This window comes from Roseicella sp. DB1501 (assembly GCF_013112485.1).
In the GTDB taxonomy this organism is placed as follows: domain Bacteria; phylum Pseudomonadota; class Alphaproteobacteria; order Acetobacterales; family Acetobacteraceae; genus Paracraurococcus.
In genome coordinates this window covers 1-111842 of the sequence record NZ_JABFHG010000005.1, presented here as the reverse complement: position 1 = coordinate 111842, position 111842 = coordinate 1, and the positions used below count along the sequence as shown (strand labels likewise).

The 111842-nt window shown below is 71.4% G+C and carries 106 protein-coding genes and 2 pseudogenes (1 of these 108 running past the window's edge); 49 read left to right on the top strand and 59 right to left on the bottom strand.

Annotated elements, in window-relative coordinates; translation table 11 throughout:
- From HJG45_RS11450 to HJG45_RS11415, 8 genes are all read left to right on the top strand, one after another.
- Positions 1-485, top strand: the 3' end of a protein-coding gene (locus HJG45_RS11450; RefSeq protein ID WP_171612260.1) for an AMP-binding protein. The gene continues 1180 nt to the left of window position 1, outside the view; only the last 485 of its 1665 coding nucleotides appear in the window; its start codon lies off the left edge, out of view; the stop codon is at positions 483-485.
- 25 nt (positions 486-510) lie between these two features.
- On the top strand, positions 511-1713 hold the full coding sequence (locus HJG45_RS11445) for an acyl-CoA dehydrogenase family protein (protein WP_171612259.1): 1203 nt from the start codon (positions 511-513) through the stop codon (positions 1711-1713).
- A gap of 5 nt (positions 1714-1718) precedes the next feature.
- Positions 1719-2864 carry an acyl-CoA dehydrogenase family protein gene (locus HJG45_RS11440; protein ID WP_171612258.1) on the top strand — a complete coding sequence of 382 codons (1146 nt, stop codon included), beginning with the start codon at positions 1719-1721 and terminating at the stop codon, positions 2862-2864.
- 99 nt (positions 2865-2963) lie between these two features.
- Entirely contained in the window at positions 2964-3590 is a 627-nt protein-coding gene (locus tag HJG45_RS11435) for a peroxiredoxin (RefSeq protein WP_171612257.1), read from the top strand.
- A 79-nt stretch (positions 3591-3669) separates the two neighbouring features.
- Entirely contained in the window at positions 3670-4884 is a 1215-nt protein-coding gene (locus HJG45_RS11430; RefSeq protein ID WP_171612256.1) for an ABC transporter substrate-binding protein, read from the top strand.
- Positions 4885-4894: 10 nt separating this feature from the next.
- Positions 4895-6739 (top strand): ABC transporter permease, encoded by a 1845-nt coding sequence (locus HJG45_RS11425; protein WP_171612255.1) that lies wholly within the window; start codon positions 4895-4897, stop codon positions 6737-6739.
- Positions 6726-7484, top strand: coding sequence for an ABC transporter ATP-binding protein (locus HJG45_RS11420; RefSeq protein WP_171612254.1), 759 nt, complete (start codon positions 6726-6728; stop codon positions 7482-7484). The genes HJG45_RS11425 and HJG45_RS11420 overlap by 14 nt, the downstream gene beginning before the upstream one ends.
- Positions 7484-8185 carry an ABC transporter ATP-binding protein gene (locus HJG45_RS11415; RefSeq protein WP_171612253.1) on the top strand — a complete coding sequence of 234 codons (702 nt, stop codon included), beginning with the start codon at positions 7484-7486 and terminating at the stop codon, positions 8183-8185. Before HJG45_RS11420 ends, HJG45_RS11415 begins: the two co-directional genes overlap by 1 nt.
- Here the strand turns inward: HJG45_RS11415 and HJG45_RS11410 are convergent.
- From HJG45_RS11410 to HJG45_RS11385, 6 genes are all read right to left on the bottom strand, one after another.
- Entirely contained in the window at positions 8182-9036 is an 855-nt protein-coding gene (locus tag HJG45_RS11410; protein ID WP_171612252.1) for a UPF0280 family protein, read from the bottom strand. The genes HJG45_RS11415 and HJG45_RS11410 overlap by 4 nt on opposite strands.
- Positions 9021-10520, bottom strand: coding sequence for a 6-hydroxynicotinate reductase (locus HJG45_RS11405; RefSeq protein ID WP_171612251.1), 1500 nt, complete (start codon positions 10518-10520; stop codon positions 9021-9023). Before HJG45_RS11405 ends, HJG45_RS11410 begins: the two co-directional genes overlap by 16 nt.
- A complete protein-coding gene (locus tag HJG45_RS11400; protein WP_171612250.1) occupies positions 10517-13219 on the bottom strand; it encodes a molybdopterin cofactor-binding domain-containing protein in 2703 nt (900 codons plus the stop codon). The genes HJG45_RS11405 and HJG45_RS11400 overlap by 4 nt, the downstream gene beginning before the upstream one ends.
- Positions 13216-14076 carry a xanthine dehydrogenase family protein subunit M gene (locus tag HJG45_RS11395; RefSeq protein WP_171612249.1) on the bottom strand — a complete coding sequence of 287 codons (861 nt, stop codon included), beginning with the start codon at positions 14074-14076 and terminating at the stop codon, positions 13216-13218. Before HJG45_RS11395 ends, HJG45_RS11400 begins: the two co-directional genes overlap by 4 nt.
- A 76-nt stretch (positions 14077-14152) precedes the next feature.
- Positions 14153-15763 (bottom strand): iron ABC transporter permease, encoded by a 1611-nt coding sequence (locus HJG45_RS11390; RefSeq protein ID WP_171612248.1) that lies wholly within the window; start codon positions 15761-15763, stop codon positions 14153-14155.
- A 54-nt stretch (positions 15764-15817) separates the two neighbouring features.
- Positions 15818-16837: an extracellular solute-binding protein gene (locus tag HJG45_RS11385; RefSeq protein WP_171612247.1), complete on the bottom strand. Its 1020-nt coding sequence runs from the start codon at positions 16835-16837 to the stop codon at positions 15818-15820.
- 173 nt (positions 16838-17010) lie between these two features.
- Here HJG45_RS11385 and HJG45_RS11380 point away from each other — a divergent pair, with 173 nt between their 5' ends.
- The 12 genes from HJG45_RS11380 to HJG45_RS11325 all read left to right on the top strand — a co-directional run bounded on the left by HJG45_RS11380 (position 17011) and on the right by HJG45_RS11325 (position 30004).
- On the top strand, positions 17011-18210 hold the full coding sequence (locus HJG45_RS11380; protein ID WP_171612246.1) for an amidohydrolase family protein: 1200 nt from the start codon (positions 17011-17013) through the stop codon (positions 18208-18210).
- Entirely contained in the window at positions 18150-19256 is a 1107-nt protein-coding gene (locus tag HJG45_RS11375; protein WP_368040577.1) for a lysylphosphatidylglycerol synthase domain-containing protein, read from the top strand. The genes HJG45_RS11380 and HJG45_RS11375 overlap by 61 nt, the downstream gene beginning before the upstream one ends.
- 90 nt (positions 19257-19346) lie before the next feature.
- On the top strand, positions 19347-20378 hold the full coding sequence (locus HJG45_RS11370; protein ID WP_171612244.1) for a radical SAM protein: 1032 nt from the start codon (positions 19347-19349) through the stop codon (positions 20376-20378).
- A 19-nt stretch (positions 20379-20397) separates the two neighbouring features.
- Positions 20398-20982, top strand: a complete 585-nt coding sequence (locus tag HJG45_RS11365) for an amino acid synthesis family protein (protein ID WP_171612243.1) — start codon at positions 20398-20400, stop codon at positions 20980-20982.
- A gap of 293 nt (positions 20983-21275) precedes the next feature.
- Positions 21276-22058: an ABC transporter ATP-binding protein gene (locus tag HJG45_RS11360; protein WP_368040576.1), complete on the top strand. Its 783-nt coding sequence runs from the start codon at positions 21276-21278 to the stop codon at positions 22056-22058.
- Between the two features lie 50 nt (positions 22059-22108).
- The gene (locus tag HJG45_RS11355; protein ID WP_217362910.1) at positions 22109-22801 is read left to right on the top strand and encodes an ABC transporter ATP-binding protein; all 693 of its coding nucleotides are present in this window, start codon (positions 22109-22111) and stop codon (positions 22799-22801) included.
- Positions 22802-22848: 47 nt separating this feature from the next.
- Entirely contained in the window at positions 22849-24078 is a 1230-nt protein-coding gene (locus HJG45_RS11350; RefSeq protein ID WP_171612240.1) for an ABC transporter substrate-binding protein, read from the top strand.
- Positions 24079-24172: 94 nt separating this feature from the next.
- Positions 24173-25402: an ABC transporter substrate-binding protein gene (locus HJG45_RS11345; RefSeq protein WP_171612239.1), complete on the top strand. Its 1230-nt coding sequence runs from the start codon at positions 24173-24175 to the stop codon at positions 25400-25402.
- 63 nt (positions 25403-25465) lie between these two features.
- A complete protein-coding gene (locus HJG45_RS11340) occupies positions 25466-26695 on the top strand; it encodes an ABC transporter substrate-binding protein (protein ID WP_171612238.1) in 1230 nt (409 codons plus the stop codon).
- 24 nt (positions 26696-26719) lie between these two features.
- Positions 26720-27940 (top strand): ABC transporter substrate-binding protein, encoded by a 1221-nt coding sequence (locus HJG45_RS11335; protein ID WP_171612237.1) that lies wholly within the window; start codon positions 26720-26722, stop codon positions 27938-27940.
- Between the two features lie 181 nt (positions 27941-28121).
- Positions 28122-29006 (top strand): branched-chain amino acid ABC transporter permease, encoded by an 885-nt coding sequence (locus HJG45_RS11330; RefSeq protein WP_171612236.1) that lies wholly within the window; start codon positions 28122-28124, stop codon positions 29004-29006.
- A gap of 2 nt (positions 29007-29008) precedes the next feature.
- A complete protein-coding gene (locus HJG45_RS11325; RefSeq protein ID WP_171612235.1) occupies positions 29009-30004 on the top strand; it encodes a branched-chain amino acid ABC transporter permease in 996 nt (331 codons plus the stop codon).
- Positions 30005-30079: 75 nt separating this feature from the next.
- On the opposite strand, the gene HJG45_RS11320 is transcribed toward HJG45_RS11325, so the two are convergent.
- Both HJG45_RS11320 and HJG45_RS11315 read right to left on the bottom strand, forming a co-directional pair.
- A complete protein-coding gene (locus HJG45_RS11320) occupies positions 30080-31207 on the bottom strand; it encodes an alpha/beta fold hydrolase (RefSeq protein WP_171612234.1) in 1128 nt (375 codons plus the stop codon).
- A gap of 49 nt (positions 31208-31256) precedes the next feature.
- Positions 31257-31805: a cysteine dioxygenase gene (locus HJG45_RS11315; protein ID WP_254452450.1), complete on the bottom strand. Its 549-nt coding sequence runs from the start codon at positions 31803-31805 to the stop codon at positions 31257-31259.
- A gap of 107 nt (positions 31806-31912) precedes the next feature.
- Here HJG45_RS11315 and HJG45_RS11310 point away from each other — a divergent pair, with 107 nt between their 5' ends.
- The 3 genes from HJG45_RS11310 to HJG45_RS11300 all read left to right on the top strand — a co-directional run bounded on the left by HJG45_RS11310 (position 31913) and on the right by HJG45_RS11300 (position 34033).
- Positions 31913-32398, top strand: coding sequence for a cupin domain-containing protein (locus HJG45_RS11310; RefSeq protein WP_171612233.1), 486 nt, complete (start codon positions 31913-31915; stop codon positions 32396-32398).
- A gap of 160 nt (positions 32399-32558) precedes the next feature.
- Complete coding sequence (locus HJG45_RS11305; RefSeq protein WP_171612232.1) at positions 32559-33323, top strand: hypothetical protein; 765 nt, start codon at positions 32559-32561, stop codon at positions 33321-33323.
- A 74-nt stretch (positions 33324-33397) separates the two neighbouring features.
- Positions 33398-34033 (top strand): nitroreductase family protein, encoded by a 636-nt coding sequence (locus HJG45_RS11300; RefSeq protein WP_171612231.1) that lies wholly within the window; start codon positions 33398-33400, stop codon positions 34031-34033.
- Positions 34034-34060: 27 nt separating this feature from the next.
- Here the strand turns inward: HJG45_RS11300 and HJG45_RS11295 are convergent, their stop codons facing one another.
- The 5 genes from HJG45_RS11295 to HJG45_RS29205 form a co-directional block, all read right to left on the bottom strand.
- Positions 34061-35128, bottom strand: a complete 1068-nt coding sequence (locus HJG45_RS11295; protein WP_171612230.1) for an alcohol dehydrogenase — start codon at positions 35126-35128, stop codon at positions 34061-34063.
- A 110-nt stretch (positions 35129-35238) separates the two neighbouring features.
- Entirely contained in the window at positions 35239-36210 is a 972-nt protein-coding gene (locus HJG45_RS11290; RefSeq protein ID WP_171612229.1) for a tripartite tricarboxylate transporter substrate-binding protein, read from the bottom strand.
- A gap of 84 nt (positions 36211-36294) precedes the next feature.
- Complete coding sequence (locus tag HJG45_RS11285) at positions 36295-37455, bottom strand: toxic anion resistance protein (protein WP_254452449.1); 1161 nt, start codon at positions 37453-37455, stop codon at positions 36295-36297.
- The gene (locus tag HJG45_RS11280; protein ID WP_171612228.1) at positions 37452-38222 is read right to left on the bottom strand and encodes a hypothetical protein; all 771 of its coding nucleotides are present in this window, start codon (positions 38220-38222) and stop codon (positions 37452-37454) included. Before HJG45_RS11280 ends, HJG45_RS11285 begins: the two co-directional genes overlap by 4 nt.
- Positions 38222-38353 carry a hypothetical protein gene (locus HJG45_RS29205; RefSeq protein ID WP_302479740.1) on the bottom strand — a complete coding sequence of 44 codons (132 nt, stop codon included), beginning with the start codon at positions 38351-38353 and terminating at the stop codon, positions 38222-38224. The genes HJG45_RS11280 and HJG45_RS29205 overlap by 1 nt, the downstream gene beginning before the upstream one ends.
- A gap of 158 nt (positions 38354-38511) precedes the next feature.
- Between HJG45_RS29205 and HJG45_RS11275 the strand changes: the two genes are divergently transcribed.
- Both HJG45_RS11275 and HJG45_RS11270 read left to right on the top strand, forming a co-directional pair.
- Positions 38512-39441, top strand: a complete 930-nt coding sequence (locus tag HJG45_RS11275; RefSeq protein WP_171612227.1) for a 3-hydroxyacyl-CoA dehydrogenase — start codon at positions 38512-38514, stop codon at positions 39439-39441.
- An 86-nt stretch (positions 39442-39527) separates the two neighbouring features.
- Complete coding sequence (locus HJG45_RS11270; protein WP_171612226.1) at positions 39528-40688, top strand: serine hydrolase; 1161 nt, start codon at positions 39528-39530, stop codon at positions 40686-40688.
- Between the two features lie 16 nt (positions 40689-40704).
- On the opposite strand, the gene HJG45_RS11265 is transcribed toward HJG45_RS11270, so the two are convergent.
- The 6 genes from HJG45_RS11265 to HJG45_RS11240 all read right to left on the bottom strand — a co-directional run bounded on the left by HJG45_RS11265 (position 40705) and on the right by HJG45_RS11240 (position 45039).
- A complete protein-coding gene (locus tag HJG45_RS11265) occupies positions 40705-41436 on the bottom strand; it encodes a CHAP domain-containing protein (RefSeq protein ID WP_171612225.1) in 732 nt (243 codons plus the stop codon).
- Between the two features lie 503 nt (positions 41437-41939).
- Positions 41940-42290 (bottom strand): RidA family protein, encoded by a 351-nt coding sequence (locus tag HJG45_RS11260; protein WP_171612224.1) that lies wholly within the window; start codon positions 42288-42290, stop codon positions 41940-41942.
- 32 nt (positions 42291-42322) lie between these two features.
- Positions 42323-43210: a VOC family protein gene (locus HJG45_RS11255; protein WP_171612223.1), complete on the bottom strand. Its 888-nt coding sequence runs from the start codon at positions 43208-43210 to the stop codon at positions 42323-42325.
- Positions 43207-44112 (bottom strand): SMP-30/gluconolactonase/LRE family protein, encoded by a 906-nt coding sequence (locus HJG45_RS11250; RefSeq protein ID WP_171612222.1) that lies wholly within the window; start codon positions 44110-44112, stop codon positions 43207-43209. The genes HJG45_RS11255 and HJG45_RS11250 overlap by 4 nt, the downstream gene beginning before the upstream one ends.
- Positions 44113-44117: 5 nt before the next feature.
- A complete protein-coding gene (locus HJG45_RS11245) occupies positions 44118-44564 on the bottom strand; it encodes a cupin domain-containing protein (protein ID WP_171612221.1) in 447 nt (148 codons plus the stop codon).
- Between the two features lies 1 nt (position 44565).
- Entirely contained in the window at positions 44566-45039 is a 474-nt protein-coding gene (locus HJG45_RS11240) for a DoxX family protein (RefSeq protein ID WP_171612220.1), read from the bottom strand.
- A 153-nt stretch (positions 45040-45192) separates the two neighbouring features.
- Here HJG45_RS11240 and HJG45_RS11235 point away from each other — a divergent pair, with 153 nt between their 5' ends.
- Complete coding sequence (locus tag HJG45_RS11235; protein ID WP_171612219.1) at positions 45193-46764, top strand: GMC oxidoreductase; 1572 nt, start codon at positions 45193-45195, stop codon at positions 46762-46764.
- A gap of 13 nt (positions 46765-46777) precedes the next feature.
- On the opposite strand, the gene HJG45_RS11230 is transcribed toward HJG45_RS11235, so the two are convergent.
- From HJG45_RS11230 to HJG45_RS11215, 4 genes are all read right to left on the bottom strand, one after another.
- The gene (locus tag HJG45_RS11230; protein ID WP_171612218.1) at positions 46778-48034 is read right to left on the bottom strand and encodes an MFS transporter; all 1257 of its coding nucleotides are present in this window, start codon (positions 48032-48034) and stop codon (positions 46778-46780) included.
- Positions 48035-48091: 57 nt separating this feature from the next.
- On the bottom strand, positions 48092-48547 hold the full coding sequence (locus HJG45_RS11225) for a hypothetical protein (RefSeq protein WP_171612217.1): 456 nt from the start codon (positions 48545-48547) through the stop codon (positions 48092-48094).
- A 10-nt stretch (positions 48548-48557) separates the two neighbouring features.
- Positions 48558-49067 (bottom strand): hypothetical protein, encoded by a 510-nt coding sequence (locus HJG45_RS11220; RefSeq protein ID WP_171612216.1) that lies wholly within the window; start codon positions 49065-49067, stop codon positions 48558-48560.
- 127 nt (positions 49068-49194) lie between these two features.
- Positions 49195-49434, bottom strand: a complete 240-nt coding sequence (locus HJG45_RS11215) for a hypothetical protein (RefSeq protein ID WP_171612215.1) — start codon at positions 49432-49434, stop codon at positions 49195-49197.
- 146 nt (positions 49435-49580) lie between these two features.
- Here HJG45_RS11215 and HJG45_RS11210 point away from each other — a divergent pair, with 146 nt between their 5' ends.
- Positions 49581-50873 (top strand): amidase, encoded by a 1293-nt coding sequence (locus HJG45_RS11210; RefSeq protein WP_171612214.1) that lies wholly within the window; start codon positions 49581-49583, stop codon positions 50871-50873.
- 82 nt (positions 50874-50955) lie between these two features.
- On the opposite strand, the gene HJG45_RS11205 is transcribed toward HJG45_RS11210, so the two are convergent.
- The 6 genes from HJG45_RS11205 to HJG45_RS11180 are packed head-to-tail and all read right to left on the bottom strand — an operon-like array spanning position 50956 to position 56709.
- The gene (locus HJG45_RS11205; protein ID WP_171612213.1) at positions 50956-52605 is read right to left on the bottom strand and encodes an NTP transferase domain-containing protein; all 1650 of its coding nucleotides are present in this window, start codon (positions 52603-52605) and stop codon (positions 50956-50958) included.
- A complete protein-coding gene (locus HJG45_RS11200; RefSeq protein WP_171612212.1) occupies positions 52602-53324 on the bottom strand; it encodes an XdhC family protein in 723 nt (240 codons plus the stop codon). The genes HJG45_RS11205 and HJG45_RS11200 overlap by 4 nt, the downstream gene beginning before the upstream one ends.
- Entirely contained in the window at positions 53321-53641 is a 321-nt protein-coding gene (locus HJG45_RS11195; RefSeq protein ID WP_171612211.1) for an XdhC family protein, read from the bottom strand. Before HJG45_RS11195 ends, HJG45_RS11200 begins: the two co-directional genes overlap by 4 nt.
- Positions 53638-54855, bottom strand: a complete 1218-nt coding sequence (locus HJG45_RS11190) for a VWA domain-containing protein (RefSeq protein WP_254452447.1) — start codon at positions 54853-54855, stop codon at positions 53638-53640. The genes HJG45_RS11195 and HJG45_RS11190 overlap by 4 nt, the downstream gene beginning before the upstream one ends.
- 55 nt (positions 54856-54910) lie before the next feature.
- On the bottom strand, positions 54911-55852 hold the full coding sequence (locus HJG45_RS11185) for an AAA family ATPase (protein ID WP_171612210.1): 942 nt from the start codon (positions 55850-55852) through the stop codon (positions 54911-54913).
- Positions 55849-56709 carry a CoxG family protein gene (locus HJG45_RS11180; protein WP_171612209.1) on the bottom strand — a complete coding sequence of 287 codons (861 nt, stop codon included), beginning with the start codon at positions 56707-56709 and terminating at the stop codon, positions 55849-55851. The genes HJG45_RS11185 and HJG45_RS11180 overlap by 4 nt, the downstream gene beginning before the upstream one ends.
- 370 nt (positions 56710-57079) lie before the next feature.
- On the opposite strand from HJG45_RS11180, the gene prpB reads away from it, so the two are divergent.
- A complete protein-coding gene (gene prpB / locus HJG45_RS11175; protein ID WP_171612208.1) occupies positions 57080-58003 on the top strand; it encodes a methylisocitrate lyase in 924 nt (307 codons plus the stop codon).
- Positions 58004-58054: 51 nt separating this feature from the next.
- Here the strand turns inward: prpB and HJG45_RS11170 are convergent, their stop codons facing one another.
- The 6 genes and pseudogenes from HJG45_RS11170 to HJG45_RS11150 all read right to left on the bottom strand — a co-directional run bounded on the left by HJG45_RS11170 (position 58055) and on the right by HJG45_RS11150 (position 61045).
- Positions 58055-58474 carry a DUF3597 domain-containing protein gene (locus tag HJG45_RS11170; protein WP_171612207.1) on the bottom strand — a complete coding sequence of 140 codons (420 nt, stop codon included), beginning with the start codon at positions 58472-58474 and terminating at the stop codon, positions 58055-58057.
- Between the two features lie 69 nt (positions 58475-58543).
- On the bottom strand, positions 58544-58780 hold the full coding sequence (locus HJG45_RS28710) for a DUF1028 domain-containing protein (RefSeq protein ID WP_254452446.1): 237 nt from the start codon (positions 58778-58780) through the stop codon (positions 58544-58546).
- A gap of 82 nt (positions 58781-58862) precedes the next feature.
- Positions 58863-59210, bottom strand: a pseudogene (locus HJG45_RS28705) (DUF1028 domain-containing protein); the annotation flags it as partial.
- A 58-nt stretch (positions 59211-59268) separates the two neighbouring features.
- Positions 59269-60012 carry an SDR family NAD(P)-dependent oxidoreductase gene (locus HJG45_RS11160; protein WP_171612206.1) on the bottom strand — a complete coding sequence of 248 codons (744 nt, stop codon included), beginning with the start codon at positions 60010-60012 and terminating at the stop codon, positions 59269-59271.
- 55 nt (positions 60013-60067) lie between these two features.
- Complete coding sequence (gene dctP, locus HJG45_RS11155) at positions 60068-60853, bottom strand: TRAP transporter substrate-binding protein DctP (protein WP_302479742.1); 786 nt, start codon at positions 60851-60853, stop codon at positions 60068-60070.
- Positions 60854-60871: 18 nt separating this feature from the next.
- Positions 60872-61045 carry a hypothetical protein gene (locus HJG45_RS11150; protein WP_171612204.1) on the bottom strand — a complete coding sequence of 58 codons (174 nt, stop codon included), beginning with the start codon at positions 61043-61045 and terminating at the stop codon, positions 60872-60874.
- A 120-nt stretch (positions 61046-61165) separates the two neighbouring features.
- Between HJG45_RS11150 and HJG45_RS11145 the strand changes: the two genes are divergently transcribed.
- From HJG45_RS11145 to HJG45_RS11095, 11 genes are all read left to right on the top strand, one after another.
- On the top strand, positions 61166-61933 hold the full coding sequence (locus HJG45_RS11145; protein WP_171612203.1) for an SDR family NAD(P)-dependent oxidoreductase: 768 nt from the start codon (positions 61166-61168) through the stop codon (positions 61931-61933).
- Positions 61934-61967: 34 nt separating this feature from the next.
- Complete coding sequence (hisD, locus tag HJG45_RS11140) at positions 61968-63281, top strand: histidinol dehydrogenase (protein ID WP_171612202.1); 1314 nt, start codon at positions 61968-61970, stop codon at positions 63279-63281.
- Entirely contained in the window at positions 63281-64510 is a 1230-nt protein-coding gene (locus HJG45_RS11135; protein WP_171612201.1) for an amidohydrolase family protein, read from the top strand. Before hisD ends, HJG45_RS11135 begins: the two co-directional genes overlap by 1 nt.
- 95 nt (positions 64511-64605) lie before the next feature.
- Positions 64606-65478, top strand: coding sequence for an oxaloacetate decarboxylase (locus HJG45_RS11130; RefSeq protein ID WP_171612200.1), 873 nt, complete (start codon positions 64606-64608; stop codon positions 65476-65478).
- An 18-nt stretch (positions 65479-65496) separates the two neighbouring features.
- Positions 65497-66597 carry an alpha-hydroxy acid oxidase gene (locus tag HJG45_RS11125; RefSeq protein WP_171612199.1) on the top strand — a complete coding sequence of 367 codons (1101 nt, stop codon included), beginning with the start codon at positions 65497-65499 and terminating at the stop codon, positions 66595-66597.
- A gap of 66 nt (positions 66598-66663) precedes the next feature.
- Complete coding sequence (locus tag HJG45_RS11120) at positions 66664-68844, top strand: N,N-dimethylformamidase beta subunit family domain-containing protein (protein ID WP_368040566.1); 2181 nt, start codon at positions 66664-66666, stop codon at positions 68842-68844.
- A gap of 4 nt (positions 68845-68848) precedes the next feature.
- Positions 68849-71482, top strand: a complete 2634-nt coding sequence (pepN, locus tag HJG45_RS11115) for an aminopeptidase N (protein WP_171612198.1) — start codon at positions 68849-68851, stop codon at positions 71480-71482.
- 29 nt (positions 71483-71511) lie between these two features.
- Positions 71512-71952 (top strand): cupin domain-containing protein, encoded by a 441-nt coding sequence (locus HJG45_RS11110; RefSeq protein ID WP_171612197.1) that lies wholly within the window; start codon positions 71512-71514, stop codon positions 71950-71952.
- A complete protein-coding gene (locus tag HJG45_RS11105; protein ID WP_171612196.1) occupies positions 71949-72671 on the top strand; it encodes a hypothetical protein in 723 nt (240 codons plus the stop codon). Before HJG45_RS11110 ends, HJG45_RS11105 begins: the two co-directional genes overlap by 4 nt.
- A gap of 41 nt (positions 72672-72712) precedes the next feature.
- Entirely contained in the window at positions 72713-73564 is an 852-nt protein-coding gene (locus HJG45_RS11100) for a phytanoyl-CoA dioxygenase family protein (protein ID WP_171612195.1), read from the top strand.
- A gap of 97 nt (positions 73565-73661) precedes the next feature.
- Positions 73662-74666 carry a VOC family protein gene (locus tag HJG45_RS11095; protein ID WP_171612194.1) on the top strand — a complete coding sequence of 335 codons (1005 nt, stop codon included), beginning with the start codon at positions 73662-73664 and terminating at the stop codon, positions 74664-74666.
- A 288-nt stretch (positions 74667-74954) separates the two neighbouring features.
- On the opposite strand, the gene HJG45_RS11090 is transcribed toward HJG45_RS11095, so the two are convergent.
- The 4 genes from HJG45_RS11090 to HJG45_RS11075 form a co-directional block, all read right to left on the bottom strand.
- Positions 74955-75260, bottom strand: coding sequence for a plasmid stabilization protein (locus HJG45_RS11090; protein WP_171612193.1), 306 nt, complete (start codon positions 75258-75260; stop codon positions 74955-74957).
- A gap of 140 nt (positions 75261-75400) precedes the next feature.
- A complete protein-coding gene (locus HJG45_RS11085; RefSeq protein WP_171612192.1) occupies positions 75401-75664 on the bottom strand; it encodes a hypothetical protein in 264 nt (87 codons plus the stop codon).
- 145 nt (positions 75665-75809) lie between these two features.
- Positions 75810-76793: a tripartite tricarboxylate transporter substrate binding protein gene (locus HJG45_RS11080; RefSeq protein WP_171612191.1), complete on the bottom strand. Its 984-nt coding sequence runs from the start codon at positions 76791-76793 to the stop codon at positions 75810-75812.
- Between the two features lie 91 nt (positions 76794-76884).
- Positions 76885-77865, bottom strand: coding sequence for a tripartite tricarboxylate transporter substrate binding protein (locus tag HJG45_RS11075; RefSeq protein WP_171612190.1), 981 nt, complete (start codon positions 77863-77865; stop codon positions 76885-76887).
- A gap of 132 nt (positions 77866-77997) precedes the next feature.
- On the opposite strand from HJG45_RS11075, the gene HJG45_RS11070 reads away from it, so the two are divergent.
- Entirely contained in the window at positions 77998-78849 is an 852-nt protein-coding gene (locus tag HJG45_RS11070) for an alpha/beta fold hydrolase (RefSeq protein WP_171612189.1), read from the top strand.
- Between the two features lie 15 nt (positions 78850-78864).
- On the opposite strand, the gene HJG45_RS11065 is transcribed toward HJG45_RS11070, so the two are convergent.
- The 5 genes from HJG45_RS11065 to HJG45_RS11045 all read right to left on the bottom strand — a co-directional run bounded on the left by HJG45_RS11065 (position 78865) and on the right by HJG45_RS11045 (position 84593).
- Complete coding sequence (locus HJG45_RS11065; RefSeq protein ID WP_171612188.1) at positions 78865-79098, bottom strand: hypothetical protein; 234 nt, start codon at positions 79096-79098, stop codon at positions 78865-78867.
- 330 nt (positions 79099-79428) lie between these two features.
- Positions 79429-80658 carry an ABC transporter substrate-binding protein gene (locus tag HJG45_RS11060; protein WP_171612187.1) on the bottom strand — a complete coding sequence of 410 codons (1230 nt, stop codon included), beginning with the start codon at positions 80656-80658 and terminating at the stop codon, positions 79429-79431.
- Between the two features lie 70 nt (positions 80659-80728).
- Positions 80729-82564 (bottom strand): ABC-F family ATP-binding cassette domain-containing protein, encoded by a 1836-nt coding sequence (locus HJG45_RS11055; protein WP_171612186.1) that lies wholly within the window; start codon positions 82562-82564, stop codon positions 80729-80731.
- A gap of 33 nt (positions 82565-82597) precedes the next feature.
- Positions 82598-82909 (bottom strand): hypothetical protein, encoded by a 312-nt coding sequence (locus HJG45_RS11050; protein WP_171612185.1) that lies wholly within the window; start codon positions 82907-82909, stop codon positions 82598-82600.
- Positions 82910-83192: 283 nt separating this feature from the next.
- On the bottom strand, positions 83193-84593 hold the full coding sequence (locus HJG45_RS11045) for a carbohydrate porin (RefSeq protein ID WP_171612184.1): 1401 nt from the start codon (positions 84591-84593) through the stop codon (positions 83193-83195).
- Between the two features lie 180 nt (positions 84594-84773).
- Here HJG45_RS11045 and HJG45_RS11040 point away from each other — a divergent pair, with 180 nt between their 5' ends.
- The 4 genes from HJG45_RS11040 (at position 84774) to HJG45_RS11025 (ending at position 86867) form a co-directional block, all read left to right on the top strand.
- On the top strand, positions 84774-85484 hold the full coding sequence (locus HJG45_RS11040; protein ID WP_171612183.1) for an RraA family protein: 711 nt from the start codon (positions 84774-84776) through the stop codon (positions 85482-85484).
- A gap of 26 nt (positions 85485-85510) precedes the next feature.
- On the top strand, positions 85511-85870 hold the full coding sequence (locus HJG45_RS11035; RefSeq protein WP_171612182.1) for a hypothetical protein: 360 nt from the start codon (positions 85511-85513) through the stop codon (positions 85868-85870).
- Between the two features lie 114 nt (positions 85871-85984).
- Positions 85985-86443 (top strand): thioesterase family protein, encoded by a 459-nt coding sequence (locus HJG45_RS11030; protein ID WP_171612181.1) that lies wholly within the window; start codon positions 85985-85987, stop codon positions 86441-86443.
- A gap of 190 nt (positions 86444-86633) precedes the next feature.
- Positions 86634-86867 (top strand): hypothetical protein, encoded by a 234-nt coding sequence (locus HJG45_RS11025; protein ID WP_171612180.1) that lies wholly within the window; start codon positions 86634-86636, stop codon positions 86865-86867.
- A 14-nt stretch (positions 86868-86881) separates the two neighbouring features.
- Here HJG45_RS11025 and HJG45_RS11020 read toward each other — a convergent pair whose 3' ends face one another.
- The 4 genes and pseudogenes from HJG45_RS11020 to HJG45_RS11005 all read right to left on the bottom strand — a co-directional run bounded on the left by HJG45_RS11020 (position 86882) and on the right by HJG45_RS11005 (position 91769).
- The gene (locus HJG45_RS11020; protein ID WP_171612490.1) at positions 86882-87811 is read right to left on the bottom strand and encodes a 1-phosphofructokinase family hexose kinase; all 930 of its coding nucleotides are present in this window, start codon (positions 87809-87811) and stop codon (positions 86882-86884) included.
- A gap of 99 nt (positions 87812-87910) precedes the next feature.
- Entirely contained in the window at positions 87911-89065 is a 1155-nt protein-coding gene (locus HJG45_RS11015) for a zinc-binding dehydrogenase (RefSeq protein WP_171612179.1), read from the bottom strand.
- A gap of 68 nt (positions 89066-89133) precedes the next feature.
- Positions 89134-90066, bottom strand: a pseudogene (locus HJG45_RS11010) (bifunctional enoyl-CoA hydratase/phosphate acetyltransferase); the annotation flags it as partial.
- Between the two features lie 104 nt (positions 90067-90170).
- On the bottom strand, positions 90171-91769 hold the full coding sequence (locus HJG45_RS11005; RefSeq protein WP_171612177.1) for an ABC transporter substrate-binding protein: 1599 nt from the start codon (positions 91767-91769) through the stop codon (positions 90171-90173).
- 276 nt (positions 91770-92045) lie between these two features.
- Here HJG45_RS11005 and HJG45_RS11000 point away from each other — a divergent pair, with 276 nt between their 5' ends.
- Positions 92046-95144, top strand: coding sequence for an acetoacetate--CoA ligase (locus HJG45_RS11000; protein WP_302479739.1), 3099 nt, complete (start codon positions 92046-92048; stop codon positions 95142-95144).
- A 159-nt stretch (positions 95145-95303) separates the two neighbouring features.
- Here HJG45_RS11000 and HJG45_RS10995 read toward each other — a convergent pair whose 3' ends face one another.
- From HJG45_RS10995 to recG, 8 genes are all read right to left on the bottom strand, one after another.
- Positions 95304-95606 carry a hypothetical protein gene (locus tag HJG45_RS10995; RefSeq protein WP_171612175.1) on the bottom strand — a complete coding sequence of 101 codons (303 nt, stop codon included), beginning with the start codon at positions 95604-95606 and terminating at the stop codon, positions 95304-95306.
- Between the two features lie 548 nt (positions 95607-96154).
- A complete protein-coding gene (locus tag HJG45_RS10990) occupies positions 96155-96937 on the bottom strand; it encodes a class II aldolase/adducin family protein (protein WP_171612174.1) in 783 nt (260 codons plus the stop codon).
- 112 nt (positions 96938-97049) lie between these two features.
- Positions 97050-97496, bottom strand: a complete 447-nt coding sequence (locus tag HJG45_RS10985) for an NUDIX hydrolase (RefSeq protein WP_171612173.1) — start codon at positions 97494-97496, stop codon at positions 97050-97052.
- Complete coding sequence (locus HJG45_RS10980; RefSeq protein ID WP_171612172.1) at positions 97493-98533, bottom strand: DUF4340 domain-containing protein; 1041 nt, start codon at positions 98531-98533, stop codon at positions 97493-97495. Before HJG45_RS10980 ends, HJG45_RS10985 begins: the two co-directional genes overlap by 4 nt.
- Before the next feature lie 10 nt (positions 98534-98543).
- Positions 98544-100520, bottom strand: coding sequence for a Gldg family protein (locus HJG45_RS10975; RefSeq protein WP_171612171.1), 1977 nt, complete (start codon positions 100518-100520; stop codon positions 98544-98546).
- A gap of 3 nt (positions 100521-100523) precedes the next feature.
- The gene (locus HJG45_RS10970) at positions 100524-101255 is read right to left on the bottom strand and encodes an ABC transporter permease subunit (protein WP_171612170.1); all 732 of its coding nucleotides are present in this window, start codon (positions 101253-101255) and stop codon (positions 100524-100526) included.
- A complete protein-coding gene (locus HJG45_RS10965) occupies positions 101255-101998 on the bottom strand; it encodes an ABC transporter ATP-binding protein (RefSeq protein ID WP_171612169.1) in 744 nt (247 codons plus the stop codon). Before HJG45_RS10965 ends, HJG45_RS10970 begins: the two co-directional genes overlap by 1 nt.
- A gap of 142 nt (positions 101999-102140) precedes the next feature.
- Entirely contained in the window at positions 102141-104231 is a 2091-nt protein-coding gene (recG, locus tag HJG45_RS10960) for an ATP-dependent DNA helicase RecG (protein WP_171612168.1), read from the bottom strand.
- An 84-nt stretch (positions 104232-104315) separates the two neighbouring features.
- On the opposite strand from recG, the gene HJG45_RS10955 reads away from it, so the two are divergent.
- Positions 104316-104621, top strand: a complete 306-nt coding sequence (locus HJG45_RS10955; RefSeq protein WP_171612167.1) for a succinate dehydrogenase assembly factor 2 — start codon at positions 104316-104318, stop codon at positions 104619-104621.
- Complete coding sequence (mfd, locus tag HJG45_RS10950) at positions 104618-108172, top strand: transcription-repair coupling factor (protein ID WP_171612166.1); 3555 nt, start codon at positions 104618-104620, stop codon at positions 108170-108172. The genes HJG45_RS10955 and mfd overlap by 4 nt, the downstream gene beginning before the upstream one ends.
- Positions 108173-108374: 202 nt before the next feature.
- On the opposite strand, the gene HJG45_RS10945 is transcribed toward mfd, so the two are convergent.
- Together HJG45_RS10945 and HJG45_RS10940 are read right to left on the bottom strand one after the other, a co-directional pair.
- Positions 108375-109034 carry a DsbA family protein gene (locus HJG45_RS10945; RefSeq protein ID WP_171612165.1) on the bottom strand — a complete coding sequence of 220 codons (660 nt, stop codon included), beginning with the start codon at positions 109032-109034 and terminating at the stop codon, positions 108375-108377.
- 125 nt (positions 109035-109159) lie between these two features.
- The gene (locus HJG45_RS10940; RefSeq protein WP_171612164.1) at positions 109160-109672 is read right to left on the bottom strand and encodes a GGDEF domain-containing protein; all 513 of its coding nucleotides are present in this window, start codon (positions 109670-109672) and stop codon (positions 109160-109162) included.
- A 450-nt stretch (positions 109673-110122) separates the two neighbouring features.
- Between HJG45_RS10940 and HJG45_RS10935 the strand changes: the two genes are divergently transcribed.
- Complete coding sequence (locus HJG45_RS10935) at positions 110123-110440, top strand: HU family DNA-binding protein (protein ID WP_171612163.1); 318 nt, start codon at positions 110123-110125, stop codon at positions 110438-110440.
- Between the two features lie 591 nt (positions 110441-111031).
- Positions 111032-111757: a TonB-dependent siderophore receptor gene (locus HJG45_RS10930; RefSeq protein ID WP_171612162.1), complete on the top strand. Its 726-nt coding sequence runs from the start codon at positions 111032-111034 to the stop codon at positions 111755-111757.
- Here HJG45_RS10930 and HJG45_RS10925 read toward each other — a convergent pair.
- On the bottom strand, positions 111723-111830 hold the full coding sequence (locus HJG45_RS10925; protein WP_408902020.1) for a transposase domain-containing protein: 108 nt from the start codon (positions 111828-111830) through the stop codon (positions 111723-111725). The two genes, HJG45_RS10930 and HJG45_RS10925, sit on opposite strands and share 35 nt — an antisense overlap.
- Between the last annotated feature and the right edge of the window lie 12 nt (positions 111831-111842).

Here is a 111842-nt window from a genome sequence, read left to right as displayed (position 1 = left end):
GCGAGACGGGCGAGATCGCGATCCGAGGCCCCAACCTCTTCGCCGGCTACTGGCGGCAGCCCGAGGCGACGGCCCAGGCCTTCCGTGACGGCTTCTTCCTCACCGGCGATATCGGGCATATGGAGCGCGACGGCGTCTTCGTCCTGACGGACCGGAAGAAGGAGATGATCCTCTGCGGCGGCTTCAACGTCTATCCGCGGCTGATCGAGGAAGCGATCCACGCCCATCCGGACGTGGCCGAATGCGCCGTGATCGGGATCGCCGATGCCTATCGCGGGCAAGCGGCCAAGGCCTTCGTCACGCTGCGGCCCGGCGCCGTGCCCTTCACGCTGGAGGGGCTCCGGCTCTTCCTGGCCGACCGGCTCGGCCGGCACGAACTGCCCGCGGCGCTCGAAATCCGGGAGACGCTGCCGCGCACGCCGGTCGGCAAGCTGGCGAAGCTTGAGCTGATCGAGGAGGAGCGGCGCCGCGGCGCCGCCGGTTGAGAGACAGAGTCACGGGGAGAGAGCCATGGAGTTGCGCTTCAGCGAGGCCGAGCAGGCCTTCCGGAAGGAAGTCCGGGAGTTCATCGCAAAGGAGTTGCCGCAGGAGACGCGCGAGCGGATGCTCGCCGGCAAGTCGCCGACCAAGCAGATGGTGGTGGACTGGCAGCGCAAGCTGAACGCCAAGGGCTGGGCGACGCCGGAATGGCCGCGCGAATGGGGCGGGCCGGACTGGACCCTCGGCCAGCGCTACATCTTCCGCGAGGAGCTGCAGCAGGCGCCGGCGCCGCAGCCGCTCGCCTTCAACACCAATATGTGCGGCCCGGTCATCGCCGAGTTCGGCACCGAGGAGCAGAAGCGTCGCTTCCTGCCGCGCATGGCCAACCTGGATGACTGGTGGTGCCAGGGCTTTTCCGAGCCCGGCGCCGGCTCCGACCTCGCCGGGCTGAAGACCCGCGCGGTGCGGCAGGGGGACCATTACGTCGTCAACGGCCAGAAGACCTGGACGACGCTGGCCCAGCATGCCGACTGGATCTTCCTGCTGGTCCGCACCGACCCGGCGGCGAAGAAGCAGGAGGGCATCTCCTTCCTGCTCTGCGACATGAAGACGCCGGGCATCACCGTCCGCCCCATCATCACCATCGAGGGTGGACATGAGGTAAACGAGGTCTTCCTCGACGACGTGAAGGTGCCGGTGGAGAACCTGGTCGGCGAGGAGAACAAGGGCTGGGACTGCGCCAAGTTCCTGCTCGGGAATGAGCGCTTCGGCCAGGCCCGCGTCGGTGCCAGCCGCGAGCGCATCCGCCGCCTGAAGACCATTGCCTCAACCGAGAGCCTCGATGGCGGCCGGCCCCTGATGGAGGACCCGGATTTCGCGCGGAAGGTGACGGAGATCGAGGTCGAGCTGAAGGCGCTGGAGATGACGGTGATGCGCGTCATCGCTTCCGAGTCCAAGCGCAAGGACAAGAAGCCCGATCCTGCGACCTCCGTGCTGAAGATCAAGGGCACCGAGATCCAGCAGATGTGCTCCGAGCTGCTGATGAAGGCGGCCGGCCCCTATGCCTGGGTCGATGGCGATCCGGAGGCGGAGGGCAGCAACGACATCGACGTGGCGCCGGACTGGGCCTTCGGCCTCGCGGGCGTCTACTTCAACTGGCGCAAGCAGTCGATCTACGGCGGATCCAACGAGATCCAGCGCAACATCATGGCCAAGGCCTTCCTGGGACTCTGACGCACATGGATTTCGATCTGACCGAGGAGCAGCGCCTCCTCCAGGACAGCGTGGCCCGGCTGCTGACCGACCGGTACGGCTTCGAGCAGCGCAAGGCCTTCATGGCGTCGCCGGAGGGCTGGAGCAAGGAGATCTGGGCGCAGTATGCCGAGCTCGGCCTGCTCGGCCTGCCCTTCGCCGAGGATGAGGGCGGCTTCGGCGGCAGCCATGTCGAGACGATGCTCGTGGCCGAGCAGCTCGGCAAGGCGATCGCGCTCGAGCCCTGGATCCCGACCGTCGTCACCGGCGGCGGCTTCCTCCGCCACGGCGCGACGGCCGAGCTGCGCGGCACGCTGGTGCCGCAGATCGCCGGCGGCGAGCTGCGCCTCGCCTTCGCGCATACCGAGCGGCAGTCCCGCTACGACCTGAACGACGTGGCGACGACGGCGAAGCGGGACGGCTCGTCCTGGGTGCTGAACGGCCGCAAGGGCATGGTCGTCCATGGCGACAGCGCCGGGAAGCTGATCGTCACCGCCCGCACCGCGGGCGGCCAGCGCGACCGCCGGGGTATCGGCGTCTTCCTCGTCGATGCCGCGGGGCCAGGTGTTACCCGCCGCGCCTATCGCACCGTGGACGGGCAGCGCGCCGCCGAAGTGGAACTCTCCAACGCCCAGGCCGAGGCGGTGCTCGGCAACCCCGAGGACGGGCTGCCGCTGGTCGATCAGGTGGTGGACGAGACCATTGTGGCGCTGGCCGCGGAGGCGGTCGGCTGCATGCAGGTCGCGCATGACATGACGATCGACTACATGAAGACCCGCAAGCAGTTCGACCGCCCGATCGGCAGCTTCCAGGCGCTGCAGCACCGCGCCGCCGACATGCTCGTTCAGCTCGAGCAGGCGCGCAGCATGTCCTACTTCGCCGCCATGGGCGTGGAGGAGCGGGACCCGGCCGAGCGGCGCAAGAACATGGCCTCGGTCAAGGTGCAGATCGGCCGCTCGGCGCGCTTCGTCGGGCAGCAGTCGATCCAGTTGCATGGCGGCATCGCCATGACGATGGAGTATGCCGTGGGGCATTACTTCAAGCGGCTGACAGTGAATGACGGCACCTTCGGCGATGCGGATTACTGGGTCCGCTTCCTCTCCGACACCGGCGGGCTGGTCGCCGCCGCGTGATCCCGCCGGCCCCGCGGCACCTTGCGATGGCCGGCTGGCCTTCCAAGGTGACGCGGGGAGCGGCCGGCGGCCGCCCAGGCAGGAGGGAAAACCCGATCCATGATCCAACTCGGCCAGACCGCACCCGATTTCGAGGCCGACACCACCCAGGGCCGCATCCGCTTCCATGACTGGCTCGGCGGCGCCTGGGGCGTATTGTTCAGCCACCCGAAGGACTACACGCCGGTCTGCACGACCGAGCTTGGCGAGACGGCGCGGCTGAAGCCGGAATTCGACCGGCGCGGCGTCAAGGTCATCGGCCTCTCGGTCGATCCGGTCGAGAGCCATGCCGGCTGGGAGGCGGATATCGCCGAGACCCAGGGCCATGCGGTGAATTTCCCGATGATCGCGGACCCGGAGAGGACGGTCTCGAACCTCTACGGCATGGTGCATCCGCAGGCCGATCCCAGCATCACCGTGCGCACTGTCTTCGTCATCGATCCGCAGAAGAAGGTGCGGCTCTTCATGGTCTATCCGCCGAGCACCGGGCGGAATTTCGACGAGATCCTGCGGGTCATCGACAGCCTGCAGCTCACTGACCGCGCCAAGGTGGCGACGCCGGTGAACTGGCGGCCGGGCGAGCGCGGCATCATCCCGCCCTCCATCCCGGACGAGCAGGCGAAGGCGCTGTTCCCCCAGGGTTGGGAGGCGAAGAAGCCCTATTTGCGTTACGTTGAGGTGAAGTAACGGCCCCCAGGGTCTTGCGCCGCCGGGGGCGTTGCGGTTGCATGCCCGCATCGCAGCATGTGACGCGACCGGGGGCGATATGACGGTTCGGTGGTTCGGGCGCCGCCAGATCCTGGCAGGTGCCGGCATGGCATTGGGGGCGCCGGCGCTCGGCCGGGCCCAGGCCGGCCCGATCCGGATCGGCGAGATCAACAGCTACACCGCGCAGCCGGCCTTCCTGCTGCCCTACCGCAACGGCTGGACCCTGGCGCTGGAGCAGGTGAACGCCGCCGGCGGCATCAACGGCCGACGGCTGGAGACGGTGCATCGCGACGATGGCGGCAAGCCGGAGGATGCGGTGCGCCTGGCGGGCGAGCTGGCGAATGCCGAGAAGGTCGCGCTGCTCGCCGGCGGCTTCCTGTCGAATGTCGGCCTCGCCATCTCGGACTATGCCAACCAAAACCGCATGCTCTACCTGGCCTCCGAGCCGCTGACGGATGCGCTCGTCTGGTCGCGGGGCAACCGCTACACCTTCCGGCTGCGCGCCAGCACCTACATGCAGTCCGCCATGCTGGTGGAGCAGGCGGCGAAGCTGCCGGCGAAGCGCTGGGCTTGCGTCGCGCCGAATTACGAATACGGCCAGTCGGCGGTGCGCTGGTTCAAGGAGCTGCTGACGCGCGCCCGGCCGGAGGTCGCCTTCGTCGCCGAGCAGTTCCCGGCGCTCGGCCGCATCGATGCCGGCGCGACCGTGCAGGCGCTCGCCGCGGCGAATCCGGAGGCGATCTTCAACGTCACCTTCGGCGCCGATCTCACCAATTTCGTCCGCCAGGGCCTGACCCGCGGGCTGTTCGAGGGGCGGCGCGTCGTTTCGCTGCTGACCGGCGAACCGGAGTATCTCGACCCGCTGCAGGACGAGGCGCCGGAGAACTGGATCGTCACCGGCTATCCCTGGGACCAGGTGAACACGCCGGAGCATGCCGCCTTCCGCGACGCCTACCGGAAGCGCTGGAACGACCATCCGCGCCTCGGCAGCGTCGTCGGGCACGACACGGTCATGGCGATCGCCGCCATGCTGCGCAAGGCGCCAGCGGTGGAATCCGAGGCAATGGTGGATGCCATGGCCGGCCTGCGCTTCGGCTCCGTCTTCGGGCCGGTGGAGTTCCGGGCCATCGACCACCAATCGACCATGGGCGCCTTCGTCGGCCGCACCGTGCTGAAGAACGGCAGGGGCACCATGGCCGACTGGCACTATGCCGACGGCAAGGACTTCCTGCCGCCGGACGAGACGGTCCGCACGCTCCGGCCGCAGAGCTGATCCCGGCGCCTTGGAGACCCTGGCCCTCCAGGCGCTCAGCGGCCTGGCCAGCGCCTCGTCGCTCTTCCTGGTGGCGAGCGGGCTGACGGTCATCTTCGGCGTCAGCCGCATCGTCAACTTCGCGCATGGCTCCTTCTACATGCTCGGCGCCTATCTCGCCTGGAGCCTCGTCACCAGCCTGCCGCGCGGCCATCTCGGCTTCTGGGGCGGCATCCTGGCGGCGGCGCTCTGCGTCGGGCTGATGGGCGCCGCGGTCGAGATGCTGCTGCTCCGCCGCATCTACCGGGCGCCGGAGCTGTTCCAGTTGCTGGCGACCTTCGGCGTCGTGCTCATCGTCCAGGACCTCGCGCTGCTCCTCTGGGGGCCGCAGGACCTGCTCGGGCCGCGGGCGCCAGGGCTGCGCGGCGGCACGATGATCCTCGGCCTGCGCTTCCCGGATTACGAGCTGTTCCTGATCGCGGTGGGGCCGGTGGTCCTCTTCCTGCTGCACCTGCTGTTTCACCGCACCCGCTGGGGCACGCTGGTGCGGGCCGCGACGCAGGACCGCGAGATGGTCGGCGCGCTCGGCGTCAACCAGCGCATGCTCTTCACCACCGTCTTCTTCCTCGGCTCCTGCCTCGCCGGGCTCGGCGGCGCGCTGCAACTGCCTCGGGAGAGCGTCAATCTCGGCATGGACCTCACCATCATCGCCGAGGCCTTCGTCGTGGTGGTGGTGGGCGGGCTGGGCAGCCTGACGGGCGCGGCGCTCGCCGCCCTGCTGATCGGCGAGCTGCACGCCCTCGGCATCCTCATCCTGCCGAAGATCACCCTGGTGCTGGTCTTCCTGGTGATGGCCGTGGTGCTCATCCTGCGGCCGCACGGGCTGCTCGGCCGGCCGCAGGCGCCGGCCGCGGCCGGACAGGCGGCCGAACCGGTCATCGGCCCGACGCCGCGGCCCCTGATATGGCTCGGCCTCGCGGCGCTGCTCGCCGCCATCGCGCTGCCGCCCTTCGCCGGGGACTACGCCCTCTCGGTGCTGACCGAGATCGCCATCCTGGTGCTCTTCGCCGCCAGCCTGCACCTCATCATGGGGCCGGGCGGCATGGCGAGCTTCGGCCATGCCGCCTATTTCGGCCTCGGCGCCTATGGCGCGGCGCTCGCCGCCAAATGGCTGCTGGCGCCGATGGCGATCGGCCTCGCTTTGGCGCCCGTCGCGGCGGGGCTCGGCGGCCTGCTCTTCGGCTGGTTCTGCGTCCGGCTCTCCGGCGTCTATGCCGCCATGCTGACGCTCGCCTTCGCCCAGATCGCCTGGTCCGTGGCCTTCCAATGGGTCGAGCTGACGGGCGGCGACAACGGCATCCTCGGCGTCTGGCCGGATCGCTGGGCGGCGCCGCGGCTGGTCTACTACTACCTGACCCTCGCCCTCTGCCTGCTGGCCACGCTGTTCCTGCGGCGGGTGATCCGCGCGCCCTTCGGCTATGCGGTGCGGGCGCAGCGCGACAGCGCCCTCAGGGCGGAGACGATCGGCATCGACGCCTTCGCCATACGCTGGCGGGCCTTCGCCCTCGCCGCCACCATGGCCGGGCTCGCCGGCGGCCTCTTCGCCTATGCCAAGGGCAGCGTGTTCCCGACCTTCCTCGGCATCTCGCGCAGCGTCGATGCGCTGCTCATGGTGCTGCTCGGTGGCGTGCAGACGCTCAGCGGGCCGATCCTCGGCGCCATCGCCTATACCGGGCTGCAGGAGCAGCTCATGCGCCTGACCGATGTCTGGCGGCTGCTCCTCGGCACCACCATCGTCCTGCTGGTGCTGTTCTTCCCGCAGGGGCTGGCGGGCGCCGCCCGGGCGCGCTGGGAGGGGCGGCATGGCGACGCTTGAGGCCGAGGGGCTGCGCAAGAGCTTCGGCGGCGTCCAGGCGGTGCGGGACGTCTCCTTCGCCGTCGCGCCAGGCGAGATGCTGGCGCTGATCGGGCCCAACGGGGCCGGCAAGTCCACCTGCTTCAACATGCTGAACGGCCAGCTCCGCCCCGATGCCGGCCGCGTCCGTCTGCGCGGGCAGGACATCACCGGCCTGACGCCGCGCAAGGTCTGGCGCCTCGGCGTCGGCCGCACTTTCCAGGTCACCGCCACCTTCGGCTCGATGACGGTGCTCGAGAACGTGCAGATGGCGCTGCTGTCGCATCACCGCCGGCTCGGTCAGCTCTGGCGGCCGGTCGCCGCCATGGACCGGGCGCCGGCCCTGGCGCTGCTCGAGCGGCTCGGCATCGCGGCGCAGGCTGGGCGGCCCTGCGGCATCCTCGCCTATGGCGACCTGAAGCGGGTGGAACTCGCCATCGCCCTGGCCAACGATCCCGCCCTGCTGCTGATGGACGAGCCGACCGCCGGCATGGCGCCGCAGGAACGCGTCGCGCTGATGGCGCTGACCGCCGGCATCGCCCGCGAGCGGCGGATCGCCGTGCTCTTCACCGAGCACGACATGGATGTCGTCTTCGTGCATGCCGACCGCATCCTGGTGCTCGACCGCGGCGCGCCGATCGCCGAGGGGCCGCCGGCCGCGGTGCGGGCCGATCCGCGCGTGCGCGAGGTCTATCTCGGCTCCGGCGCGACGCAGGGCGGGCATTGATGCTGCAGGTCTCCGGCCTCGCGGCGCAGTACGGGCGCGCCCGGATCCTGGAGGATGTCGGCCTCACGGTCGGCGCCGGCGAAGTAGTGGTGCTGCTCGGCCGCAACGGCGCGGGCAAGAGCACCACCATGAAGGCGATCATGGGGCTGGTGCCGCCGTGCGCCGGGCGGGTGCGCTTCCGCGGGCAGGAGATCGCCGGCCGCGCGCCCTTCGAGATCGCCCGGCTCGGCCTCGGCTACGTGCCGGAGGAGCGGCGCATCTTCTCCGAGCTGACGGTGATGGAGAATCTCGAGGTCGGCCGCCGCCCGGCGCCGCCCGGCCTGCGGGCCTGGACGCCGGAGCGGCTCTTCGCGCTCTTCCCGAGCCTCGGCGCCATGCGCGGCCGACCGGGCGGCCGCATGAGCGGCGGCGAGCAGCAGATGCTGACCATCGCCCGCACCCTGATGGGAAATCCGCGCCTGGTCCTGCTCGACGAGCCGAGCGAGGGGCTGGCCCCGGTGGTGGTGGAGCGCATGGCCGAGGCGATCCTGGCTCTCAAGGCCGAGGGGCTGTCGATCCTGCTCTCCGAGCAGAACCTGCATTTCGCCCGCGCCGTCGGCGACCGCGCGACCATCATCGAGAAGGGCCGCATCCGCTGGGAGGGCGGCATGGCGGCGCTGATGCAGGATGCGGCGGTGCGGGAGCAGTATCTCTCGGTTTAGCCGCAGCCCGGCAGCAGCGCCGGATCGCCAACCACCCGCAGCCCCTCCTGCAGCGAGAGCAGGGCCGCCTGGATCAGGCCGCGTTGCAGCAGCCCCTCCGCCACCGCCTCGCCGGCATCGAGCGCCGCGGCGATCGCCGTCGCCGGCAGCGGCCCGACATCCGTGGTGACGAGACGCCCGCCGAGATCGCTGTCCGGATCGAGCGACTCCGCCGGCGCCCGCCGGATCGCCGGATGCTCGGCATCGACCGCATTGCCGATGATCGTGGCCGCCGCATCGGCCGCCGCCGCGGTCGCGGCCAGCACGGTGACGGCATCGGCGATGCCGAGGGAGAAGCTGCGGCCCGGCCAGCCGGAGGTGGCGACGCCGCGCACCGGATCGGCGGCGGTCAGCCGCACCAGCCCCTCCGGCGCCGTCTCCCGCAGGCTGCGTACCAGGCCGACCCGGAGCGCCTGGCCGGGCGCGAGGAAGAGCGCGATGTCGCCGCCATTGTTGACATGCGCGCTGAGCAGGCCGGGCGTGCCGGCGATGGCCTCGCACACCTCGTCCGCCACGGCGCCGGCGACCGCGGCCATGGGCGTGACGAAGCCGCGGCGGAAGGGCCAGACCGCCGCCGCCATGCGCTGCGCCACCGGGCCCCGCAGCGGCGGCGGATCGACCCCGACCGGCTGGCGCAGCAGCGGCAGCTCCGCGGCCAGCCCGGCGAGCAGTCCCTCGAAGGTCGCCGCGGCCCGGCGCGCCGCCTCCGCCATGGCGGCGCGCGTGCCGTCGAGCCCGATCACCAGGTCGATCGGCCCCTCCTGCAGGTGCAGCCGCCCGTCCGGCAGCGCGGCGATCACGGCGCCGGCCATGGGTTCCGCGCCATCCAGGCCTCGTGCCGCGCCGCCTCGCCATGCTCGGCGAGCAGCCGCTCCAGCGGGATCGCATGCCCAACATGGCCGCCGAGCCGGGCATAGAGATCGGCGCGCAGGGTGAACTCGATCGGCGCCACCAGGGCGGGCGTCGGAACCGCGCCGAAGGCGCCGTCCGGCACCCGCAGGACGTCCGCCATGATGGTGATGCCGCCGCCGGGCCAGAGCGTGCAGGGTGCGCCGCCGATCGTCACCCGTACCAGGCTGTTCTGCACCTCGCGCGTCAGCCGCACCGGATTCTCCGTCACCCCGGCGCGCAGGCTGCCGCCGGCGCCGGCCATGAAGAGGATGGAGGTGAGGGCCTGCTCGCAATTCTCGCCGATGCGCTCGACCGTCTGCAGCACCGCGGGCGGCGTCCGCGCCGGCACCGGTCGCAGCGTCTCGTCGAGCTCGACATAGAGATGATCCTCGCCGGTGGTGCTGGTCAGCAGCAGCCGCAGCCCGGGCCAGGCCTGTTTCGGGTCGATCCGCTCGATGACGGCGAGCGGGTCAGTGATGTCGGTGCCGCCCCAGCCGGTGCCGGGATGCGCCACCTGGAAGTAGCGGCCCGGCGTCGAGCGGCGGCCGCGCAGGCGGATGCCGCTCGGCGGGATGCCGAGGCATTTGCCGGCCTGGTGCTCGGACAGCAGGCCGGTGATGTGGTCGTCCACCACGATCACCTCATCGACATGGCCGTGCCATTGCTGGGCGAAGATGCCGATGGCGGCGCTGCCGCAGCCGACGCGCATGCGCCGCTCCGGCACGCCGTTCACGATCGGCGCCTGGCCCGCCTGCAGCACCAGCCGGGCGCCGCCATCGATGCTGACCTCGACCGGCTGCTTGCCGCAGAGGGCGAGCATGGCGGCGCAGGTGACGGTGCCCTCCTTCTTGCTGCCGCCGGTCAGGTGGCGGACGCCGCCGAGGCTGAGCATCTGGCTGCCATATTCGGCCGTGGTGACATGGCCGATCGGCTCGCCATCGACCCGCACCGCCGCCGTCTCCGGGCCGAGATGCCGGTCGGTGTCGATCTTCACCTTCAACCCGCAATAGCTGAAGATTCCCTCGGTCACCACGGTGACGGTGTCGACGCCCGCATGCGCCGAGGCGACGATGAAGGGCGCCGGCTTGTAATCCGGATAGGTGGTGCCGGCGCCGATGGCGGTGACGAAGGTCGAGCTGACAAAGGTCCCGGGCGCCGGCGCGATGCCGCCATCCCAGTCCTCGGCGGCGTCGAGGAAGGGCACGGTCTCGCCGCCCGCCTCGCGGGTCCGGGTCATCAGCACCAGCGGGTCGGTGCGGACCAGCGCGCCATCCCGGTTGGCGTAGCGGCTGCAGGCGCCGGCCCGGCCGGGGCGGATGCGGCAGAGCACCGGGCAGGCATCGCAGCGGACGATGCCCTCATTGCCCTCGCGCGCGCCGAACAGGGCGGTGCGGTCCTGGCTCATCGGCGGAGCGCCTCCAGGATACGGTGGGGCAGGGCGGGGATGCGGGTCAGGGTCGCCCCCGTCGCGTCGCGGATCGCCGAGAGGATCGCCGGCGCGGTCGCCACCAGCGCCGGCTCGCCGATGCCCTTGGCGCCATAGGGGCCGAGCGGCTCCGGCGCCTCGATCAGCAGGCACTCGATCTCCGGCACGTCGCCGATGGTCGGGATCAGGTAGTCGTGCAGGTTCTCGGTGTGGCCGGGCAGGTATTCCTCCATCAGGGCGAGGCCGATGCCCTGGGCGATGCCGCCATGGATCTGCCCCTCGACCAGGGTCGGGTTGATCGCCCGGCCGACATCATGCGCCGCGACGATGCGTTGCAGATGCACGGTGCCGAGATCGAGATCCACCGAGAGGGCGGCGAGCTGCGCCGCGAAGCCATAGGTCGCATAGGGAATGCCCTGACCATCGGCATCGAGCGGCCGGGTCGGCGGGTCGAAGCGGCCGATGCCCTCGAGCGTGGACTCCAGCCCGACGGGCCGCCCATCGACCAGCAGTGCGCCGTCCCGCAAGGCCAGTCGCGCCTCCGGCCCGGCATTGGCCCGCAGCAGGATGGCCTCGCGCAGCGCTCGGCCGGCCTCGGCGGCGGCACGGCCGCTGACGAAGGTCTGGCGGGAGGCGCTGGTCTTGCCGGCATCCTCGGTGAGGTCGGTATCGCCGAGCACGAGGCGGAAGGCATCCGTGGGCAGGCCCAGCGCGTCGGCGGCGATCTGCAGCAGCGCCGTGGTGCTGCCCTGGCCGATATCGACGGCGCCGTTGTGGAAGACGAGCCCCTCCGGCCCGAGGGTGATGCGCATGGTCGAGGGGTTCGACATGCCGGTATTGCCGATGCCGTACCACATGCAGCCGATGCCGACGCCGTGGCGCTGCCGGCCGCCCCCCGCATCGGCCAGGGCGTTGGCCGCCGCCGCCGTGGCGCGCAGCGCACGCCAGCGCGGCCGCAGCGCGTCGAGGCACGCCATCAGCCCGACGGAATGCGCGAGCCGCTGCCCGGTCGCCGTCACGTCGCCCGCCCGCAGCGCGTTCAAAGCGCGGAATTCCAGCCGGTCGAGTCCCGCCGCATCGGCCAGCCGGTCCCAGAGCGCCTCCTGGGCGATGGCCGCCTGCGGCACGCCGAAGCCGCGGAAGGCGCCGGCCGGCGGGTTGTTGGTGAAGATGGCGCGCGCCCGGGCGGCGACCGCCGGCACGCGGTAGGGGCCCATGGCATGCACCGGCACCCGGCCGGCGACGGTCGGGCCCCAGCTCGCATAGGCGCCGGTCTCGTAGCGCCCCTCGAAGGCGAAGCCGGTGAGGCGCCCGGCGGCGTCGCAGCCCGCCCGCGCCGCGATGCGCGCCGGATGCCGCTTGGTGCTGCTCGCCATGCTCTCGCCGCGCGGCAGCACGGCCCGCACCGGACGGCGCAGCAGCCAGGCGGCGATGGCGAGCATGGGCTGGATGGAGACGTCGAGCTTGCCGCCGAAGCCGCCGCCGCAGGCCGAGGGGATGATGCGCACCGCCGCCTGTGGCAGGCCGAGCACGCCGGCCACTTCCTCCAGATCCATATAGGGGGCCTGGGTGCAGGCGAAGACCTCGATCCGGTCGCCCACCCGCTGCGCCCAGCCCGCCTCGGGCTCGATATAGGCATGCTCGACGAAGCCGGTCTCGATCTCGATCGCGGCGCTGTGCCGGCTCGCCCGCAGCGCCGCCTCGGCATCGCCTGAGACCACGCGGCCGGTGGTCAGCACGTTGTCGGGCCAGCGCGCCTGCACCGGCTCGCCGCCGAGTGCGTCGTCAAGCGTGACCGGGGCGAGCGGCGTCCAGGCGATGGGCAGCTCCTCGGTCCGAATCGCCTCCAGCGCGGCGCGGTCGCCGACCAGGGCGCAGAGGCAGTCGCCGCGATAGCGCACCTCGCCCGGGGCGAAGACCGGCTGGTCCTTGATGTCGGGATAGATGCCGAAGCCGTTGCGGCCCGGCACGTCGGCGGCGGTCAGCACCCGCACCAGGCCGGGATGGCGCGCCAGCAGCGGCGCCCAGTCGCCGAAGGCGAAGCGGGCGCGGGGATGGGGGCTGCGCACCGCCCGCAGCCAGAGGGCGCCGTCGGGCGCCGCATCGGCGCCGAAGCGGTCCGTGCCGCCGACCTTGGCGAGGCCGTCGGCGCGCGCCAGGCGTTCGCCCACGGCGCAGCCGGCCGCGGGCGCGACCGGTGCCGGCCCGCCGGCGAGGAAGCGATGCGCGTCGCGGACCGCCTCGACGATCTTGCGGTAGCCGGTGCAGCGGCAGAGCACGCCGCCGAGCGCCGCCGCCACCGCCGCCTCGTCCGGCCGGGCCTCGCCCGCGAGCAGCTCGCTCGCCGCCATCAGCATCCCGGGCGTGCAGATGCCGCATTGCGCCGCGCCGTGATGCAGGAAGGCACGTTGCAGCGCGTCGCCCATGGGCGACGCGGCCAGCCCCTCGACCGTGGCGACGGCATGGCCCGCCGCCTGCGCCACCGGCACGAGGCAGGCGCAGGCCTGGGCGCCATCGATTCGCACCGTGCAGGCGCCGCAATCTCCGGCATCGCAGCCAATCTTGGTCCCGGTCAGGCCGAGCTCGTCGCGCAGGATGGTGCTGAGCCGGGTCTGGCCGGGCGCCAGGACGCGGCGGGTCTCGCCATTGACCAGCAGCAGCAGGGCCGGGCTGGTCATGTCGCCGCGCTCGCCATCGGCGGGGCGAGGGCGCGCCGCAGCAGCACCAGCGCGGCATGGCGGCGATAGTCGGCGCTTGCCCGGACATCGTCGATCGGAGCGAGGGGGGCCAGATGCGCCGGCTCCGGCACCGCGGCGGCCATGGCCAGGGGCTGGCCGGCGAGCGCCGCTTCCAGCCCCGGCAGGCGCTGCGGCACCGCCGAGCAGGCACCGATGGCGATGCGGGCGCGGGCGATGCGGCCGACCTCGGCCTCGATCGTCACGGCCACCGAGACCAGGGAGATCACCAGGAAGGCGCGGCTGCCGAGCTTGTCGAAGCGGGCCGTGGCGGCGTGGCGCGGCTTCGGCACGATCACCGCCGTGACGATCTCGCCGGGGGCGAGGGCGGTCCGGCGGTTGCCCAGGAGGAAGTCCCGCAGCGGCAGGCGCCGCCGGCCCTCCCGATGCGCCAGCTCCAGCGCGGCATCCAGGGCCAGCAGGGGCGGCGCGCCATCGGCGGCGGGCGAGGCGTTGCAGAGATTGCCGCCGAGCGTCGCCCGGCTCTGCACCTGCCGGCCGCCGATCCGCGCCGCCGCCCCGCGCAGCCCGTCGAACCAGGGCGGCAATCCGGCATCGCGGATCGCCGCCCAGCGCGTGCCGGCGCCGATGCGGTGGTGGTCGGGGTGCTCGGCGATGCCGGCCATGTCGGGGAGCGCCGAGAGATCGAGCAGCGGCTGGTCCCGCGGCTGCAGCCAGGCCTCGGCGGCGGCGCGGGCGGGGTAGATGTCGGTGCCGCCCGCGAGCGGCTGCATCGCGGGCGCCGCCGCCAGCAGGTCGAGCGCCTCCCGCAGGCAGGTCGGTCGATGATAGGCGGGCATGCCCCTCCGGATGGCCTGATCGGGCCAATCCCAACCCGGCGCCGCCGTGGGCGCAAGCAAAAGGAGGGTGCGGCCGCTACCCGCCGGGCCGGCGGGCCATGAACAGGGCGACCGAGACGAGGCCGACCGCGACCAAAGCGAGGGCGGCGACGGCGCCTTCCTCATAGGTGCCCCGCGCGGCCTCGGCATAGAGCGCGGTCGCCAGGGTCTCGCGGTTCAGGGGCCGCAGCAGCAGGGTCGCCGGCAGTTCCTTCATGGCGTCGAGGAAGGTCAGCAGCGCGGCGGCCGAGAGGGCCGGCGTCAGCAGCGGCAGGTGGACGCGCCGCAGCAGCTGCGTCTCCGACGCCCCCATGGAGCGGGCGGACCAGTCCATCTCCCTGCGGAGGCGGGCATAGCCGGCATCCAGCCCGCCGGCCGGGATGGCGAGGAAGCGGATGACGTAGGCCGCGACCACGGCGGCCATGCTGCCGGACAGCGCCATCGGCGCCCAGGCCGCGGCGAGATCGTCCAGCCGGCCGAAGGCGATGGTCAGGCCGACCGCCGCCACGCCGCCCGGCAGGGCATAGCCGAGCATGCCCGCCCGCAGCAGCAGCGCCCCGATACCGGCCCTGGCTCCGACTCGGGCATCGGGCCGCAGCTCGCGCCGCGCGCCAAAGGCCAGGGGCAGCGCCAGCAGCAGGGCCAGCAGTGTCGCCAGGCCGCTGAACATCCCGCTATGGGCGAGCCAGCGGGCGAGGTCCGGCGGCAGCCCGAAGCCGGCGACGCGCTGGCCAGCCGCCCAGGCGAGATAGGCGACGGGCAGGAGGAAGCCGAGCAGCACCGGCAGCGCGCAGGCCAGCATGGCGAGCAGCCCGGCGGCGCCGGCGAGGGGGCGCGGCTCGAGCGGGACCGACTGGTCGGCGCCGCCGGGCGCCTGCCGGCGCCCCCAGCGCTCCAGCGTCATCACGGCCGCCACCAGCAGCAGCAGCGCCAGGGCGACCTGCGCCGCGCCCGGCAGCGAGGAGCGGGTGATCCAGGTGACGTAGACCGCGACCGTCAGGCTGCGCACGCCGAGGATATCGGCGGCGCCGACATCGTTCAGGGTCTCCAGCAGCGCCAGCGCCGCGCCGGCGGCGATGGCCGGGCGCGCCATTGGCAGGCCGATGCGGCGGAACAGCAGCCAGCCCGTTGCCCCGGCGGCGCGGCCGGCGCGCAGCAGGCCGGGGCCCTGGCTGCGGAAGGCGGCGTGGGCGGCGAGATAGACATAGGGGAAGAGCACCATCCCCAGCACCAGCACGCAGCCGCCGAGGGAGCGGATCTCCGGCAGGGGGATCGCGCGCGGGTCCGTCAGCCCCATGCTCCGCCGCAGCGCCATCTGCACCGGGCCGGCCGGATGCAGCACATCCAGCCAGGCATAGGCGGCGACATAGCCGGGTAGCGCCATGGGCAGCACCAGGGCGCCGGCCAGCAGACGGTGGCCGGGAAAGCGGTAGCAGGTGACCAGCCAGGCCGTGCCGGTGCCGACCGCCACCACCACCAGGCCGACGCCTGCCAGCAGCAGCACGGTCTCGCGCAGCGCCGCCGGCAGGACATGGCGCAGCAGATGCGGCCACAACCCGTCCGAACCGGCCGCCGCGGCGCCGGCGAGCGCCAGGACCGGCAGCATCACGAGCGCCACCGCGGCGCCGGCGATCAGCCGCAGCCACATCGCCGCATCACGCGCCCTGGCATCACGCGCCCTGGCATCACGCGCCTTGGGCAGTCAGCGGTCGAAGCCGACCTCGTCGACGATGCGGCTGGCGCGGCTGCGCTGGGCGGCGATCTCGGGCAGCGGCACGGCGCCGATCCGCATCTGGCCGAAGCTCGCGACGATCGGGTCGAGCGGCGCGTCGAGCCGCACCGGCATCTCGAAATTCAGCTTCGCATAGAGGGATTGCGCCTCCTCGGAGGCGAGGAATTCCAGCAGCCTGACCGCCTCCGCGCGGTTCGGGGCATGGCGCGCCAGGACGGCGCCGGAGACGTTCACCGCCGTGCCCTGCGCCGGCAGGACGACGCGCACCGCCTCGCCCCAGCGGCGCTGCTCCTCGCCGCCGCGGCCCGACAGCATGAGGCCGACATAATAGGTGTTGGCCAGGCCGACATCGCAGAGCCCGGCCATGATGTCGCGCGCCACCTCGCGGTCGCCGCCGGCGGCGCGGCGGGCGAGGTTCGCCTTCAGCCGGGTCAGGTAGTCCCGCAACCAGGACTCGCCATGCTGCACGAGCAGGGTGGAGAACAGGGCGGTGTTGTAGGGATGCTGGCCGGAGCGGATGCAGACGCGGCCGCGGAAGCGCGGCTCGGCCAGCGCCTCGTAGGTGAGGCGGGCGGCATCGGGCTCGGCGACGCGCTCGCGCGAGGCATAGATGGCGCGGGCCCGGAGGGAGAGGGCGAACCAGCGGCCATCGGCCCCTCGCAGGGCCGGCGGGATCGCGGCCTCGAGCGCGGCCGACTGCACGGGCTGGGCGAGGTCCCGGTCCACCAGCTCCATCAGGTTGCCGATATCGACGACCATGGCGATATCGGCGGCGGAGCGGATTCCCTCGGCCGCGATGCGCTCGGCCAGGCCGCCCTGGACGAAGACGGTGTTCACCGTGACGCCGGTCTGCTGCGTGAAGCGGTCGAGCAAGGGCCGGATCAGCGCCGGCTCGCGGGTCGTGTAGAGATTGACCTCGGCGGCGCGCGCGGCTGCGGCGCCGAGCAGCAGGAGAAGGGCCGCGATGGCGGCGCCAGCTTGCTTGGGCATGCGACCTTGCTTCTCCCGTTCAGATGGACGGTTCGTAACCTAGCCGGTGCGAATTGCGAGTCAATCGCAATCCTCCAGGGCCGTGCCATGCGCCGGGCGGAATCATCCCTCCGGGCCTTCGCGCCCGTCCGCGATCTGCTCTAGGCTCCGGCCCGGCGCAGGAGGCGGAGGCGATGGCGGTCGAGCAGGCGGGAGGACCGGCGAAGGGGCGGAGCCTGGTGCGGAATATCGGCCTGCTGCTCTCCGGCGACCTTGCCCGGCCGCTGCTGGAGGCGGATGCCATCCTGATCGAGGACGGGCGCATCGCGGCGGTCGGCCGGCAGGGCGAACTCGCCGCCCGCGGCCCGGTTGATGCCACGATCGATGCGCATGGCTGCGCCGTCTGTCCCGGCCTGGTTGACAGCCATGTGCATCCGGTGATCGGCGACTGGACGCCGCGGCAGAACCAGATCGGCTGGGTGGAGAGCTGCCTGAACGGCGGCGTGACCACCATGATCTCGGCCGGCGAGGTGCATCTGCCGGGCCGCCCGAAGGACATCCTCGGCCTCAAGGCGCTGGCGATCACCGCGCAGCGGGCCTTCGAGAATGCCCGGCCGGCCGGGGTGAAGGTGCTCGCCGGGGCCCCGGTGCTCGAGAAGGGCATGGTCGAGAGCGATTTCGCCGAGCTGGCGGCGGCCGGCGTCACCCTGCTCGGCGAGGTCGGGCTGGGCTCGGTCAAGGCCGGCTACGAGGCGCGCGAGATGGTCGCCTGGGCCCGCCGCCACGGCATCCAGAGCACCATCCATACCGGCGGGCCCTCGATCCCCGGCAGCGGGCTGATCGACCGGGACACGGTGCTGGAGGCCGATGCCGACATCATCGGCCATATCAATGGCGGCCATACCAGCCTGCCCGAGGCGCATGTCTGCGAGCTCTGCGAACGCTCGAGCCGCGCCATCGAGATCGTCCACAACGGCAACGAGCGCGTGGCGATCGCGGCGGTGCAGGCGGCGCGCGACCTGGGGCAGCTGCACCGGGTCATCCTCGGCACCGACAGCCCGGCCGGCTCGGGCGTGCAGCCGCTCGGCATCCTGCGGCTGGTCTCGCTGCTCTCCTCGCTCGGCGGCATCCCGGCGGGTGCGGCCATCGCGCTGGCCACCGGCAACACCGCGCGCATCCGGGCCCTCGATGCCGGGCTGCTGGAGCCGGGTCGGGCCGCCGACCTGGTCTTCCTCGACCGGGCGCAGCACAGCGCCGGCCGGGACCTGCTGCACAGCATCGAGCTCGGGGACATCCCGGGGATCGGCGGCGTGATGATCGACGGCGCCATGCGCTGCGGCCGCAGCCGCAACACGCCGCCGGCCGAGCGCCTGCCCGAGGTGCTCGGCCACTGAGCGCGACCGAGGAGGTCGCCGCGCCCGGGCGCTCGCCCGGCTGGCGGCGCGGCATCCGCAACGGGCTGCTGCTCGGCGCGCTGGTGCTGGTCGCCGCGGTGGCCCTCAATTACGACGACCTGCCGGCGCTGCGCCGCAGCCTCGCCGACGCCCCCTTCGCAGTGGCGATCTCGGTCGCGGTGCATCTGCCGCAGATCCTGCTGACCTCGCTCGCCTGGCGGGCGCTGCTGCCGCCGGCCCGGCGGCCGCCGGTCCCGGCCATGGCGCTGCTCCGCTGGTACCGCGAATCGGCCAATGCCCTGCTGCCGGCCGGCGCGCTGGTCGGCCAGGCGGCGGCGGCGCGGCTGCTCGCCCGGCGCGGCATCCCCGGCGAGATGGCCGGCGCCACGGCGACGGTCGACCTGACGCTGGAGGCGGTCTCGCAGCTCTTCTTCACCCTGGCCGGCGTCTTCCTGCTGCTGGCGGGCGGGGATGGCGACGGGCTGTTCCGCTTCGCCGCGGCCGGCTTTGGCATCGCCCTCGGCGGCGCGGCGGCGATGATCCTGGTGCAGCGCCGCCTACCGCTGCGGCTGCTCGAGCGCGGGCTGGCGCGGCTTTCCCGCCGCTGGCCGGCGCTGCGCCCGGAATGGATCCGCGAGCTGCAGGCGGCGATCCTCGCCTTGCATGCCGACTGGCCGCGGCTCGTCGTCGCCACGCTCTGGCACAGCGGCGCCTGGCTGCTGGGGGCGGTGGAGATCGCCGGCGTGCTCTGGCTGCTCGGCCATCCGGTGACGCTGGCCGAGGCGCTGGTGATCGAGAGCCTGGCCCAGGCGCTGCGCAATGCCGGCTTCATGCTGCCCGGCGCCCTGGCGGTGCAGGAAGGGGCGATCATCGGCGCCGCCGCCCTGGTCGGGGTGCCACCGGCGCTGGCGCTGGCGGTGGCGCTTACCCGCCGCGCCCGGGAGGTGATGCTCAGCCTGCCGGGACTTCTTGCTTGGCAGCGGGCGGAGAGCGTGCCAGTGCGGGCGCAACCGATGCGGACATCCGGGGGCGGGGCCCCCGATTGAGGGATTGCAAGTATGGGGAGCGCGCGCTCTGGTTTCATGGACCTGCTGCGGCTCGCGCCGCGCGGGGGGCCGGCGATCTGTAACGTTTCCGTGACGAATCTGTGCAACGCCACCTGCGACTTCTGCAATTTCGCCCATGACAAGGGCTTCGTGACGCATCGCCGCTTCCTCGACGCCGCCCGCTTCGAGGAAGCGCTGGGACGGCTGCGCGAGCAGGCCGGGGTGCGCTTCGTCACCTTCATGGGCGGCGAGCCGCTGCTGCATCCGAAGATCCTCGACATGGCCCGCACGGCGACGGCCATGGGGGTGCAGCCGACGCTGGTGACCAATGGCTGGCTGCTGCCGCCGAAGGCGGAGGCACTGGCCGATGCCGGCATCACCACGCTGTTCATCTCGATCGACGCGGCGGAGGCCGAGGTGCACGAGAAGAATCGCGGCCTGAAGGGCGTCTGCAAGCGCATCCGGGAGGCGACCGGCACGCTACAGGCGCGCGGTGTGACGGTGATCGCCTCGGTCGCCATGACGCGGCTGGTCACCGATTACGACGCGCTGGCGCGCTTCGTGAAGTCGCTCGGCTTCTCGGCCATCACCTTTTCCTATCCGCGCAAGGCGGCGCTCGGCTCCAACTCGCTGGTCTGGTCGGAGGACAGCGACCTCGTCGACATGTCGAAGGAGGAGCTGCTGGCCGCCTTCGACGGCGCCGAGGCGGCGCGCGCCATCATTCCGGTGCACAACCCGCGCGCCGGCATCGCCGACATGCGGCGGCGGCTCTCGGGGCAGGGCGAGCGCTTCGTCTGCCATGCCGGCTACAAATATTTCTACATGGACTGGAATTACGACCTCTGGCGCTGCGAGGACTGGGCGACGCCGCTCTCCTCGGTCTGGGACTTCACGCCGGAGAAGATGGTGCGGGATGGCTGCCAGGCCTGCACCACCGACTGCTACCGCGATGCCAGCATCATGCTGCACTTCCCGGTGGCGATCGGTGACGCCTTCGCGCGGATGCGCGAGGGGCGGCCCTTCAAGGCCCTCGTAGCGCTCGCCGACCGGCGCAATGCCGGTTCGGTCGGCGCCGTGATCGGCCATGGCAGCCGACTGGCGCGGCTGGCCGGCGCGGGCTGAGCGATCGGAGACGCCCGGGATGCCCGCCATCATCCGCAAGCTGGTCACCATCCTCGATGAGACGCGGCGGGAGATGCGGCGCGACCTCGCGCGGCCGGTGCGCCGCGCCGTCGCCTGCGCGGTGATCGAGAACCCCTTCGCCGGCCGCTACGAGGAGGACCTCTCGGTGCTGGTCGAGCAGGGGGCGGAGCTCGGGGCGTTGCTCGCGGCGCGGGCCATCGCCGCCCTCGGCATACCGGGCGAGCAGGTGGAGAGCTTCGGCAAGGCCGCGATCGTCGGCGAGGCGGGCGAGCTCGAGCATGCCGCGGCCTTGCTGCATCCGAAGATGGGCGCGCCGGTCCGGGCGGCGCTCGGCAAGGGGCCGGCGCTCATCCCCTCGGCCAAGAAGTCGGGCGGACCAGGCACCGCGATCGACGTGCCGCTCGGGCACAAGGACGCCGCCTTCGTCCGCAGCCATTTCGACGCCATCGAGGCGCGGGTGCCGGATGCGCCGCGGGCGGCGGAGATCCTGCTCTGCCTGGCGCTGACCGATGGCGGGCGGCCCTGGCCGCGGATCGGCGGCCTAGCCAAGACCGAAATCGAGGGGCGCGACGGGTTGCGCTGACCGGCACTCCCACGCGGGTCGCGCGAACCAGGCGCGAGCGCCGCGCCGCTCGCAGGGTTGCGTCGAGGCGGGGGGGCCGTGGACCGGGCTGAAGCCCCTGCACTCCCTTGCATTTCCGGCACCGGACAGCCATACCTTGCCGCAACGACGGACGGTGTCCCGAACCTGCTGCCGCGCCGGAATGGTGCCGGGGTGACGGGACGCGCCAGAAACCGCCCAACCGCATTCCGGAGCTCTGCACCGAACGGCGCCGCAGCCCCGGACTGTCCAGACCTGCCGAAACGGGGAGAACGATCCGGGTGTCCGACACCATCCTGGAAACCGAGGGGCTGACCAAGGAATTCATGGGATTCGTCGCCGTGGGCGATGTGTCCCTGAAGGTCCGGCGCGGCGGCATCCATGGCCTGATCGGCCCGAACGGTGCCGGCAAGACGACTTGCTTCAACCTTCTAACCAAGTTCCTGCAGCCGACGCGCGGCCGCATCCAGTATGACGGGCGCGACATCACCGGCATGAAGCCGGCCGAGGTGGCGCGGCTCGGCCTGGTGCGCAGCTTCCAGATCTCGGCGGTCTTCCCGCATCTGACGGTGCTCGAGAATGTCCGCGTCGCCCTGCAGCGGGAGCGTGGCGGCAGCTTCGACTTCTGGCGCTCCGACGGCCTGCTGAAGCGGTATGACGACCGCGCCCGGGCGCTGCTCGCCGATGTCGGCCTCACCGGCTACGAGACCCTGCCGGCGGGCGAGCTGCCCTACGGGCGCAAGCGGGCGCTCGAGATCGCCACGACCTTGGCGATGGAGCCGCAGATGATGCTGCTCGACGAGCCAACGGCCGGCATGACGCATGAGGATGTGGACCGCACTGTGGCGCTGGTGAAGCGCGTTGCCGCCGGCCGCACGGTGCTGCTGGTCGAGCACAATCTGAAGGTGGTCTCCGGCCTCTGCGACCGCATCACCGTGCTGACGCGCGGCCGGGTCCTCGCCGAGGGCGACTACCAGAGCGTTGCCAAGAACCCGGAGGTCATCGCTGCCTATCTTGGCACCGAGGCGCATACCGTGACCGAAGGAGTGCCCGTCTGATGTCGGCGACCCTGGAAGCCGCCCGTTCCGGCGCCGCCGCGGGCCAGGCGATGCTCGAGGTGAAGGGGCTCGAGGCTTGGTATGGCGAGAGCCACATCCTGCACGGCGTCGGACTCGAGATCCGCGCGGGCGAGGTGGTGACGCTGCTCGGCCGCAATGGCGCGGGCAAGACGACCACGCTCCGCGCCATCATGGGGCTGGTCGGCCGACGCTCGGGCAGCATCCGCTTCAACGGCCGGGAGACGATCAACGACCGCTCCGACCGCATCGCGCGCGCCGGCATCGGCTACTGCCCGGAGGAACGCGGGATCTTCGCCAGCCTGACGGTCACCGAGAATTTGCTGCTGCCGCCGGTCGTGCAGCCGGGCGGGCTCGAGCTGGACACGATCTACGCGCTCTTCCCCAACCTCAAGGAGCGGGCGAACAGCCCCGGCACCAAGCTGTCGGGTGGCGAGCAGCAGATGCTGGCGATCGCGCGCATCCTGCGCACCGGCGCCAAGCTGCTGCTGCTCGACGAGCCCTCGGAGGGGCTGGCGCCGGTCATCGTGCAGCAGATCGGCCGCACCATCCGCGAGCTGAAGCAGCGCGGTTTCACGGTGCTGCTGGTCGAGCAGAATTTCCGCTTCGCCCAGACCGTGGCCGACCGCCACTACGTCATGGAGCATGGCCGTGTCGTCGACACGGTGGCGAATGCCGATCTCGCCGCCTCGATGGACCGGCTGCACGAGTATCTGGGCGTCTGACGACAGGAGGCGGCGGCGCTCGCCAGCCGCATGGAGAAGACCGGACGATGCTGACTGACCGCCGTGGCCTGCTGGCCGGTGCCGCTGCCCTGGGTGTCTCGCCGCTGCTCGGCCGCGGGGCCAGGGCGCAGCAGGGCGCCACATTGAAGATCGGCGTGCTGAACGACCAGTCGGGGGTGTATCGCGACATCTCCGGGCCCACCTCCGTCGCCTGCGTCCGGCAGGCGGTGCAGGATGCCGGTAGCCGCGGCTTCCAGGTGGAGGTGCTCAGCGCCGATCACCAGAACAAGCCGGATGTCGGCTCGAACATCGCGCGGCAATGGATCGACCGCGACGGCGTCGACGTGATCGTCGACGTGCCGAACAGCGCGGTGGCGCTCGCCGTGAACGGCGTGGTGCGCGAGAAGAACAAGGTCTACCTGAACAGCACGGCGGCGACCGCCGACCTCACCGGCCCGCAATGCTCGCCGAACACGGTGCACTGGACCTACGACACCTGGATGCTGGCGCGCTCGACCGGCGGCGCCATGGTGAAGGCGGGCGGCGACAGCTGGTTCTTCCTCACCGCCGACTACGCCTTCGGCCATGCGCTGGAGCGCGACACCACCGCCTTCATCAAGGCGCAGAACGGCCGCGTGGTGGGGGCGGTGCGGCATCCGCTGAGCAGCACGGATTTCTCTTCCTTCCTCGTGCAGGCCCAGGCCTCCCGCGCCAAGGTCATCGGCCTCGCCAATGCCGGTACCGACACGGTGAACGCGGTCAAGCAGGCGGCGGAATTCGGCCTCACCCGGCGCGGGACGAAGCTCGCCGTGCTGCTGATGTTCATCAACGACGTGCATGGGCTCGGGCTGCAGGCGGCGCAGGGCCTGGTCTGCACCGAGACCTTCTACTGGGATCTCAACGACCACACGCGCGCCTTCACGGCCAAGGTGAAGCCGCATCTGGCCGGCAACATGCCGGCCATGTCGCATGCCGGCTGCTACGCCGCGGTCCTGCACTACCTGAAGGCTGCCGGCGATATGGGGGTGGCGCAGGCCAAGGCCTCCGGCGCCGAGGCGGTGGCGCGCATGAAGGCGATGCCGACCGATGACGACTGCTTCGGCGCCGGCAGCATCCGCGCGGATGGGCGCAAGATCCATCCCTCCTACCTCTTCGAGGTGAAGACCCCGACCGAGAGCAAAGCCCCCTGGGACTACTACAAGCTGCTGCAGACGACGCCGGCGGAGGAGGCCTTCCGGCCGCTCGCCGAGGGCGGCTGCCCGCTGGTCAAGAGCTGAGCGAAGCGACCACGCCGGCCGCGGGGCGCATCCGCGGAAGAGGGCACGCCGGGACGAACCCGGCGGCACATCAGGGACGGAGGGAGACGACGGGATGGAACTGGGACGCAGAAGGCTGCTTGCGACCGGGGCTGCCGCCGGCGCCGTGACCGCGCTGCCGCGGCTGTCGCGGGCGCAGGCGGCGAACACGATTCGCATCGGCGTCATGACCGACATGTCCGGCACCTACCGCGACAACACCGGTCCGGGCTCGGTCGCCTGCGCGCAGCAGGCGGTCGCGGAGTTTGGCAGCCGGGGCTTCGCGGTGGAGGTGCTCGTCGCCGACCACCAGAACAAGCCCGATATCGGCGTCAACCTGGCGCGGCAGTGGTACGACCAGGGTGTCGACATGATCCTCGACATCCCGACCAGTTCGGTCGGCCTCGCCGTGCAGAACGTGGCGCGCGAGAAGAACAAGATCGCGCTCAATGTCGGCTCGGCGACCTCCGACCTCACCGGGGCGCAATGCAGCCCGACCGGCATCCACTGGGCCTACGACACCTATCAGCTCGCCCGCTCGACCGGCGGCGCGACGGTGAAGGCGGGCGGCGATAGCTGGTTCTTCATCACCGCCGACTACGCCTTCGGCCATGCCCTGGAGCGTGACGCGACCAATTTCGTCAAGGCCGCCGGCGGCAAGGTGCTCGGCACGGTGCGCACGCCTTTCCCGGCGACGACCGACTTCTCCTCCTTCCTGGTCCAGGCGCAATCGACCAAGCCGAAGGTGATCGGCCTCGCCAATGCCGGGCTGGATACGATCAACTGCGTGAAGCAGGCGGCGGAGTTCGGCCTCACGCGGCGCGGGATCAAGCTCGCCTCCCTGCTGCTCTTTATCACCGATGTGCACAGCATTGGCCTGCAGACGGGCGAGGGGCTCGTCTGCTCCGAGACCTTCTACTGGGATCTCAACGAGCGCACGCGCGCCTTCACTAGGCGCGTGCTGCCGAAGATGCCGAACCTCCATCCCAACACCATCCATGCCGGCTGCTATTCGGCGACGCTGCACTTCCTGAAGGCCGTCGCCGAGATGGGCGTGCCGGCGGCCAAGGCGTCCGGCGCCGATATCGTCGCGCGCATGAAGGCGATGCCGACCGAGGACGACGCCTTCGGCCCCGGCAAGGTCCGCGAGGACGGGCGCAAGCTCTGCCCCTCCTACCTGTTCGAGGTGAAGGCGCCCGGCGAGAGCAAGGGTCCCTGGGACTACTACAAGCTGCTGCAGACGACGCCGGCCGAGGAGGCCTTCCGGCCGCTGAACGAGGGAAAGTGCCCGCTCGTCAGGAGCTAGCTTCGGGAGATGGCCGCAGCCGGGCAAGCGCGCCCAGATGCGGCATGGTAGGGAGAGGTTCGCATGACGCTTACCCGCCGCGGCTTCGTCGCCGCTTCGGTCGGTACCACCCTGATGCCCGCCCTGCCGCGACTCTCGCGCGCGCAGGCGGCCAATACCATCCGGATCGGCGTGCTGAACGACCAGTCCGGTTCCTATCGCGACATCAGCGGCCCCTACGGCATTCAGTGCACGCAGCAGGCGGTGCAGGAGTTCGGCAACAAAGGCTTCAATGTCGAGGTCGTCACCGCGGACCACCAGAACAAGCCGGATGTCGGCGCCAACATTGCCCGGCAGTGGTACGACCAGGGCGTTGACCTGATCATCGACGTTCCCACCAGCTCGGTCGGCCTCGCCGTGAACAACGTGGCGAAGGAGAAGAACAAGCCCTACATCAACACCGGCTCCGCCACCTCTGACCTCACCGGCGCGCAATGCACGCCGGTGACCGTCCATTGGATGTACGACACCTACATGCTGGCGAAGTCCACCGGCGGCGCGATGGTGAAGGCGGGCGGGGATAGCTGGTTCTTCATCACCGCCGATTACGCCTTCGGCCATGCGCTGGAGCGGGACACCACCAATTTCGTCAAGGCGGCCGGCGGCAAGGTGCTGGGCAGCGTCAAGTACCCCTTCCCCTCCACCACCGATTTCTCCTCCTTCCTGCTCCAGGCGCGCTCCTCGCGGCCGAAGGTGATCGGTCTGGCCAATGCGGGCGCCGACACCATCAACAGCATCAAGCAGGCGGCCGAGTTCGGCCTCATGAAGAGCGGCACAAAGCTCGCCGCGCTGCTCATGTTCCTCCCCGACGTGCACGCGCTCGGACTCGAGACGGCGCAGGGGCTGGTCCTGACGGAAAGCTTCTACTGGGACCTGAACGACCGCACCCGTGCCGTGACCGAGCGCCTGAAGCCGCGGCTGAAGGATGTGAAGCCGAACATGGCCTCCATCGCCAACTACTCCTGCACGCTGCACTACCTCAAGGCCGTCGCGGATATGGGCGTGGTGGCGGCCAAGGGCTCCGGCGTCGATGTCGTCAACCGCATGAAGGCGATGCCGACCGACGACGATGCCTTCGGCCCCGGCAAGATCCGCGAGGACGGGCGCAAGCTCTGCCCCTCCTACCTGTTCGAGGTGAAGACGCCGGCCGAGAGCAAGGCGCCCTGGGATTACTACAAGCTGCTGCAGACGACGCCGGCCGATGAAGCTTTCCGGCCGCTGAAGGAGGGTGGCTGCAGCCTCGTCAAGGCATAGGCAACGAGAAGGGAGGAACCGGGCATGTCGATGAACCGACGCGGAGTGCTGGCGGCCGGCGCCGCCATGACGATGGGCGGCCTGCCGGCGGCGCGCGCCCAGGGCAGCCAGACGATCCGCATCGGCGTCATGAACGACATGTCCGGTCCCTACCGGGATGCTGCGGGGCCGGGCAGCGTGGCGCTGACCCAGCAGGCGGTGCAGGATTTCGGCAGCCGCGGCTTCGCCGTCGAGGTGCTGCAGGCCGACCACCAGAACAAGCCCGATCTCGGTGCCAGCATCGCGCGGCAATGGTTCGACCAGGGCGTGGATGTCGTGGCGGACCTGCCGACCTCCTCCGTGGCCCTGGCGGTGAACCAGATCGCGCGCGAGAAGAACAAGGTTCATCTGAATTCCGGCGCCGCCACCAGCGACCTGACCGGCCCGCAATGCAGCCCGAACACGGTGCACTGGACCTACGACACTTACATGCTGGCGAAGTCGACCGGCGCCGCCATCGTCAAGTCCGGCGGGACCTCCTGGTTCTTCATCACTGCCGATTACGCCTTCGGCCATGCGCTCGAGCGTGACACCGGCAATTTCGTTCGGGCGCAGGGCGGCAGCGTGGTCGGTGGCGCCCGCTATCCCTTCCCGGCGACGACGGATTTCTCCGCCTTCCTGCTGCAGGCGCAGGCGAGCGGGGCCAAGGTGCTCGGTCTCGCCAGCGCCTCGACCGACACGGTCAACGCCATCAAGGGGGCGCGGGAATTCGGCCTGCAGCGCCGCATGAAGATCGCCGCCCTGCTGATGGGCCTCCCGGATGTGAAGTCGCTCGGCCTCGAGAGCGGGCAGGGGCTGCTGCTGACCGAACCCTTCTACTGGGACCTGAACGACCGGACCCGGGCGCTGACCCAGCGGGTGCAGGCGAAGAACCAGAACCGCCCGCCGGCCATGGAGCCGGCCGGCTGCTACGGCATGGTGCTGCACTACCTGAAGGCGGTGGCCGATATGGGCGTGGCGGCGGCCAAGGCCAGCGGCGCCGAGGCGGTGGCGCGGATGAAGGCCATGCCGACGGACGACGACGCCTTCGGCCCCGGCAGCATCCGGGCCGATGGCCGCAAGATCCATCCGAGCTACCTGTTCCAGGTCAAGACGCCCGCCGAATCCCGCGGTCCGTGGGATCTCTACACGCTGGGGGCCACCACCGCGGCGGAGGAGGCCTTCCGTCCCCTCGCCGAGGGCGGCTGCCCGCTGGTGCGGAGCTGAGCGCGCGCCCGTGCCGGCCCTGACGACCCGCCGGAGGATGGCATCCCGTCCTTCTTGCCGACCGGGCGGAGCCGCCGCCCGGCGGATCCGGCTGGCCTCCCCCCTGGCCGCGCCCGCATCGGGCCGCGCCGCCGCGGGAGAGGGTGCAATCATCACGAGCTGAGGACCGAGACGACCCGCCATGGACGAGATATTCGGCATTCCCGCGCCGCTGCTGTTCGGGCAGCTATTGCTTGGCCTGATCAACGGCGCCTTCTACGCGATGCTGTCGCTGGGCCTGGCGGTGATCTTCGGCCTGCTCAACATCGTCAACATGGCGCATGGCGCGCAGTTCATGATGGGCGCCTTCGCCGCCTGGATGCTGCTCGCCTGGGGCGGCATCGGCTATTGGTGGGCGCTGCTGCTGGCGCCGATCATCGTCGGCATCACCGGCGTGATCCTCGAAAAACTGTTCATCAGTCGACTCTACAAGCTGGACCACCTCTACGGGCTGCTGCTGACCTTCGGCCTGGCGCTGATCATCGAAGGCGTGTTTCGCAACGAGTTCGGCTCCTCGGGCCTGCCCTACCGCATCCCGCCCGAGCTCAGCGGCGCCTGGGACCTCGGCTTCATGTTCATGCCGGTCTACCGCGGCTGGGTCGTGGTGGCGGCGCTGGTCCTCTGCATCACCACCTGGCTGCTGATCGAGAAGACGCGCCTCGGCGCCTATCTCCGGGCGGCGACGGAGAATGCCGCACTGGTGCAGGCCTTCGGCGTGAACGTGCCGCGGATGGTCACGCTGACCTATGGCGCGGGCGTCGCGCTGGCGGCGGTCGGCGGCGTGCTCGCGGCCCCGATCTACTCGGTGAACCCGCAGATGGGCTCCAACCTGATCATCGTCGTCTTCGCGGTGGTGGTGATCGGCGGCATGGGCTCCATCCTCGGCTCCATCCTCACCGGCTTCGCGCTCGGCATCGTCGAGGGCCTGACGAAGGTCTTCTGGCCCGAGGCCTCCGCCACCGTCATCTTCGTCATCATGGCAATCGTGCTGCTCGCACGTCCTGCCGGCCTCTTCGGGAGGAAATGAGCATGGCCGACACCACCTCCATCACCGCCGCGGCGATCCCGGATGTCGCGCAGGAAGCGGGCGGCGTCTGGGGCTTCTCCCGGGCGCAGCTCGTCGGGCTCGGGATCCTGCTCGTCTTCCTCGTGGTGGCGCCCTTCGTGCTCTACCCCGTCTTCCTGATGAAGCTCTACTGCTTCGCCCTCTTCGCCTGCGCCTTCAACCTGCTGATCGGCTATGTCGGCCTGCTCAGCTTCGGCCATGCCGCCTATTTCGGCATGGGCGGCTATCTCGCCGGCCATGCGGCGAAGGTCTGGGGGCTGACGCCGGAGCTCTCCATCATCATCGGCGGCGTGACCGCCGGCCTGCTCGGCGTGTTGGCAGGATGGATCGCCATCCGCCGGCAGGGCATCTACTTCGCCATGATCACCTTGGCCCTGGCGCAGATGGTTTATTTCTTCTGCGTGCAGGCGCCCTTCACCGGCGGCGAGGACGGCATCCAGGCCATCCCGCGCGGCAACCTGTTCGGGGTGATCCCGCTCGACCGCGACCTGTCGATGTACTGGGTGGTCGCGGCGGTCTTCCTCGCCGGCTTCCTGCTCGTCCACCGCATCATCCATTCGCCCTATGGCCAGGTGCTGAAGTCGATCCGCGAGAACGAGCCGCGGGCGACCTCGCTCGGCTACCGCACGGATGACTACAAGCTGCTGGCCTTCATCCTCTCGGCCACGCTCGCCGGCGTCGCCGGGGCGACGAAGTCGATCGTCTTCGGCATCGCCACCCTGACCGACGTCCACTGGTCCATGTCGGGAGAGGTGGTGCTGATGACGCTGGTCGGTGGCCTCGGCACGATCTTCGGGCCGGTCGTCGGCGCGGCGGTGATCGTGACGATGCAGAACTACCTGGCCGAGATGGGCGCCTGGGTCACGGTGATCCAGGGCGTCATCTTCGTGGCCTGCGTGCTCGCCTTCCGCCGCGGCCTGATCGGCGAGCTGGCGGCGCTGCTCAAGGTGAAGCTTTAAACACCCTCCGCGAGGCCGTCCTGCGGCCTTGCGGCATCCTCCCGAGGCAGGGGCCTCGGGAGGGCAATCCCATCCTCAGCCCAGCCAGCGCAGCAGCAGCTCGACCACCTGCCGGGGCTGCTCCTGCTGCACCCAATGCCCGGCGCCTTCGACCAGATGCACCCCGCTCATCCGCGTGCAGGCGATCTCGCGCATCCGCCGCAGCGCGCCCGGTACCTGCTCGATCCCCCAGTCGCTGGCGCCGGCGATGAAGATCGAGGGGATGTCGATGGTCCGCCCGGCGAAGACCTGGGCCTCCGCCTCGAAACGCCCCGTGGTGCGGCAGCGATACCAGTTCAGCCCGCCCTGGAAGCCGGTGCGCCCATACTCCCCGGCATAGACGGCGAGATCGCTTTCGGGCAGCCAGCGGCAGGCGGCGATCGCCGCGGCATCGGGGCGTTCCGGCCGCACCGTCTCGGCCATGCCGCGGCCGAGATCCATGATGTAATAGGTCGGCATCTGCGCCAGCGCCTCGGCGCTCCAGCCGGCGAGGGGGAAGGGCCGGTTGCCCGGCCAGTCGGCGCTCTTCATGTGGTAATAGGTGCGCAGGAAGGCATGCACCCCCTCCGGGCAATGCCACATCTCGTCATTGGCGCCGGGCTCCGAATAGTACCACTGGTAGTGGCGGCGCGGCCGCGGCAGGGCCGCCAGCGCGGCATGGATGTCGGGCGCCGGGCCGCGCTGCGGCGTCTCCTCCGGCAGCGCCGGCGGCCCCGCGAAAGGGGCGCTCATCAGCGCCACGCGACGGAAGATGTCCGGCCGGATCAGCGCGCACCAGGCGGCCACCGGCGAGCCGAAGTCATGGCCGATGACCGCCTCCACATGTCCGTAGCCGAGCGCCGCGACGAGGCCGAGTTGGTCGCGGACGAGGTTCAGCATGCGGAAGGGCGCCAGATCGGCCTCGTAGCGGGTGTCGCATCCCGTGGTGCGGCCATAGCCGCGCTGATCCGGCGCGACGACATGATATCCGGCCGCGGCCAGCGCCGGCATGACCCGCCGCCAGGACCAGGCGAGTTCCGGGAAGCCGTGCAGCAGCAGCAGGCAGGGCTGGCCGGGAGTCCCGGCCTCCAGCAGGTGCATGGACAGCCCGTTGATGCCCGGGATGATCCGGGCACGGATACCGGGCGGCAGCACGCCCTCCTCGAGGGGCGGAAGCGTGGACATTGTCTCCTCCTGATCGATTGGTTCCGGCCGGTCGGCCCGGCCGCGCCCGTCACGCGGCCGGGCAGCCCTCCCAGATATTCGGCAGGGAGGTGTTCGCATAGCCGGACACGAATTCCTGCGCCGCGCCGGTCACGGGATCGAAGCTGTGTCGCCGCACCGCCCCGATATTGCCGCCGTAGCAGTGGATGCTGATGCTGACCTCCGGCGTCGCGTTCTCGACCGCGTGGATGTCGTAGGTGGCCTGGCCGACGGCCGCCACCTCGCCCGGCTGCAGCCTTTCCCGCAAGCCGGGCTGCGGCGGCGTGCCGGCCGGCCCCAGCCTATATTCGGTGGAGAGTTCCGAGCCGCGGAGCTGGCCGACCAAGCCCCATACCAGATGGTCATGGATCGGCGTCCGTTGCCCCGGCCCCCAGACGAAGCTGACCAGGCTGAAGCGCTCCAGCGGATCGCAATGCAGCAGGTATTGCCGGTAGCGCGGCCCCGCCTCGGCGCAGGTCGCCGGCAACCAGTCATCCGTCGCCACCAGGCGGCGGAGCAGGGCGGCCCCCTCCGTCAGGCAGGCCGCCTCGCCACCGCCGGCCTCCAACAGCCGGGTCATGTCCTAGATGAAGCTGCGCAGTCGGACGTTCCCCACCATCGTGATGCTCCCTTGCCACGGCGAACCCCGGCCCACCCAGGGTGTTGCCCTGCCTGCGGAGGCGCAAGATGAGCGAAGATCCCGAACGTCTTTTCCTGGCCGATGATGGCACGATCCCGAACAACCCGCGGCTGCCGGCGCTGCTGTTCCGCGCCGCGCTGCCGCCCGGGGAGCCGGAGGCGGCGGAAGCCCTGTTCGCCCGGCATGGCTGGCCACCCGCCTGGCGGAACGGCATCTACGATTACCACCACTACCACCCGGATGCGCATGAGGCGCTGGCGATCGTCCGCGGCGACGTCCGGGTGATGCTTGGGGGCGAGGCGGGGCAGGCACTCGACCTGACGGCCGGCGATGTCGTGGTGCTGCCGGCCGGGACGGGCCACCGCAACCTGGGCGCCAGCCCCGACCTCCTGGTGGTCGGCGCCTATCCGCCGGGACAGTCGCCGACCGAGTATCGCGGCCGGCCCGGGGAGCATGCGAAGGCGGTGCCGCAGATCACCCAGCTTCCCGATCCGGCCTGCGAGCCGGTGCGCGGCGGCGCCTGGCCTCTGTAGCGGGACTGCAGGCCCCGCCATCCATGGCTGGGCGACCGGCCCGATCTGCCTTAGAAACAACGAGCAACGGGGGCGCCGGCCTGCCCGGCAGGGAGGCGCGGCAGGGGAGAGGGATGCCGCGCGTCGCCGTCGGTCACCAGTGGGCAGGGCACGGCGCGGGATGAGCGCGCTCGGCATCGCCCTCCTCGCCTTCGCGCTCGGCGTCGCCGCCGCCTCCCTCGGGCTCTGGCTGCGCTCCATCCTGCCGGCGCACCATCTCGAGCCCGACTCGCGCGACGCCATGCAGCTTGTCCTGGCGTTGGTCGCCAGCATGGCGGCGCTGGTGCTCGGCCTGCTCGTCAGCACGGCGCAGACCGTCTATCGCAGCCAGGGCGAGAACCTCCTCTCCCTCGCCGCCGACGTCGTCAGCCTCGACCGGGTGCTGCTCCGCTACGGCTCGCCGGCGGAGGAGGTGCGCCTGGTGCTCCGCCGGGACGTCCGCGCCGAGTTCGCCACCGTCATGACGGAGGAGGGCGTCATGGCGCGGAGGATGCTGCCGGAAGCGCGGCTGAACCTGCTCGAGCCCCTGAACGAGGCGCTGCAGCGGCTGCGCCCCGGGACGGAGGCGCAGCGCCACGACCTCGACCTCGCCCTGGACCTGGCCGAGGGCATCACGCGCACCCGGATGCTGATGGCGGCGCAGCAGGAGAGCACGCTGCCGATCCCCTTCCTCGGTGTCCTCATGTTCTGGCTGGCGGTGCTGTTCCTCGGCTTCGGCCTGATGACCCGGCCCAATGCCACCGTTGTCGTGGCGATGCTGCTCGGCGCGCTCGCGGTGGCCAGCGCGCTGTTCCTCATCATCGAGCTCGACCGGCCCTTCGACGGGCTGATGCATCTCTCGAGCGCCTCGCTGCAGACCGCGCTTCGGGCGCTGGAAGCCCGATAGGGGAGGCTGCCCGGTCTCCCCTCTGGTTGGATGGGGCCCGCTATGGGAGGCTGGAGGGCGAAGGAGGCAGCGCCATGACCGATCTCTTCGAGATCCTGCACGGCACCCGGGCGATGCGGCGGCTGAAGCCCGATCCGGTGCCGGACGCGCTCATCCTGCGGATCCTCCGCGCCGGCACGGCGGCGGCGAATGGCGGCAACACCCAGCGTTGGCGCTTCCTGGTGCTGAAGGACCCGGCTCGCAAGCGCGCCGTGCAGGCCTGGTACAAGAAGGCCTATGACGAGGTGATCGGCCCCCGCTATGCGAGCAGCCCGCCGCCGCCGGGGGCGGATGCGGCGAAATACGCGCGCCAGCACGCCGCCGTCGAATACCTGACCGAGCATTTCCACGAGGCGCCGGTCTGGATCGTCGCCTGCTTGCTGGAGGACAAGCCGACGCGCTGGTCCGGCGCCTCGATCTATCCGGCGGTGCAGAACATGCTGCTCGCGGCGCGCGCCCTCGGCCTCGGCTCGACGCTCACGACGCGCCATCTGCTCTTCGAGGCGGAAGCGGAGGCGGCGCTCGGCCTGCCGCCCGGCGCGCATAGCTACGCCATCCTGCCGATCGGCTGGCCGATGGGGAGATTCGGCCCAGTCGGCCGCGGGCCCCTCGCCGAGATCACCTATCTCGACGACTGGGGCAGGCCCTGGGAGGCCGCCAAAGGCGAGTAGGCCGGGGCAGGGCCCCGGCCCGCCCGGTCAGGCCGCCGCGCCGACCAGCACGACGCGGCCGGTGATCTGGCCGTTCTTCAGCCGGTTGAGCACCGCATCGGCATTCTTCTGCGGCTGCGTCTCGACCGGGATCGCCGGGATCTGGCCCTTCTTGGCGATGTCGATCAGCGCCCGCAGCTCCTTCACGTTGCCTACATAGCTGCCCTGGATGGTGATGGCGCGGATCGGCATCAGCGGCAGCGGGATCTGCATCTCGCCGCCGAAGAGGCCCACCTGCACCAGCTTGCCGCCCTTGCGCAACGCGTCGAAGGCGAAGCGCGACGTCTGGGTGCCGTTCACCAGGTCGATGACGCCGGCGACCGGCCCGCCGCAGGCCTCGACGATCCGCTGCGTCGTGCCCTCGTTGCTCGCCAGCACGGTCTCGGTCGCGCCCTGCTCCTTCGCCGCATCCAGCTTCTTCTGGTCGACATCCACGGCGCAGATGCGCTTGTGGCCGAGCGCCTTCAGGATGGCGATGGCGTTCAGGCCGAGGCCGCCGGCGCCGACCAGCACGATCGGCTCGTTCGGGTCGATCGGCATCAGCTTGTTGATCGCCGAATAGACGGTGATGCCGGAGCAGGCATAGGTCGCGGCCAGCGCCGGATCCACGCCCTCGATATCGACCAGGTGCTTCACATGCGTCGCCAGCACATGCGTCGCATAGCCGCCATTCTGGTAGACGCCGAGGCTGCGCGGCGTCAGGCACATATTCTCCTCGTCCTTCTGGCAGACGGCGCATTTGCCGCAGCCGACCCAGGGATAGACGACGCGGAGATCGCCGACCTTGGTGCCCTGGCCCTCCGCCTCCGGCCCGAGCTTGACCACGCGCCCAACGATCTCGTGGCCCATCGCCAGCGGCAGCACCACGCCGCGATCGGTCAGGCGCATCTTGCCGCGCGAGCCGAGATCGTACTCGCCCTCCCAGATATGCAGGTCGGAATGGCAGACGCCGGCATGGGTGACCTCGAGCAGGACCTCGGCGCCCTTCGGCTCCGGCGTCGGCATCTCGATCTCCTGCAGCGGCTTGCCGGTTTCGACGACAGCCCAGGCACGCATGGCGTTCTCTCCCGAAAGGAATGGTGGCGCATGGGACAACTGCGCGCCCGCGCGGTCAAGGCGTGCGCCAAAGGGGGCGTTGCCCCAAAGGGGCGCTTCCAAGGGGTGCGCTAATCCACGGTGATGCCACGGTCCCGCACCACCTTCCCCCATTCGGCGATCTGCTGGTCGAGGAAGGCGGCGAAGGCCTTCGGCGTCGAGGCGACGACGTCCACGCCCTGGCCCTCCTCGAGCTTGCGCCGCAGCTCCGGCTCGGCGAGGGCGGCGGCCAGCGCCGCATGGAAGCGGGCGGTGACGGGCGCCGGGATGCCTGCCGGGCCGAGCATGCCCCAGAAGGCCTCCGCCACGACACCCGGGAAGCCGGCTTCCGCGAAGGTCGGCAGATCCGGCAGGGCGGCCGAGCGACGCGGCCCGCTCTGCACCAGCGCCCGCAGCCGCGTGCCGACCTGCCCGCCGAGCCCGACGCGCGAGGCGATGGCGAGATCGACCTCCCCCGCCGCTGCGGCCGCGGCCAGCGGGCCGCCGCCGCGATAGGGCACGTGCACCAGCCGCAGCCCGGTATTCTGCTGCCAGACCTCCATGGTGAGATGCGCCAGGCTGCCGGCGCCGACGGTGCCGTAGGTGACGCTGTCGGGCTTCGCGCGCGCCGCCGCGGCGACCGCGGCGAGGCTGGTCCAGGGCCGGCCGAGCGGTGTCGTCAGCAGCATCGGCGCGGTGGCCACCAGCATCACCGGCACGAAGTCGCGCCGCGCATCGAAGCCGAGCTGCGGGTTCAGCGCATTTGCGGTGGCGTGGCTGTCGAAGACCAGGACCCAGCTCTGGCCATCCGGCGCGGCGCGCGCCGCCGCCGCGGTGCCGAGCGCCCCCGCGGCGCCCGAGCGGTTCTCGACCACCACCGGCACGCCGAGGCCCGCCTGCAGCGAGGGCGCGAGCAGCCGCAGGATGGTGTCGACGCTGCCGCCGGGCGGGAAGGGGGCGATCAGCCGGATCGGGCCGGCGGGCCAGGCCTGCGCCCAAGCCGGCGCCCGGGCCGGCGCGGCGGCGAAGGCCGGGGCTGCGAGGAGGAGGCTGCGACGCTGCATGCGGGAATCCCGGACCCGGCCGAGACCCCTCGCCGGGCCCGCCATCCTAGTTCGCCGCCTGCCGATGCGAAATGGCGGCGCGCCTCAGCCGGCGCGGGCGCCCGATCCGCTGCCGCCCGAGGCGCGCGCCGCCAGAAGGGCGCGGCGGATCTCCGCCTCGGCCTTCTCCAGCTCCTTGGTCGCGCTGGCGCGCTGCGCCTGGGCGTCCTGGGCAATGCGCAGGCTGTCCTCGATGGTGGCGACCAGCGAGGCATTCGCCTTCTTCACCGCCTCGATGTCGAAGACACCGCGCTCGAGCTGCACCCGCGCCTCTGCATTGCCCTGGCGCAGCCGCTCGGCATTGCCGACCAGCAGGTCATTGGTGAGGTCGGTTGCCTCCTTCAGCGTCCGGCCGGCCTCGCGCATGGTCTGGATGGCGAGCGCCTGGGCAAGCTGCTGCCGCCAGAGCGGCACGGTATTGGCGATGACGCTCTGGATCTTGGCGGCGAGCGCCTTGTCGTTCTCCTGGATCAGCCGGATGGAGGGCAGGGCCTGCATCGCCACCTGCCGCGTCAGCCGCAGGTCGTGCACCCGGCGCTCCAGCTCGTCGCGGGCGCTGCGCAGGTCGCGCAGCCGCTGCGCCGCGACGCTGTCGCCGTTCTCCACCTCCCGCGCCATGGCGGGCACCGCCTCCTCGTCGACGCGCCGCAATACCGACTCGCCGGCGGCGATGTGGTCGCCAAGCGCGTGGAACCAGTCGAGCGTCGCGCGGTAGAGCCGCTCCAGCTTCTCCACATCCTCGAGCAGCCGGGTGCGATGGCTGTCGAGCCGGTCCCCGACCTCCTCCACCTGGCCCTTGATGGTCTCGTAGCGCTGCACGACCTTCGCTGTCTCGGCGCCGGCCTTGTTGAAGATGCGCGCGAAGAAGCCGGGCTTCTCGGCGAGGCCGCGCATGTCGAAGCCGCGCAGCGTGCCGAGCAGGGTGGAGAGGGTGACGCCGGCCTCGCCGGCCTCGCGGTTGCGGGCGCCCTCCAGCATGGCATCGGCGGCCAAGGTCGCGCGGTTCTGCGCATCCTGGCCGAAGCGCAGGATGCTACCGGGATCGGCGATGTCGATGCGTGCGGCGAGCGCCTGCACCTCCGCCTCGCGCCCGTCCCGCGCCATCTCGGGCACCGCCTCGGGCACCTTCTCGAGCGCAGCCTCCAGCGCCTCGGGCGTGATGTCGCGCAACTGCGATTGCGCCGTCCTCGTCTTGCTGCCGCTCATCGATAGCCTTCCTCGCGCAAGCGGTCCGACAGGACCTTCACCTGGATCTCCAGCGCCTCGCTCTCCTCGCGCGAGAGGCGCTGCCGCAGCTCGCCCGCCGTCCGGGTCAGCTCGTCGAGCAGGCCCGGCAGGGTCTCGGGCGGCGCCGCCCCGGCCTCCAGACGCTGCACGATGCGGTCGAGCCCGTCGAGCTGCACGGTGAGGAAGCGGCGCGCCATGGGCAGCCGGTCCGGCCGCGCCGTCAGGTCGTCCAGCACCCCGCCCATCGCCGCCGCCACCCCCTGCAGCCGCCAGTCGCCGCGGCGCTGCGCCACCGTCTCGATGCGGGCGAGGCGGCCGCGGCTCTCCTCCACCAGCGCCGGCGGCGCGGCGGGCGGCTCGGGCTCCGGCACCGGCTCGGGCGGCGGCGGGGGCGGCGCGGTCTCGGGTAGGGCGGTGTAGGTGAGTCGCGTGCCGTAGAGCGCGCCGGCAGCCATGACGAAGGGAAAGATCGAGCCCATGTCGGCCGCCATATGCGCCGCCAGGCCGGTGCCGACCGCCATGAGCCAGGCGGCGCGGTTGGCATCGCCAAGCCGGCCGCGCCGCAGCACTCGCGTCGCCAGCAGGCTGGCGCCGAAGCCGAGCAGCGAGCCGGTGACGATCCGGTTGTCGCCGCCCAGCGCCGCGAACAGCGCCGCGGCCAGCAGGGGGGAGGCGAAGATCGGCAGGGCGTAGCCGCGGAAGCGGGTGCGCAGCCCGATCCAGCCGCCGAGCAGGTCGCGCAGCATCAGTCGAACAGGCTGCCGATGCCGCGGAACAGCGCGATCATGCCGGTCAGCCAGAGCGTGACGGTCAGCAGCGCACCGCCCCAGGCCCAGACGAGCGGGGTGTGCAGCGCCGGCGGCGGGGAAGCCTCCACGGGCTGCCGCCACGGCCCGGCGCCAGGCGCAGCCTGGGGGGTGGGCATGGTCGGCGGAGGCGCGTTGCGCGTGTCCATTGCGCGGCGTTACATCGCGCCGGGAGGGCGGCGTATCAAGCGGCGCCCCTGTAACGATACATGACAGGCGGGAGCGCAGCATGGACAAGGTGGCCGTGGTGGGGGCGGGGCTCATCGGCCGCGCCTGGGCGATGGTCTTCGCGCGCGCCGGGCTCTCCGTCTCGCTCTGGGACAAGATGGACGGCGTCGCCGGCCGGGCGATGGGGCTGATCGCCACGAGCCTCGCCGATCTCCATGCCGCCGGGCTGGTGCAGGAGGCGCCGACGGCGATCATCGCCCGCATCGCCCCCGCCGCGACGCTCGCCGAATGCGTCGCCGGCGCGGTGCATGTGCAGGAGAACGGGCCGGAGCGGCTCGGCCCGAAGCAGGAGCTCTTCACCGAGCTCGACCGGCTCTGCCCGCCCGATGTGGTGCTGGCAAGCTCGACCTCCGGCATCCCGGCCAGCGAGTTCACCGGCAACCTGCCCGGGCGCGGCCGCTGCCTGGTCGCGCATCCGGTGAACCCGCCCTATCTCATCCCGCTGGTCGAGCTGGTCGGCGCGCCCTGGACCGATCCGGCTGCGGTGGCGCGGTGCCGGGCGCTGATGCAGCGGGTCGGGCAGGTGCCGGTCACCGCCTTGAAGGAGACGCGCGGCTTCGTCCTGAACCGTTTGCAGGCGGCGCTGATGGCCGAGGCCTTCCGCATGGTGCGGGACGGGGTGATGTCGGCCGAGGATGTCGATGCCTGCGTGAAGGACGGGCTGGGCCTGCGCTGGTCCTTCATGGGGCCCTTCGAGACGATCGACCTGAATGCGCCCGGTGGCGTCGCGGATTACGTCGCCCGCTTCGGGCCGTTGATGGGCGGCATCACCGAGGAGCAGACGCCCTATGACTACGACGCCGCGACGGTCGGGCGCGTCGCGGCCGAGCGGCGCGCCGCGCTGCCGCTCGAGGAGATCGAGGCACGGAGCGCCTGGCGTGACCGGCGGTTGATGGCCCTCATGACGCATAAGCTCGGCCAGCCCGGCTGAGGCGAGGCTGGGGCGATCGCCGATTCCGGCTGCACGGAGCGGCGGCAACGCGCCTAGGCTTCCCTGCCTGACAGGAGGGGACGCCCATGAAAAACGAGATCGACGCCGCGCTGCGCCGCGCCGTGGAGAGCGGCGCGGTGCCCGGCATCGCCGCCGCCGCCGGCCATGCCGGGGGGCTGCTCTACGAGGGCGGCTTCGGCCGCCGCGGCCTCGACCAGGAGGCGGCGATGACGCCGGATACGGTGGTCTGGATCGCCTCCATGACCAAGGCGATCACCACGGTGGCGGCGCTGCAGCAGGTGGAGGCGGGGCGCCTCTCCCTGGACGGGCCGATCGCCGAGGTGCTGCCGGATCTGGCGCAGCCGCAGGTGCTGACCGGCTTCGCACCCGAGGGCGGCGAGCCGATGCTGCGGCCCGCCCGCCGGCCGCTCACCCTGCGCCACCTGCTGAGCCACACGGCGGGCTTCGGCTACGACTTCTTCAATGCCGAGATCGGCGCCTTCATGGCGGCGCGCGGCGTGCCGGGCGTCATCAGCTGCGAGCGCGCCGCCCTCGCCACGCCGCTGCTCGCCGAGCCGGGGGAGCGCTGGGAATACGGCATCGGCATCGATTATGCGGGGCTGGCGGTCGAGGCGGTCACCGGGCAGCGGCTGGATGCGGTGCTGCGCGAACGGGTGCTCGACCCGCTCGGCATGCGGGATACCGGCTTCCGGCTGGGCGCGACGCAGCGGGCGCGGCTCGCCTCGATGCATGCCAAGGCGCCGGACGGGACACTCTCGGTCATCCCCTTCGAGGTGCCGCAGGAGCCGGAATTCCACATGGGCGGCGGCGGCCTCTACGGCACGGTGCTCGACTATCTGCGCTTCTGCCGCATGTGGCTGAACGGCGGCACGCTCGACGGCGCCCGCATCCTGGCGCCCGAGACGGTGCGGGAGGCGATGCGCGACCAGATCGCGCCGCTCGAGGTGCCGCCGCTGCGCTCGGCGATCCCCGCCTCGACCAACGACCTCGAGCTCTTCCCCGGCATGCGGAAGGGGTGGGGGCTGTCCTTCCTGATCAACATCGAGGACGTGCCGCAAGGCCGCGCCGCCGGCAGCCTCGCCTGGGCGGGGCTGGCCAACACCTATTACTGGATCGACCCGCGGCGTGACCGGGCCGGGGTGATCGCCACCCAGATCCTGCCCTTCGCCGATGCCGCGGTGCTGGAAGCCTTCGCGGCGATGGAGCGGGCGGTCTACGCCGGCTGAGGCGCGGTGTGCCGTCTCAGCGCTGCGGCGTCGCCTTCGCCTGGCCGACCGTCATGGCGGCCAGCGTCTCGAAGGAGGCGGAGCGGGCGCCGACCGGCATCTCGGCCAGCTGCTCGAAGCGCATGCTGCGCTGCATCGAGGTGTCGGCGGCGAAGCGCGTCGCCGGCACGTCGTCCGGGCGGTTGTAGATGAAGCCGTAGGTCGGATAGACCTTGCCGAAGCTGGTCGTGTCGTAGGCGAGCTGCACCCGGACCTCCGACCAGTCATTCGCCTCGGAGACATCGACCACGTTGATGTTGTGCATGATCGTGCCCTTGCGGATGCCGGTCCCGCCCCAGTTGGCATGGTCGATCAGCACATGGCGCGGGCCGAGCACGCGGCTCACCACGGCGACATGGCCGAGGCGCATGCCGGCGGTGGCGCGGAAGGCCATGATCGAGCCCGGCTCCGGACGCTCGCCGCGGTCGTAGCGGCCGGCCGCATTCGCCCACCAGTCGCCGCCATTGCCACGGATCTGCATGCCGGTGACGTCGCGCGCATAGGGAACGCAGGAGATGCCGGCGGTCCGGCCGGCCGCGCGATAGGCCGTGCGGACATGCCGGCGCGCGGTGGAGGAGGCGTGGGCACCCGTCTGGCGTTTCGCGGCATGGCCGGCCGGCTGGCCCGGATTTGCGGCCTCAGCGTTATTTGTTACGAAACCATAATTAAATGCCACGCACAATGCCAGGGTCGTACCCGCGACGCGCATATTGCCTGCCCCCGTTATTGCCCCTGTTGCGATGGCGCCACGAAGAGCGGAGCGCCGCGGCAAGGCCTTGCTTCACGCCTCACGGAGCCATCGTCGCGATTTGGCTAACAAGCCGTTACAGCGGGGGCAATCCGCGGCGGCGAAACACATCGCAACGGCGTTTGATTTGTTGGATCGGACACCGCTAGCGGGCGCGTGAACGGACTTGTGTCCTAAAAATGCGAATAATCAAAGCTGACACAACAGTGTGGCAGCAGGATTGCCACAGTTCCGGCGACTGGATCGGATGAAGAATATCCAGCCGACTCAGAGTCCTTCCAGGCAATCCTGCCTGGAAGGTGAAGCCGGACGGGCCAATGATTGCATGCAGCCCGGCCATGCCGCGTCGCAATACGATGCTTCCGTCACCTCGCCGCCTACCGCGTCGCAGCAATGCTTGTCGGGGCGGGCAGGGGCCAGTGCGCGGCGCTCACGCGACGTGCCCGCGAACGCCGCGGGCAGGGTCAGCGGCAGGCGGTGACCATGATCTCCACCAGGTGCCGCGGGTCCGCCATGTTGGCCTCCACGCAGGCCCGCGCCGGCCGGCCGGCCTCACCCAGCCAGGACACCCAGACCTTGTTCATGGCGTCGCGGTCGCTGATCTTCTTCACCCAGATCTGCGCCGTCAGCAGCCGCGTCTTGTCAGTGCCGTTATTCTCCAGCGCCTGGTCGATCTTGGCGACGACTTCCTGGGTCTGGCCGGTAATGTCCTTCGACAGGTCATCGGCAGTGATGCCGGCGAGGAAGACGAAGTTGTGGTACTCGACCGAGGTCGACAGGATGGCGTTGCTGCCCTGGCGGGTGATCTTGGACATCGACGGGCCTCTCCGTTGCAGGAGAGGCGGTTCTAGACCGGAAACTTCGGCCCGTCAGCCAGGGGGCGGCCGTCCAGGACCAGCCCATGCCCGTCCGGGTCGTGCAGCAGGCGCGTTTCGTCGGCTCCGTCCGGCGACGCGACGGGAATGAGCCGCAACCGCGTCGCCGCCAGATCCGCCTCGCGCAGCCCCGCCGGCCGTGGTCGCGACTGCAGGGCCGCGGCATAGCCGAGCAGTTCGAGATGCGGCGGCGCCGCGGCCGGACGCAGGGCGGTCACCTGCACCCGGGCGCCGGGAAGCCCGTCGAGCCGCGCCTGCTCCGGTCCTTCATTGTCGCTGCCGCCGGCCGGCGCGAAGCCGAGCCCGGCATAGAAGGCGATGCTCGCCGCGCTGTCCGCGACGGCGATGGCCGAATGGTCGATGCCGAGACAGGGCCCGCCCGGCGCCGCCTGCCAGGCCGGGGGGCGGCGCCCGGGCGGGAATTCCAGCAGCTCCAGCGGATGTCCTTCGGGATCGCGGAATTTGAAGGCGGTGACGCCGCCCGACCGTTCGGGCAGGCGCTGCGGCCCATCGGTCGTGATCGGCGTCCAGCCCGGCTGCAACAGGAGATGTGCATAGGCGGCGCGCATATCGGCGGTGACGATCGCCATGTGCTGGAACCAGAGGTCGCAGCTGCGGCTGTCCGCCGGATAGGGGCGGCCGGGCGGATCGGCGGCCCAGAGCTCGATCGCCTGCGCGCCGAGTTGCAGCCGCAGCACCTCGCCGCCGGCGCCGTCCTGGCCGATGAGGCACGCGACCGCCGCGCCGGCCAGCGCCGGCCCCACCGCCCGGAAGCCGAAAGCCGCCTCGTAGAAGGCGGCGAGCCGCCCGGTATCGGCGGTGCTGAGGCTGACCGCCGCGATGCGCCAGCCCGCCGTCACGGCCAGTGCGCGCCGCGGCGGTTGAGGAAGATGGCGTAGAGGCTGTGCGAGGCAGCGATGAACAGCCGGTTCTTCATCACCCCGCCGAAGGCGAGGTTGGACACCCGATGCGGCACCAGCACCTTGCCGAGCAGCTGGCCTTCGGGGCTGATGCAATGCACGCCATCCGCGGCGCTGGACCAGATGTTGCCGTCCTCGTCTACCCGCATGCCGTCGCAGTAGCCCGGCGAGACGGCGTGGAAGAAGCCGCCGCCGGACAGCCGCTCGCCATCGGGCGAGACATCGAAGACGCGGATGAACTGCCGCGGCGCGTCGCCAGTCTGGTCGCCGGTCTCGGCGACGTAGAGACGGCGCTCGTCGGGGGAGAAGGCCAACCCGTTCGGCCCGTCGAAATCCCCGGCCATGACGCGGATCTCGCCGCTCTCCGGCGCGAAGCGATAGAGCGCCGGCGGCTGCTCCGATTCCTGCCGCCCGCCCTCGTAGTCGTTCTGGATGCCGTAGAGCGGATCGGTGAACCAGATCGTCCCGTCCGACCGCACCACCACGTCGTTCGGCGCGTTGAGTCGCTTGCCGGCATGCTGCGCGACCAGCCGCGTCACCCTGCCGTCGAGCTCCGTGCGGTAGAGGCAGCGGCCGCGATGCGAGCAGGCGATCAGCCGTCCCTGCCGGTCGCGCGTCTGTCCGTTCGCGTAATCCGAGGGGGCGCGGTAGATGCTGACACCCGCCTCCTCGGTCCAGCGCATGGTGCGGTTGCGCGGCAGGTCCTGAAAGAGCAGGCAATCCGCATCGCCCATCCAGACCGGCCCCTCGACCCAGCGGAAGCCGGAGGCCAGTAGCTCGAGCGGCGCATTGCCGAGCACGTAATGCGCGAAGCGCCGGTCATGGACCTCGAAGCCCTCCATGGCCGCTACCGGAACCGGCAGGGCGCGTCGGGCTGCGGCGGGTCGTCCATCTGCACCACCATCAGCACCGCCGGTTCCTCGCCGACCGTGCCGGAGAGATGGCCCTTGCGGCCGCCCCGCTCGCGCGTGCCCTGATCCTCGCCGAAGGAGATCTCGCCCGGCCCCATCTCGACGCGCTGCCCGTCCATGGATTCGACGAACCAGCGGCCGGAGAGGGGAATGATCCATTGCGGCTGCGGGTTCTCGTGCCAGTCGCCGACCCAGCCCACCGGCTGCACCGTCACCATCACCGTCATGCCGCCATGCGTCTTCCTGCCCTGCCATTGCGGAGCCGCGGGCGGGTTCATCGAATGCAGCGCGAACTCCGTCATGGTGCAGCGCCGCTGGCGGCTGACGCCCTCCGCGTCGGTCCAGAGATGCCAATAGGGAATGCGTGGCGATGCGTCGCTCATCTCAGCCTCCGGTCATCCAGGCGGCATAGGGGTGCGTCGAGGCGAAGGGATCGGCGAGGAAGGCGCCGAGCGCGCTGCCGCCGCTGCCGAAGGCCAGCAGCAGGAAGCCGCCTGCGAGGGAGAAATTCTTCAGGAAATCCCAGAACAGGGTGCGCCCCCGGCTCTCGCCCGCCTGCCAGAAATCCCCGGGCTGCCAGAACCGCTTCCAGAGCAGCGCCGTCACCATGCAGTAGCCGGCGAGGACGAGCGCGGCGAGGCGGTCGGCGGTGCCGGTGAGGATGCCAAGCGGCATCAGGATCTCGACGCCGAGCCCGGACAGGATCAGCAGCCGCGCGAGCGCAGGGCTTGGCGCGATCTCGCGGGCCTGGCCGACGGCGCCCTGGAAATTCAGGATTTTGTCGAGTGCGCTGAAGGGCAGGAACAGGATGACCAGCAACAGCCGGACCGCAAGCGTCACCACGACGTCAGATGCCATGTCGCCCTCCGCCAGGCGCCGCCATCGGGCGGGCCGGCCCGTACCGTCGCTGCCCTATCGCCAGCGTATGGCGGTGGTTCCGCCCCCCGCCGCGGAACGCCCGGCGACCGCCTCGCGTTGGCCGTCGCACCGGGCCGAGGAACGGGGCTTTCCATGGCTGCAGAACGCTACGACGTGATCATCATCGGCTCCGGCCCCGGCGGCGGGACCATGGCTTGGCGCCTGGCACAGACGGGCAAGCGGATCCTGCTGCTCGAGCGCGGCGAGTATCTCCGGCGCGAGAAGGAGAATTGGGACAGCCGCGCCGTCTTCCTCGACGGCCGCTACCAGGCGGCGGAGACCTGGACCAACGCCGCCGGCGAGACCTTCCATCCCGGCCTGCACTATTTCGTCGGCGGCAACAGCAAGGTCTACGGCTCGGTGCTGTTCCGGCTGCGGCTGGAGGATTTCGGCGAGATCCGTCATCCGGACGGCATCTCGCCCGCCTGGCCGGTCGGCTACGACGTCTTCGAGCCCTATTACCAGGCGGCGGAGGAGCTCTACCACGTGCACGGGCTGCGCGGGGAGGATCCGACCGAGCCGCCCGCCGTAAAGCCCTATGCCTATCCTCCCGTCTCGCACGAGCCGCGCATGCAGGAGCTCTTCGACGATCTGAAGCGCGTGGGCCATCATCCCTTCCACCTGCCGGTCGGCATCCTGCTCGACGAGCGGGACGGCGAGCCGGTACCGCATTCGCCCTGCATCCGCTGCTCCACCTTCGACGGCTTTCCCTGCCTGGTGAACGGCAAGGCGGATGCGCAGGTGATCTGCGTCGATCCGGCGCTGCGGGCGCATCCCAATCTCACCCTGATGACCGGCACCCTGGTCGAGCGGCTGCACACCGATCCGGCGGGCCGCACCGTGACCGAAGTGGAGGCGGTCCGCGGCGAGGAGAGGCTGCGCTTCGCCGCGGATTGCGTCGTCGTCGCCTGCGGCGCGCTCTCCTCGGCGCTGCTGATGCTCCGCTCGGCGAGCGACGCGCATCCAAACGGCCTGGCCAACGGTTCCGGCCTCGTCGGCCGCAACTACATGCGGCACAACAATGCGGCGGTGATGGCCGTCTCCCGCCGGCCGAACCCGACACGCTTCCAGAAGACGATCGGGCTGAACGACTTTTACCTGGGGACGCCGGACTGGGACTACCCGCTCGGCCATATCCAGATGCTCGGCAAATCGGACGGGGTGCAGATCGAGGCCGAGGGGCTGCCGGGCTTCCTGCAATGGCTGCCCGCCCAGCCCTTCGACTGGGTCGCCCAGCACTCGGTGGATTTCTGGATCACCTCCGAGGATCTGCCGCTGCCGCAGAACCGCATCCACTATCGCGACGGCCAGGTGCATCTCGACCTGACCGAGACCAATATGGAGGCGCATCGCCGGCTGCGGGAGAAGCTGCGCCTGCTCTGCGACGGGCTCGACATCCACCCGCATCTGCTCGACCGCCGGCTCTATCTCGGCCGCGACATCCCGATCGGCGGCACCGCGCACCAGGCGGGCACGCTCCGCTTCGGACCCGACCCCGCCAGCGCGGTGCTCGACCTCGATTGCCGGGCGCATGAGCTCGACAACCTCTATGTCACCGATGCGAGCTTCTTCCCCTCGATCGGCGCGGTGAACCCGACGCTCACCATCATCGCCAACGCGCTGCGGGTCGGCGACCATATCGCGGCGCGTCTGGCCGGGCATTGAGCCTGGCCTCGCGTCATCGCGCCGCGACCCTTGCCTCCTGCCGGTCCTCGAGCGCCGCGACCATGCCGGGCAGGCGCCGCCAGCCCCAGGCGAGCACGCCGAGGGCGAGCAGCATCGCCAGGATGGTCGGCAGCCGCAGCCCGAACAGCTCGCCGAGGATGCCGAGCAGCAGCGCGCCGAGCGCCGGGCAGGCGCGGGTGATCAGCCCCCAGAGGCTGAGCACGCGGCCGCGCATCGCGGCATCGGCGGCGTTCTGCACCAGGGTCTGGGTGGTGATGCCATGCGCCGAGCCCGCCGCGCCCATGGCCGCCGCGCAGAGCAGGGCGAAGGGGAAGAAGCCGGTGGCGACGAAGCCGACGGTGCAGAGCGCCTGCACGCCGACGGCGCCGATGGCGATGCGCGTCGTGCCCTGCATGCGGCCCCGGTTGGCGACCCAGAGGCCGGAAATCAGCGCGCCGATGCCGATGCTCGCCGTCAGCATCGCCAGCCCGTCCGGCCCGCGATGGAACAGCCGCTCGACATAGGGCGGCAGGATCTCCTGCACGCCGCGCATCAACACGGCGCAGATCGCGGCGAAGACCAGCAGCGGCCCGATGCCCGGATGCCGCCCGGCATAGCGGAAGCCGGCCGCCGTCTCGGCCCAGACGCTGCCCTCCGGTGCATGTCCGCGGCGCTGTCCCGGCTCCACCCGCAGCAGCGGCATGGTGGCGCAGGCGATGACATAGGCGCCGCAGTTGAACAGCACCGCCGGCACCACGCTGCCCGTCGCGATCAAGGGCCCGGCGATGGCGGGGCCGATGAAGCGGGCGACGTTGAAGCAGAGCGAGTTGCAGGCGACCGCCGCCGGCAGGTCGGCACGCGGCACCAGGCCGGGCATCAGGCTCTGCCGCGCCGGCTGCGAGAAGCTGGCCGCGGTGCCGCTCAGCGCCTCGAGCGCCAGCAGGATGCCGATGCTGATCTCGCCCGTCGCCACCATGGTGGCGACCAGCGCCGCCTCGCAGGCGATGACCGCCTGGGAGAGCATGGTCAGCCGCACCCGGTCCATGCGGTCGGCGATCGCCCCGGCGATCGGGCTGAAGATGACGGCCGGCGCGAGGTCGGAGAAGGCGACCATGCCGACCCAGAAGGCGCTGCGCGTCATCTCCCAGGCGAGCCAGGAGACGGCGATCCGGTGCACCCAGAGCCCGGTCCAGGAGACCAGCGAGGCGGCGAAGAAAAGGCGCGCGTCGCGATGGGACAGGGCGCGCCCGAGGGCGCCGAAGCCGGCCATGCCGCTAGGCCCCGCGCCGTCGACGGCGCGGGGCGCGAGCCTGGAGGCGCCGCATCCTCAGCGCTGCGGCGGGGTGCGGGTGTTCTCCTGGACGCATTGGTCGGCGAGGCGGTCGCGCTCGAAGAGGCGCCCCAGCCGGTCGGTCTCGGTGCGCTGCGAATAGATGCTGGCCTGCGAGCCGACGCGGGAATCGCGCTCGTCCTCGCGCATGAGCTGGCCGCGGTCGCGGGTGACGATGATGCGGTCGGCGTCGCGGCGGCAGGCGGCGGCCACCGCCGCCTGGTCCTGCACCGCCCGGCCCGGCGGCGGCGCGACATAGACCCCGCCCGGATTGCTCGGGATCACCGGCGGCGGGCCCTCGCGCGGCGGCGGCGGAGCGAAGCTGATGGGGGCGATGGCCGGGTCGCGGCCGCCCCCGGCGCAGGCGGCGAGGCCGGCCAGCGCGAGGCCCGGCAGCACGCCGCGGAGGAAGGGCGACGCGCGGCGGGACGGGCAGGGCAGGGGGCGGATCATGCGAATCATCTCATGCAATGCGGCGCTGCTCGGCGCCTGGCGGCAGACGGTCCGACAATAGCCGCCGAAGTCCCGCCTCGTCGAACCTCGCCCCCGGATCGAGCGGCATGGAGGCGGCGGCGTCGAGCAGCGCCGGATGCAGGTCGATGCCTTCCGGCGTCACGTCGAAGAGCGGCGCGAGGGCCGGCACCCGGCCGAGCACCTCAACAAGGGCGAGCAGGCGCAGGCACAGCGCCAGGCCGGGCAGCGTGTCGAGCCCGACAGCCGCGTCGATCGCCTCCGCCCAGCAGCCGGCATCGGCATCGGTGATGGCGATCTCGGTCGACTCGCCGCCGGGCCGGGCGAAGCGCAGCAGCCGCGGCGCGCCCCAGAGATGCCGCGTCGCGGCCTGGCGGGCGAGCGACCAGGCGGAGAGCAGGGCGGCTGGCGCCACCACGGGCAGGCGCTCGGGCGGCACAGGGATGGCATAGGCAAGGGCCCCAGCGGGCGTGCGGAGGATGCGGATGGGACCAGGCATCATCAGAGAGTGGGGACCGGAATCGCCGGGGGAAAGGGCGATCCCCTCCCATCCCGCCCGGCCCGGCGGCGCCCGCTGTTCCAGGACTTCGCCGCCCGATCAGGCAGATCCGCCCGGGCAGCCTGTCCTGTCAGCGCCCGCCGAGATAGCGCCGGTCGCCGGAGGGCGTGTAGACGAAGGGTTCGTTGAGGGCGCTGCGGCAGGGCCGCTCCCAGGTGCAGCGGCCGGGGCCCGGCGGTGGCGGCGCGTTCGGGCTGGGCGGCGCCAGCGACGCGATCGCCCCGGGCTTCGGCGGCTCGGCCGCGCCGCCGGCCAGGCTGGCGATGCCGAGCCCAAGGCCGGCGGTCAGCAGGATGATCGCTCGCTGCATCGGACTCCCCGCGAAGGCTGCGCGCCGCCACGCATGACACGAAATTCCGACCGGTTTCTTATCGGACCAGGGCCAGGGGCCAGGGCGGGTTTCCGGATCCCGGCAACCGCGCTCAACTTCGGCACGCCGCTTGCCTGGACCATGCCATGACCGACCTTGCCGATCTCCCTGCCACCCGGCTTCTCCCCCGCCTCACCGACGGCAGCCTCTCCGCCGTCGCGTTGACGGAGGCGTTGCTCGCCCGCATCGCCGCCCGCGAGCCGGTCCTGCGGGCCTTCGCCTGGCTCGACCCGGCCCTGGCCCTGCGGCAGGCGCGGGCGCTCGATGCCGCCCGCCGCGCCGGGCGGGGCGTGGGGCCGCTGCACGGCCTGGCGCTCGGCGTGAAGGACGTGCTCGATACCGCCGACCAGCCCTCGCAATACGGCTCGCCGGCCTGGGCCGGGCACCGGCCGCGCAGCGATGCCGCCTGCGTGGCGCTCGGCCGCCGGGCCGGCGCGGTGATCCTCGGCAAGACGGTGACGACCGAATTCGCCACCCGCCATCCCGGCCCGACCGCCAATCCGGCCAATCCGGCGCATACGCCGGGCGGCAGTTCCTCCGGCTCGGCGGCGGGCGCGGCGGCGGGCTTCTTCCATGCCGGCTTCGGCACCCAGACCGCCGGCAGCATCATCCGCCCCGCCGCCTTCTGCGGCACCGTCGGCTTCAAGCCGAGCTACGGCACGCTGCACCGGGCAGGCATGAAGGTGATGAGCGAGTCGCTCGACACCATCGGCGTCATCACCCGCAGCGTCGGCGATGCGGCGCTGGTCATGGGAGGCCTCACCGGCCGCGACCATGGCAGGCCGGAGGCGCGGCCCGGCACGGCGCCGCGCCTCGGCCTCTGCTGGGGGCCGACGGCGGACCAGGCGGCGCCGGAGACCCGGGCACTGCTGGAGCGCGTCGCCGCCGCCGCTGGCCGCGCCGGGGCGCAGATCCGCCCGTTCGAGATGCCGCCGGCGGTGGTGGCGGGACTGCAGGCGCATGCGCTGGTGATGAACGGCGAATCGGCGGCGGCGCTGGCCTGGGAGCTCGACCATGTCGCGCCGCTGCTCTCGGAAGGGCTGCGCGAGCGGTTGGCCTGGGGGCGGGGGCAGGGCGCGGCGGCGCTCGCCGCGGCGCAGGCCGCCTTCGCCACGGCGCGCGCCGCCTTCCGCGACCTGGCCGGGGAGGTCGATGCCATCCTGACCCCGAGCGCGCCCGGCGAGGCCCCGGCCGGGCTCGGCTGGACCGGCGACCCCGCCTTCAACTCGCTCTGGACCCTGCTGCACCTTCCCTGCGTGACCGTCCCGGTCGGCACCGGCCCGCAGGGGCTGCCGCTCGGGGTGCAGGTCGTCGCCGGCTTTGGCCAGGATGCCGCGGCGCTCGCCTGGGCGGAGTGGATCCGGCAGGCGGCGGGCTAGTGTCCTGCCCGCGAAGTTCGTGGGTTCACCCACGGCCCTCGCGGACCAGCAGGCCACTGGAAACAAAAGGCTCTAGGACGGCTCAGCGGACGCCGGCGAAGCCCGGCGCCTGCTTCAGCGCATCGGTGGTGTCGAAGTCGCGCAGCACCGCGTCGTCGGCCATCTCCACCTCGGCGACGCGGTCGGCATGCTGGCCGACCAGATGCCGGGCGCCGACATCGCCGCTGATGGTCATCATCTCCGGCAGAAATTCCCGGGCCCAGAGCATGGGGTTGCCCTGCTTGCCGCGGAAGGTGGGCATGACGATGGCGCGGCCTTCCTCCGGGTCGAAGGCGGCCATCAGCCGGTCGATCATCCCGCCGCCGACCAGCGGCATGTCGCCGAGGCAGATCACCACCCCCTCGACATCCTCCGGCAAGGCGGAGAGGCCGGCGCGCAGGCTGGCGGAGAGGCCTTCGGCATAATCCTCGGCATGGGCGAAGCGGACCGGCCGGCCGGCCAGCGCCTCCTCCACCCGGGCGCGCTCGTAGCCGGTGACGACGACCACCGGCCGGGCACGCGAGGCGAGGACGTTGTCCACCACCCGCGCCACCATCGGCACGCCCTTGTCGTCGGCGACCAACAACTTGTTGAGCGGCGCCATGCGGCGGCTGCGGCCGGCGGCCAGCACCAGCGCCGCCACCTGCCGCGGCCGGCGCGGGGCGCGGGCGAAGGCGGCGGCATTCGCCGCCTCGGCGCGCGGCAGGGGCCGTGCCTCGATCTCCTTCAGCAGCCCTCCGACGCCCATGCGCATGACATCCTGCCGCGTCACCGCGAGGCCGGCGAAGAGGCGTTGCAGCACCCAGTCGATGCCGTTCAGCTTCGGCGACTTGGCGCAGCCCGGCAGGACCAGCGCCGGGATGTCGTCGATATGGCCGAGGCAGATGAGGTTGCCGGGATCGACCGGCATGCCGAAATGGTCGATCGCGCCGCCGGCCCGCACGATGGCGGCAGGGCCGACATCGCGCCGGTCCACCACCGCCGAGGCGCCGGCGACGAGCAGGAGCTGGGCGCCATGCCGGCGCAGGCGGTTCAGCGCATCGGCGATCGGCGTCGTCTCGTGCCGGCAGCGCTCGGGCGGCAGCAGGGTGCCGCAGAGCGCCTCCACCCGGTCGCGGGTCGCCTCGACCGCGCCCTCCATCACGCTCTCCTTCACCCCCGGCAGCTCGCTCAGCACAAGGCCCACCTTCAGCGGGCGGAAGGGATGCAGCGCCAGTGGAGCGGGACCCTGGCGCACCATGGTCTCCGCTACCTGCAGCACCGGGCCGGGCACGGCGAAGGGGATGACCTTGATGGTCGCCAGCATCTCCTTCGCCGCCACCGGCTGGTGCGAGCCGAGGGTGGCGAGGGTCAGCGACTCGTCGAGCGCGTTCAGCCGATTGACCAGCGCCGTATCGATGACCAGCAGGCCCGGCGTCTCGGCGAAGAGGTTCACACGCCCGGTCGAGGCCCGCGAGCGCGCCAGCAAAGGCCCGACCAACGCATCGGCCAGCCGGTCTGCGGCCTCGTCCTCCGGCACGTCGCCCGGCTCCAGCCTGGCCGCGATGACGCTGCCATGGCCGCCCTGCTGCAAGGCCGCCAGGGCCGCCTGGTCGAGCACCGTGCCCTTCTTCAGGACACGGCCCGGCAGGCGGATGGTATGGGCGAGGATCGCGCCGCGCGCCTCGTCGAGCGGTGTCGGCCCGAAGATCATGCCGCGGCGGCCGAAGTGGCATGGGGGGCGGCGCGCCGGGCCAGCGCCGCGCCGCGGCGGGCGGCGACGATCTCGGCCAGGATCGAGAGCGCGATCTCGGGCGCGGTGACGGCGGCGATGTCGAGGCCGACCGGCGCATGGATGCGCGCCATCGCCGCCTCGCCATGCCCGGCCTCGGCCAGCCGCGCGACGCGCTTGGCATGGGTCCGCCGGCTGCCGAGCGCGCCGATGTAGAAGGCCTCCGAGCGGAGCGCGATGTCGAGCGCGGGATCGTCGAGCTTCGGGTCGTGGGTCAGCGTCACCACCGCCGTCCGCGCATCGGGCGCCAGCGCCAGCATCGCGTCATCGGTCCATTCATGGATCAGCGTGATGCCCGGGAAGCGGTCGGCCGTCGCCCAGGCGCGGCGCGGATCGACGACGGTCACCGCGAAGCCGATGGTCTGCGCCATCGGCACCAGCGCCTGGGCGATGTGCACGGCGCCGACCACGATGAGGCGGAGCGGCGGGTTGTGCGGATGCACGAACCAGGCCTCGCCATCCAGCGTGACATTGGCCGCCGCGTCCTCGCGCAGCGCCCGCTCCGCCGCCTCGGCCAGCGCTCCCGGCAGCGCCGTCTCCGGCCAGAGGCATTGCTGGCCATCCGAGAGCCGGGTGAGCAGCGCCACCGGCCGCTTGGCCACCTGCGCCGCCTGCAGCGCGGCGAGGAGGTCGGGCGTCATGCCAGTTTCTCCACGAAGACCTTCAGCTTGCCGCCGCAGGCCAGCCCCACCTCCCAGGCGCGCTCGTCGGAGATGCCGAAATCGAGCAGCTGCGGCGCGCCGGTCTGCATGGTCTGCTTCGCCGCATCGGCGACCGCGCCCTCGATGCAGCCGCCGGAGACGCTGCCCGCCAGCCTGCCGGAGGCGCTCACCGCCAGGCGCGAGCCGGCCGGCCGGGGCGAGGAGCCCCAGGTCTCCACCACCGTGGCGAGCGCCACGGTCTCGCCGGCGGCGCGCCAGCTGGCGGCGGTCGCCAGCACATCCTCGGAATCACTCATGCCGCGATTCTCCTCCCGGGCCGCGCCCCGCTCAGGCTGTCGACCAGCGCCCGCAGGCTGTGCAGATTATGCACCGTACGGAACTCGTCCACATGCGGCAGCATCGCCCGGATCCCCTGGGATCTGGGCTGGAAGCCCTCGTATCGCAACAGGGGGTTCAGCCAGACCAGGCGGCGGCAGGAGCGGCGCAGCCGGTCGGTCGCCTCGGCCAGGCCCTTGGCGCCGTCGCGGTCCAGCCCGTCGGTGATCAGCAGCACCACCGCGCCCTGGCCGAGCACGCGCCGCGCCCATTGCCGGTTGAACAGCTCCAGCGCCTCGCCGATCCGCGTGCCGCCCGACCAGTCGGGCACGATATGCGAGACCAGCTCGAAGGCCACCTCCGGGTCGCGGTGCCGGAGCTGGCGGGTGACATTGGTCAGCCGCGTGCCGAAGAGAAAGCTGTGCACCCGGTCGCGGTCATTGGTCACCGCATGCAGGAAATGCAGCAGGATCTGCGCATAGCGGGCCATGCTGCCGGAGATGTCGCAGAGCGCGACCAGCGGCGGCGGCCGCACCACCTTGCGGCGGCGGGCAAGGGTCAGGATCTCGCCCCCCATGTGCAGGCTGGCGCGGATGGTGGCGCGGAGATCGACGCTCGGTCCCTCCGGGTCGGGGCGGAAGCGGCGGGTCGGCCGGTCCTCGAGCGGCAGGACGAGGCGGCGGATCTCGCGCTTCGCCTCGGTGATCTCGGTGGCCGACATGGCCTCGAAATCCATGCTTTGCAGCCGCTCGCGCTCGCTGACCGTCATCGCCACCTCGAGCGGCGGCCGCTCCTCGGCCTCCGGCGGCGGCTGCGGCGGCTGGCGGGGCGGGGTCATGGCCTCAGCCACCCGGCGGCTGGAGGGGGGCGGCTTCTGCCGCTCCTTGAACCCGTCCAGCATCGCCATGGCGGCGGCGTTGCGGCCCGCCTCGGGGTCGCGCCAGAACAGCAGGAAGGCCTGGTCGAAGACGTCGAACTGCTCGCGCCGGCGCACCATGGCGGCGCGCAGGGCGGCATGCACCTGCCGCCGGTCGCCGATATCGACCAGGGTCAGCGCCTCGGCCGCGGCGAGGCTCTCGGTAGGTCCGACCGGCAGCCCGGCCCGGCGCAGCAGGCGCCCGAAGGCCAGCAGGTTGAAGGCGATCGCCGTCCCCGAGGGCTTGATCAGGGCCGGCATGGCGGCGAACTCGCTCATCCGCTTGTGCCTCGCTCGATCGGTTCGGCGCGGCCGGCGCGCCGCGCCGTCGGCCTCACGCCGCCGCCTGCTTCGCCTCGGCGACCAGCCGGGCGACCTCGGCGCCGCGGACCTTGGCGATGTCGTCCTGGTATTTCAGCAGGACGCCGAGCGTGTCGTCCACCGCCGCCGGCTCCAGCTCCCGGGCATCGAGCGCGGAGAGCGCTGCCGCCCAGTCGATGGTCTCGGCGACGCCCGGCAGCTTGAAGTAGTCGCCGCCGCGCAGCCGCTGCACGAAGGCGACGACCTGGGCCGAGAGCCGCTCCGGCACGCCGGGAGCACGGATGCGCAGGATCGCCCGCTCGCGTGCCGCGTCCGGATAGTCCACCCACTGGTAGAGGCAGCGCCGGCGGATCGCGTCATGCACCTCGCGGGTGCGGTTCGAGGTGATGATGACGATCGGCGGCACCGCCGCCCGGATGGTCCCGAGTTCCGGCACGCTGAGCTGGAAATCCGCCAGGATCTCCAGCAGGAAGGCCTCGAAGGGCTCGTCGGCGCGGTCGAGCTCGTCGATCAGCAGCACCGCCGGACCGCCCTCCGGCGAGAGGGCCTGCAGCAGCGGCCGCTCCTGCAGGAATTCGCGGGCATAGATGCCGCGCTCCAGCGCCACCCGGTCCGCCGCTTGGCCGCTCGCCTCGGCGAGGCGGATGGCCATGAGCTGGCGGGCATGGTTCCACTCATAGGCCGCGGCCGAGAGGTCGAGCCCGTCATAGCACTGCAGCCGGACCAGCCGCCGCGGCAGCTCCCGCGCCAGCACCTTGGCGATCTCGGTCTTGCCGGTGCCGGGCTCGCCCTCGAGGAAGAGCGGCCGGCCCATCCGCAGCGCCAGGTGGACCGTCGTCGCCAGCCCCTTGTCGGCGACGTAGCCGCCGCGGGCGAGGAGCGCCTGCGTCGCCTCGACGCTTGCCGGAAGGTCCGGCGCGGCCGTCGCCGGGCCCGGGGCGACAGGGTCGCTCACAGGAACATCAGCGCCAGGATGACCAGCATCAGGACGCAGCCGATCCAGAATTGCAGCGGCAGGCCGAAGGGCTCGATCTCCATCAGCAGGCGCAGCGGCTTGATGGCATCGGTATCGACGGGCCGCGGATTCGGTCGGTAGACGGGCTTGCCGCCGCCCGCGCTCGGCCCCTCCGCCCCGTGCTGGGTGAGGGGGCCGGGGGCGCCGAGGTCGCGCAGGTATTCGGTATCGGTATTGGCGGCCGGGGCGCCATGCGCCGCGGCCTCGACGCGGGTATCGGTCGCGGCGCGATTGGCCGGGCTCGCCTTCGCGGCGCCGGCCGCGGCATTGGCGGCCGCCTCCGGCGCGGCGGCCACGGTCGCCGCGGCCATGGCCGGCGCCGGCTCGGCAGCCGGGGCCGCCTGAGCGGGAGCCTCCGGCGTCAGCCGCGCGGCGAAGCGGTCGAAGAACTGGTCAGCCATCTGCTTCGCAGTGCTGTCGATCAGCCGGGCGCCAAGCTGCGCCATCTTGCCGCCGACCTGCGCCTTGACGTTGTACTTCAGCAGCGTCTCGGCCGGGCCGAGCTCCTCCAGCGCGACATCGGCGCCGCCCTTGGCAAAGCCCATCGCCCCGCCATTGCCCTCGCCGGTGATGGTGTAGCTGGCGGGTGGGTTGATGTTCTCGAGCTTCACCTTGCCGCCGAATTTCGCCGACATCGGGCCAAGCTTGACGCCGACGCGGGCCTGGAACTGGTCATCGGCGGTCCGCTCGACGGACTCGCAGCCCGGAATGGAGGCGCGCAGCGCCTCCGGATCGTTCAGCGCTTCCCAGACTTGCTGCCGCGGCGCGGGGATGCGCCGCTCGCCGGTCATTTCCATGCTCTGCTCCCGCGTTTGGCCCGGACCTTAGGCGTGGGTCCGCGGGAGGGAAACCCCTGGGGCGGGCCCCCGGTTCGCCACCCGCATCGAGCCGCGCCGGCGGCGGGCAGGCGACCGCGGGGGGAGGGGCTGCTTCGGGCCCTCGGCGGGGTGGGGGCTGGAGCTGATCCCGATCGGGTGGAAGCACCTGATCGGGTGAAGATGCCCTGAAAACAGAAGGCTGGAGCATTCTCCAGGAAGGCGGATGAACGGGCCATGCCCTGGTCGGCGGGGTTGCGATCCATCCCGGCTATCGCTGGCTTCCGACCTCCGGAATTGACAGCACCGGCCTCTGGCCGCCTTCTCCCGGCACGCCAGTAGGAGACCCGCCATGCCCTATGTGATCGGTGCCGATGTCCCGGACGAGCCGGCCGGCCTGCGCTTCCGCCGCCTGCTCGAGCGGCCGGAGATCCTGCAGATGCCGGGCGCCCATTTCGGCATGGCGGCGCTGCTGGCGAAGAAGGCGGGGTTCGAGGCGCTCTACCTCTCCGGCGCCGCCATGACCGCGACCATGGGCCTGCCGGATCTCGGCATGATCACGGTGGACGAGGTCTGCTTCTGGATCCGCCAGGTCAACCGGGCCGCCGGCCTGCCGATGCTCGTCGATGGCGATACCGGCTATGGCGAGGCGCTGAACGTCATGCACATGGTGCGTGCCTTCGAGGAGGCCGGCGCCGGGGCGGTGCATCTCGAGGACCAGCTCCTGCCGAAGAAATGCGGCCACCTCAACGACAAGAAGCTCGCCGACGCGCATGACATGGCGGCCAAGGTCGCCGCGGCCCGCAAGGCCCGCAAGCACCTCTACATCATCGCCCGGACCGATGCCGCGGCGAGCGAGGGGATGGACGGGGCGGTGGCGCGCGCCAAGCTCTATCTCGAGGCCGGGGCGGATGCGATCTTCCCCGAGGCGCTGAACACGCGGGAGATGTTCACCGAATTCGCCCGACGGATGCCGGGCGTGAAGCTGCTGGCGAACATGACCGAGTTCGGCCGCACGCCCTTCTTCACCGCCGCCGAATTTCAGGAGATGGGTTATGCCATGGTGATCTGGCCGGTCTCGCATCTGCGAGTCGCGGCCAGGGCGGTGGAGGAACTCTATGCCTCGATCCGCGAGAATGGCGGCACGCACAAGATGGTCGACCGCATGCAGACCCGCGCCGAACTCTACGCTACCATCGGCTATCATGACTACGAGTCGCTGGACGCGACGCTGGTGAAGACGGTGATCCCGTCCGGGATGCCGCAGCGCGGCTGAGGCGGCCGGGCGAAGGGGGCCGCGGCGCGACCGGCGCGCCGCGGCACAGCCTCAGCGGCGCAGCTCTTCCGGCACCTTGCCGCCATTCTCCGCCAGCTTCTGCATCACCTGGCGGTGCAGCCAGATGTTCATGGCGGCGGAATCCGAGGTGCTGCCGTCGTAATGCAGCTCCTGCGCCAACTCCTTCCGCGCGTCGAGGCTGCTGTCGAGGCCAAGCAGCTTCATCAGGTCGACGATCGAATGCTTCCAGTCGAGCTTCTGCGGCGCCTTGGCCGCCAGCCCGTCGAGGATGGCCGCGACATCGACATCGGAGATGGAGGGCGCCTTGCCGGCGGCCGCGTCGTCAGGCGCACCCGGCGGCGGGGCAGCGCCGGCCGAGGTGCCGGCACCGGTCGCCGCGCCGGGGCTCGTCTGGGCCGAGGCCTGGCTGTGGCCGAAGATCTTGGACAGGATGTTGCCGAAAACGCTCATCGATGCTCCTCCGGGGCTGGTCGGATGGAAAATCCAACGAAACTACCCTGGCCCGGTTCGCTCCTGGGATCAGATCACCGGAGCGTCATCGGGCGCCTCGGCCCGCTGGAGGAAGATGTCGGCCAAGGGCGCGTATTCGTCCAGTAACGCTCGCAGCGCCGGCAGCGCCGGCAGCGGCGCCGCCGCCTTGTCGATGCGGAGGTCGATATAGGGAAAGGGCTGCCGCCACATCACCAGCAGGCTCGCGGAGGTCACGGCACCGTGCTCGCCCCCGGCCGCCTCGCCGGCCTCGAGCCCGCGCAGCAACCGCTCGGCGAGCGGGCGCCTCGGCAGAGGCCTGGAAGCCCGCCAGCATCGCGGCCGGCACGGCCGGGGAGGCGAGGATGTTGCCCAGGGCGACGACGCCCGGCGCCACGGCCGCGCCGTGTTCCGGCTTCACCCGCGCGCCGTGATGCACCGCGCTGCGGCCCACGGCGTCCAGCACCGCGAGCTGTCGCCAGGCGGCGTACGGCGTCGAGGCCACCAGCGCGGCCAGCGCTTCCGCTGCCGTGCAGCCGCTCCGTAGCAGCGCCAGGCCGCGCGGCCCGAGGGCCGGATCGGTGCGGTGCTGGGTCAGCACCCCGCCGAGGCCGGCGGCGCAGAAGGGAACCCGACTGCCGACCGCGATGGAGGAGGTGGCGACGGCCGCCCCGACCTGCCCGGTGCGGGGACAGAGGGCGAGGAGGGAGAAGGTCATGCCGGGAGCGAAGCCCAGGCCCCGGCCCTGGTCCAGCCTGCCGCGCCAGGCGATTCGCTCATGGCATGTAGCTGCCGCCATTGATGTGCCAGACCTGCCCGGTCACCCAGGCCGCCTTCTCGGAGGCCAGGTAGACGGCGAGGTCGGCGATCTCCTCCGGCCGGCCGAGCCGGCCGAGGGGCAAAGCCCGCCCCATCTCCTGCAGCTCCGCCTCGGTATTGCCGTAGCGGGGCTGCGCCGTGTCCGTGGTGCCGGGGGCGATGGCATTCACCCGGATGCGGTGCGGCGCGAGGGCCAGGGCCATCGAGCGGGTGATGCCGAGGACGCCGTTCTTGGTGGCGCTGTAATGCACCCCGACCGGTGCGCCGCGCACCGCCTGGGAGGAGAGGTTGACGATCGCCCCGCCATGGCCGGCGGCCACCATCGCCCGTGCCGCGGCCTGGGCGGTGAAGGCGCTGCCCTTCAGGTTGACGGCGAGCACGCGGTCCCACTCCGCCTCGGTCATCTTGAGGAAGGGCGCGCGCGGGAAGATGCCGGCATTGTTCACCAGCACGTCGAGCTGGCCGAGCGCGGCGATCGCCGCCTCGACGATGCGGCCGCATTCGGCGACACGGCCGACATCGCCCTGGACCAGCGCGGCGCGGCGGCCGGCGGCGCGCACCTCCGCCGCCACGGCCGCAGCGGCGGCCTCGTCATCGAGCCAGTTCACCGCCACGTCATAGCCTGCCGCCGCGAAGGCGAGGGCGCAGCATCGCCCGATGCCCTGCTGCGCGCCGGTCACCAGCACCACTTGCGCCGCCATGCCCCATCTCCCTGGCCTTGCTGCGGCGCATTATGCGACGAGGCGGCAGGGGATGTCAGTGGGTGACGAGGGCGCGATAGCGCTCCAGCATCTGGCCGCCATCCGGGCCGGCGCGCTGCAGCCAATCCTGCGTCTGCCTCGTGCCGATCTCGCGCAGCGCCGCCTGCATCGCCGGTGGTGCCGCCGTGACCTGCATGCCCTGGCGGCGCAGCCGGTCGAGCATCGCGCCCTCCGCCTCGCGGCTCATCTCGGCGCCGCGCGCCGCGGCCCGCGCCGCGGCATCGAGCACCGCCTTGCGCGCCGCGGGGTCGAGGGCGGCCAGCGCCCGGCTGTTGGCGAAGACGGCGTTGCGCGGCCGCATCCCGCCGACATCGGTGAAATGCCCGGCGAAGTCCCAGGCGCTGGCATCGACGCCGGTCTGGGCCGAGGTGAAGAGGACGTTCACCAGGTTGGTGGCGAAAGCCTGCGGGATGTCCGGCACCTGGACCGTCACGGGCTGCGCCCCGAGCAGCTCCGCGAAGCGGAAGGTCAGGGTGTTGAAGGCCCGCAGCCGCGTGCCCCGCAATTGCTCGAGCCAGATGAGCGGCGCCCGGGTGTAGAAGCCCTGGCTGTTCCAATGGACCATATAGAGCAGGGTCAGCCCCTGGCGCTCGAGGCGGGTCCGGATGAAGGGCTCCGTCGCCTCGTGCAGCGCGACCGAGGCGGGCCAGGTGTCGGCCAGGAAGGGCACGCTGTCGACCTCGAAGAAGGGGTCCTCGTTGCCATAGGCCGAGAGCAGGATCTCGCCGAGCTGCACCTGGCCGGTCTGCACGCCGCGCTTGATCTGCGCCATGGGCAGCAGCGAGGCGTTGTGGTGGCCCTAGACCACCAGCGCGCCGCCGCTGGCCTCGGCGATGTCCTGCAGGAAGGCACGCAGGTTGCGGGTGTGGAAGTTCGTCTCCGCATAGGGGGAGGCGGCGACCCAGCGCGTCTGCGCGGCGGCGGGCAGGGCAAGGCAGGCGGCCAGCAGGGCCGCCAGGGCGAGGCGGATCATGACGTGCGCTCCCAAGGGCTTTCGTTCCGGTCAGTTTCCCCGCCCCCGCCTCGTGCCGCAAGCCCTGGACCGCGCTGCCCAGCGGTGTAGCCTGCCGGCCATGCGACCTGGCCCATCCCGATGACCACGCTCCCCGAGACGCCGAGCTTCCGCCTCGACGGGCGCCGCGCCCTGGTCACGGGGGCGGGGCGGGGGATCGGCCTCGCCGCCGCGGCGGCGCTGGCCGGGGCCGGCGCGGCGGTGACGCTCGCCGCCCGCAGCACGGCCGAGATCGAGGCGGCCGCCGCGGCCATCCGTGCCGCCGGCGGCGCGGCCGAGGCGCTGGCGCTGGACGTGGCGGATGTGCCGGCGCTGCAGGCGGCCATCGCCGCCCGCCCGGCCTTCCATGCCTTCGTGAACAATGCCGGCACCAACCGCCCGGCGCGCTTCGACCAGGTGACGCCGGAGGAGTTCGACTCCGTCATGGCGCTCAACCTGCGCGGCTGCTTCTTCGCGGCCCAGGCCGTCGCGCAGCGGATGATGGCAGAGGGGGTGCGGGGCTCCATCATCAACATCTCCTCGCAGATGGGGCATGTCGGCGGCCCGAATCGGGGCGTCTACTGCGCCAGCAAATGGGCGATGGAGGGCTGGACCAAGGCGATGGCGATCGACCTCGCCGCCTTCGGCATCCGCGCCAACACGATCGGCCCCACCTTCGTCGAAACGCCGCTGACGAAGCCCTTCTTCGAGAAGCCGGAGTTCAGGGACTGGGTGCTGTCGAAGATCAAGCTCGGGCGGCTCGGGCAGGTGCAGGACCTGATGGGCGCGGTCGTCTTCCTCGCCTCCGACGCCTCGGCTCTGATGACCGGCTCGGCCATGCTGGTCGATGGCGGCTGGACGGCCGAATAGGCCCCGGCCCGACGACATCTTGAGGAGGAAGCGCATGGCGCGCTGGCTGAAGACGAGCATCTCGGCGGCCGACAAGGCGGAGGCCGATGCCAAGGTGCGGACGGTGGTCGAGGGGCTGCTCGGCGACATCGCCGCGCGTGGCGACGCCGCGGTGCGCGAGATGTCGGTGAAGTTCGACAGATGGGACCGCAGGGACTACCGGCTGACGGATGCCGAGATCAAGGACTGCCTCGGCCAGCTTCGCGGCCAGGATCTCGAGGATATCCGCTTCGCCCAGGAGCAGGTGCGGAACTTCGCGCAAGCCCAGAAGGAAGCGCTGCGGGACATCGAGGTCGAGACCCTGCCGGGCGTGGTGCTCGGCCATAAGAACATCCCGGTCAACTCGGTCGGCTGCTACGTGCCGGGCGGCAAGTACCCGCTGCTCGCCTCGGCGCATATGTCGGTGGTGACGGCGAAGGTCGCCGGCGTGCCGCGCATCGTCACCTGTGCCCCGCCCTTCGAGGGCCGGCCGGCACCGGCCATCGTCGCGGCGCAGCATCTGGCGGGGGCGGATGTCATCTACTGCCTCGGCGGCGTGCAGGCGGTGGGCGCCATGGCGCTCGGGACGGAGAGCATCACGCCGGTCGACATGCTGGTCGGGCCGGGCAATGCCTTCGTCGCCGAGGCGAAGCGGCAGCTCTACGGCCGGGTCGGGATCGACCTCTTCGCCGGGCCGACCGAGACGCTGGTCATCGCCGACGAGACGGTGGATGGCGAGATCTGCGCCACCGACCTGCTCGGCCAGGCGGAGCATGGCCCGACCAGCCCGGCGATCCTGCTGACCGACTCCGAGACGCTCGCCCGCGAGACCATGGCCGAGATCGAGCGGCTGCTCGGCATCCTGCCGACGGCGGCCATCGCCCGGCAGTCCTGGCAGGATTATGGCGAGGTCATTGTCTGCGACGGGCTTGAGGAGATGGTGCGGGAGGCTGACCGCATCGCCTCCGAGCATGTGCAGGTCATGACCCGGGATGACGATTACTTCCTGCGGCACATGACCAATTTCGGCGCGCTCTTCCTCGGGCCGCGGACCAATGTCGCCTATGGCGACAAGGTCATCGGCACCAACCACACGCTGCCGACGCAGAAGGCGGCGCGCTACACAGGCGGGCTCTGGGTTGGGAAATTCCTCAAGACCGTCACCTATCAACGGGTGCTGACCGACCAGGCCAGCGCCATGATCGGCGAGGCCTGCTCGCGCCTCTGCATGCTCGAGGGCTTCGCCGGTCATGCCGAGCAGGCGAATGTCCGGGTGCGCCGCTATGGCGGCCGCAACATCCCCTATGCCGCGGCGGCGGAGAAGGCCTGATGGGCTTCGACCTGTTGCTCCGCGAGGCGAGGCTGGCCGATGGCGCCGCCGTCGATATCGGCGTGCGGGCGGGGCGGATCGCGGCGGTCGGCGCCGGTCTGGAGGGTGAGGCCGGGGAGGTGGTCGATTGCGGCGGCCGCCTGGTCTCGCCGGGCTTCGTCGAGACCCATATCCATCTCGACAAGACCTGCACCATCGACCGCTGCGCCTGCGAGACCGCCCGCTTCCCGCATGGCGCCATGCAACGGGTGAGCGACATCAAGCACACATTCACCGTGGAGGACGTCACCGACCGGGCGCGGCGCAGCCTCGAGAAATGCATCTCCCACGGCACGGTGCTGATGCGCACCCATGCCGAGGTCGATCCCAAGGTCGGGCTGCGCGGCTTCGAGGGCGTGAAGGCGCTGGTCGAGCGATATCGCTGGGCGATCGACATCGAGATCTGCGTCATGCCGCAGGAGGGGCTGCTCAACAATCCGGGCACCGAAGAGTTGATGGTCGCGGCGCTGCGCAACGGCGCCCGCGTGGTCGGCGCCGCGCCTTCCTATGACAGCGACCCGGCCGGGCAGATCCGTCGCGTCTTCGAGCTGGCGCGGGAGTACGATGCCGATATCGACATGCATGTCGACAGCGGCTCCTCGGCCGAGCATCTCGACACCCGCCTGGTCTGCGAGCTGACCGAGCAATATGGCTGGGGCGGCCGCGTCGCCTGCGGCCATCTGACCAAGCTCTCCGTCATGCCGCTGCCCGAGCTCGACGCCATGGCCCGGTGCATGGCTGATGCCGGCGTCGCGCTCACCGTGCTGCCGGCGACCGACCTTTATCTCGGCGGGCGGGACAAGGACCACCGGATCGAGCGGAGCGTCGCCGATGCCAACCGGCTGCACCGGCTGGGCGTCACCTGCTCCCTCTCCTCGAACAACATCCTCAACGCCTTCACGCCGATGGGCGACGGCCAGCTCATCCGGCAGGCGAATCTCTATGCCAATGTGGTGCAGCACGCCATGCCGGACGATCTGCGCGACACCTGGGCGATGTTCACCAGCCAATCCGCCAGGCTGATGCGGCGCGGCGATTACGGCATCGCCGCGGGCAACCCTGCCGACCTCGTCCTGGTCGATGCGCCGGACCCGGTGGCGGCGATCCGCGAGGTCGCCCCGGTGCTGGCCGGCTGGAAAGCCGGCCGCCGCAGCTTCACGCGCCAGCCGGTGGTGCTACACAGGCCGTAGCGGAAGCCCCAACGGAAGAAGGTCGGAGGGACAAGGTCCATGAGCAAGCGCCGTCTCGGCGAAGCCCGGCAGCAGCGCCGCGCGGCGGCCGGCCGATGAGCAGCGTCACCGAGCGGCGCGCCGCCTTCCGCGCCATCCTCGCCGGCGAGGCCTGCATCCATCCCGGCTCGGTCTACGACCCGATGTCGGCGCGGATCGCCGAGGATCTCGGCTTCGAGCTCGGCATGTTCGCCGGCTCCACCGCCTCGCTCACCATCCTTGGCGCGCCGGACAACATCACCATCACCCTGACGGAATTCGCCGAGCAGTGCCGGCGCATCTGCCGCGCGGTGAAGCGCCTGCCGGTGCTGGTCGATGCCGATCATGGCTACGGCAACGCGCTGAACGCCATGCGGACGGTGGAGGAGGTGGAGACCGCCGGCATCGCCGCCATGACGCTGGAGGACACCGTCCTGCCGCGCCCCCATGGCGATGGAAGGGTCGCGCTGCTCAGCCTCGAGGAAGGGCTCGGCAAGATCCGGGCGGCGCTGGCGGCGCGGGACGATCCGGGCTTCGGCATCGTGGCGCGGACCGGCGCGGTCTCCGTCACCGGCCTCACGGATGCGCTGGAGCGGACCCGCGCCTATACGGCGAGCGGCGCCGATGCGCTCTTCTACACCGGCATCCGGACGCCGGCCGAGCTCGATGCCATCGCCGCGGTGGCGACGCTGCCGATCATCCTCGGCGGGGCGGAGGGGAAGGAGCTCAGCGACCGCGCCTATCTGGCGGCGCGGGGCGTGCGCATCGCCTTGCAGGGCCATCAGCCGATCCAGGCGGCGCAGCGCGCCGTCTTCGAGACGTTGAAGGCGCTGCGCGAGGGCGTGCCGCCGAAGCAGTTGCAGGGCCTGCCGCAGGGCGACCTCATGGCGCGGGCGACGCGTGAGGCGGATTACGGACGCTGGACCCGGGATTTCCTGGGCGGCGCCTGAGACGGAGGAACAACGGACATGGTGAGCCAGACCGAGGGCGCCTTCCTGACGCTGCACGAATTCGTCAAGGAAGCGAAGGGCCGCCTCAGCCCCGGCAATTGGGACTACCTGGTCGGCGCGACCGAGACCGAGACGACGATGATGCGCAACCGGATGGCGCTCGACAGCGTCGCCTTCCGGCCGCGCGTGCTGCGCGACGTCTCCTCGATCGACCTCTCCGGCCGCTTCCTCGGCCGTAAGATCACGCTGCCGGTCATGCTGGCGCCGGTCGGCGGGCTGGAGAATTTCGATCCCGATGGCGGCGCCCCGGCTGGCCGGGCGGCGACCGCCTATGGCGTGCCGATCATGGTCTCCTCCGTCTCCATGCCCGGCCTGCAGCCGATGGCCGAGGCGACGCAGGGCGGCCTCAAGGTCTTCCAGCTCTATGTCCGCGGCGATTTCGACTGGATCGCCGACATCACCCGGCAGGCGGTCGATGCCGGCTACGACGCCTTCTGCATGACGGTGGACACCGCCATCTACAGCCGGCGCGAGCGTGACATCGCCAAGCGCTTCGTCAAGCCCTGGCGGCAGCGCGCCACCGGCATGCATTTCCAGGCGGCGCTGAACTGGGACGACGTGAAGCGCTGGAAGGACCGCTTCCCGCGGACGCCGCTGGTGCTGAAGGGCATCGCCACCGCCGAGGATACCGCCATCGCCTGCGAGCACGGCGTCGAGGTGGTCTATGTCTCGAACCATGGCGGCCGGCAGCTCGACCATGGCCGCGGCGCGCTCGACGTGCTGCCCGAGGTGGTGCAGGCGGTCGGCAGCCGCGCCAAGGTCTGGATCGATGGCGGCTTCTCGCGCGGCTCCGACATCGTCAAGGCGGTCGCCATGGGCGCCGAGTTGGTCGGCCTCGGCCGGCTCTACTGTTACGCCCTCGCCGCGGCGGGCCAGGAGGGCGTCACCCGGATGTTCGAGTTGCTGGAGACCGAGATCCACGAGGTGCTCGGCCTGCTCGGCGCGACCGGCTTCGGCGATCTCGACGGCAGCTACCTGCACGCGGCGCCCCCGGTCGTCATGCCGCATGTCCACAGCGCTTTCCCGCTGACCAACCTCGCCGATCCGGGTTATCGCTGAGGGTTGCGCGCCCGCGCCTCCCTGGCCACGCTGTCGGGCGTGACCACCCGGGGACGCGCGATGCTGGTGCCGCTGATCGGATATCTCGACCGTTTCTCCGCCCGGCCGGGCGAGCGGCTGGAGGTCAAGGTATCCTCCCAGCTCGGCGCGCCCTACCGGGCCGAGCTGGTGCGGGTGCGGCACGCCGATCCCAATCCGGCCGGCCCGGGCATGCGGCTGATCCCGGTGCCCGCCGACTGGGCGGGCGACTATCCCGGTATCGCCAAGCCGGTCCCCAACGGCTCGCTCGGCCGCGTCGCCGGCAGGCTCGCCCTCGGCGAGGCCTTCACCCTGCTGCTGCGCGTCGCGCCCTGGCTGCCGCGATCGGCGCCGCAGACGCTGCTGGCGCTGCGCGGGTCCGGCTGCGCGCTCACCCTCAGCGTCACCGATGCGGGCTTCGCCGTCGAGGCCAGCCATGGCGACCGGACGGCGCGCTGCGCCACGGCGGCGCCGCCGCATCCGCGCAGCTGGTACGAGATCGCCGTCACCATCGGCGAGGGCCGGCTGACCCTGTCGCAGCGCCCGCTGCAACGCGTCTGGGGCGCGCGCGACGCCGGCGCGGCGGAGGCGGCGCTGCCCAAAGGCGACCGGTCGGGAGACTGGTCGGGCGAGACGGCCATCACCTTCGCCGCCTCGCCCGATGCGACCGCGCATTTCAACGGGCGGATCGAGGATCCGCTGCTGCTGCGCGGCACGCCGCGCGTCACCCTGGATGATCCCGAAGCCCTGCTGACCTCCGGCCGCCTTGCCGCCTGGTGGGACTTTTCCGAGCGCATGGAAGGCGAGGCCATCCTCGACCGCGGCCCCGCCGCGCTGCATGGCGGCCTGGTGAACATGCCGGCCCGGGCCGTGAAGGGCAGCCGCTGGACCGGCACGGAGCATGCCTGGCGCCACGCGCCGCGGCACTATGCGGCGATCCATTTCCATGAGGACGATCTCGAGGATTGCCGCTGGGCCACGGATTTCACCGTGCCGATCCCGGAGGACATGCCGAGCGGCGTCTATGCGGTGCGGCTGACCTGCGGCGAACACTGGGACATGATCCCCTTCTTCGTGCTGCCGCCGAAGGGGGTGGCGCGGGCGCCGATCGCCTATCTGGCCAACAGCTTCACCTGCCAAGTCTATGCCAATTACCGCCGCCCCGAATTCCCCGAGGAGCATCGCCGCAAGCGGCAATCCTGGGGCGCCTTCGACTGGTGCGGCAACCTCGTCACCGAATACGGGCTCTCCACCTACAACACGCATGTCGATGGCAGCGGCATCCACTTCTCCTCGCGCCTGCGGCCGATCCTCAACATGCGGCCGGGCTTCGTCGCCGTGCCGGACCCGGTGGGCTCCGGCCTGCGCCACCTGCCGGCGGACAGCCACCTGACCGACTGGATGGAGGAGAAGGGCTTCGCTTTCGACGTCATTACCGACGAGGATCTCGACGATGAGGGCGTTGCGCTGCTGTCGCGCTACAAATGCGTCGTCACCGGCTCGCATCCGGAATACCACACGCCCGGCACGCTGGACGCGCTGCAGGAATTCGTCTCGGAAGGCGGGCGGCTGGTCTATCTCGGGGGCAACGGCTTCTACTGGAAGGTGGCTCGCCGCCGTGACCGGCCGCATCTGCTGGAGATCCGCCGCGCCGAAGGCGGCATTCGCGCCTGGGCGGCGGAGACCGGCGAGTACTACAACCAGCTCGACGGCACGTTGGGCGGGCTGTGGCGCCGCAATGGCCGGCCGCCGCAGCTCCTCTGCGGCGTCGGCTTCAGCGGCCAGGGCAAGTTCGAGGGCAGCCACTATCGCGCCATGCCCGGCGCCACCGACCCGCGCGCGGCCTGGATCCTGGAGGGCACCGGCATCGTCCCGGGCGATGCCTTCGGCGGTTTCGGCCTCTCGGGCGGCGGCGCCGCCGGCTTCGAGCTGGACCGGGCTGATCCGCTGCTCGGCACGCCGCCGAACGCCGTCATCCTGGCGCGCTCCGAAGGGCATCAGGAGCATTTCGTGACGGTGCCGGAGGAGCTGCTGACGCATCTCACCACCGTCACAGGCGAGACGCCGGAGGCGCTGATCCGCGCCGAGATCGTCTATTTCGAGACCCGCAAGGGCGGCGCCGTCTTCTCGACCGGCTCCATCACCTTCTGTGGCAGCCTCTCGCATGCGGATTACGCGAACCCGATCTCGCGTATGCTGGAGAATGTTCTAACCCGCTTCCAGGCGTGACCGCATGAGAACCGACACCCCCGTCACCATCCGCCGCGGCGACTACGCCCCGCCCGCCTATCTGGTCGATACGGTCGCGCTGGATTTCACCCTTGACCCGGCCGCGACGCTGGTGCGGGCGCGGCTGGCCCTGCGGCGGAACCCGCTGGCGGCGCCGGACGCGCCGCTGCGCCTGGATGGGGAGGGGCTGGAACTGCTGGAGGCGCGGCTGGATGGCGCCGTGCTGCCGCCGGAACGCTGCCGGCTCGGCGAGGACGGCTCGCTCAGCATCGCGGACCCGCCGGCTGCCGGGCTGCTGGAGACGCTGGTGCGCATCGCGCCGGAGCGCAACACGGCGCTGTCCGGCCTCTATACCTCGGGCGGCAACTACTACACGCAATGCGAGGCCGAGGGCTTCCGCCGCATCACCTTCTTCCCGGACCGGCCGGACGTGATGTCGCGCTACGAGGTGACGATCACCGCCGACCGGACGCTCTGCCCGGTGCTGCTCTCGAACGGCAATCCGGCGGGGACGGGCCAGGGGGAGGGCAACGCCCATTGGGCCCGATGGGTCGATCCGCATCCGAAGCCGAGCTACCTCTTCGCCCTCGTCGCCGGCGACCTGGTGAATGTCGCCGACCGCTTCACCACCAGATCGGGCCGCGATGTGGCGCTCAACATCTGGGTCCGCCGCGGCGACGAGGATCGCTGCTTCCATGCCATGGACAGCCTGAAGCGCTCCATGGCCTGGGATGAGCAGGTCTTCGGGCTGGAATACGACCTCGACGTCTTCAACATCGCCGCCGTCTCCGATTTCAACATGGGCGCGATGGAGAACAAGGGGCTCAACGTCTTCAACACGAAATACGTCCTCGCCAGCCCGGAGACGGCGACCGATGGCGACTGGCAGGGCATCGAGACGGTCATCGCGCACGAATATTTCCACAATTGGACGGGCAACCGCGTCACCTGCCGCGACTGGTTCCAGCTCTCCCTGAAGGAGGGGCTGACCGTCTTCCGCGACCAGGAATTCTCGGCCGATATGGGCAGCCGCGCGGTGAAGCGGATCGGCGACGTGCGCGGGCTGCGGGCGGCGCAATTCCCCGAGGATGCCGGGCCGATGGCGCATCCCGTGCGGCCGGACAGCTATATCGAGATCGATAATTTCTACACGCCGACGGTCTACCAGAAGGGGGCCGAGGTGGTGCGGCTGATCCATACGCGCATCGGCCCCGACGCCTTCCGGCGCGGCATGGATCTCTACATCGCCCGCAACGACAACCAGGCGGTGACGATCGAGGATTTCGTGGCCGCCATGCAGGATGCCTCCGGCATCGACCTCTCGGCCTTCATGGGCTGGTACGACCAGGCCGGCACGCCAGAGCTCACCGCCGAGGAGCGGTACGACCCGGCGGCGCGCCGCTACACCCTCACCCTCCGCCAGCATACGCCGCCGACGCCTGGCCAGCCGGAGAAACACCCGCTGCCCATCCCGGTGGCGATGGGCCTGCTCGGCCCGGACGGCGGCGAGCTGCCAACGCGGCTCGCCGGCGAGAATGCGGCGCAATCCGGCACCCGCACGCTGCTGCTGGAGGGCGCCGAGCAGTCCTTCACCTTCGAGGAGGTGCCGGCGCGACCGGTGCCCTCACTGCTGCGCGGCTTCTCGGCGCCGGTGCGGCTGCAGGGCGTGCCGCGCGAGCAGCTCCGCTTCCTCGCCGTGCATGACAGCGACCCCTTCGTGCGCTGGGAGAGCGGCCAGCAATACGCGAGCTCGGTGATGCTGGAGATGGTCGCGGCGGCGCAGCGGGGCGAGACGCCTGGCTTCGACCCGGCGCTGGCGGAGGCGGTGGCGAACACGCTGGCCGGGGCCGAGGCGGATCCGGCCTTCGCTGCCGAGGCGCTGGCCCTGCCGGGCGAGGGCTTCCTCGCCGACCAGATGGCGGTCGCTGACCCGGTCACCATCCATCGCGTGCGGAAGGGGCTGCGGGAGGAGATCGGCCGACGCTGCGGGCCGGCCCTGCGCGCGACCTATGACGCGCTGGCCGAGACCGGGCCCTACCGGATCGACGGGCGCAGCATCGGAAGGCGCGCCCTGCGCAACATCTGCCTCGGCTATCTCGCAGCGGCCGGCGATGTCGCGCTGGCCAAGGCGCAGTTCGACGCCGCCACCAACATGACCGACAGCTTGGCGGCGCTCGGCGTGCTCGCCGGCACCGAGATGCCGGCGCGCGACGAGGCGCTGGCCGCCTTCCATGCCCGCTGGCGCGGCGACGAGTTGGTGCTCGACAAGTGGTTCTCCATCCAGGCCATGGCCGACCGGCCGGATGCGATCGAGGCGGTGCGGCAACTCTACGCGCATCCGGATTTCGACCTGCGGAACCCCAACCGGGCCCGCTCGCTGATCGGCGCCTTCGCTGCCGGCAATCCCGGGCAATTCCATGCGGAGTCGGGGGAGGGCTATCGCTTCCTTGCCGATGCGGTGATCGCGCTCGATCCGATCAACGGCTCGATCGCGGCGCGGCTGATCGGCCCGCTCGGCCAGTGGCGGCGGCAGGCGCCGTCACGCGGCGCGCTGATGCGGCGGGAGCTGCAGCGGGTGCTGGACACGCCGAATCTGTCGAAGGGCAGCTTCGAGAAGGCGTCCAAGGCGTTGCTGTGACGCCGCGGGCGGGAGGGAGGAACCAATTCATGACCAAGCGTCTGCTGCTCGCCCTGGCGCTGCTGGCCCTGCCAGCCGCCGCGGCCGAGCTCGACCCGCGCGCGATCATGGTGCGGCTGCCCGATCAGATCCCCTGGGGCCCGGTCACGGCAGCCGGGAACCAGCAGGCGGTGCTGGTCGGCGACCCGGCGAAGCCCGGCTTCTACGCCGTGATGGTGAAGTGGCTCCCGGGCCATATGTCGCGGCCGCATTTCCATCCACATGACCGCTTCATCACCGTCCTCTCCGGGACATGGTGGATGGGCACCGGCCCGCGCTTCGAGTCCGAGGCGACGGTCGCCGCGCCGGCCGGCAGCTTCGTCACCCATGCCGCGAAGGGCGTGCATTACGACGGCGCCAAGGACGAGCCGGCAGTCCTGCTGATCGTCGGCGAGGGTCCGGCGACCGCGACGCCCGCGGAGGCGCAGTGACTTCGCTTCGCATTCCCGCCCGGTTCCGCGGCCCCGCCGGCATCGGCAATGGCGGCTATGTCGCCGGCCTCATGGCGGCGCGGCTCGGCAGCCAGCCGGCCGAGGTGACGCTCCGCCGCGGCTGGCCGCTGGAGGTGCCGCTCGACATCACCGCATCCGAGGGCGGCGTCGTGGCGCGGGACGCGGCGGGCACGGTCATCGCCGAGGCGCGGGAGGCGGCGCTCGACCTCGTCCCGCCAAGCCCGCCGACGCCGGCGGAGGCGGCGGCGGCGACGCGCTGGTTCCTCGCCAGCCCCTTCACCCATTCGACCGGTCTCTGCTTCGTCTGCGGCTCGGCCTGGCCCGAGGGAACCGGGCTGCGGGTCTTCACCGGCCGGGTCGAGGGGCGGCCGGACATCGCCGCCGGGGCTTGGCGGCCGGATGTTGGTTTCGCCGGGCCGGATGGCGCCATCGCCCTTGAATTCCTCTGGTCGGCGCTCGACTGCGCCGGGTCCTTCGCCTTCACGGTCAATGCCGCGCCGCAATCCATGCTGCTCGGCCGCATCACCGGGCGGCTGGAGGGCCGCATCCTGCCCGGCGAGGCGGTGACGGTGCTCGGCTGGCAGATCGGCCGCGAGGGGCGGAAGCTGCAGGCGGGCACGGCGCTCTTCGGCGAGGATGGCGGGCTGCGCGGCCTCGCCCGCGCCACCTGGGTGGTGCCGGCCCCGGTGGCAGGGTGATTGGCAGGGTGATTGCTAAGCTCGCAGGACAGGAGGCCGGGATGGGCAAGCGGATGTCGGAGGAGCAGGTCGCCGTCTATCGGCGGGAAGGCTATGTGGCGCCGCTGCGCGCCGTCGATGCCGAACAGGCCGGGCGCTGGCTGGATGATGTGCGCCGCTGCTGCGGCGAGGCGGCGCGGCCGGAATCCTCGGCCGGGCTGCGGCAGCCCTCGAGCCGGGTGAAGCCCTACCTGCTCTTTCCCTGGGCGGCGGCGCTGGTGCGGCACCCGGCCATCCTCGATGCCGTCGAGGACGTCATCGGCCCGGATATCCTGGTCTTCCACACCACGCTCTGGTGGAAGCCGGCGCGGAGCGAGGGCTTCGTCCCCTGGCACCAGGACGCCACCTATTTCGGCCTGATGCCGCATGAGCATGTCACCGCCTGGCTGGCGCTGACGCCGAGCACGGAGGAGAGCGGCTGCGTCACCGTCCTGCCCGGCAGCCACCGGCACGGCCAGCTGCCGCATGCCGACCGCAAGGACCCGCGGGTGATGCTCTCGCGCGGCCAGACCGTGGCCGTGGCGCCGGAGGCCGCGCAGGCGGTGCCGATCCCGCTCGCGCCCGGCGAGTTCTCGTTGCACGACACGCTGGTGCTGCACACCTCGGCGCCAAACCGGGCGGCGGAGGACCGCATCGGCCTCGGCATCAGCTACATCCCGACGCGGGTGCGGCATGTTGGGACGACGCGGCTCTCGGCGACGTTGGTTCGCGGCGAGGACCGGTACGGGCATTTCGACCTGGAGCCGGCGCCGCGGGCCGAGGCGGATGCGGCGGCGCGGGCGGCACATGCCGACAGCCTCAACCGCTTCTGGCTGGCGAGCGAGAGCATCCCGGAGATGTCGCTCGCACATTGAGCTGCCGGGGCGGGGCAAGTGGCTGTAGGCTCCTCAGACCAGGCTTTGGACCAAGCTTTCCTGGGCGCCTCGGCGCCGGGGCAGGGAGGAGAGGGGCATGAGCATCCAGGCGCTCGGCTATGTCGGGATCGAGGCGCGCTGCCCAGAGGACTGGGCCGGCTACGGCACCGGCTTCCTCGGCCTGCAGCTCGCCGAGCGCAGCGCCGCGCAGCTCGTCTTCCGCATGGACGACCGCCGGCAGCGTCTGGTCGTGACGCCCGGTGCGCGGGACCGGGCACGCTTCTTCGGCTGGGAGGTGGCGGATGGCGCGGCGCTCGACGCGTTGGTGGCGCGGCTGGAGGCGGCGGGCCTGCCGGTCGCCCGCGGCGATGCGGCGCTCGCGGCGCAGCGCCGGGTGGCCGGGCTGGTGGTCACGGCGGACCCGCTCGGCAACCGCCTCGAGATCGTCCATGGCGCCGAGAGCACGCCGGAGCCCTTCCGGCCCGGGCGCTGCATCAGCGGCTTCCGCACCGGCGCGCTCGGCATGGGGCATGCGGTGCTGACGGTGCCGCGCATGGCGGAGGCGCTGGGCTTCTACCGCGACCTGCTCGGCTTCCGCGTCTCCGACTACGTGACCAACCCCTTCCATGCCTATTTCCTGCACGTGAACCCGCGGCACCATTCCCTGGCATTGATCGAGACCGGCCAGGCCGGGCTGCACCACCTGATGGTGGAGCTGTTCCAGCTCGACGATGTCGGTCAGGGCTACGACCTGGCGATGCTGGCAGAGGGGCGGGTGGCGACCAGCCTAGGCCGCCATACCAACGACCTGATGACCAGCTTCTACGCCCGCACCCCGGGCGGCTTCATGATCGAATATGGCTGGGGCGGACGGCAGGTGGATCCCGCCAGCTGGCAGGCGGTGGAGATGCGCTCCGGCCCCAGCCTCTGGGGGCATGAGCGGCAATGGGGCAGCGAGGCGATGCGCGCCGAGGCACGGCGCCTGCGGCTGCAGGCAGCGGCCGATGGCGAGCGCGCACCGGTGCAGGTGCTGCCCGGCAACCACCGGCTGATGCCCGGCGAATGCGCCTGGTGGGACCAGGCCCGCGCAGCGGCGGAATAGCCGCCCGAAGGGAATGCCTGGCGTGACGCCTGGTATCGCACGGGCCGGTTCACCTGCGCCGGTCGCGCTGCGCTGCTGAACGGATAGAGCTTCTTCCGCTCACCTGCGTTCGCGGCAGATGCTCCAGCCCGTTGCTTTCAGAGCATCTTCACCTGTTCGAGCGTTTCCACTCGAACGGGACCTGTCCAGAGCGTGATCGCTTGAGGCGGACTCACCGAAAAGCGTGAAGCACGCGATCAAACAACGGCCTGGACCATGATCCGCGAATTCGTGTGAGCGGATCACGCTCTAGGTCTCGGCATTCCGCTTGCGCGTGGCTGCGGCCTTCCGCGCCGAAGCCGACCGGGCTGCCGCAGATCGTGCCGCCGAGGCCTTGCCGCCGAGCTTACCGCCCTTCTCGGAGGAGGCATGCGTGTCCGCGACGTCGCGTCCCGAGCCGCTCTTGTTGCCGCCGCCCGTCTCCTTGTTGACGGTGGCCCAGGCGCGCCGCTCGGCCTCCGCATCGGGCACGCCGCGATGCTCATAGCCTTCGGCGATGTGCTCGGCCTGGCGCTTCTGCTTGTCCGTGTACTTCGACTTGTCTCCGCGGGGCATGTCCGCCTCCCAGATTGTCGTCTTGCCCAAATCGACGGCGACAATCGGGGTTCCCGCGAACGGCCGGGGCTGCGGCTGAAAATCGCCGCCAGCGGACCCGTCCCGGCTGCCCTCCGGCGGTCGGGCGGCGCGGCGGACCGTCAGACGGCGGGGGGCACGCCTTCGGCCAGGCCGGCCTCCTCGTCATACCCCTCATGGCTGATCATGATAAGCAGCACCCCGAGCGCCATGGCGCAGAGCACCAGGATGTCGCTCCAGACGCCGCCCAGACCGAGCAGGTCGCTCCATCGCAGCGCGGCCATGAGGATGCACAGGCCGAAGAGCAGGCTGGTCCAGACGCGGAGATTGGCCTTCACGTGAGCGCCGGCCGAGGCGGTGGACGCTTTCAAGGCACGAATGGGCATGGCGTGCTTCCCTGGTGGGAGTCCCGGCCCGGCCAGGGACTCCTAGCACATCGCGGCAGCCGCCCGAAGGAATTGCGGTGCAGCGCCGACCGATGGGAGACCCGGTCCGGCGCCGGGCAGCCCGGCCCGGACCGGCCCCCGAGGCTCAATCCACCTGGATCTTGTTCTCCGCGATGACCTTGCGGAACTCCTCGCGATGGGTCTTGAGGAAGGCCACGAAATCCGCCGTGTCGCGGTGCAGCGGCTGGAAGCCGATGCTGGCGAAGCGCTGCCGCACCTCGGCGACGGCGAGGGCGCGCTTCGTCTCCTCCGCCAGACGCTGCAGGATCGGGGCCGGGGTGCCGGCCGGCGCCATATAGCCACCGAAGGCGCCGACATCGAAGCGCTGCAGCCCGGCCGCCTTCTCGAGCGGCGGGATGTCGGGCGCCAGCTCGCTGCCCGCGGCGAGCGAGATGCCGAGCGCGCGCAGCCCGCCCTGCTTCACCAGCGGCCCGGTCGCGGCCAACGTGTCGACGGCGAAATCCACCTGCCCGGCCATGACGGCGGTGAGCGCCGGCCCGCTGCCCTGGAAGGGCACGTGCACGGTGTCGAGCTTCGCCGCCGAGAGGAACATCAGGGTGATGAGATGCGCCGCCGCGCCGGTTCCGGAGGAGGCATAGGTGTACTTGCCCGGCTCGGCCCGCACCTTCGCCACGAACTCCGCTGCGGTCCTGGCCGGGAAGTTCGGGTTCACGCTGAGCACATAGGGCGAGATGCCGATCATCGCGACCGGCGCGAAATCCTTCTCCGGATCATAGGGCGTGCGCTGCACCAGCGGCGCGGTGGTGATGGGCCCGGTCGAGGCGGCGAGGATGGTGTAGCCGTCCGGCGCCGCCTTCGCCACGGCATCGGTGCCGATCATGCCGCCCGCGCCGGCGCGGTTCTCCGGCACCATCGGCTGGCCCCATTGCGCCGCGATCTGCTGCGCCGCGACGCGGGCCATGAGGTCCGTCGCCTGGCCGGGCGGCCAGGGCACCACCATGCGCACCGGGCGGTCGGGATAGTTGCCCTGGGCCCGGGCGAGGGGCGCCCGGAGGAGGGCAGGCAGGGCGAGGCCCGCCGTGGCGAGCAGGAGGGTCCGGCGTTGCATCCTGGCGTTTTCCTTCGTTCCGAGCGTGCTTGTCGCGCAGCCGGGCCGGCCCTGCCAAGTCGCGATCGGCAGGGCCGCGGCCCGCCGCACCCTATTCGGCGCGGATGCCGAGCTGGCGGATCACCGGCCCGAACAGCGCCGCCTCGGCGGCCAGCAGCTTGCGGAAGCCCTCGGGCCCGATCGGCGCCAGCTCGACGCCGATGCCGAGGAAGCGCTCCTTGATCTCGGTGGTGGCGAAGCCGGCCAGCACCTCGGCCAGCAGCCGGTCGAGGATCGGCTGCGGCGTCCCGGTCGGCACCATCAGCCCGTTCCAGCCGCCAATGTCGTATTGCGGCAGGTCGGCGGCGACGGCGAGCGGCGGAACGCCGGCGAGCAAAGCGCTGGGCTTGGCCGTGGTGATGCCAAGCGGCCGCAGCGCCCCCTGCCGCACCAGCGGCCCGGCGGCGGCGAAGGTCTCGATCGCATAATCCACCTGGCCGCCGAGGAAGGCTGCCATGGCCGGGCCGCTGCCCTGGAAGGGGACGTGCAGCGCATCGATGCCGGCCTGGGCGTTGAACACCGCGGTCAGCAGATGCTGCGCCCCGCCGATGCCCGAGGAGGCGTAGCTGTACTTCCCCGGCGCCGCGCGCAGGGCGGCGACGAAGGCCCTTGCATCCTTCGCCGGAAAATCCGGTCGCACCAGCAGCATGTAGGGCGAGATGCCGTAGCAGGCGATCGGGATGAAGTCGCGCGCGACGACATAGGGCGTGCGCTGCACCAGCGGGCTGAAGGTGATCGGCCCGATCGAGGCGGCGAGCAGCGTGTTGCCGTCAGGCGCCGATTTCGCCACGTAGTCGGTGCCGATCTGGCCGCCGGCGCCGGAGCGGTTCTCCGGCACCACGTTCTGGCCCAGCCGCTCCGTCAGCAGCTGCGCCACGATCCGGCCCTGCAGGTCAGTGGACTGGCCGGGCGGCCAGGGGATGATCATGCGCATCGGCCGGTTCGGCCAGGAGGCCTGCGCCGCCGCGCGTTGCGCCATCGCCGCGCCGGCGGCAGCGGCGGTGAGCAGCATGGATCTCCGCTGCAGGGTCATCCCATCCTCCCCTTCGATTTGGCCGCCAGCATAACGGTACCGGCATGGCGGCGCCCAGATGGGGCGGCGAGGGGCTGGCAGGCCCGGCATTCAGGTGCAGGATGCCGGCCAAGACAGCAGGAGGAACGAGCCATGCCCTATGCTCCCGCCGAAGGCGCGCGCCTCTGGTACGAGGAGACCGGGACCGGTCACCCGATCCTGTTCATCCATGAATTCGGCGCCGACCACCGGGAATGGGAGGACCAGGTCCGCTCCTTCTCCCGCGAGTACCGCTGCGTCACCTATGCCGCGCGCGGCTATCCGCCCTCCGACGTGCCGACCGATCCGCGCCTCTACGGCCAGGACTACGCGGTGAAGGATGCGGTCGCGGTGCTGCGGCATCTCGGCATCCCGCGGGCGCATATCGTCGGCCTGTCGATGGGTGGCTTCGCGGCGCTGCTCTTCGGCATCCGCCATCCCGGGATGGCGGTGTCGCTGGTGCCGGCCGGCGCCGGCTCCGGCTCGCCACGGCAGGAGCAGGCGGAGTTCCGCGCCGCCTGCCAGGCGCGCGGCGACAAGCTCATCGCGCAGGGCTGGCCGGGCGAGCTGGCGGAGGAGACGGGCAACGGGCCGACGCGCATCCAGCTCCGCAAGAAGGATCCGCGCGGCTGGGCCGCCTATATGGAGCGGCTGGCCGAGCATTCCGGCCAGGGCACCGGCCTGACCATGAAGCACTACCAGGGCGAGCGCGATTCCATCTTCGACTGGGAGGCTGAGCTGCGCCGCATGCAGGTGCCGACCCTGCTCGCGGTCGGCGACGAAGACGGGCCCTGCATCGAGACCAATATCTGGCTGAAGAGCGTGCTGCCGAATGCCGGGCTCTGGATGTGCCCGCGTACCGGCCATGCCATCAACCTGGAGGAACCGGCCGCCTTCAACCGGGAGGTCGCGGCCTTCCTCTCGACCGTCGAGCGCGGCCGCTGGAGCCTGGACGCGACGGGCTGAGGGTTCCTGCGGTGTTCAGCGCTTGCGCGCTGCCCGCTCGAGCGCCGCGCGGTCGAGCGCCTGCTGACTCTCCGCCTCGCGCTGCGCGGCCTGCTGCATCAGGCAATTGGCATAGGCTTCGGTCCCGCGTTGGAAGCCGAAGCCGTCGCAACGCTTCTGATCCGCCTCCCGATCCATCCGGTCCAGGGCGTCGTTCAGGCCACATCCGGCCAGCAGGGTGAGAGCACCAAGGATCGCAAGCCGCCGCATCCGCATCTCCGCATCGAGGACAGGTCCGCCGCGGCGAACCAGCCTGCAATCGCCAGGAACGATCGACGCCTTCCGCCACTTGCGCCGGCGCGCATCGGAGGGTCCGAGCGATGACCCATGCATAGGATGTACGATGTTTGCCCGGATTGATCCAGGCGCCGGTCCCTCCGGCAGGGTGCGGACCGGCGGCATTCGCGGGGCGTCCCACGAATGTCGCAAGCGGAACGCCAGAGCGTGATCGCCTGAGATGGACTCACCGAAAGGCGTGAATCACGCGACCAAACAACATGCTAGACCATGATCCGTGAACCTGTGCGAGCGGATCATGGTCTAGCCGCGGGTCATCTTGCAGCCCGAATCGGCGAGGGGCCGCGCTGCTTCCTCGGCCGGCAGGGTCGAGAGCAGGGTATAGAGATCCCAGGGCGACTTGCTCTCGGACGGCTTCTTCACCCGGAAGAGATAGGCAGGGAACAGGCCCCGCCCATCCTCGCGGATCCGGCCCGGGCCGAAGGCGTCGTCGTCGGTCGGCATCGCCTTCATGCGCGCGACCGTCGCGGCGCCGCTCCGCTTGGCTTCCGCCGGCCCCATATCGGCCACCGCCTTCAGGTAGTGCAGCGCGCCGCCATAGGCGCTGGCATGCGACTGCGCCGGCCAGTTGTTCGGCGTGCGCGCCGCGATCTTCTTGGCGAAGCGGCGCGTGCGGTCGTTGAGGTCCCAGTAGAAGCTCTCGGTCAGCACCAGCCCCTGCGCCATGTCGAGGCCGAGCGCCTTGACGTCGGAGAGGAACATCAGCAGCGGCGCCACCGTCACGCCGCGCTGCATGGCGCCGAATTCGTAGCACTGCTTGACGCTGTTCACCGTGTCGAGCCCGGCATTGGCCAGGCCGATCACCTTGGCGCCGCTGCTCATCGCGCGCGTGATGAAGCCGGAGAAATCCGAGGTGTCGGGGAAGGGGTAGCGCGCCGCGCCCTTCACCGTGCCGCCCGCCGCTTTCACCTTCAGCGTCGTCTGCTGCTCCAGGCTGTGGCCGAAGGCGTAGTCGGCGGTGATGAAGAACCAGCTGTCGCCGCCCGCCTTCACCGTCGCGCCGCCCGAGGAGGCGGCCATCATGTAGGTGTCGAAGCTCCAGACGATGGTGTTCGGGCTGCACTGCTCGCCGGTCAGCGCCACGGAGGTGGCGCTGGCATTGAGGTGGACGCGATCCTTCTGCCGGCACACCTCGGCGACGGCCAGCGCCACCGAGGAGGTCGGCACGTCGGCGATGACGTCGACGCCGTCGCGGTCGATCCACTGGCGCGCCAGGGTCGCGCCGATATCGGGCTTGTTCTGGTGGTCGGCGCGCAGCACCTCGATGTCGAAGCCGCGATCGCCGAAATCCTGCACCGCCTGCTCGACGCAGGCGATGGAGGTGAGGCCGGAGGTGTCGCGATAGGGGCCGGACTGGTCGTTCAGCACCCCGATCTTGATTTTCGGCCGCCCCTGCGCGCGGGCTCGAGGGAGGGCGCCGCCAAGGCTGGCGGCGGTGGTGGCGGCCATGAGGCCGCGGCGGGTTGCCTGCATTGTTTCCTCCCCCGGTATTCCGGACCGGGCAAGGCTAGACCGGAACGGCGCGGCGGGAACAGGCGCGATCTCAGCCGGCCTCGATCTCCTCGCGCAGCAGCTCAAGTTCGAGCCACTCCTCCTCCGCCGCGGCCAACGCGGCTTCCTTCTCGCCGAGCGCCACGGTGAAGCGCTCGAAGCGGGCGCGATCGCGGGCGTAGAGATCGGGCGCGGCCAGGGCCGTGCGCAAGGTGGCGATCTCCTTCTCGAGTGCCGCCATGCGGCCGGGCAGGGCCTCGAGCGCGTGCTGCTGCTTGAAGCTCAGCTTGCGCTTCGGTGCCGCGGCCGGTGGCGCCGGCTCCTGCGGCTGCGGCGCCGCGCGCTCCGGCGCCCGGGCAGGTACGGGAACAGGTACGGTCGCGGGCCGTGCCTCCACCCCGCGGCCGCGCTGCGCCACCATGTCGGTATAGCCGCCGGCATATTCCTGCCAGCGTCCCTCGCCTTCGGCGACGATCACGCTGGTGCAGACCCGGTCGAGGAAGTCGCGGTCATGGCTTACCACCAGCACCGTGCCCTGATAGTCGGCCAGCAGTTCCTCCAGCAGGTCGAGCGTCTCAAGGTCAAGGTCGTTGGTCGGCTCGTCGAGGACCAGCAGGTTGGAGGGGCGGGCGAGGGCTCGGGCCAGCATCAGCCGGCCGCGCTCGCCGCCCGAGAGCACGCCGACCGCGGTGCGCGCCTGGTCGGGGAGGAAGAGGAAGTCCTTCATGTAGCCGATCACGTGCCGCCGCTGGCCGCCGACCTCCACCTGGTCGCCATTGTCGCCGGTGAGCGCCGCCTGCAGGCTGGACGTGGGGTCGAGGCTCTCGCGCTTCTGGTCCAGGGTGACCATCTGCAGCCCGCTGCCGAGCCTGACCGTGCCGGCATCCGGCGCCAGGGCGCCGGTCAGCAGGTTCAGCAGCGTGGTCTTGCCGGCGCCGTTCGGCCCGACGATGCCGACGCGGTCGCGCCGCAGGATCCGGGTGCTGAACTCCCGCACCACCGGCGCGCCGCCGTAGCCCTTGGTGACGCCCTCCGCCTGGGCCACCAGCGTGCCGCCGCCCTCCGCCTCGCTCGCCGCCATGCGCACCGTGCCGGTCGCCTTCAGCGCCTCCCGCCGGCGCTGCCGCAGAGCCGCCAGCTCGCCGACCCGGCGCATGTTGCGCTTGCGGCGGGCGGTGACGCCGTAGCGCATCCAGTGCTCCTCGCGGACGATCTTCCGGTCGAGCTTGTGGGCCTCGCGCTCCTCCTCCTCCAGCACCTGGTCGCGCCAGGCCTCGAAACCGGCGAAGCCCTGTTCCAGCCGCCGGGTGGTGCCACGGTCGAGCCAGACCATGGCGCGCGACAGGCGCTCGAGGAAGCGCCGATCATGGCTGATGAGCACCAGCGCGCCGCGGAACTGCGCCAGCTCGGCCTCGAGCCAGGCGATGGCCGGCAGGTCCAGGTGGTTGGTCGGCTCGTCCAGCAGCAGGATGTCGGGGGAGGGGGCGAGGACGCGCGCCAGCGCCGCCCGCCGCGCCTCGCCGCCCGAGAGCCGCGCCGGCGCCTCCTCGCCCGTCAGGCCAAGCTCGCCGAGCAGCCAGCGGGCACGGTAGGGATCATCGGCCGGGCCGAGCCCGGCCTCGACATAATCCCACACCGATGCCGCCGTGCCGAGATCCGGCTCCTGCGGCAGCGTCCGCAGGGTGGCGCCCGGTTGCAGGAAGCGGCTGCCGGATTCAGGCTGCACCATTCCGGCCGCGATGCGCAGCAGGGTGGACTTGCCGGAGCCATTGCGGCCGACCAGCGCCAGGCGATCCCCGGCGCCGACAGCGAGATCGGCCCCGGTGAGCAGCGGCGTGGTGCCGAGATGCAGATGGATGTCCTGGAGGATGAGAAGGGGCGGCGCCATGCCGCGGCAGAGGGGGGCCGCGGCGGCGGCGCGTCAAGCCTCCCCGTCTGGTTTCCGGCCGGGCCGCTCCATATCGACGACCGGGGCGCGGGGGATGGCGGTCCAGACCCGCCGCCAGATATCCAGCGGCAGCAGTACGTAGGCCTCGGCGCCGTGGCGGGTGAGCACCACCGGCCCTCCCACCGCATGGTCGATCAGCTTCGGCATCGCCGCCTCGATCAGCCCCATGTCGAGGCGCGGCTGGCCTTCGAGGCCGGGAGCGGGATTCGCCACCTCGCCGGCCTGGATCGCCCTGTCCTCCTCCGGCCGCCAGCTCGCCATGCCATCCACCCCCTGCCGCGCCACCTCAATGGTGGCACCATCCCTATAGCAGATTGCGTTGGCGCACCCGGCGCTCAACCATCCGTCAGGGAGCCCGGCTCATGCCGGCGGACCGGTCGCTTGGCCGGTCCGAAGCTCCGAACGGGGCCTGTCGGTCGCACCGCAAGGCGCGCCTCGCGGCGCGTCACGCCGAAGGCGTGCTGTTCGCACGTCACGCCGAAGGCCCAGGCAAACCGGAGGTTTGCGCCCGGCGCCAAAGGGACACTGAATGGGAGCCCTCATGCGGTCGCGCATGAGGGCATCGTTCTCAGAAGGCCGCGTGCAGCCGCAGGGCGAGGACCGGCACCGGGCCGCGATCGGCATTGTAGGCCGGGTTGACGACGAGCTGCGCATCGAGCGCGAGGTTCAGCCCCGGCGCCAGGCGCAGGTCGTAATAAGTCTCGATCGCCGTCTCCGGCGCGTAGTTCAGCCGCCCGTCGCCGGTGATGAAGCCGATGCCGCCGGCCTCGAGGAAGCGGCGATGGCCCGGGGAAAGGCCGCCGAGATTGAAGGCGAGGCCGACCGTATCCCCCGGCCGCTCCCAGCCCTGCCCGGTGAGGGAGAGGCCGGCCGAGACGGACCAGTCCATCTCGGTGAACATCCAGTTCTGCTCGCGGCCGTTGTTCCAGCCGATGCGGGCGAAGGCGCCGAGCGTGTCCGTCAGCTCCTGCTCGAGGTTGAGGCCGGCCATCTCCTTGGTGCGGAAGGCCCGCAGGCCGGAGGTGTCGGTCTCCCCGGCGAGCTGCGCCGCCGTGAGCTGGTCCCAGCGCACCGAGCGGGTGCGCGACAGGCCGCCGAGCAGCCGCACCATCCCCGGCCGCCCGTTCAGCGACCAGCCCCGCTCCAGCTGCAGCAGGGCCTGCCAGCCCGCGAAGAAGCGCGGCTCCAGCGCCAGGGAGTTGACGTCGCGGGCGACCCGGAAGGCGCCCATCCGCACCGCCGAGCGGCCATCCTCCCATTCCGCGACGACCCCGTCGGTGAAGCCGCGGGCATCGGCGGCGAAGTCGAAGGCGCCGGTGCCGACCAGGCCCCAGGACATGAACTGCGTCCGCGCGTCATGGGCATAGCGGTTGTCGTCAAAGAAGTCCCAGACCGAGACGCGGCCGATGGTGAGGGTGATGCGCTCGCGCGCCAGCGGCCCTGTGAAGCGCATCGGGTCCGGATCGGTACCGAGAACGCGGTCGCCGGAGAGGTCGATCGTCTGGCGCAGGAACAGCCGCGACAGCCAGAGCGTCGGGTCGCGCGAGCCGAGCCGGAAGGCCTCGCCATTCGGGAAGCTGGCGATGCCGACCGAATCGCTGAGGCCGTAGCCGCGGGTCAGGGTCGGCACGGCGACGATCTCGGCATTGTCCCAGAGCCGCCGGCCGAGGACGAGGTCGATGGACTGGGTGTTCCGCGTCTCATCCTTTGGGTTGAGGCTCGCCTCGCCGCGATAGGGCGAGCGGAAGCTGGGATGCGCCTGGACGATGCCGGTGAACTGGCCGCGCAGGAACCAGCCCTGCGCCTCGAGCCGCTCCAGCCAGGCCTCGCCGCCATCGATCAGCGCATCGATGTTGGGTTGGTAGATCGGCCCCGCGATGCCACGCTGCGCCCGGGCGCCGGTCGGCGCCAGAAGCGCCACAACCAGTCCGGCCGCCGCCAGGCAGCCCTTCCACCACGCTGCTCGCATGCCATGCCCGTCCCGCCGCTGCCGCTGTTAAAGGGCCGGAGCCGGGGGCCGCAACCCGCCCGCCGCCCGTGTCACGGAACCGTCACGAGCCGCCAGACGGACGCATGCCGGCGGCGCGTCCGCGGGGTTTGACCGGCGGCCCGGCCTCCCCGATGCTTCGCCCATTCCGGGAGGATGCACATGATGGCCGATCGCCCCTTCACCCGCGCGGATCTGGAGCTCCTGCGGCGCTGGGACACGCCCACCATCTGCAACGCGATGGAAATCGTCATGCCGGCCCGGCGCGGCCGCGGCTTCACCCTGCAGCCCTTCGTCTGCGCCGACACCTCCCTGCCGCCGATCTGCGGCCTGGCCCGGACCGGCCAGATCCGCGCCGCTGCCCCCTCCGGCCGCAGCAAGGAGCAGGACCGCGCGGCCCGCATCGGCTGGTACGAATACGTCGCCGATGCCGACCTGCCGACCATCGTCGTCATCGAGGATCTCGACGAGACGCCGGGTTTCGGCGCCTTCTGGGGCGAGGTGAACAGCAACGTCCACAAGGGACTCGGCTGCCTCGGCTGCGTGACCAGCGGCTCCTTCCGCGATCTCGACATGCTGGCGCCGGGCTTCCAGATCATCGGCGGCATGGTGAATCCGAGCCATGCGCATGTGCACATGGTGGATTTCGGCCGCGACGTGATCGTGCACGGCATGCCAGTGATGCATGACGACGTGGTGCATGCCGACCGGCACGGGGCGGTGGTCATCCCGGCCGATGCCGTACGGCAGCTGCCGGCGGCGATCGACCTGATCGCGCGGCGCGAAGCGGTGATCCTCGACATGGCCAAGCGCGACGACTTCAACATCGAGACGCTGAAGCAGGCGCTGTCGCGGGCGGACGAGATCCACTGACGGCGCGGCCCGGCCGGGCAGCGTGGGTGATCGCCCTGCTGCTCGGTGCCCCACTTCCATCGGCTGCGGCCGACTGGACGACGCGGCTGGAGGCATTCGAGCCGGCGCTGCAAGCCTGTCTGGCCGGGCTGCCCGACGCCTTCGCCCTCGGGGCGGCGGCGCTGGAAGCGGGCCAGGTTCGGGTCCGGCTCCGCCATGGCGCGGCGACCGAGGACTGCATCGTCATCGCCGGCCGCGTCGCATCCCGCACCGTCCTGGCCGCGGCGCCGCCGCCCGATGCCGCCGCGCCGGCCTTCTTCCTGGAGCGCCGCTGCGTCGATGCGCGGCGCATCGCCGCCCCGGACGGCCGCATCCTGGGCTGGCTGGCCTATCCGGCCTGCGGCTAAAGCGGATTGCGTTCAAGATTGCACGCTGCTCCGCTGCAGCCTGTTGTTTTCAGAGCGGAGTCACGCATCCGGGCCTTCACGCCCTCCCGCGATCCCGCTCTAGCCGAGGAGCCGATGACCGACCCGACCACGCTGCCGCCACCGCTCGCCGAGGTCCGCTCCGACTGGGTGGACAACAACGGCCATATGAACATGGGCTTCTACATGGTCGTCTTCGACATGGCGACCGATCAGCTCTGGCCCGAGCTCGGCCTCGGCGCGCCGTTCCGTGCGCGCGGCCTCGGCACCTTCGCTGCGGAGGCCTGGGTGAACTACGTGCGGGAGGTGCATGAGGGCATGCCGCTCGCCTGCACCAGCGAGGTGCTCGGCCATGACGGCAAGCGACTGCTGGCGGTGCACCGCATGTACCATGCGACCGAGGGCTGGCTCGCGGCGGAGAACGAGGTGCTCTATCTCTGCGTCGATCTCGGCCGGCGGCGGGTGACGACCTGGCCGGAGGATGTGCTGGCCCGCTTCGCGGCGCGCGGCAGCGGCGGGCAGGCCCGCCGGCTGGCCCTGGCGCGCCGCGGCTAGGGCCGCCCCGGCCTGTTGCTTCGGAGCATCTTCACCCGATCAGGCGAGTCCGCCTGTTCGGGATCTGCCCCGGGGTCACAAGCCGAACAGGCTGGCCTTCTTGAAATATTTCAGCAATCTTCCAGGCGTCAGATCGTCGGCGGGAAGGCCCGGACTTCGGGCCGCCCCGGCCGGCAAGCGCGAGGGAAGGATGGTGGACGACCTCGACATCTGCGCCAGGATCGCCTGCCCGGGCTGCGGCGCCAGCGGGACCGGGTTCTGGCGGAAGGATGCCGTGCGCGGCCAGGGCCGCGAATTGCTTGGCGTGACGCGGGGCTTCCTGCGCCGCCCGGGCGATCATCGCCTGGACCCCTGCATCTACTGCGCCCGCTGCCTGGTCGCGGCCGAGGAGCGGCCCTTCCAGCGGGAATGCGCCGAGGCCTGACGGCACGCCCGGCCTCACACCTCGCCGATCTGCCGCCGCAGCGCCTCCACATCGGCGCGCCGCGGCTGCGCCGTGCCGGGGCGCATCACCGCCGCGGCGCCGGCCGCCATGCCCCAGGCGAAGGCCTCGCGCGGGCTCTCCCCCTGGGACAGCTTCAGCACCATGGCGGCGAGGAAGCTGTCGCCAGCACCGACCGCGCCGAGCGCCGGCACGTCGAGGGCGCGCAGGCGCAGCACGCCGTCCTTCTCGGCCAGCAGCGCGCCCTCATGCCCGAGCGAGACGGCGATGAGATCCGCCGCACCCTCCCGCACCAGGCGGAGCGCCGCCTCGTTCAGCGCCCGCGGCGTGTTCAGCGGCCGGCCGACCAGCGTCTCGAACTCGCCGCGGCTCGGCTTGATCAGCGCCAGCCCATGGCCGAGCGCCGCGCGCAGCGGCGCGCCGCTGGTGTCGAGCACGATGCGGCGCCCCTGCCGCCGGGCGATCGCGGCGAGCTCGACGTAGAAATCGTCCGGGATGCCGCGCGGCAGGCTGCCGCTGCCGACGATCCAGTCGCCCGGCTCCTCCTCCACCGCCTTGAGCGCGGCGCGCCATTCCGCCTCGGACACCTCCGGCCCTTCGGGGACGAAGCGGTATTCGTGCCGCGTCGAAAGGTCGTTGACGGTCAGGCTCATGCGGGTGCGGCCGGCGATCGGGATGGTCCGGCGCGGCAGGCCCTGCTCCTCGAGCAGCTGCTCGAGGAGCGCGCCGGCCAGGCCGCCGGCCAGGATGACCGCCAGCGTCTCGCCGCCGAGCTCGCTCACCACGCGGGAGACGTTGACGCCGCCACCGCCCGGATCGAAGCGCTCGTTGCGCGTGCGCGTCTTGCGGACCGCGCGCACCATCTCCGCCTCGGAGGCGACATCGACGGTCGGGTTCGGCGTGAGCGTGACGATGCGGCGCGACATGCTGGGCAAGGCTAGCGACATCCTGCTGCGGTGCAAAAGGAAAAGCGGCCCGGCCGCGCCGTGACGGGGCGCGGCCGGCGCCGTGGGTCGGGGCCCGGATCAGGTCTCGAGCAGCTCGGGAAAGGGGACGATGATGCTCTTCACCGTGCGCATCGCCATGGCGTCGGCGACGGCGCGCGAGACCCCGTCGGCATCGAAGGGGTAGAGGGTCTGCATCTCGTACCAGGGATAGCGGTCCCGCGCATGGCTCAGCATCTGCACGCCGAGTGCCAGGTCGTTCGCGGTGAAGGCCCAGGAGCCGAGGATGGTGATGTCCTTGGCGACGAAGCGGTGCCAGTTGGTCATGATGGCGCCGGCATCGGTGAACTGCCCCATCTCAATGTAGAAGCCGCTGTCGCGCAGCATCTCGATGCCCTCCGGCCCCGCCGTGGGATGGCCGGTGCAGTCCATGATGAGGTCGGCGCCATAGCCGCCGACGATCTCCCGCACCCGGGCGATGCGCGCCTCGGCGCTCGGGTAGTCCTCGATGTTCACCGTCGCCTCGGCGCCGAAGCGACGAGCCAGCGCCAGGCGCGGCGTCTCCGGCGCGCCGACCGCTATCACCCGGCCGGCGCCCATCTCGCGCGCCGCGGCGATGGCGAGGATGCCGATCGGCCCGGTGCCCTGGATGACGACCGTGTCGCCCCATTTGAAGCCGCCCGTGCGCTGCGCCCGGGCGAAGCCGCGGATGCAGGAGGTCAGCGGCTCGGAGAGCGCCCCGAGACGGAGCGGCATGTCGTCCGGCAGCCGGTAGATCTTGGTGCCCGGCAGGTCCTCGAGATCGACATAGACGTATTCCGCCCAGCCGCCCCAGAGATGCGGCGGCTTGTCGAAGCCGAGATAGCGCCCGTAATAGACCGGCGTCTGGCAGCGGTTGGCGTTCTCCGGATAGTGCTTGCAGTAATAGCAGGACCCGCAGGGCATGAAGGGCGGGATCATGATCTTGGATCCCACCGTGATCGGCAGGTCCATCCAGTCGGTCTTCAGCTCGGGCCCGATCTCCCGCACGATGCCGGTCATCTCGTGGCCGAGGGTGAAGGGCCAGGGCAGGGGCCTCGGCCAGTGGCCCTTCAGGATGTGCAGGTCGGTGCCGCAGACGCCGCAGGCGCCGATCTGGATCAGCGCCGCCTTGCGGCCGACCTTCGGCCAGGGCACCTCGCGGATCTCAGGGCTGGCGCCGGGCCCGGCGAAGGTGGCGACGCGGATATTGCCCATCTGAGTTCCTCCCATCCCGCCCAGGCTAGACCAGAAGGCCGGCGGCCGGAAACGCCGCCCGCTCCGCGCTAATCATTGCCGTGCCGGGTCAGCCGCATCCCGACCGCGAGCCGCATTACCGCGCAGGAGGCCAGCCGCGCCCGCGGCCCTTCCGCCCGGCTGGTGAGGGCGATCGGCACACGGGCGCCGACGACGACGCCCGCGCTCTCGGCGCCGGCGAGGTATTGCAGCTGCTTGGCCAGCATGTTTCCCGCCGTCAGGTCCGGCACCAGCAGGATGTCCGGATCGCCGGCGACGGGGCTCTCCAGATGCTTGGTCTGCGCCGCCTCGGCGCTGATGGCATTGTCGAAGGCGAGAGGCCCGTCGACGATCCCGCCCTCGATCTGGCCGCGATCCGCCATCTTCGACAGCGCCGCGGCGTCGAGCGTCGCCGGCTGCTTCGGCGTCACCACCTCGACGGCGGCGAGCACGGCGAGCTTCGGCCGGACGATGCCGAGGGCGCGGCAGAGGTCGATGGCGTTGCGCGCGATATCCGCCTTGGTTTCCAGATCCGGCTCGATGTTGATGGCGGCGTCGGTGACCACCAGCGGCTTGTGGTAGCGGGGCACGTCGAGGATGAAGCAGTGGCTGATCCGCCGCTCGGTGCGCAGCCCCGCCTCGCGCGAGACGACGGCCGCCATCAGCTCGTCGGTGTGCAGGCTGCCCTTCAGCAGCGCGTCGGTACGGCCGGCATGCACCAGGGCGACGGCGCGCTCGGCGGCGGCATGGCTGTGTGGGACATCCTCGATCGCGATGCCGGCGAGATCGAGCCCGGCATCGTCCGCAGCGGCCCGGATCCGTGCCGCGGGGCCGACCAGGATCGGCGCGATCAGCGCGGCCGCCGCCGCATCGAGCGCGCCGGAGAGGCTCGTGGCATCGACCGGATGGACCACGGCGCAGGGCATGGGCGGGCCTGCCGCGGCGGCGCGGCGGACGAGCCGGGTGAGCTTGTCCTCGTCGCTGGCGGGGTCGCTGACGGGCGGTGTATCGACCATTGGTTAGGCCTCGCTATCACTGTTCGGGGCGGGGCGGCGCCCAGGGGTGAACGCCGGCCCGTCCCTCCTGTTCAGGCGCGCTGGATGCCGTAGAAAAGGGCGACGCCCTTCAGCATGCCCTGCAGGTCGGAGCGCAGGGCGGTCGGCGAGAAGAACTGGCCGAGCGGCACATAGGGCACCTGGTCGAAGGCCACCTGCTGCATCTCCCGCCCGATCCCGGCGCGCGTCGCGTCGTGGGGCGCGTCGAACCAGGCGTTGCGCAGCTCCTCCAGCCGCGGAATGGTGGGCCAGCCGAACAGCGCCGCGCGGCCATGGCCGCGGATCAGGTTGTTCGCCGCCGGATTCACCTGGGCGCTGCCGGCGGTATAGCTGACCATCATGTTCCAGCCGCCCTGCGCGACCGGATCCTGCTTCAGGATCCGCTGCGTCACCGTGCCCCAGTCGGTGGCGACGTAGTCGAGGTTCACGCCGCCGCGGCGAAGGACATCGCCGCAGACCTCGCTCATGGCGTTGATGACCGGGAAGTCGGTCGCGGCCAGCAGGTTCACCCTCTCGTCCTTGTAGCCCGCCTCGGCGAGGGCGCGCTGCATGCCGGCGGAGTCGAGCGGGTGGCGAAGCGCGTCGAGGCCGACATCGCTCGCCATGACGGAGCCAGGGGCGAAGAAGCCATAGGGCACGTGCCAGTAGGCCTTGTCGTCGCCTGCCGCGGCGGTCATCGCATCGACCTGGTTGGTGCCGCGCAGGATGGCGCGGCGGATGGCCGGGTTGTCGAAGGGCGGCAGCAGGCAGTTGAAGCGCAGGAATCCAACCGAGCCATGCGGGTCGAGGATGTCGATCTTCAGCCCGCGCGAGCGCTTGAGCGCGCCGACGAGGTCGATCGCCGGCTGCTCCCACCAATCCACCTCGCCGCGCTGCAGGGCGGCGCTGGCGGTCGCGCCGTCGGGGATGGTCAGCCATTCCACGCGGTCGAAGAAGACCTGCTTGCCGCCGCTGAGATAGCTTGCCGGCTCGGCGCGCGGCAGGTAGTCGGGGTTCCGCTCATAGACGTTGCGGCTGCCCGGGACGCGCTCGGCGGCGACGTAGCGGAAGGGGCCGCTGCCGATGATCTCCGGCACCGCCTGCGAGGAGGGGAGCAGGGCATGGCGCTCCGGCATCATGACGCAGAGATGCGTGCCGACCTTGGCGAGCGCATCCGCCAGTAGGGGGAAGGGCTTCTTCAGGCGGAAGACGAGGCGGCGGTCATCGGCGGCGGCGAGCTCCTCGGTCGCCGCCCAGAGCGCCTGGCCGAAGGCGTCGCGCGTCGCCCAGCGGCGGATCGAGGCGACACAGTCCTTCGCCCGCACCGGCTCGCCGTCATGGAAGCGCAGCCCGTCCCGCAACGTGATGGCGGCGCGCCTGCCGTTCTCCTCGAAGACGGGCGGGCCGTCTGCCATCTGCGGCTGCGCGCGCAGCGCGGCATCCCAGCCGTAGAGCGTGTCGTAGACCAGCAGCGCATGGTTGCGGGTGACGAAGGCGACGGAGTGGATCGGGTCGAGCAGGGCGAGATCGGCCTGCGGGACGAAGCGCAGCACGCGGCGGCCCGGCGCGTTCTGGGCAGCGGCGAGATGCGGTGCGGCGAAGGTCGCGCCCAGGCCAGCCCCCATGGAGGCAAGAAGACTGCGTCGTCGCATGGTCTGTCCCTTCCGGCGGCGTGGCGCGACGATGCTGCGGTGCGGTAGAGGGGTGGGTCAACCTGTCGCGGTCACAATGAGGTTCGCCAGCGGCACCAGCGGGCTCGCCATTCATGCGAGCCCAGGGGACGTTGTCAGCGGCAACTGCGATGCCGACTGACCTCACGTTCAAATGACATAGAAACGGGCTTCCAAAATATGAAAAACGAGTAATGTAAAAACTTAATATAACTGTGGGACTTTGTTGTGCAGCTGCCAGCCGCATCCGAGACGAAAATGCATTCTAAAGCATTTGACGTTCTAGTTTCATCTCAGATGCGCGATTTTCAGAGACGGCTGTGTTTCGTTGCCGGGCGTGACTTCGCCAGCTATTGGGACTTCGACAAATTCTGCGCCCAGGAATACCGACTGTTCTGGTCTTGTTTCCTGGACTGGTCGATGCTGCCCTGCGACGGGGCGTCGCATCCCGTCTGCCAGGGCGAGGATTGCGAGAATGCGGTCTTCTTTCCTGATCTTCGGTTGAATTACGCGGAATGCCTGCTCCGGGGGCCACCGGATCAACCGGTGCTGACAGCCTGTCACAGCTCGGATCCGGCGACGGGCAGCAGCCTGACGCGCGGCGAGCTGCGGGCCCGCGTCGCGCGCCTCGCCGCCGCATTGCGCCGCTTTGGCATCCAGCCCGGGGACCGGGTGGCGGCCATCGCCCGCAACAATGCCGAGGTGATCGTCGTCGCCCTCGCCGCGGCGGCGGTGGGCGCGGTGCTGGCGAACTGCACGCCGGAGATGGGCGCCTTCGCCATGCAGGAGCGGCTCGCGCCGCTCGCCCCGCGGTTGGTCTTCGCCAATCTCCAGCCCATGACCTGGGATCGCTGCGAGCCGATGGCGGAGCGCGTCGCCGATCTGCTCGCCGGGCTGCCGGGCGTCGAGGCCCTCGTCGCGCTCGATGACGGCGCGCTGCCGGACCGGACCGGCATCCCGCTGCACCGTCTCGCAACCCTGATGCAGGAGGACGCCGAGGCGTGGCACGACTGGCCGCGGCTGCCCTTCAACCACCCGCTCTGCATCCTCTTCTCCTCGGGCACCACGGGCCGGCCGAAATGCATTCAGCACGGCGCCGGCGGCACCTTGATCGAGCACCTGAAGGAGCACCGGCTGCATTGCGACCTCGGTCCCGGCGACCGGCTGTTCTTCCAGACGAGCTGCGGCTGGATGATGTGGAACTGGCAGCTCAGCGCGCTCGCCGCCGGCGCCGAAATCCTGGTCCATGACGGCCCTCTGGAATCGCCCGCGCGCTTCTGGGAGATCGTCGCCTCGCATCGCGTCACCGTCTTCGGCACCAACCCGGCCTACCTGCAGCATTGCGAGGCGAGCGGCCTGGAGCCGGGGCGCAGCCACGACCTCGCCGGGCTTCGCCTCATGCTCTCGACCGGCTCGGTGCTGCGGCCGCGGCAGTACGACTGGGTGCGCCGGGCGGTGAAGCCCGTTCCGCTGCATTCCATCTCGGGCGGCACCGACATCATCGGCTGCTTCGTCCTCGGCAACCCGCTGCTGCCGGTGCATGCCGGCGAGTCGCCCTGCCGCAGCCTTGGCCTCGACGTGCGGGCCCTGCCGGAGCCCGGGGCGGCGGACCGGCGCAGCGGCGAGCTCGTCTGCGCCAATCCCTTTCCCTCCCGGCCGCTCGGCTTCTTCGGCGAGCCGGACGGCGTGCGGTTCCACGAGAGCTACTATGCCGCCAATCCCGGCTTCTGGACGCATGGCGACCTGGTCGAGCACACGGCGCAAGGCGGCTGGAAAGTGCTCGGCCGCAGCGACAGCCTGCTCAAGATCCGCGGCATCCGGGTGGGGCCAGGCGAGATCTACGCCATCCTCGAATCCATCGTGGAGATCGCCGAGGCGATGGCCGTGGCGCAGGAGGACGAGGAGGAGCCGGGCGGTCAGCGCCTGGTGCTGCTCGTCGTCCTGCAGCCCGGCCTGCGGCTCGACCAGGCGCTCGACAAGCGCATCCGCGCCGAGCTCGCCCGCCGCGGCGCGGCGCATCTGGTGCCGGGCCGCATATTGCAGGTCGGGGCCCTGCCGCTGACCCTGAGCGGCAAGCGCTCCGAAGCGGCGGCGCGCGACGCCGTCAACAACCGGCCGGTGCGCAACCGCGACGCCCTACGCAATCCCGAATGCCTCGCGCCCATCGCCGCCGCCGCGCGGCGGGCCACCCGTCCCGCCCAGGCCTCCGGCGGGACCGTGGCGCCGCTTCCGGCGGCCTCCATGGCGGCGCGGCTGACCGCGCTCTGCGAGCGGATTCTCGACCTGCCGGAGCTCGCGCCGACGGACAACCTGCTGGAGCTGGGCGCCGATTCGCTGCGGATGCTCTCGCTTCTGCTCGCGGTGGAGCAGAGCTTCGGCCTTAGCCTGTCGATGTCGGCCCTCGCCGCCGCCCCGACCATCGCCGGCCTGCTGGCGCAGCTGCAGGACCGACCGCCCGCGCCGGCCCTCGCCGCGCCGAACGCGCCCCGCATCCGCCCGGCCACCGCCGCCGATGTCGAGCCGCTCTGCCGCTTCCTCGCCGAGGGCTTCGGCCGCGCCGACATGCCACCGGAGCGCTGGCGCCGGTTGTTCGAGCATGGCTGGTCGGACGGGTCGGAAAGCGGGGGCATGCTCCTGCTCGCCGGCGAGACGATCGTCGGCTTTATCGGCACGGTGCGGGCGCGCCATCCGCTGCGCGGCGGGGCGCGGCTCTGCAACCTGTCCTCCTGGTACGTGCATCCGGATTACCGCGGCTGGGGTATCGCGCTCCTCGTCGCCGCGCTCGGCGAGGAGGACCGCAGCTGGACCAGCTTCACCCCCTCCACCCTGTCGCAGCAGGCCTTTGCGGCACTCGATTTCCGCCGGCTCGATACCGGCCGCCTATTCCTGCCGCCGCTCGCGCATCCTGGGACGCTGGCAGCGCGCGGGCTGCGGATCGACTGCGCGCCGGAGGTGGTGCGGAGCCTGCTCGACCCCGCCGCCCGGCAGGTCTTCGACGACCACGCGCCCTTCGGCTGCCTGCAGATGGTGGCGCGGGACGCGGCCGAGCAGGCCTATCTCGTCTTCAAGCGCCGCCGGCAGCCGCTGCCGGGACGGCTGGGACGGCTGCCCGTCCTGCTGCCCTATTCCGAGCTGCTCTATTGCAGCGCGCCTTCCGTGCTGGCGCGGCATCTCGAGCGGATCAAGCTGACGGTGCTGACGCGGCAGCGGACGCTCGGCCTGGTGGTCGATGCCCGACTCTGGGCAGCGCCACCACGCGGCCTCGGGATGTCGAACCACGCGGTCTTCCGCTCCGCCTCGCTCGATGCCAGCGCGGTGGACAAGCTCTATTCGGAGCTGGTGCTGCTGCCGGTGTGACTCGTCACGCTCTCCCGCGACCTGCCTTGAAGCGCCCATCAGAACCGTCGCCGCCCGTTGCCCTGTCGCGGCTTTGCCGCGGCAGGCTGTGACGCATCTTGGGCAAGAGGGATTCCAAGGGGTCGCCGCAAAGCCGCGAAGCGGTTTTGCGGGGCGTTCCTATCCCTCCTGCGGCGGCGCCCCGGCATCGAGCGCCTCGTCGGCGGTCACCTGCAGGCTCGCTGTCATCCGCAGGCCGGATGAGGCGCGGCGCCGGCCGGTGACCGCGAAGCGGGCGCCGAAGCGCGCCTTCAGCGCCGCGGCGGCGGCTTCCACCGCGGCGGCGTCCGCGGCCTCAAGGACGAGACGCACGCCATGGGTGCCGCCGAGCGGCAGGCTGGGCGGGCGCGGCGCCGGACCCGCCGGGCGCGCGGCGACGGGCGGCTGCAGGATGAGCGGGGGCGGTAGCTTGCGGCGGGACATGGGACGGGATGTTCTGGACGCAGCCCGCCGCGGCAGGCAAGCCCCGCCCATCCCGCATCGCTGCACCGCAGTTTTCCCCAGGAATCGGGACAAGCCTGAGGACAAGTTGTGAGAAACGGATTGCAAGCCATTGGTTTGCAAGGCGCGTTCTTCTGGCGTTCGCGGCGGTCGCCGGGCAGGGCCACCTTCCCGCTGGACCGCGGCATGGAAGCCACAGCCCCTGCCCGGCAGGGATGGCGCGAGCGGCGTCGCGGCGCGTGAGATCAGCGGCTTGCCGGCGCCGCCGTGGCGGTGGCGAGGATGGAGGCGGAAAAAATCGTCGCTGCGCCCGCCGCGCCCCTCCGTCGCGGCCGCGGCGCTTACCCACAGGCTTCGGGGCAAGTCTGAGGAAAGCTTCGGGAATTCGTGTTCAACCCATTGATTAGAAAGAGCAATTTTTGCCCCTTCCGGTATCGTTCTGACCTGCCCGGGTGGCGTCGGACGCCCGGGGCGGGCCGCGGGCAACGGCCGGGACAGGAAGGGCGCGCCCCGTCCCGGCCCGTATCCGGTCAGTCGCGGTAATCCGCCTCCTTGCGGTCGAGGATCCGCTTCAGCGCATCGAAATGCCATTCGGCATTCGAGCGGTCGCCATAGCGCGGCGCGGTCTTGCGATAGGTGCTGATCGTGTGATCCACGACCTCCTTCGGCAGCATCTTCAGCGGCCGGTTGGTCCACATGGCGTAGAGCTGCACCTGCGCCACGCGCTCGGCGTAGTAGAGTCGGTCATAGGCCTCGGCGACGCTGCGCCCGACCGTGGCGATGCCATGATTGGCCATCATCAGCACCGTCTTGTTGCCCACCACGCCGGCGAGGCGCTCGCCCTCCGCCGGGTCGAAGGCCGGGCCGGTATAGATGTCGTCATAGGCAGTGTTCATGCTCGTCCCGAGCTCGGTCTGGCCGATCGGCAGGATCTGCGGATCCTCGAGCCGGGCGAGGGCGCTCGCATAGGGCATGTGCGTGTGGAAGACCGCGGCGGCATTCGGCAGCAGCCGGTGCATCGGCGCGTGGATGCAATAGGCGCTGCGCTCGACATGGCCCTCGCCGGCGAGCAGGCTGCCGTCATAGCCGACCTCCATGAAGCAGGAGGCGGTCACCTCCGACCAGTGCAGGCCGAAGGGGATCTGGTAGTAGCGGTCCTCGGCACCCGGCACGCGCAGGGTGAAGTGGTTGAAGATGCCCTCGTGGAAGCCGTGCATCACCGCCAGGCGGTGCGCGGCGGCAAGGTCGATGCGCGCCTGGCGCCGCTGGTCGGCGATGGCGAGGTCGGGGGCGGCATGGGTTTCGAGCGGCATGGCGGGACGTCCTTCCTGGTGGCCCGACCGATGCTAGTCCTGTCGGTCGTCTGACCAGAAGCCCCCAAAGCGCATCCCGATCGCCCGCACGTCGATGGCCGCTGCCGCTTCCTCAGCCCGGGAACAGCCGTTCCCGCGCCTCGGAGATGACCCGGAGCGCATCCGGGGTAAGGTCGTAGAGCGGCAGGTCCTCCGGCGCCGCCCAGGCCACGGCGGCGACGTCGTCCCCCGGCCGCGCCTCGCCGGCCGACCAGCGGCCGCAGTAATCGATGATGGTGTAGTGCCAGCGCACCGTGCCTGCCTCGTCGCGGCTGATGGAATCGAAGACGGCGGCGAGCTCGAGCGGCCCCACCTCGATGCCGGTCTCCTCCATCAGCTCCCGCCGCGCCGCCGCCTCGGCCCGCTCGCCGACATGCTGCGCGCCGCCGGGGAGCGACCAGCTGCCCTCGCGCGGCGGCTTGCCGCGGCGGACCAGAAGCACCTGCTCGGCGCCGCGCTCGCCGGTGAAGGCGACCACGCCGATGCCAACCCAGGGCCGGTCGGGATATTCCCGGCTCATCGCGCCGGCGAATCCGTGGGCGCGGCCGGCGCGGCGGCTGGGGTCGCCGGGGGTTTCAGCTCCTCGGGGCGCGGGGCGAAGACCTTCAGCTTCCAGACCCCCACCTGATAGACCCAAGGCTGCCAGCGGGCGGCGAGCCGCGCGCCCTCCTCGCCGCCCTCGGCGCGCAGCCGGATCCAGACATCGCCCTGGTCGAGATGCGGCAGCACCGTCACGGCGAGCCCGTCCGACAGCTCGAACCGGCTCTCGGCGACCGGCTCGCCCGGCGCCTCCGCCGCGGGCCTCACATCGAGGAAGGTGAGCATCTCGAAGGCGCGGGCGATCTCGTCCAGCACCGTTTCGTCGGCCGGCGTCCCGGCGGGCTGCTCGACCTGCAGCTTGGCCTCAGGCCCCTCGCCGCGGGCGACGACCAGCGCCGGCTCCCCGTCCCGGCGGATGGTGACGCGGCGCACCCGGTCCTGCGGCAGGTTGGCGATGTCGCGGTCGAGCCAGAGCTGCGGATCGGCATCCGCCGCCAGCCGCCCCTCCGCCAGCCAAGCCTGCGCCTCGCCCGGCCGGCGGACATAGATGCTTTCGGGGACGTTGCCCTGGGTACGGACGCGGCGCCGGCCGAGGATCAGCGCGGCGATCGGCTGGCCGGCATCATCGAGGATGCGGAGCAGCAGGGCCGTGCTGCCGGGCTTGTCCGGCTCCTCCACGCCGAGCCGGTCGTATTGCGCCGGGTCGCCGGTGCGCGGCTCGGCCAGGCGCAGCTCGGTCAGCCCAATCAGCATCTCCCGCAGCTTCTCCGGCCGCGCCGGGTAGTTGCCCTTCTGCGGCAGCACCCAGACATCGCCCTGGCGCGCCAGGGTGAGCGTCGCATCGGCCTTGCGGATCTCGATGCGGGTCGCGTGCTGCAACCGATCGGCGAGGCCAGGGAAGACGAGGCCGCCCTCGGCCATGTCCCGGCGCTCGGCCTGGCGCGGGGTCAGCAGCAGGGCGGCGCCGAGCGTGGCGGCGGCGCCGCCGCCCAGCAGGAGCAGGGTTCGACGCTTCATCCCGGCCTCCTCAGCTCCGCGCCGCCGCCCGGCGCCGCGCCCGCACCACGGCGAGGCCGATGGCGAAGAGCGTCAGCAGCGCCGGGACCAGCGCGATATTGACCAGGCGCAGCCAGGTCTCGAGCCCCTCGATGTCGCGGCGCAGCTCAAGCTGCACGGCACGGAGCTGCCGGCGCGTGGCGATGATCTCCTCCCGCGCCTGGTCGATCTCCTGCCGCTGCTCGGGCGTGATCACGCTCTGGCCGCGCTCGCCTCCCGTGCCGGAAGGAGTCCCCTGGCGCAACTCGCGCAGGCGCTGTTCGGTCGCCTCGAGCTTCTTCGTCAGCTGCTGCTCGGTCTGCCGGTACTCGGCATCGGCGTTGCGGCGGATGTCCTCGACCAGGGTGAAGGGCCGGAGGCTCTCGCCGCGGGAGCGGAGCGAGATCAGCGCGTCCGAGCCGGCGAGCGTGTCGACGAGGTTGCCGATCAGCGGCCCGTTGCCGCTGAAGGGCGTCGCCACCGGCTGGCCGAAGAAATCCTGCACCCGGACCCAGAAGCGGTCCTCCAGGATGTCGGTGTCGTTGACGACGACGATATTGGCGGGACCGGCACTGCGGGGAAGGAAGGCGGGGAGGTCCTTCGGCCGCTCCTGACCTTGCGGCGGAGCGGGCGGGCCGTCCGGGAAGGCCGAGGCGAGCTCGCCGCGCAGCCGGGCGGCGATGACGTGCCGCTCGCCGCCGCTGTGGAAATCGGCCAGCAGCCGCACCGGGTTCGGCTGCTGCCGCACCTTCTCCGCATCCACCACCTCGCTCTCAGGCGAGGAGGTCAGCAGCGGCGTGAACTCGATGGTCGCGCCCAGGCGCTTGCGCAGCTCGCCAGCCGAGGCGACGGTCACCTGGTCGAGCTGGGCGAGGGCGACGTCGTCGCGGTTCAGGCTGTCGCCCTGCAGGTTGTACCAGGCGAGGTAGTCCACCGCCTGCACCCGGTCGCCCGGCCCGGCGCGCACCCGCCAGGCGCCGCGCAGGTCGAGCACCACCTTGTCGGAGGGCGCCTCCACCCCCCAGGCATGGAGCAGCCGGTCGAGGGAGGAGACGGTGTCGGCCGGTGGCTGGCCGTTCGGGCCAGGCCGGCTCGCCTGGCTCTCGCTATGCGGATCGACCAGAAGGAAGAGCTTGCCGCCGCGCATGACGAACTGGTCGATGGCGTATTGCGTCGCCTCCGGCAGGTGCTGCGGATGCGCGACCAGCAGCACCTGGATGTCCGGCTCGATCACCTGTGCATCCAGCGGCACGTCCTTCACCGCGAAGAACTGCCGGAGCTGCGTCATCACCACCTGCGGCCGGCCGAGCTGCGGGTCGCGCAGCATCATCGCCCGCGGGTCGCCGTTCAGCGGCAGCGGCGTCATCACGCCGACCACAGGCCGCGCCGGGTTGGACAGGTCGTAGACCAGCCGCGTCAGGTCGTATTCCAGGAAGCGCTCGCGGTCCGGCTGCAGGAAGGGGATGGCCCGCTCGTCATCGACGAGGTTGCTGCCGGCGAGGCCGAAATAGACCTGCTCGCCGGACTGGTCGACCGGCACGCCCTGCAGGCCGAGCGCCATGGCGCGGTCCTCGAGCTCGGAGAAGGGCTCGGGGTCGTAGAGCTCGAGCCGGACCTTGCCGTTCGAGAGGGCGACGTATTCCTGCAGCATCTCCCGCACCCGGTCGGCATAGGCGCCGTAGAGCGGGATCGCCGCGCCGAGCCGGCGCGAATAGAAGAGCCGCAGGGTGACCGGGTCCTTCAACCCGGCGAGCACCTGCCGCGTGCCCTCCGACAGCGTGTAGAGATGCTGCTCCGTCAGGTCGAGGCGCGCCCGCGCCAGCAGCCGGTCGGCCAGCAGGTTGATGCCGACCGCGAGACCGGCGGCGGCGAGCAGCCCGAGGGCCGAGGACCAGAGCCGGCGCGCGCCGGAGGTCGCCGGGGCCGGGGCGGGGGCGGGCCGGCCGGCCTGCGAGGTGGAGGCGCTCATGCGTCAATCCGCCTTCCGGTGGTCGAGCACCACCGCGTTGACGAAGAGGAAGAAGCCGATGAATGAGGCGAAGTAGACGAGGTCCCGGGCGCCGACGACGCCGCGGGTGAAGCCGGTGAAGCGGTCGGAGATGGAGAGGCCGCGTGCGATGTCGGCCAGCACCGGCAGGCGCTGGGTCAGGAACTCGGTCACCACCGGGCTGCCGGCGGCGGCGAAGACGAAGCAGAGGGCGACCGCGAGGACGAAGGCGACGACCTGGTTCTTGGTCAGCGCCGAGACCGCCGCGCCGAGGGCGAGATAGGCTCCGGCGACCAGCAGGCAGCCGAGATAGCCGGCGAGGATGACTCCGTTGTCCGGGTCGCCGAGCACATTGACGGTGATCCAGATCGGGACGGTGAGGGCGAGCGCGATGGCGCAGAACACCCAGGCGGCGAGGAACTTCCCGAGCACCGCCTGCCACTGCGCCAGCGGCAGGGTGAGCAGCAGCTCGATGGTGCCGAGCCGACGCTCCTCGGCCCAGAGCCGCATGGTCAGCGCCGGCACGAGGAACAGGAACAGCCAGGGGACGAAGGTGAAGAAGGGCTGCAGGTCCGCCTGGCCGCGATCGAAGAAATTGCCCATCGTGAAGGTGAGGGCGCCGGCCATCACCAGGAAGATGACGATGAAGACATAGGCGACGGGGGTCGCGAAATAGCCGGCCAGCTCGCGCCGCGCGACGGTCAGCGTGCTGCGCATCAGGCGGCCTCCCGCCGCGGCGCGGCCGCGCCGAGGGTGAGGCTGCGGAACACCTCCTCCAGGCTCTGCCCCTCCCGCTCGAGCACCGAGGGCGGCGCATCCACCACCACCCGCCCGGCGGCGATGATGATGGCGCGGCTGCAGACGGCACCCACCTCCTCGAGGATATGCGTCGAGATGACGATCGCCTTCTCGGGGGCCATGCGGCGGATCAGCTCGCGCACCTCGTGCTTCTGGTTGGGGTCGAGCCCGTCCGTCGGCTCGTCCAGTACCAGCACCGGCGGGTCGTGCAGCAGCGCCTGGGCCAGGCCGACGCGGCGCTTGAAACCCTTGGACAGGGTCTCGATCGGCTGCAGCCTCACGCCTTCGATCTGGGTGAGGTGCATGGCATGCGCCACCCGCTCGCGCAGCGCGCCGCCGCGGAAGCCGCGGATGCGGCCGGCGAAGCCGAGGAAGCCCTCGACCGTCATTTCGGGATAGGTCGGCGCCCCTTCCGGCAGGAAGCCGAGATGCCGCTTGGCGAGGACAGGCTGCGCCACGACATCGGCGCCGCAGATCCGCGCCGTGCCGGCGCTCGGCGGCATGAAGCCGGCCAGCATGCGCATCGTCGTCGACTTGCCGGCGCCGTTCGGCCCGAGGAAGCCCAGCACCTCGCCGCGATCCACCGTGAAGGAAACGTCGTCGACGGCGGTGAAGCCCCCGAAGCGCTTGGTCAGGCGCTCGATTTCGATCAGCGCGGCCAAATCCGGTCCCCCCGTTCCGCCTGGATCCCTGGCGCGCCGGCCCCGGCCGCCGGTCGGCCGATGTACCCTGCTGGCAAAGCTTGGCAAGGGGAGCGGCAGCCGCCGGTTGCAACCGAGTGTGACGCGGCCCCGCCGGCCGGCCTCAGCCGGCGCCGAGCGTCGCCATCGCCTCCGCCCGGCCGAACAGGCGCAGCAGCAGCCGCGCCGCTTGGCCGCGCGGCCCCTGCAGCAGCGGGTCCTTCTCCAGCAGCAGGGCGGCGTCGCGGTTGGCCATGATGATCAGCCCCTCCTGCGCCTCGGCCTCCGTGAGGCCGAGGCGGAAGACCGGCGCGCCGGATTGCCGCGTGCCCAGCGCCTCGCCGCCGCCGCGCAGGCGGAAATCCGCATCGGCGATGGCGAAGCCGTCCTCCGTGTCGCGCAGGGTCAGCAGCCGCTCGCGCGAGGCGAGGCCGAGCGCCTCGTCATAGAGCAGCATGCAGTAGCTGGCGGCGGCGCCGCGCCCGACCCGTCCGCGCAGCTGGTGCAGCTGGGCGAGGCCGAAGCGGTCGGCATGCTCGACCACCATCACCGTCGCCTCCGGCACGTCGACGCCGACCTCGATGACGGTGGTCGCCACCAGCAGCCGCGTCTCGCCGGCGGCGAAGGCGCGCAGCGCCTGCTCGCGCAGCGCCGGGTCCAGCCGGCCATGCGCCAGCCCGACCTGGCCGGGGAAGCGGGCGGAGAGCTCGGCGAAGCGGGTCTCGGCGGCGGCGATGTCGATCGCGTCGCTCTCGGCGACATGCGGGCAGACCCAGTAGACGCGGGCGCCGCGCTCGATGGCGCGGGCGATGCCCGCCGCCACCTGGTCGAGCTGCCGCAGCCCGTGCAGCGTGGTGGTGATGGGCTGCCGCCCGGCCGGCTTGCCCGACAGCCGGCTGACCGCCATCTCGCCCCATTGCGTCAGCAGCAGGGTGCGCGGGATCGGCGTCGCGGTCATCACCAGCATGTCCGCCGCCTCGCCCTTCTCGGCCAGCATCAGCCGCTGCGCGACGCCGAAGCGGTGCTGCTCGTCCACCACGGCGAGGCCGAGGTCGCGGAACTGCACGCCCTCCTGGAACAGCGCATGGGTGCCGACCACGATCTGCACCGCGCCGCTGGCCAGGCCCCCCAGCACGCGCCGGCGCTGCGCCCCCTTCACGCTGCCGGCCAGCAGCTCGATCCGCACCCCGGCAGCGGTGCAGAGCCGGTCGAGGGTACGGAGATGCTGGCGCGCCAGCAGCTCGGTCGGCGCCATCAGCGCCGCCTGGGCGCCGGATTCGACCGCGCGCAGCATCGCCAGGGCCGCGACCAGCGTCTTGCCGGCGCCGACATCGCCCTGCAGCAGCCGCAGCATGCGGTGCGGCGCGGCGAGATCGGCATCGATCTCGGCCAGGGCATGCGCCTGGGAGGGAGTGAGGGGATGGCCGAAGGCGGCAAGCGCCCGGGCCCGCAGCGCGCCGTCGCCCTCCAGCGCCCGCCCGGCGCGGTGCCGCACCCGCCGGCGCACCAGGGCGAGGGCGATCTGGCCGGCCAGCGCCTCGTCATAGGCGAGGCGGGTGCGCACCGGCGGCGGCGGCACCCGCTCCGGCTGCTGCACCTGGCGCAGCGCCGCGGCGAAGCCGGGCCAGCCCTCGCGCCGCAGCAGGGCGGCGTCCTGCCATTCCGGCAATTCCGGCAGCCGCTCCAGCGCCGCCGCCATCGCCTTCGCCACCTGCCACGGCCGCAGACCTTTCACTAGCGACCAGACTGGCTCCAGTTCCAACAGCCCCTCCGGGCCAGTGGCCGAGCGAGGGTTGATCATCGACCAATTTTTACCCTCAGGCTTTACTTTTCCTGCAAAAACCCGAATAGCTCCTGAAGGTAAATTCCGCATAATCTGATCAAATGGACGACCAATATAACGTATTGTTACTATCTCACCAGCGGATTTAGTTTTTACTTCGATGTACGGCTTATCTTGTTTGGACCGCGCGGCGCGCAGCGAGACGACCAACGCCGGCAGGATCACCTCCGTCTCGATCGGCGCCTCGACCGGGCTGTCGATGCGCAGCCGCTCAGCATAGCGCTCGGGCAGGTGGAAGAGCAGGTCGAGGATGCGATCGCCGCCCACGGCCTCCTTCAGCCGGCGGGCGATCGCCGGCCCGATGCCGGGCAGGGCGGCGAGCGCCGCGAGGAGCGGCAGCAAGGGATCGGCCGGATCGGGCGCCGCGCTCATGCGCAACTTCTCCCGGTCCTGGCGCGTCGGGCTGACAGGATTCCCATCGCCCCCTATATGCCAGCGGCCCAGCCGCGTGACGACATGCCGACCGAAACCATCTTCCTCGATCCCCGCCGACGCCGCCTGCTGTTCCGCGCCCATCATCGCGGCACCAAGGAGGCCGATCTGATGATCGGCCGCTTCGTGGCGACGCATATCGCCGGCTTCTCGGAGGCGGAGCTCGATGCGCTGGAGGCGGTGCTGGAATACCCGGATGTGGACCTCGCCGACTGGCTCTCCGGCCGACGGCCGGTCCCGCCGGAATGCCGCAGCCCGATGCTGGACCGGATGGCAGTGGAATGCGCCGGCAGCGGCGCTGGCCTGCCCGCGGATCTCCGCCCGCGATGAGCGAGGGGCCGCAGGGGGGACAGCCAGAGGGGCGGCCAGAGGGGCGGCCAGAGGGACGCAGCGGCCACGGGCTCACCGTGCACGGGGCGCCGGAGGGATTCGACGCGCTGCTTCTGGCGCGGCGGCGCGCCGAGACGGTGGGGGCGGTGCTGCATGTCTGCCGCGACGACGCCCGCACCTCCCGGCTGGTCGAGGCGCTTGGCTTCTTCGCCCCCGAGGTCGAGGTGCTGCGCTTCCCGGCCTGGGACTGCCTGCCCTATGACCGGGTCTCCCCCAATCCCGAGATCGTCGCCGAGCGCGTCGCCACCCTGACCCGGCTGCTGGAGCCCGGCGACCGGCCGCGCATCCTGGTGACCACGGTGAATGCGCTGGTGCAGCGGGTGCCGCCGCGCGAGGTCTTCCAGGGCGCCACGCTGCAGTTGAAGAAGGGTGGGCGGATCGCGCCGGAAAAGCTTACCGCCTTCCTCGAGGCCAATGGCTACGGCCGCACCGGCACGGTGATGGAGCCGGGCGAATACGCGGTCCGCGGTGGCATCATCGACCTCTTCCCGGCCGGCGAGGCCGATCCGGTGCGGCTCGACCTGTTCGGCGACGAGATCGAGAGCCTCCGGCATTTCGACACCGGTACCCAGCGCAGCGGCCGGGACGTGCCGGCGCTCTGGCTGCGGCCGGTGGGCGAGGTCTTCCTCGACGAGGCCTCGATCGGCCGCTTCCGCACCGCCTGGCGCGAGCTCTTCGGCAATGCCGCGGCCGAGGACCCGCTCTATGTCTCGGTCAGCGCCGGGCGGCGGCATCCCGGCATGGAGCACTGGGCCGGGCTGTTCCACGACCGGATGGAGACGCTGCTCGACTACCTGCAGGCCGCGGGCGCGCCGGCCTCGGTCAGCCTCGACCACCAGGCCGAGGATGTCCTCACGGCGCGGCTCGAGATGATCGAGGACCACTACCAGGCCCGGCGGCAGCCGGTGCGGAGCGCCGAGAGCGAGGTACCCTACCGGCCGGCGCCGCCCGACAGCCTCTATCTCAGCCGGGCCGGCTGGGACCGCATGCTCGCCACCGGGCCGTTGCTCCGCTTCTCGCCCTTCGCCCGGCCGGACGGGGCCGAGGGGGTGGAGGCGGGCGGCCGGCCGGGGCGGCTCTTCACCGAGGTGCGGGCCGCCGGCCAGAACGTCTTCACCGCCTATGCCGAGCATGCCCGGGCGATGCTGGAGCAGGGGCGGCGGCCGGTGGTCGCCGCCTGGACCCGCGGCTCGCGCGACCGGCTCGGCAACCTGCTGCGCGAGAACCGGGTGGCAGCGCAGGCGGTCGAGGATTTCGCCGCGCTCGGCCGGCTGCCGCAGGGCGTGGCCGGCCTCGCCGTGCTGGGGCTGGAGCGCGGCTTCCTCTGCCCGGCCAGCGCCACCGGGACCGGCTTCGGCCTCTCGGTCGTCGGCGAGCAGGACCTACTCGGCGAGCGCATCGCCCGGCCGCCGCGGCGGCGCCGGCGGGCCGACCAGTTCATCGCCGATGCGACGGGGATCGAGCAGGGCGACCTCGTGGTGCATCAGGACCACGGCATCGGCCGCTATGACGGGCTGGAGACGCTGCAGGTCAGCGGCGCGCCGCATGACTGCCTGCGGCTGCTCTATGACGGCGGCGACAAGCTCTTCCTGCCGGTCGAGAACATCGAGGTGCTGTCGCGCTTCGGCTCGGAGACGCAGGGGGTCGCGCTCGACAAGCTCGGCGGGTCGAGCTGGCAGTCGCGCAAGGCGCGGGCCAAGCAGCGCATCCAGGACATGGCCGGGCAGCTCATCCGCATCGCCGCCGAGCGGGCGACGCGGGAGGGCACGCTGGCGATCCCGCCAGAGGGCGTGTGGGACGAGTTCTGCAGCCGCTTCCCCTTCGCCGAGACCGAGGACCAGCAGCGCGCCATCGCCGATGTGCTGGAGGATCTCGCCTCCGGCCGGCCGATGGACCGCCTGGTCTGCGGCGATGTCGGCTTCGGCAAGACCGAGGTGGCGTTGCGCGCCGCCTTCGTCGTCGCCATGTCGGGCGCCCAGGTCGCGGTGGTGGTGCCGACAACCCTGCTGGCGCGCCAGCACGCCCGCACCTTCGCCGCCCGCTTCGCCGGCTTCCCCGTCACCATCGCCCAGCTCTCCCGCATGGTGACGGCGAAGGAGGCTGCCCGGGTGCGGGAGGGGCTGAAGGATGGCACGGTCAACATCGTCATCGGCACCCATGCCCTGCTGGCGAAGAGCGTCGAGTTCGCCGATCTTGGCATGGTCGTCGTCGATGAGGAGCAGCATTTCGGCGTCGCCCACAAGGAGCGTCTGAAGGCGCTGAAGACCGACGTCCATGTGCTGACCCTGACCGCGACGCCGATTCCCCGCACCCTGCAACTCGCCCTGACCGGGGTGCGGGAGATGAGCCTGATCGCCACCCCGCCGGTGGACCGGCTGGCGGTGCGGACCTTCATCATGCCCTGGGACGGGGTGGTGCTGCGCGAGGCGATCCAGCGCGAGCGCTTCCGGGGCGGGCAGATCTTCTGCGTCGTGCCCAGGCTCGAGGACATGGAGAAGGTCTCGGCCCGGCTGCGCGAGATCGTGCCGGATGCCAGGGTGGTGGAGGCGCATGGGCAGATGCCGCCGACCCATCTCGAGAAGGTCATGACCGAGTTCGGCGACGGCAAGCACGACATCCTGCTCGCCACCAACATCGTCGAGAGCGGGCTCGACATGCCGGCGGTCAACACGCTGATCATCCACCGCGCCGACATGTTCGGCCTGGCGCAGCTCTACCAGCTCCGCGGCCGGGTCGGGCGGGGCAAGCAGCGCGGCTATGCCTATCTCACCTGGCCGGCGACGCACCGCCTCTCGGCGGCGGCGCAGAAGCGGCTGGAGGTGATGCAGACGCTGGACAATCTCGGCGCCGGCTTCACCCTGGCCTCGCACGACCTCGACATCCGCGGCGCCGGCAACCTGCTGGGGGACGAGCAGTCCGGCCATATCCGGGAGGTCGGCATCGAGCTCTACCAGCAGATGCTGGAGGAGGCGGTGGCGGAGCTGAAATCGGGCCAGGGGCGGCGGAAGTCCGAGCTGGACTATGCCGGGGCCTGGACGCCGAACATCAATCTCGGCCTGCCGGTGCTGATCCCGGAGGATTACGTCCGCGATCTGCCGGTGCGCCTCGGCCTCTATCGCCGCATCGGCTCGCTGGCGACGGAGGCGGAGATCGAGGCCATGGCGGCCGAGCTCGCGGACCGCTTCGGGCCGCTGCCGCCGGAGGTGGAGAACCTGCTGCAGGTGGTGGCGATCAAGGCGCTCTGCCGCGAGGCGGGGGTGGAAAAGGTGGATGCCGGGCCGAAGGGCGTGGTGCTCGGCTTCTTCCGCAACCAGTTCCGCAATCCCGGCGGGCTGGTGAGCTGGGTCTCGGCCCAGAAGGGGCTGGTGAAGCTGCGCCCGGACCACAAGCTGGCCCTGCTGCGGGAGATGGAGCTGCCGCAGCGGGTGCGAGTGGCCAAGGACTTGCTGGTGGCGCTCGCCAAGGTGGCGGGGCAGGCGAAGGCGGCCTGATGCCACTGGCCCTCAGAGCATCTTTACCCGTTTGAGTGGAAACACTCAAACGGGTAAAGATGCTCTGAAAGCAACGGCCTGGACCATGATCCGCGAACCTGTGTGAGCGGATCATGGTCCAGGCGCTGGGCGTAAACCTCCGGTTTGCCTGGCTTTGCGATACAAGTCGCGGGCCTCGGACCGGTTAAGCGACCGGTCCGCCTCAGCCCTCGACCAGCGCCACGTCGAGCAGGCGTTCCAGCACCTCCGGCTCCTGCGCCCCGGCGATGGCGTGGCGCCCGGCCACGACGAAGCAGGGCACGCCGTTGATGCCGAGGCGGTGCGCCCGCAGGTTGTCCGAATGCACCGCCTCGACCTCCGCCGCCGTTGCCAGGAAGCGCCTCGCCGCCGGGGTGTCGAGGCCGAGGCGGCCGGCGATGCCGGCCAGCACGGCCGCATCGCCGATATCGGCGCCCTCGGTGAAATAGGCCTCGAACAGGATATCGACCATCGCATCCGCCATGCCGAAGCGGCCGGACCAGCGGACCAGGCGATGCGCGTCCAGCGAGTGCGGCACGCGGCGGATCCGGTCGAAGCGGAATTCCAGCCCCTCGGCCCGGCCGAGCTCGGCGATCGTGCCGTGCAGCCGCCGCGCGCGCTCCTCGCCGCCGAACTTCCGCACCAGGTATTCCTGCCGCGGCACCCCCTGCGGCGCGAGGTCCGGGTTGAGCAGGAAGGGGCGCCAGACCAGCTCGGCCGCCACGTCCGGCCGGCTGCGGAGCATGCGCTGCAACCGCCGGATGCCGAGGCAGCACCAGGGGCAGACCAGATCGAAGACCACCTCGATCGGCAGGCGGGTACGGGGCGGGGCCAGGATGTTCACGACGCCATCCTAGAACAAGGCGCGGACGGGCGGGAACGCCCGCTGCCGGGGCCGCGCATCGCCTTCCGGCGAGGAGGCCGGCAGATCGGGTGCTGCCGCTGCCGGCGCAGCCCAGGATCGGGCTGTCAGGGCGCGGTAACGACCTGGCTGCCGCCGGCCTTCTGCGCCTCGGCCAGCGCCGCGCAGGCCCGCTCGATCAGGGCTTCGGCCGAGCTGCCGGGGCCGCGGCCCATGGCCAGGCCAAGGCTGAAGCAGAGCGGCAGCGGCCCCTCAGGGGATTCCATCGGCGTCGCCTCGAGCAGCTGCCGCAGCCGCTCGGCAGTGCTGCGGGCATGGGAGCTCAGCGCCTCGGCGATGCAGATGCAGAAGCCGTCTGGAAGCCGGCCAACCAGGTCATGCGCCCGCAACCCGCTCCGCAGCCGGTCGGCGACGCCGAGGAGCGCCGCCTCCGACATGTGCCGGCCGCGTTGCGCGGCGAGGGCGCCGAGACCGTCGATGCCGATCGCAAGCAGCGCGACGCCAGGTCCCTGTGGCTCGGATAGGTCGAGCGCAGCCTCCACGAAGCGGCGCATCGCCGGCATCGTCACCGTGCCGGTCAATGCATCCCCCTGATCGCGCCGGTTCCGATCGATCATCATGTTGCTGGTCCATCCATTCGTCCCGACATCATCCCGACTGCGATTGCCGGATGATTAAGATCGTCTCTCTGTCGCAACTGCCTGGTCGGTCGGGCAGGTCCGATCAGGGGCTCGACTCCGATGCAGGCGGGTGGACGGCAGCGTGCGGGGCCCCTGCAAGGCAGGCGCGGAGCGATCCAGCTTATTGGTGCGAATAAAAAATGAAAACCGTGTCGCTTGCCGCAAAGTCGGCCGGGGAGGGGGCTGTCAGGGCGAAAAATGTCCCCTTGCCCAACAGCTTACAGGCGAATAGCCAGGGGCACGGCGCACCTTGGCGACGCCCAAGCCGCGCCTGAGCCCGCTGCCGGACCAAGCTTTGGCAGCGCCGAACGCCGCACCGGCTGGGCTTATTGCCTTGCAACAGCCGAACGCCCGTGATCCCTAGGGCACCGCCACGCGACAGGGGGACCCATGTCAAGCACCACCACCGCCAAGCCCGCCGCCAAGGCGACCACCACGACGACGCTGAAGCAGATGGCCGTCGGCCTCGCCGAGAGCAACGACCTGCCGAAGAAGACGGTCGAGGCCGTGCTGAACGGTCTCGTCTCCGAGGTGATGAAGCGCCTGCAGGCCGGCGAGAAGGTCCGCCTCACCGGCCTCGGCATTCTGCAGGTCAAGAAGCGCGCGGCGCGCACCGGGCGCAACCCGGCAACGGGCGCCGAGATCCAGATCGCCGAGAGCAAGAAGCTGGCCTTCACGGCCGCGAAGGAAGCCAAGGAAGCGATCTGACCACCGGCCCGTTCGAGCCTCGCCGGCGCGGCCGGCCGTATCGATCGGGATGGGATGGCGGTGTGACGCGGAGGGCTGGACCGAGCCTTTTCGCGTCGCGCCGGTCCTACGGTTCGAGGGGCCGTCCGTGACCGGCCGGGCGAGGGTGCGCTCTTTCCTCATCTTGGATGATGCCAGGGTGAAGCTTGGCGCTTCGGACCGCCGGGAGCCGGTATCGCTCAGCGAACTTGCTCACCTAATAGTGCGGTAGGTCGGCGAGGCGCCTCGGAACGCCCGCCGAATGCCACCGTTGTGCGTCGCAGCAGCCGCGCCGACCGGCGCTCTGCTTTGGACGTTTCCTCCCTCAACTCCGCGGCGCCCGTTCGGCGCCGCTTTTTTTTGCCCGGGCGATAGGCCCGGCCTCGATCGGGCTGCCGGGGCGCCCGGATGGGCCGCGCATCGCCGGCCAGACCGCACCGCGCGCACAGCTGCACCGGGCGAACGCGGCATCGGCGACACAAGGCGTGTCTTCCGAGCCGCCCCGTAATTGCAAATCAGTCTCAATTGCGATAAGCGGCGGACCCGCTCTCAAGTAGATCTCCGGAGCTTACGATGCCCCAGTGGGTCCGCCCCCACGCCCAGCCGTTCGGGGTACTGCGAGGCGCGATCGCTCTGTCCGGCCTCGTCCTCTGTGGGCCCAGCCTCGCTCAGACCAGCGGCGGAACCGGTGCCGCGCCTCAGGGCGTCGCCGCCTCGGATGTCCGCCTGCCGGAGCTGAACGTCACCGGCGAGGCCGAGACGGGCCGCGGCCCGGTCTCGGGCTACGTGGCCCGCCTCAGTACCGCCGGCACCAAGACCGACACGCCGCTGCTGGAGACGCCGCAATCCCTCTCGGTCATCACCCGCGACCAGATGGACCAGCAGAACGTCCAGACCCTGAACGGGGCGGTGCGCTACACGCCGGGCGTGACGCCGGAGACGCGCGGCGGCATCGCCACCCGCTACGACCAGCTGAAGGTGCGCGGCTTCGATGCCGACACCTACTGGAATGGCATGAAGCTGCCCGGCAACGGTTGGTACGGCATACCGCAACTCGATCCCTTCCTCATGGAGCGCATCGAGGTCCTGCGCGGCCCCGTCTCCGTGCTCTACGGGCAGGCCGCGGCGGGCGGCTTGCTCAACCAGGAGAGCAAGCGGCCGACGCTCGAGCCGCTGCGCCAGATCGGCCTCCAATTCGGCAATTTCGAGCATGCCCGGGGCACCTTCGACTTTTCCGGGCCGCTCGATGCCGATCGCGTATGCGTCAGCCCACGCTGGTGGGTTGACGGCTTGGCCTGAAGTTCCAGGGTAGCAGCTCGTCGATACGGGTGATGGGGTGGCCATTTGCGAGGCGGTCGAGCACGGCTGCGATGTAGGCTTCCGG

Coding starts and splice junctions, on each gene's coding strand:
- HJG45_RS11445 (WP_171612259.1), top strand. CDS start 511: ATGGAGTTGCGCTTCAGCGAGGCCGAGCAGGCCTTCCGGAAGGAAGTC.
- HJG45_RS11440 (WP_171612258.1), top strand. CDS start 1,719: ATGGATTTCGATCTGACCGAGGAGCAGCGCCTCCTCCAGGACAGCGTG.
- HJG45_RS11435 (WP_171612257.1), top strand. CDS start 2,964: ATGATCCAACTCGGCCAGACCGCACCCGATTTCGAGGCCGACACCACC.
- HJG45_RS11430 (WP_171612256.1), top strand. CDS start 3,670: ATGACGGTTCGGTGGTTCGGGCGCCGCCAGATCCTGGCAGGTGCCGGC.
- HJG45_RS11420 (WP_171612254.1), top strand. CDS start 6,726: ATGGCGACGCTTGAGGCCGAGGGGCTGCGCAAGAGCTTCGGCGGCGTC.
- HJG45_RS11415 (WP_171612253.1), top strand. CDS start 7,484: ATGCTGCAGGTCTCCGGCCTCGCGGCGCAGTACGGGCGCGCCCGGATC.
- HJG45_RS11410 (WP_171612252.1), bottom strand. CDS start 9,036: ATGGCCGGCGCCGTGATCGCCGCGCTGCCGGACGGGCGGCTGCACCTG.
- HJG45_RS11405 (WP_171612251.1), bottom strand. CDS start 10,520: ATGAGCCAGGACCGCACCGCCCTGTTCGGCGCGCGCGAGGGCAATGAG.
- HJG45_RS11400 (WP_171612250.1), bottom strand. CDS start 13,219: ATGACCAGCCCGGCCCTGCTGCTGCTGGTCAATGGCGAGACCCGCCGC.
- HJG45_RS11395 (WP_171612249.1), bottom strand. CDS start 14,076: ATGCCCGCCTATCATCGACCGACCTGCCTGCGGGAGGCGCTCGACCTG.
- HJG45_RS11390 (WP_171612248.1), bottom strand. CDS start 15,763: ATGTGGCTGCGGCTGATCGCCGGCGCCGCGGTGGCGCTCGTGATGCTG.
- HJG45_RS11385 (WP_171612247.1), bottom strand. CDS start 16,837: ATGCCCAAGCAAGCTGGCGCCGCCATCGCGGCCCTTCTCCTGCTGCTC.
- HJG45_RS11380 (WP_171612246.1), top strand. CDS start 17,011: ATGGCGGTCGAGCAGGCGGGAGGACCGGCGAAGGGGCGGAGCCTGGTG.
- HJG45_RS11365 (WP_171612243.1), top strand. CDS start 20,398: ATGCCCGCCATCATCCGCAAGCTGGTCACCATCCTCGATGAGACGCGG.
- HJG45_RS11355 (WP_217362910.1), top strand. CDS start 22,109: ATGCTCGAGGTGAAGGGGCTCGAGGCTTGGTATGGCGAGAGCCACATC.
- HJG45_RS11350 (WP_171612240.1), top strand. CDS start 22,849: ATGCTGACTGACCGCCGTGGCCTGCTGGCCGGTGCCGCTGCCCTGGGT.
- HJG45_RS11345 (WP_171612239.1), top strand. CDS start 24,173: ATGGAACTGGGACGCAGAAGGCTGCTTGCGACCGGGGCTGCCGCCGGC.
- HJG45_RS11340 (WP_171612238.1), top strand. CDS start 25,466: ATGACGCTTACCCGCCGCGGCTTCGTCGCCGCTTCGGTCGGTACCACC.
- HJG45_RS11335 (WP_171612237.1), top strand. CDS start 26,720: ATGTCGATGAACCGACGCGGAGTGCTGGCGGCCGGCGCCGCCATGACG.
- HJG45_RS11330 (WP_171612236.1), top strand. CDS start 28,122: ATGGACGAGATATTCGGCATTCCCGCGCCGCTGCTGTTCGGGCAGCTA.
- HJG45_RS11325 (WP_171612235.1), top strand. CDS start 29,009: ATGGCCGACACCACCTCCATCACCGCCGCGGCGATCCCGGATGTCGCG.
- HJG45_RS11320 (WP_171612234.1), bottom strand. CDS start 31,207: ATGTCCACGCTTCCGCCCCTCGAGGAGGGCGTGCTGCCGCCCGGTATC.
- HJG45_RS11315 (WP_254452450.1), bottom strand. CDS start 31,805: ATGACCCGGCTGTTGGAGGCCGGCGGTGGCGAGGCGGCCTGCCTGACG.
- HJG45_RS11310 (WP_171612233.1), top strand. CDS start 31,913: ATGAGCGAAGATCCCGAACGTCTTTTCCTGGCCGATGATGGCACGATC.
- HJG45_RS11305 (WP_171612232.1), top strand. CDS start 32,559: ATGAGCGCGCTCGGCATCGCCCTCCTCGCCTTCGCGCTCGGCGTCGCC.
- HJG45_RS11300 (WP_171612231.1), top strand. CDS start 33,398: ATGACCGATCTCTTCGAGATCCTGCACGGCACCCGGGCGATGCGGCGG.
- HJG45_RS11295 (WP_171612230.1), bottom strand. CDS start 35,128: ATGCGTGCCTGGGCTGTCGTCGAAACCGGCAAGCCGCTGCAGGAGATC.
- HJG45_RS11290 (WP_171612229.1), bottom strand. CDS start 36,210: ATGCAGCGTCGCAGCCTCCTCCTCGCAGCCCCGGCCTTCGCCGCCGCG.
- HJG45_RS11285 (WP_254452449.1), bottom strand. CDS start 37,455: ATGAGCGGCAGCAAGACGAGGACGGCGCAATCGCAGTTGCGCGACATC.
- HJG45_RS11280 (WP_171612228.1), bottom strand. CDS start 38,222: ATGCTGCGCGACCTGCTCGGCGGCTGGATCGGGCTGCGCACCCGCTTC.
- HJG45_RS11275 (WP_171612227.1), top strand. CDS start 38,512: ATGGACAAGGTGGCCGTGGTGGGGGCGGGGCTCATCGGCCGCGCCTGG.
- HJG45_RS11270 (WP_171612226.1), top strand. CDS start 39,528: ATGAAAAACGAGATCGACGCCGCGCTGCGCCGCGCCGTGGAGAGCGGC.
- HJG45_RS11265 (WP_171612225.1), bottom strand. CDS start 41,436: ATGCGCGTCGCGGGTACGACCCTGGCATTGTGCGTGGCATTTAATTAT.
- HJG45_RS11260 (WP_171612224.1), bottom strand. CDS start 42,290: ATGTCCAAGATCACCCGCCAGGGCAGCAACGCCATCCTGTCGACCTCG.
- HJG45_RS11250 (WP_171612222.1), bottom strand. CDS start 44,112: ATGGAGGGCTTCGAGGTCCATGACCGGCGCTTCGCGCATTACGTGCTC.
- HJG45_RS11245 (WP_171612221.1), bottom strand. CDS start 44,564: ATGAGCGACGCATCGCCACGCATTCCCTATTGGCATCTCTGGACCGAC.
- HJG45_RS11240 (WP_171612220.1), bottom strand. CDS start 45,039: ATGGCATCTGACGTCGTGGTGACGCTTGCGGTCCGGCTGTTGCTGGTC.
- HJG45_RS11235 (WP_171612219.1), top strand. CDS start 45,193: ATGGCTGCAGAACGCTACGACGTGATCATCATCGGCTCCGGCCCCGGC.
- HJG45_RS11230 (WP_171612218.1), bottom strand. CDS start 48,034: ATGGCCGGCTTCGGCGCCCTCGGGCGCGCCCTGTCCCATCGCGACGCG.
- HJG45_RS11225 (WP_171612217.1), bottom strand. CDS start 48,547: ATGATCCGCCCCCTGCCCTGCCCGTCCCGCCGCGCGTCGCCCTTCCTC.
- HJG45_RS11220 (WP_171612216.1), bottom strand. CDS start 49,067: ATGATGCCTGGTCCCATCCGCATCCTCCGCACGCCCGCTGGGGCCCTT.
- HJG45_RS11215 (WP_171612215.1), bottom strand. CDS start 49,434: ATGCAGCGAGCGATCATCCTGCTGACCGCCGGCCTTGGGCTCGGCATC.
- HJG45_RS11210 (WP_171612214.1), top strand. CDS start 49,581: ATGACCGACCTTGCCGATCTCCCTGCCACCCGGCTTCTCCCCCGCCTC.
- HJG45_RS11205 (WP_171612213.1), bottom strand. CDS start 52,605: ATGATCTTCGGGCCGACACCGCTCGACGAGGCGCGCGGCGCGATCCTC.
- HJG45_RS11200 (WP_171612212.1), bottom strand. CDS start 53,324: ATGACGCCCGACCTCCTCGCCGCGCTGCAGGCGGCGCAGGTGGCCAAG.
- HJG45_RS11195 (WP_171612211.1), bottom strand. CDS start 53,641: ATGAGTGATTCCGAGGATGTGCTGGCGACCGCCGCCAGCTGGCGCGCC.
- HJG45_RS11190 (WP_254452447.1), bottom strand. CDS start 54,855: ATGAGCGAGTTCGCCGCCATGCCGGCCCTGATCAAGCCCTCGGGGACG.
- HJG45_RS11180 (WP_171612209.1), bottom strand. CDS start 56,709: ATGGAAATGACCGGCGAGCGGCGCATCCCCGCGCCGCGGCAGCAAGTC.
- prpB (WP_171612208.1), top strand. CDS start 57,080: ATGCCCTATGTGATCGGTGCCGATGTCCCGGACGAGCCGGCCGGCCTG.
- HJG45_RS11170 (WP_171612207.1), bottom strand. CDS start 58,474: ATGAGCGTTTTCGGCAACATCCTGTCCAAGATCTTCGGCCACAGCCAG.
- HJG45_RS11160 (WP_171612206.1), bottom strand. CDS start 60,012: ATGGCGGCGCAAGTGGTGCTGGTGACCGGCGCGCAGCAGGGCATCGGG.
- HJG45_RS11150 (WP_171612204.1), bottom strand. CDS start 61,045: ATGATCCGCCTCGCCCTGGCGGCCCTGCTGGCCGCCTGCCTTGCCCTG.
- HJG45_RS11145 (WP_171612203.1), top strand. CDS start 61,166: ATGACCACGCTCCCCGAGACGCCGAGCTTCCGCCTCGACGGGCGCCGC.
- hisD (WP_171612202.1), top strand. CDS start 61,968: ATGGCGCGCTGGCTGAAGACGAGCATCTCGGCGGCCGACAAGGCGGAG.
- HJG45_RS11135 (WP_171612201.1), top strand. CDS start 63,281: ATGGGCTTCGACCTGTTGCTCCGCGAGGCGAGGCTGGCCGATGGCGCC.
- HJG45_RS11130 (WP_171612200.1), top strand. CDS start 64,606: ATGAGCAGCGTCACCGAGCGGCGCGCCGCCTTCCGCGCCATCCTCGCC.
- HJG45_RS11125 (WP_171612199.1), top strand. CDS start 65,497: ATGGTGAGCCAGACCGAGGGCGCCTTCCTGACGCTGCACGAATTCGTC.
- pepN (WP_171612198.1), top strand. CDS start 68,849: ATGAGAACCGACACCCCCGTCACCATCCGCCGCGGCGACTACGCCCCG.
- HJG45_RS11110 (WP_171612197.1), top strand. CDS start 71,512: ATGACCAAGCGTCTGCTGCTCGCCCTGGCGCTGCTGGCCCTGCCAGCC.
- HJG45_RS11100 (WP_171612195.1), top strand. CDS start 72,713: ATGGGCAAGCGGATGTCGGAGGAGCAGGTCGCCGTCTATCGGCGGGAA.
- HJG45_RS11095 (WP_171612194.1), top strand. CDS start 73,662: ATGAGCATCCAGGCGCTCGGCTATGTCGGGATCGAGGCGCGCTGCCCA.
- HJG45_RS11090 (WP_171612193.1), bottom strand. CDS start 75,260: ATGCCCCGCGGAGACAAGTCGAAGTACACGGACAAGCAGAAGCGCCAG.
- HJG45_RS11085 (WP_171612192.1), bottom strand. CDS start 75,664: ATGCCCATTCGTGCCTTGAAAGCGTCCACCGCCTCGGCCGGCGCTCAC.
- HJG45_RS11080 (WP_171612191.1), bottom strand. CDS start 76,793: ATGCAACGCCGGACCCTCCTGCTCGCCACGGCGGGCCTCGCCCTGCCT.
- HJG45_RS11075 (WP_171612190.1), bottom strand. CDS start 77,865: ATGACCCTGCAGCGGAGATCCATGCTGCTCACCGCCGCTGCCGCCGGC.
- HJG45_RS11070 (WP_171612189.1), top strand. CDS start 77,998: ATGCCCTATGCTCCCGCCGAAGGCGCGCGCCTCTGGTACGAGGAGACC.
- HJG45_RS11065 (WP_171612188.1), bottom strand. CDS start 79,098: ATGCGGCGGCTTGCGATCCTTGGTGCTCTCACCCTGCTGGCCGGATGT.
- HJG45_RS11060 (WP_171612187.1), bottom strand. CDS start 80,658: ATGCAGGCAACCCGCCGCGGCCTCATGGCCGCCACCACCGCCGCCAGC.
- HJG45_RS11055 (WP_171612186.1), bottom strand. CDS start 82,564: ATGGCGCCGCCCCTTCTCATCCTCCAGGACATCCATCTGCATCTCGGC.
- HJG45_RS11045 (WP_171612184.1), bottom strand. CDS start 84,593: ATGCGAGCAGCGTGGTGGAAGGGCTGCCTGGCGGCGGCCGGACTGGTT.
- HJG45_RS11040 (WP_171612183.1), top strand. CDS start 84,774: ATGATGGCCGATCGCCCCTTCACCCGCGCGGATCTGGAGCTCCTGCGG.
- HJG45_RS11030 (WP_171612181.1), top strand. CDS start 85,985: ATGACCGACCCGACCACGCTGCCGCCACCGCTCGCCGAGGTCCGCTCC.
- HJG45_RS11025 (WP_171612180.1), top strand. CDS start 86,634: ATGGTGGACGACCTCGACATCTGCGCCAGGATCGCCTGCCCGGGCTGC.
- HJG45_RS11020 (WP_171612490.1), bottom strand. CDS start 87,811: ATGTCGCGCCGCATCGTCACGCTCACGCCGAACCCGACCGTCGATGTC.
- HJG45_RS11015 (WP_171612179.1), bottom strand. CDS start 89,065: ATGGGCAATATCCGCGTCGCCACCTTCGCCGGGCCCGGCGCCAGCCCT.
- HJG45_RS11005 (WP_171612177.1), bottom strand. CDS start 91,769: ATGCGACGACGCAGTCTTCTTGCCTCCATGGGGGCTGGCCTGGGCGCG.
- HJG45_RS11000 (WP_302479739.1), top strand. CDS start 92,046: ATGCATTCTAAAGCATTTGACGTTCTAGTTTCATCTCAGATGCGCGAT.
- HJG45_RS10995 (WP_171612175.1), bottom strand. CDS start 95,606: ATGTCCCGCCGCAAGCTACCGCCCCCGCTCATCCTGCAGCCGCCCGTC.
- HJG45_RS10990 (WP_171612174.1), bottom strand. CDS start 96,937: ATGCCGCTCGAAACCCATGCCGCCCCCGACCTCGCCATCGCCGACCAG.
- HJG45_RS10985 (WP_171612173.1), bottom strand. CDS start 97,496: ATGAGCCGGGAATATCCCGACCGGCCCTGGGTTGGCATCGGCGTGGTC.
- HJG45_RS10980 (WP_171612172.1), bottom strand. CDS start 98,533: ATGAAGCGTCGAACCCTGCTCCTGCTGGGCGGCGGCGCCGCCGCCACG.
- HJG45_RS10975 (WP_171612171.1), bottom strand. CDS start 100,520: ATGAGCGCCTCCACCTCGCAGGCCGGCCGGCCCGCCCCCGCCCCGGCC.
- HJG45_RS10970 (WP_171612170.1), bottom strand. CDS start 101,255: ATGCGCAGCACGCTGACCGTCGCGCGGCGCGAGCTGGCCGGCTATTTC.
- recG (WP_171612168.1), bottom strand. CDS start 104,231: ATGAGCGCGGCGCCCGATCCGGCCGATCCCTTGCTGCCGCTCCTCGCG.
- HJG45_RS10955 (WP_171612167.1), top strand. CDS start 104,316: ATGCCGACCGAAACCATCTTCCTCGATCCCCGCCGACGCCGCCTGCTG.
- mfd (WP_171612166.1), top strand. CDS start 104,618: ATGAGCGAGGGGCCGCAGGGGGGACAGCCAGAGGGGCGGCCAGAGGGG.
- HJG45_RS10940 (WP_171612164.1), bottom strand. CDS start 109,672: ATGATGATCGATCGGAACCGGCGCGATCAGGGGGATGCATTGACCGGC.
- HJG45_RS10935 (WP_171612163.1), top strand. CDS start 110,123: ATGTCAAGCACCACCACCGCCAAGCCCGCCGCCAAGGCGACCACCACG.
- HJG45_RS10930 (WP_171612162.1), top strand. CDS start 111,032: ATGCCCCAGTGGGTCCGCCCCCACGCCCAGCCGTTCGGGGTACTGCGA.